We start from the raw sequence: 115343 nt of genomic DNA, 5'->3' as shown, positions 1-115343 counted from the left end.
TACTTTCCAGATCTCATCCAAATTTAATAAAAAGGCTTTTTGAAATAGAAGTTCCAGAAATTCATGACGGTATTGTTGAAATTTATTCAATAGCAAGAGAAGCAGGCTCAAGAACAAAAATTGCAGTTTTTTCTAAAAATGAAGAAGTTGATGCTTTAGGTGCTTGTGTTGGATATAAAGGTCAAAGGGTAAAGGCTATTGTTGATGACTTACATGATGAAAAAATAGACATAGTAATATGGGAAAAAGAAATTGATCATTTTATTGCAAATTCATTAAGCCCTTCAAGTGTAGAGAAAGTATTTGTTGACGATAAAGAAAAATCAGCTTTAGTAGTTGTGCCGGATTATCAACTTTCTCTTGCTATAGGAAAAGAAGGACAAAATGCAAGACTTGCTGCAAAACTTACAAATTGGAAAATTGATATTAAAAGTGAATCACAGTTTGAAGAATATCTTGAAGAAAATAATATGACAGAAGATGACTTATATGAAAAACTGGGATATGAAAGCGAAGAAGATTATGAAATGAGAAAGGGCAATGAAGTTGAAGAAAATGAAGAATCAAATGATGAATTGTCAGACTTTCAAGGAGAATAGTCTTATATGAAAAAAGAAAGAAAGATTCCTATGCGTAAGTGCATAGGATGCGGACAGCAAAAACCTAAAAAAGATTTAATAAGAGTAGTGAAGACTAAAGAAAATGAGGTTTTTGTAGATAGAACGGGAAAAGCAAATGGTAGAGGTGCTTATATTTGTGATAATTTGGAATGTCTTAATGGGGCTATAAAAACAAGAGCACTTAATAGAGCTTTTGAGATGGAAATAAAAAATGAGCAATATGAAGACTTGAAGAATTCCATAAGTAAGTAAAAGCACCAGGGAGGTGTTGTATGGCAAACATTAGAGTACATGCTCTTGCTAAAGAAATTGGGGTTAGCAGTAAAGAACTTTTAGAAAAACTTAACAATTTAAATATAGAAGTCAAAAATCATTTTTCAACCTTAACTGATGCAGAAGAAAAAAAATTAGAGATTCTTATAATAAAAAAATCAAAAAAACTCACCTACAAATAATAAGGTTAAGGAAAATAAAACTAACAAAAAGCAAAATTTTAATAAAAAGACAGAGGGTAATACTATAGAAGCTAAAGATCAGAAGAGTTCAAGAGAACCTAAAAAAAGATTTGATCCCAACAAGAATAGATTTAATAATAGGGACACTAAAGATAGAAAAGACAATATAGATAGCGGCAGAAACAATAAAAATACAAGTCAAAAAAACTTTAAAAAAGATAGAAATAATAAAGCAGATTATTCTGAAAATAAATTTAATAATAAAAGAAATGACAATAATAAAGACCAAAATAGAGAAAAAAATCATAACTTCAAAACTAAAGAGAGGTCTTTTAAAGATTCAAATAGAGAAAATGGAGACTACAAGCAAGATAGAAAGGTTAAAAGTCGTTCGTTTAATAAAATGAGCGAGGTTTTAACTGAAAAAGATGCAAAAAAACAAGAATACTCAAAGAAAAAAAGCTCCAAAAATAAAAATTATAAAAATAATAAAGTTGATAGATTTGAGCTTCAAGAAGAGTATAAGCAAAGAGATTTATCAAAGAAAGCTCCTAAGAAAAAAGTAAAAAAACAATTAAAAAAAGAAGTTGAAGTTGAGGAAAATGTTGTAATCCAAGTTCAAGCACCTCTTATGGTAAAAGATTTTGCCAAGGCACTGGATGTAAGTGTTTCAACTATTATTACAAAACTTATAGGCTTGGGAATTATGGCAAGTCAAAATGAGTCAATAGATTCTGATGTTTGCGAACTTTTAGCTGATGATTTAGGAATCGAAATTGAGATTTCAGCTCCTGGAGTTGAAGAATCAATTGAAGAAAGTTTTGAACTTGATTTTGAAGATCCTGAAAAATCTTTGAAGGCAAGACCTCCTGTTGTAACTGTAATGGGTCACGTTGACCATGGTAAGACTTCAATACTTGATGCTATAAAAGAGTCACATGTAACTTCAACTGAAGCAGGTGGGATTACACAACACATAGGTGCTCATACAGTTACATCTAAGGGAAAGAAAATAACATTTTTAGATACACCGGGCCACGAAGCATTTACCGCTATGCGTTTAAGAGGAGCACAAATTACAGATGTGGCTATCCTCGTAGTAGCAGCTGATGATGGAGTTATGCCTCAAACAATTGAAGCTATTTCCCATGCCAGATCAGCCCACGTTCCTATAATTGTAGCTATTAATAAAATTGACAAGGAAAGTGCAAATATAGACAGGGTAAAACAAGAGTTAAGTGAGCAAAACCTTATTGCTGAAGATTGGGGCGGAGATACAATTATGGTTCCTGTTTCAGCTCGAACAAAAGAAGGAATTGACGATTTACTTGAAATGATTTTACTTGTAGCTGAAATGGGAGAATTAAAAGCAAATCCTAACAGAATGGCAATAGGAACAATAATCGAGGCAAAACTTGATAAGGGTAAGGGACCTATGGCAACTGTTCTTGTACAAAAAGGTACTTTAAAGGCAAATGACTTTGTTGTTTCAGGTATTGCTAGCGGCAGAATAAGAGCAATGAATGATGACAAGGGTAAAAGGATAAAAAAAGCAGGCCCAAGCATGCCAGCTGTGATTTTAGGTTTATCTGATGTGCCTAATGCAGGAGATCTTATTTATGCAGTGAAAGACGATAAGACTGCCAAGACAATTGCAGATAAAAATAAAGAAATTTTAAGGGAAAATAAATTAAATAACGCTAATAAAGTTTCTCTTGAAAACTTGTTTGATAAAATTAAAGAAGGAGAGATGAAGGAACTTGATTTAATTGTCAAGGGAGATGTAAAGGGCTCAGTTGAAGCTTTGTGTCAATCTCTTCTTAAAATTTCAAATGACGAAGTAAAAATTTCAATAGTTCACTCAGGAGTTGGAGGAATTAATGAATCCGATATAACTCTTGCATCAGCATCAAATGCTATTGTAATAGGCTTTAACGTAAGACCTAATATTAATGCAATTGAACTTGCAAAAGCTGAAGAAGTTGATGTAAGAACTTATAGAGTTATTTACGATATTATAAATGATATTGAAGCAGCTGCAAAAGGAATGCTTGAACCTGAATTTGTTGAAGAAGTACAAGGAAGGTGTCAAGTAAGACAAACCTTTAAACTTCCAAATAACAATATTGTTGCAGGAGTTTATGTTTTATCCGGAAAGATTACAAGAAATTCTACAATAAGAGTTTTAAGAGATGATAAAGTAATATTTGAAGGCGGAATTTCTTCCTTAAAAAGATTTAAAGATGACGTTAAAGAACTTCAAACCGGTTTTGAAGGCGGAATGGTTCTTGACGGATTTAACGATATTAAAGAAGAAGATTCTTTTGAAGCTTTCATTATGAAGGAAGTAGAAAGAAAATGAACAATAGAAGATTAAGTCAGATTTCTGAAGAAATGAGAAGAGTCATTTCAGATATAGTGCAAAATAAAATAAAAGATCCAAGGATACCTGAAATTATAAGTATTTCCCATACTGAAGTTACAAGAGATTTGTCTTATGCAAAAGTTTATGTTCAAATAATGGGTGATGAAAAAATTAAAGAAGATGCAATTGAAGGTTTAAATTCGGCAAAGGGATTTATAAAAAAAGAAATTTCCAAAAGTCTTAAACTTCGTGCAATGCCTGATTTAATTTTTATAAACGATGAATCCCTTGATATAAACATGAAAATGGAAGAACTTATAAAAGAGGTAAACCATGGACAAGTTCAATAAGTTTATTAGTGAGGCGAGGACTGTAGTCCTCGCTTCTCATTTAAATCCTGATGGTGACAATCTGGGTTCTCTATTAGGTATGTATTCTTTTTTTAAAGATAAAAAAGAAGTTTACGCAATAGAAGATGATATTTTACCAGAAAATTTAAAATTTTTACCAAATATAAAATTTTTGAAAAAATCAGATGAAATTAAAATTAAACCAGATCTATTTATAACTCTTGACTGTGGAGATGAAGACAGAATAGGAGAAAGTGCTAAAAAAATATTTAAAAGTGCTAAAAAAACTGTAAATATTGATCATCATAGGACAAATACAAATTTTGCAGATTTAAATATAGTGGACCCTAAAGCACCTGCAACAGGGGAAATTTTATATGAATTATTATCTCAAATGGGAAGTTTGGATATTGATACGGCAACTTGCCTATTTACAGCCATATCTTCGGATACAGGAAGTTTTAAGTATGATTCCGTAAGAGAAAGGACCTTTGAAGTAGCTGGAAAGCTTTTAAGTTTAGGAATAGATTTAAACCAAATAACTATAAATTTATTTCAATCAAGAAGTGTTGAAAAGACATCACTTTTAGTTTTAAGTGTAAAAAATATTTTGTATTTACAAAACGGAAAAGCTGCCATTGTTAAGGTAACTGATGAAGATATGTTAAATACTGGAGCAAAAAAATCAGATGCTGATGGAATTGTCGAATTTGTAAGAGATATAGAAGGGGTCGAATTGGCTGTGCTTTTAAAAGAAAAGGGAAAAGACACAAGGATTTCAACTCGTTCAAAAAAATATATAGATTGCACAAAAATAGTAGGACACTTTGAAGGCGGTGGACATATAAGAGCTGCAGGAGGAACAATTAGATTTCCAATCATAGAGGCTGAAAAAGAAGTTATAAAAGTAATAGATGAGGAATTTAAATGCTTGGAATTTTAGTTATAAACAAAAGCAAGGGAATGACGTCCCATGACGTTGTATATCATTTACGAAACAAACTTAAAATAAAAAAAATAGGACATACAGGCACCCTTGATCCAATGGCTGAGGGTGTTCTTCCTATGTGTATTAATAAAGCAACTAAAGTTGCAAGCTATATCTCAAATGATTCTAAAGAATATATTGCAGGCTTAGAATTTGGATATGAAACTGATACCCAGGATTCAACGGGGAAAATTTTAAATAAAACTCAAAATATTCCAAGGATAGAGGAAATAAAAAAAGTTTTAAAAGAATTTCAAGGGAAAATATTGCAGACTCCTCCAATGTTTTCGGCAATTAAAATCAATGGTCAAAAACTATATAATTTGGCAAGAAAAGGTCAAGTTATTGAAAGGCCTAAAAGACAAGTTGAAATTTATAACTTGGAACTTATTGATGAAAAAAATTTAAAACTTAAAGTTTCATGTTCAAGTGGCACTTATATTAGGACCTTAGTTCATGACATAGGAATAAGTCTTAATTCTTTTTGTGTAATGACAAGCTTAGTCAGGACCAGGGTAGGAAGATTTACCATCAATGAAGCTATAACTTTAGAAGAGCTAAAAAATTTAAGTCTTGAAGAAATAAATTCAAAGCTTTATTCTATGGAAGAAGCTTTATATTATTTGCCTAAATATAATATAAAAGATTCTTTTTATGATAAACTCTTAAATGGCATTAAATATTATGATGAAAATGCAGATTCTTCTATGAAAAGGATATACTGTAAAAACCAATTTATAGGAATTGGAAATTTTATTGACGGAAGGTTAAAAATTAGAATATTAATATGAAAATTTTAAAAATAGACATGAATTTTAAAGCTGAAGAAAATTCTATAATTGCTCTTGGAAATTTTGACGGAGTTCACACAGGACATCAAAAATTAATAAAACAAGCAATTAAAAGGGCAAAAGAAAAAAATATTAAGGCAAGTATTTTAATTTTTAAAGAAAATACTGAAAAAACCATTAATGGTGAAAATTCAAATAAAAAATTACTAACATCAAACCCTTATAAATATGAAATTTTACAAAGTTTGGGAATTGATCTAATATACGAAATTGAATTTGATGAAGCTTTTATGAAACTTGATCCTCTAGTTTTTCTTAATGACTTTTTGTATAAAAATCTTAAAGTTATGGGTATTGTAGTTGGTTATGATTACAGGTTTGGATATAAAGCAAAGGGAGATTTAGAAAGTTTAAAAAGTTTTGCTCATGAAAAAAATATAAGTCTTGATATCATTGAAGCTTATAAGAAAAATGGGAAAATAGTATCTTCCACCCTTATAAGAAGTCTTGTTGAAAATGGTTCTGTAGAAGAAGCAGGAGACCTTTTAGGTAGGCCATTTGCAATAATAGGCAAAGTAAGTCATGGAAAAAACTTAGGAAAGAAAATGGGATTTCCAACTGCAAATATAATTCCCAAAAAGCAATATATACTTCCCAAGTATGGAGTTTATGATACAGATGTAATTATAGACAATAAAAGATATAAGGCAGCAACAAGTGTTGGAAATAACCCCACATTTAAAAATGAAGGGGTAAAAATAGAAGCAAATATTTTAGATTTTAACCAAGATATTTACGGAAAAGTTATACGGGTTGATTTTATTAAAAGATTGAGAGATATGCTTATATTTGATAATGTTGAAGAACTTTTTGAACAAATAAAAAAAGACGTAGATATAATTAGAAATAGAAAAACAATAGACAAATAGAAGCTTAATATGATAAACTAAATATGTACCTTGTCAAGGTTTGACGTTCCTCGGCGCTTACTTTGATAAAGGCAGATTAAATTAATGGAGGAATAAAATGTTAAACAAAGAAGAAAAATTAGAAATTATTGAAAGTTATAAAACTCATGAAGGAGATACAGGTTCTCCTGAAGTACAAATAGCTATTCTTACTAAGAGAATTAATGAATTAAATGAACATTTAAAAGAACATAAGAAAGACCATCATTCAAGAAGGGGACTTCTAAAAATGGTAGGTAAGAGAAGAAATCTTCTTAGATATCTAAAAGATAAAGACATTGAAAGATATCGTACTTTAGTTGAAAAATTAGATATTAGAGGTTAACGAGCGGGGTTAAAGCCCGCTCTTTTTTATAAAAAAGGAGGATGTATGGAACAAATTTTCAAAGCGGAAATTGCCGGAAGAACAATGAAGGTAACAATAGGAAAATTTGCAGAACAAGCAAATGGAGCCTGTCTTGTGGAATATGGCGATACTGCTATTCTTGTAACTGCAACTTCTTCAAAATTACCAAGGGAAGGAATTGATTTTTTTCCTTTAAGTGTTGATTATGAAGAAAAAATGTATGCAGTGGGAAAAATGCCGGGAGGTTTTATTAAAAGAGAAGGAAAACCAAGCGAAAAGGCTATATTGACTGCAAGACTTATTGACAGACCTATTAGGCCCTTATTTCCGGAAGGCTTTAGAAATGATGTACAAATAGTTGCAACTGCACTTTCTGTAGATCAAGATTGCCAGCCTGATATTGTTGCTATGGTTGGTTCAAGTATTGCCCTTTCCATATCGGATATTCCATTTGACGGTCCAACTGGATCTGTTTTTGTTGGAATGATAGACGGAAAATATATTATAAATCCAAATGAAGAAGAAAGAAATAAATCAAAAATTTCTCTTTCTTTATCAGGAACAGAAACTGCAATCATGATGGTTGAAGCAGGATCTGATATTGTAAGTGAAGAAGAAATGCTTGGAGCAATTTTGGCTGGACATGAAGAAATTAAGAAAATATGTAAGTTCGTTTCTGAAATCACTGAAGAAGTTGGAAAAGAAAAGATGGATTACGAAGTCTTTATTCCAAATGAAGAGTTGAAGGAAAAAGTTACTGCATATGGCAGAAATTTAATTATTGATGCAATAAATGAAAAAGATAAATTATTAAGAATAGAAAAAACTGAAGCAGCTAAGGAAGATATAAGACAACACTTTGAAGCTGAAATGGAAGAATTTTCAAAAGATATTGAATCAATAATGGAAGGAATAGAAGTAGCAGAAGTAAGACGTCAAATAATTGAAGAAGAAAAGCGTCCTGATGGAAGGGCTCTTGATGAAATAAGAGAACTTTCAGCGGAAGTTGGACTTTTAAAAAGAACCCATGGTTCAGGACTTTTTAAAAGAGGACAAACTCAAGTGTTATCTTTAACAACTTTGGCGGGTTTATCTGAAGTTCAAGTTATTGATGGTTTAGGGGACGATACACCTAAGAGATATATTCACCATTATAATTTTCCTCCATATTCAGTAGGGGACACAAAACCTATGAGAGGACCTGGAAGACGTGAAATTGGTCATGGAGCCTTGGCTGAAAGAGCTCTTATACCGGTTTTACCTTCAGAAGAAGAATTTCCTTATGCTATAAGAGTTGTATCTGAAGTTTTAAGCTCTAATGGTTCATCTTCACAAGCAAGTGTTTGTGGTTCAACTCTTTCTCTAATGGATGCAGGTGTTCCTATTAAAGCTCCTGTTGCAGGAATTGCTATGGGACTAATTGAAGAAAATGGAATTACAAAAATCTTAACTGATATTCAAGGTTTAGAAGATCACTTTGGAGACATGGACTTTAAAGTTGCTGGAACAAGTGAAGGTATAACTGCACTACAAATGGATATAAAGGTTGAAGGTATAAGAAAAGAAATTCTTGAAGATGCTCTTGGAAGAGCTAAAAAAGCAAGACTAACAATTCTTGAAACTATAAAATCTGCTATTGATAAGCCAAGAGATCACTTATCTCCATATGCACCTATTATTTATACAATGACTATTGATCCTGACAAAATAGGTGAAGTTATTGGTGCAGGCGGAAAGGTTATAAATAAAATTATTGAACAAACCGGAGTTAAAATTGATATTGATGATGATGGTAAAATCAGCGTAATTTCAAATGATCATGAAAAAGCTCAGGAAGCAATTGATATAATCGAAGGAATAGTTAAAGAAGTTGAAATAGGGGATATTTATAACGGTAAAATTAAAAAAATTATGAAGTTTGGTGCCTTTGTGGAACTTAAAAAAGGAACTGAAGGCTTACTTCACATTTCAGAAATGCAACATGAAAGAACTGAAAAAGTTGAAGATTTATTCAAGGTAAATGACAAAGTAATTGTTAAAGTTATAGATATTGATGATGATGGAAAAATCTCTCTTTCCAGAAAGGCTTTGTTACCAAAACCTGATAAAAAGAAAGATGATAAATCAAAAGAAAAAGAATCGGAACAAGAATAATTAAAATAGGCATGAACCAAGTTCATGCTTTTTTTATGGAGGAAAAATGAAAGTTAAAATTATAAACAAAAGTAAAAATGAGCTTCCAAAATATGAAACTAAGGGCTCAAGCGGCATGGATCTTCGTGCAAATTTAGATGAGAGTCTTATTATTAAACCTTTAGATAGGGTATTGGTTCCAACGGGGATTTTTCTTGAAATACCTGAAGGGTATGAAGGTCAAGTTAGAGCTCGTTCAGGGCTTGCTTTAAAAAAAGGTCTTTCACTGCCTAACGGAATAGGAACAATTGATTCAGATTATAGGGGAGAATTAAAAGTTATTTTAATTAATCTTGGGAAAGAAGACATAGTAATTGAAAATGGAGATAGAATAGCTCAACTTGTATTTATAAAATATGAAAGAGCTCAAATAGAACTCGTTGATGAACTATCCTCTACAGACCGTTCTCAAGGGGGGTTCGGGCATACAGGAGTATAATACAAACATTTGTTTATCTTACAAAGTATGTTATAATTTAACAAGAGGTGGAAGATGAATAAAACACGCAAAAGAAAGACTAAAAAGACTAATAATTTACCAAGTTCAGAGTTAATAGGAATTATTTTAATTCTGCTTGGTTTAATTTCATTTATAAGTATTTTTTCAGATAAAATGGGCATTATAGGGGATTTGCTTTACAAGGCTTTTTCTTATTTTAGCGGAGGAGCAAACTTTATTTTGTCCTTGCTTATTATTTTTGTCGGATTCACTTTAGTAATAGAAAATTTAAAAGAAAATGCAAAAAAATATATTTTTTCATCACTTATTCTTTTAATATGCGTGCTTATTTTATTTGATGTAAATAAAGGTCAAAATTTAACTTTAATTGAGAGAATAAATCTTTCTTCTGAATATGCTACTGTTGGAAAAGGCGGTGGAATAATCGGAGCGACTTTTGGCTTTTTTATGTATAAACTATTTGGTACACTTGGATCTTATGTTTTGACAAGTTTAATTATACTTGGAACTTTATTTTGGACTTTTTCTTTTAATTTGTCTCATATTAAGAAAACTTTTAATTTTATTTCAAATAAATTTCAAAATTTTGTTACAAAATTAAAAATTCAAAGAGAGCATAATTTAGTAAAAAAAGAAGCTAAAAAAGTAAAAAATGAAAAGTCTTATGAAAAAAATAAAGTTGATTTAAAAGATAAGGAAAGTAATGTTATCCTTGAAGATTTTACGGAAGTTAAAATAAATGACTTTAATGACAGTAATAACAATCCAGAAAAAATTTCCAATTTAGAAAACAATAAAATTGATAAAATAGAAAAAATTAGCGAAGATCCTGTAAATAAAGATATTTTTAAAGATAATAAGGCTAAGGAAAATCAATTAGATGAAGATTCTATTGATGATGAGGCGGATTTTGAATTAATAGAAGAAGAAAAAGAATATGTATTTCCTCCTTTAGAACTTTTGAACTTTTCCTCAGATAAAAATAGAGAAAACAACGATGAAATTTTGAAAAATAAAAAAATTATTGAAGAAACAATGGCAAATTTTGGGATTGAATCAAAAATTACAGCTATTAACAAGGGACCGACTATAACTTGTTATGAATTGGAACCTTCTCCAGGAGTAAGGCTTAGCAAAATTGTTTCTTTAAGTGATAATTTAGCTCTTAGTTTAGCAAGCTCCGATATAAGAATAGAGGCACCTATACCGGGTAAATCCGTTGTGGGAATAGAAGTTCCAAACAAAAAGAAAGCTTCAGTTACTTTAAGAGAGATGATTGATTCTAATGAATTTAAAAATTTAGAAAGTCAATTACCTTTAACCTTAGGTAAAGATGTTTCTGGCAAAAATATTATCTCATCGATAGATAAAATGCCACATTTGCTTATTGCAGGAGCCACCGGAAGCGGTAAATCTGTTTGTATAAATGGAATTATAACAAGTATAATCTATAAATCTTCACCTAAAGATGTAAGACTTGTATTAATTGACCCAAAAGTTGTAGAACTTTCAATATACAATGGAATACCACATCTTTTAATACCTGTAGTAACAAATCCTAAAAAAGCTGCTTATGCTTTAAATTGGGCGGTTGACGAAATGGAAAAAAGATACAAAGCTTTTGCTGAAAATGCAGTTCGTGATATTCAAGGCTATAATAAAAAAATGCTTGCAAATGATGGAGAAGCTTTACCAAAAATTGTTGTAATTGTAGATGAATTAGCTGACCTTATGATGGTAGCTTCAAGCGAAGTTGAAGATTATATTGCAAGGCTTGCACAAATGGCAAGGGCAGCAGGCATATATTTAATAATAGCAACCCAAAGACCATCTGTTGACGTAATTACAGGAACAATAAAGGCAAATATCCCATCAAGAATAGCTTTTTCAGTTTCCTCATCAGTTGATTCAAGAACCATACTTGATATGGGCGGTGCTGAAAAACTTTTAGGAAAAGGTGATATGTTATTCTATCCAGGATTTTATTCCAAACCAAAGAGAATTCAAGGTGCTTTTATATCAGATGAAGAAGTTGAACGTGTAATAGATTTCGTTAGGGTTAATTCAGAGGAATTAGAAGAAGACAGAAATAAAGTTATAGAAGAGATACAAAAGAAAAAAGAGATAGAAAAAGATAGAGATCCATTATTTTTAAGCGCCGTAAATTATGTTTTAACAGATGAACAGGCATCAATATCATTTTTACAAAGAAAACTTAAAGTAGGATATTCAAGAGCGGCAAGAATAGTAGATCAAATGGAAGAAAGCGGAATAATAGGCCCTCATGAAGGTTCAAAACCAAGGACAATAATTATGACTAATGAGGAAATAGAAGAATTTTTAAAAAAATATGAAAAATAGTTGGGAGATTTGATGAAAAAAATAAATTTTGTAACTTTAGGTTGTTCAAAAAATGAAGTTGATACTTCAATAATGAATTCAATTTTGGATACAAAAAAATATAAAGCAACTAATAACCCTATTGATGCGGATGTTATAGTTGTAAATACTTGTGGTTTTATTGATTCTGCAAAGGAAGAATCAATAGATACTATTTTAGAAGCATGCCAAATGAAAAAAAATTCAGATAAGAAAGTACTTTTAGCAGGTTGTCTTGCTCAGAGATATAAAGATGAACTTTTAGAAAACATTCCGGAAATTGACGGCATCATAGGAACAGGAAACATTAATCTTATAAATGAAGCTTTAGACGATTTATATAAAGACCAAAGACCTGTTTTCACAGGAAATCTAAATGTTGAGTATACCGAAGGGGCATATAAGGATCCAAAAGAAGTAAAAGTTACAGAATATGTTAAAATCTCTGAAGGTTGCAATAATTTTTGTACCTATTGCATTATTCCTAAGTTGAGGGGAAAAAATAGGTCAAGAAAAATTGAAAACATATATAAAGAAGTGGAATATCTTGTTAAAAACGGGACAAGAGAAATTATTTTAATAGCCCAAAATACAACGGATTATGGAATAGATTTATACAATGCTTATAAATTAACAAATCTAATAAAAGAAATATCAAAGATTAAAGAATTAAAATGGATTAGAGTTTTATATTTATATCCGGATAATTTTAAAGAGGATTTAATTGAAGAATTTAAAAACAATAAAAAACTTGTAAAATATGCAGATATTCCTCTTCAACACATTAGTAACAGAATTTTAAAATTAATGAATAGAAGAACCAATCAGGAAGATATAGAAAGCCTAATTAAAAAACTAAGAAATAGAATTCCAGGTATGGTAATAAGGACAACTTTCATTGTGGGTTTTCCATCTGAAACTGATGAAGATTTTGAAATTTTAAAAAGCTTTATTGAAGAATCAAAATTTGACAAAGTTGGGGTTTTTACCTATTCAAGAGAAGAGGGAACTCCTGCTTATTCTATGAAAAATCAAGTTGACGAGGAGATAAAAAGAAAAAGACTTGAAGAAATCATGGAAATTCAAGCTGATATTTCAGCAAATTCTCTATCTGAAAAAGTAGGAGAAGTTTTTGAGGTTTTAGTTGAGGAAAAAATTGATGAGACAACTTATAGTGGAAGAACTTATATGGATGCGCCTGAGATAGATGGTGTAACTTATATAAGTTCTGATAAGGAGCTCAATATTAATTCTTTTGTTGATGTTAAAATTACTGATTCAATAGAATACGATTTAATAGGGGAATGTTATGAATCTACCAAATAAATTAACTTTTTTAAGAATTTTACTTGTGCCTGTTTTTGTTATTTTAATGTATCTGGGACAAGAATTTAGAGTGATTGCAACAATTGTATTTTGTATAGCTTCATTTACAGATTTTTTAGATGGATACTTGGCAAGAAAAAACAATTTGGTAACTAACTTTGGAAAGTTTGCCGATCCTCTTGCTGATAAAATTTTAGTATGTTCTGCTATAATTATCTTTTGCGAAATGGGAGATATTCCTGCATGGGCAGTAATAATTATTATTGCAAGAGAATTTGCAATAACTGGATTTAGAATCATTGCAGCATCTATGAACATAACAATCGCAGCAGGAAGTCTTGGAAAAATAAAAACTGCAACTCAACTTGTTGCTGTAATATTAATGTTAATAGGACTACCTATTTTATATAAAACAGGTTTAATTTTATTTTATATTTCACTGTTTTTCACAATTATTTCTGCAGTTGACTATATGGTAAAAAATAAAGAGGTATTGGATCTTGAAAACATGTAATTTTGTAAATGGTGAGATAATAGCAGTTGGAGATGAAATATTAAGGGGTGATACTCTTGATACAAATTCAAACTATCTTTTAAAAAAACTTTTTAGTTTAGGAGTTAGAGTTTCATACCTAAGTGCAGTTGGAGATAATAGAGAGGATATTTCAAATGCTTTGAAGAAGGCTATGGAAAGATCTGAGTATATTTTTTTATCAGGAGGCTTAGGGCCCACTGAAGACGATATAACTAAAGAGACTCTTGCTGAAGTTTTAGGTTTAAAAATTAAAGCTGACGAAAAACTCATAGAACATTTAAAAAAATATTATGAAAGTTTAGGAAGAAAACTTTATTATTCAGCCTTAAAACAAACTTATGTTATTGAAGGATCAAAAATATTAAATAATTCTGTAGGACTTGCTCCTGGAGAACTTATTGAAACAGATAATAATAAAATTTTTATACTTCCAGGTCCTCCAAAAGAATTTAAAGCAATAGTTGAAGAAAATTTTAGCAATTATATAAATACAAAATTTTTCATAGAAAAAAGAAGTTTAAATTGCATCTTACTTGGAGAGGCTTCTACAGAAAAGCATATAAGAAAATTAAACTTAACAGATGAAAATTGTCAGATTAATACCTATGCAAAATCAAGTCATACGGAAGTAGATATTATTTGCTATGGAAAAAATCAAAATGAATTAAAAGAAAAAGCTGATAACATATATTTAAAATTAAGAAAAGAATTTAAGGGATATTATTTTTCCGATGATGAAAATCCCTCTCAAGCTTTAGTTAGAATGTTAAAAGAAAATGATTATACAATTTCTTTTGCTGAGTCTATGACAGGGGGACTATTGGTTAGTCAAATAACATCTGTATCGGGGGCATCGAAAGTACTTAAAGAATCTTTTATTACTTATTCAGATGATGCTAAAATAAAAATATTAGGTGTAAGTGCTGAAAGCATAAAAAATTATAAGGTTGTAAGTCCACAAGTTGCTAAAGAAATGGCTTATGGATTAAAAAATATAAGCCACTCAGACATATGTGTATCAGTTACAGGAGAGGCCGGGCCCAATCCAAGTGTTGGGAAGGTTGGAGAAGTTTATATAGGGATAATATATAAAGATAAATTTTACGATTATTGTTTAAATCTTTTAGGAAATAGAAAAGAAATACAAAGAAATAGCGTAGATCAAATTTTAGCTTATTTAATAAAAATATTAGGAGGGTCAGATGCAAATTAATATTGAAGATAAGGACAAACAAAAAGCTCTTGAAAATGCAGTTACAAGAATTGAAAAACAATTTGGTAAAGGAGCAATAATGCTTCTTGGAGATAATGCAAAATTGGATATAGAAGCTATACCAACAGGAGCACTCTCTTTAGACATGGCTTTAGGAATAGGTGGAGTTCCAAAAGGAAGAATAATTGAAATTTATGGGCCTGAAAGTTCAGGAAAAACAACTCTTGCTCTTCACATAATTGCTGAAGCACAAAAGCAAGGTGGAATTGCAGCTTTCATAGATGCAGAACATGCTCTTGATCCTCAATATGCAAGAGCCCTTGGCGTTGATGATCAAAACTTAATAATATCTCAACCAGATTCAGGAGAACAAGCTTTGGAAATAGCTGAAACATTAATTAGGAGTAATGCTGTATCAGTTATTGTAATTGACTCTGTAGCAGCCCTAACTCCAAAAGCTGAAATTGATGGAGAAATGGGAGATGCTACTGTAGGAAGACATGCAAGACTTATGTCTCAAGCTCTAAGAAAGTTTACAGGAGCAATAAATAAGTCAAATACAGCCGTAATTTTTATAAACCAACTTCGTGAAAAAATAGGAATAACTTTTGGCAATCCGGAAACCACTACAGGTGGACGTGCATTGAGGTTTTATGCAAGTGTAAGATTAGATATAAGAAGACTTGAAACTCTAAAATTAGGAGATGAAATGATAGGCAACAGAGTTAGAGTAAAAGTGGCTAAAAATAAAGTTGCACCTCCATTTAAGCAAGCAGAATTTGACATAATGTATGGAAAGGGAATTTCAAAAGAAGGAATAATACTTGATATGGCAACTGATATGGGATTAATCAATAAAGCAGGATCATGGTTTAGTATTGATGACATAAAACTTGGACAAGGAAGAGAAAATGCTAAGGATTATATTTTAAAAAATCCTGAACTTGCAAAAAAACTTGAAGAAAAAATACGAGCTACCTTAAAAACGGATAAAGAAGAAGATAAAGAAAAAGAAGAGTACAATGATAGAGAATTTTAGGTGATTTTGTGAAATTTTTGTATTTTACAGATACTCATTACAGAGGAACTAATCCAGTCAACAGATTGGATGACTTTCCTCTGACTCTTGAAAATAAAACAAGAGAAATTTTTCAAATAGCAAAAGAAGAAAATGTGGATTACATCTTACATGGGGGAGATTTATTTGACAGACCGGACACATCTATATCTGTTGCCTCAACTTTTGCTAAAATATTTATGGAAAGTCCATGCCCTATATATATTATAAGTGGAAATCATGATATATATGGTCATAATCCTGAAACTGTAAATAGAACTATGCTTGGTTTTTTATGTGATTTAGGAATAATGAATCTCCTGGATAATAAAAGGATTTTGTTAAGAGGAGATGTCAATGTTCAAATTAGCGGTTCTCCTTACAAATACGGAATTGATGAAAAAGATAACATAAAAAGCTATATGGTGGATGAAGTAGATAATGAAGCCGATTATTCAATTCACTTGGTTCATGGATTTTTAATGGAAAAACCATTTATTGAAGGAATAAATTTCACTTTGATTTCAGATATATTTGATACTAAAGCAGATATAACTTTGTGCGGACACTATCATTTAGGGTTTAAAACAGTAGTTCATGATGGAAAATATTTTATTAATCCTGGATCTATTATTAGAATAAGCAATTCAGTTCTTGAAATGAAAAGGAAACCTAAAATATTAATAATTGAATTAAAAGATAAAATTTCAATTAAGGAAATATACTTAAAATCGGCACAATCAGGAGAACTTGTTTTAGATAGAAGTCAAATAGAAAACTCAAAATCTAAGAGATCTAAGGCAATTGAATTTGAGGACATTATTAACACAGGAACATCTTTAAGTTTTGAAAAAAGAGATGTTTTTAAAATTATTAATGATATTGCAAACAAAGAAAATATACCGAAAGATGTTAAAGATGAAACTTTAAGAAGAGTTACAGAGGCTCAGATGGGAGTTAAAAATTGATCTATATAACAAAAGTTATTTTAAAAAATTTTCAATCTCATGAATATAGTGAACTTGAATTTACCCAAGGGCTTAATGTAATACTTGGACAGTCAGATAGTGGCAAAACTGCCATAATCAGAGGAATAAAATGGGCCCTGTATAATGAGCCTAAGGGAGATTTTTTTGTAAGAGAAGGGGAAAAAGAAACATCAGTTGAAATATTTTTTAGCAATAATGTAATTTTAAAGAGAATTCGATTATCGACAAAAAATATTTATGAACTTACAGATTCTTTTGGAAGATTGCAAAGATTCGAAAGTTTTGGAAACACAGTTCCTCCTCAAATTTACGAAGAAATTCAAATAAGATCGTATACAAATTTTACATATTCAAAATCTATGCTTAATATAGCTGAGCAATTGGATGGTCCATTTTTGATTCAAGATTCTCCTTATGAAAGAGCAAAAGCAATAGGAAAGCTAAACGATGTTGATATATTGGATACTGCTTACTCTGATTTAAAAAGTGATCTTTTAAGCTTAAATTCTGAACTTAAAAACAAAATAAACTTAAGAGATGAAGCACAAGCGGAATTAGATTCTCTTAATTTTTTAGAAGATTATGAAAAGAGACTGGAAAATTTAAAAAAAATAAAAGAAATATTTTTGAAAAATAATGATTTTTTATTTAAGCTTAGAGATTATAAATGCCAGGCAGAAAACATAGAGGGTGAATTAAAAAAAGAAAGAGACATAATAAATAAATTTAAAAAATTAGAAGATGCAAATACTATATTTACAGAAGCCCTAAATAAAAAGGCGAAATTAAAAGAACTTATTAATTTAAAGAATGATTTTATATATAATTCTAAAGAAATAGAAAAAAACAAAGAAATATTAAAAAAATTAGAAAACTTAGAATTTATAAAAGATACAAATGACAAATCTAAGAAAATAAATCAATTGTTTTTAAATTTATTAAGTTTGAAAAATCGAATTTTAAACTTAGAAAGAACAATTGATCTAACAAAAGAAAAAATAAAGAGCCTTGAAAATCTTGAAAAAATTAAAATTATTTTAAATGATTTAGAAAATAAAAATAAAGGCTTTAATGATTTTCTGGAAATAAAAAAAAGGTTGAATGTCCTTAATGAAAAATTTAAAATAGCAGATAAATTTTTAAAGGGTTACGAAAACTTAGATGAATCTTTTAACTTATTTAAAAAATTAGAAAAGAGTCTGTACAATTATAATAAGCTTATTCAAATTAATGAAAATTTATCAAAAATTGGAATAGATATTGGAATTGAAAAGCTAAAAATAGATTTTATAAGTCAGGATTACCAAAAAAATTTAGAAGAGTACAGAAAAATTTATAACAAATTAGATTTCTGTCCCTTTTGTTTTTCAAAAATTGATGAGAATACAAAAAAACATATAGAAAATCATTTGCGGGGTGAAATATGAGTTACGAAAACAAAGAATACAATAACTATGAAAAAGAAATAGAAACATTAAAAAACAAAATAAATAAAGCAAGCCAAATAAAATCAACAGCAGTTGGAAGATTGGAAGCATTAGAAGGAAATAAAGAAGAACTTATAAAAAAATTGAAAGAGCTTAATGTAGATCCTGAAAATCTTGACAATGAAATTTTAAAGCTTCAAAAAGAAATTGAAAATTTAATAAGTGAGGCAAATTCTCTTTTGCCCGAGGATTTATAATGGAAGATATAGTTGAGAAAATTGACAGCTTCGACAAAAATGTTTCAAAATTAAGATTTCAATATGACTTGACAAAAAAAAGATACGATTCAATAGAAAATGAAATAAAAAGCAAATTGGAATACAAAGAAGTTTTAAACAAAGTTGGAGTTTTGCTTAAAAAATCTTCAGAATTTGCAAGAAACGAAGCAAAAACACAATTAGAAAATATGGTTACCAATTTTTTAGTTTATGTTTTTGAAGAAAATATAAGGTTTGAAATAGAATTATCTGAAAGCAGAGATAATGTAAGCGCAGAATTTTATGTTGTAAATGAATACGAAGGTTATACAGTCAGAACGAAACCTGAAAATTCAAGGGGTGGAGGAGTAGTTGATATAATTTCAATTGCTCTTAGAATAGCATTTATGTTTTTAACTAAACCACCTATAGAAGGACCTATTATTTTTGATGAACCAGGAAAGCATGTTAGCAATGATTATAATTTTAATCTTGGAGAGTTTTTAAAAAAATCTTCAGAAGCTATGGAAAGACAAATAATTATGGTAACTCATAATCAATATTTAGCTAACATTGGAGACAATTCTTTTACAGTAAATATAAAAAATGGAAAATCATTAGTAGAAAAAACCATCTTATAGAATACCGAATTTTTCGTGTAGGAAACACTTAAAGTTTGGTATTTTTTTATTAAAATAAAAAATTTGATGATTTTGAAAATGTTTTATTAAAAATTCAAAAAAATTTTTATTTTTAAATTATTTAAAACAAAATTAAATAAAACTGTTTTTATTTATAATATTGGGTATATAAAATTTAGAGTAGTTTAAATGGGCGAGAAGACTATTAAAATACAAAAATAAATTTAAATAATTATTAAATTTATTGACAGTAGTTTAAATGGGCGAGAAGACTATTAAAATACAAAAATAAATTTAAATAATTATTAAATTTATTGACAGTAGTAAAATTAAAAGATACAATTACAGTATAGTATTTAGATTTATTTGAGTACTTATTAATAGATAATGGAAAACCTTTCCTATTCTATAAAATTTTTGGGGGGTGAGTGTTCTGAGTATCTTTAAGAGAAAAAAATCTAACAAGCCAAACAAATCCGATGTAAGAGATTTTAAGGGTGATGTTAAAGAAAAAGATTTAAAAGATGAAGAAAAAGAAGTAATCAAGAAAGAAACTGACCAAAAAGAAATTGACAACAATAGTAGTGCAACAGTTGCCAATGATGTGCAAGAAGAAAGCAAAAAAGTTGCCGAAGAAAAAAATATTTCTGTAAGCAATAAAAATGAAGGGGGCAAGTCTATGTTATTTAAAACAACAGATGAACATGAATCTTTGCGTAAAGCTGTTAGAGAATTTGCTGAAGCTGAGGTTCAACCCATTGCATTTTCACTTGATCAAAACAATGAATATCCTGATGAAATAGTTAAAAAAATTGGTGAAAATGGTTGGATGGGTATTCCTTATTCTAAGGAATACGGTGGAGCAGGCAAAGATGTTATATCTTATGCAATAGCTGTAGAAGAACTTTCAAGAGTTGATGGTGGTGTTGGAGTTATTTTATCAGCACACACATCTTTAGGAAGCTATCCTATAGAAGCTTTTGGTACCGAAGAACAAAAGAAAAAATACTTAGTTCCTCTTGCTAAAGGTGAACATGTAGGAGCCTTCGGCTTAACAGAACCTGAGGCAGGATCAGATGCAGGTGGAACAGAAACAACTGCAGAACTAAACGGTGATTATTATATCTTAAATGGTAATAAAATATTTATAACCAATGCACCTAAAGCAGACACTTATGTAGTATTTGCTGTTACAACTCCAGGTATAGGAACTCATGGAATTTCAGCTTTTATAGTTGAAAAAGGATTTGAAGGATTCACTTTTGGGGATCACTATGACAAATTAGGCATAAGATCATCTTCAACTGCAGAGCTTATTTTTAACAATGTTAAAGTTCCTAAAGAAAATTTACTTGGACAAGAAGGACAAGGATTTAGAATTGCTATGCAAACTCTTGACGGAGGCCGTATAGGTATAGCAGCTCAAGCTTTGGGAATTGCTCAAGGAGCATATGAAGCAGCAGTAAAATACGCTAAAGAAAGAATTCAATTTGGAAAACCAATTGCCCAACAACAAGCCATTTCATTTAAACTTGCAGACATGGCAACAAAAATTCGTGCAGCAAGATTTTTAGTATATTCAGCAGCTGAAATGAAAACAAACCATGAAAACTATGGTATGGAATCTGCAATGGCTAAAATGTATGCATCTGACTGTGCACTTGAAGTTGTAAATGATGCACTTCAAATCCATGGCGGAAATGGATTCCTAAAAGGAATGGATGTTGAAAGATTCTATAGAGATGCTAAAATAACTACAATTTATGAAGGAACAAATGAAATTCAAAGAGTTGTTATTGCAGCAAATATAGTAGGAAAAATAAAGAGAAAGAAAAATAAAGTTGCAGCAGTATTAGGGGAAAAGAAGGGACCAATAACAGGAGAAAGAAAGAAACAAATGTTTGATTCTGATGATCCTAAGAAAAATGTAAAGGATCTTGTAGCTGCTCTTAAAAAAGATGGCTATGATTTCACAGTAGGAATTCCTGTAGATACTCCTATAAGTGAATCTGAAAGGGTCGTTTCTGTAGGTAAAGGTATTGGCGATAAAGAAAATATGGAAGTTGCTAAAAAACTTGCACAAGCTGCAGGAGCTTCCTTAGGTTCTTCAAGACCTGTTGCTGAAACACTTAAATATCTACCTCTTGAAAGATATGTAGGTATGTCAGGACAAAAATTCAGAGGAAATCTATACTTTGCCCTTGGAATTTCAGGAGCAACTCAACATCTAAAAGGTATCAAAGATGCTTCAACAATTGTTGCAATCAACAAGAATCCTGGTGCTACAATATTTAAGAACGCTGACTATGGAATAGTTGGTGATATTAATGAATATATGCCTCTTCTTATTGAAGAATTCGGAACTGAAGAAAAGAAACCGGCACCTCCAATGAAGAAAGTTAGAAGATCTAAACCGAGAAAACTTGCACCTAACTATAAAGTAATGGTATGTCCGGGTTGTGGATATGAATATGATCCTGATCTTGGAGATTCGGAAGGTGAAATTGATCCAGGTACAGATTTTGAAAGATTGCCTGATACTTGGGAATGCCCTGAATGTCAAACAGAAAAGAAAGATTTCATTGAAATGGAATTTCCGAGTGATAGAAAGTAATTAGGAGGTAAAAGATGTTATATAATATTAGAAAAGTAACTGATGATCTTTACTATGTTGGTGGAAATGATCACAGAACACATCTATTTGAAAATATTCATCCAATTCCGGAAGGAGTTTCATATAACTCATATCTGTTAAAGGATGAAAAAAATGTTTTGATTGATACAGTTGACTGGTCAATTGTAAAAGATTTCTTGGAAAGAATAAAAGTAGTATTAAATGGCGAACCCCTTGATTATCTTTTAATTCATCACTTGGAACTTGACCACGCAGGAGCAATTGAAGAAGTAATTTTAAGATATCCAGATGTTAAAGTTATATGTTCAGAACAAGGCTTTGAATTTATGAGCCAAACAGGATATGAAATAAAAGAAGAAAATAAAATAATTGTTAAAGAAGGAGACACTTTTAGTTTCGGTAAACACACTTTTGCCTTTGTTGAAGCTCCAATGGTTCACTGGCCTGAAGTTATAATGTCTTTAGACGTAACCAACGGATGTCTGTTCTCAGCTGATGCTTTTGGTACATTTGGAGCACTTGACGGAAAATTATTTAATGACGAAGTAAACTTCGACAGAGATTATTTAGACCACATGAGAAGATATCTAACAAATATTGTAGGAAAATATGGAGCTTTTGTTCAAGATGTATTGAAAAAAGCAGCCCCACTTCTTCCGCAAGTTAAATTTATCTGCCCTCTTCATGGACCAGTTTGGAGAAATGATTTCGGATATATTATCGGAAAGTATGATACTTGGAGTAAATATGAACCTGAAGAATATGGTGTATTAATTGTTTACGGTTCAATGTATGGAAACACTGAAAGAGCAGCACAAGAACTTGCATCAGACCTTTGTGAAAAAGGTATGACAAATGTTGTTGTAAGAGATGTGTCAAGTACTCATGTTTCATATTTAATTTCAGATGCTTTTAAATACTCACACATTGTTCTTGCTTCAGTAACTTATAACTTAGGTATTTATCCTCCAATGAAAGACTTCTTAAATGATATGGAAGCTCTTAACCTACAAAACAGAACAATAGGTATCCTTGAAAATGGTACTTGGGCTTGTACAGTAGGCGATAAAATGGAAGATTTCTTAGATGAAAATATGAAGCTTATGGACGTTCTAAATGAAAGAGTAACTATTAATACTTCACTTAACTCAGCAAATAGAAGTGATATGGACGGATTAACAGATGCTTTAATTGAATCTATAAAAAACTTAAAAGAATTAAAAGCAAAAAAAGCTGATAAATAAAAATGTTCCCCTAAGCTTATAAGCTTAGGGGATTTTTGTATAAAAAAGCGAAAAGATATTTAAAAAAGATTTATATTTTACATAATATATGGATAAAAATTCATATTACTTGATAAGTAAAAACTTTTTTTCTTAAAATAGTGTATTTTCTCGTACTTCGTGGTATTATTAATGATAGAAATGTTTTCATTATGGAGGTAACTATGAACAAGAAGATTAAAAACTACATAATATACGGAATTTTTATTTTGTTATTATTTTTATCAACTCTTGCAAAATCTTTCTCTTCTGAAGTCTTTTGGCCAAGTGCAAAAAATATGCCTGTACCATTTGACGGAATTTTGTTTAACGATCCTCAAGATATTCAAAATTTGACTGTAACAAGAGCTATTGCAAATGAAAATAATAGAAATTATGTTAAATATGATATTTCATTTGATTATATAGGCGATTTTGGTAATTTTAGAATTTTAGGCAATCCTATAGGTCAAACTTTCTTTCCGGAAGGTATAAGCCCTGTATTCAGTGATGTAGAATTAAAAGGCGACTACGATAAAATTAATAGTTCCCTTTTCACAGAAAATTTAAAGTTAAAGGATTTATACAAAAAAGTTAAAAATTATAATTTTATGGCAACTTCTAAGATAAGAGTACCTTTAAAGAAAGAAGTTACCCAATATAACTTTACTGTAAAAAGTGAGCCTAAACATTTAAACTATGGTAAAAAAGGAACAATTTCAGAAAATTCAGTATTTATAACAAATACCAGAGTAGATAGTTTTAAAGATACTACAAAACCAAAAGATGGGATAAAAAATGAAAACAAAAATTTCAATCAATCAGGCTATTACGTAAACTCTCTTGAAATAATTAATGAAAAAGCAGTTTCATCAATATCTACAGCAAATACAATAAACAGCATTGTCTTTGTTCTTTCTATAATTTGTATGCTTCTTTTACTTTGGCTTAACAGTAAAAAATCTCAAATACCTTACATGATTTTAATGATGCTGTCAGTTATAACGGTGCATAGATTTTTAGATAGAGGAGCAAGCGTCTTTGGAATGCTGATTATTTGGACTATACTTGCTTATATAGGAGCTGTTATTTCAAATATTTATGGTAGAGATGAAATTACGGTTATGAAAAAAGATTTAAAACGTTCCTTAGCGTGGACAATAATCTTCTTTGTTATAGTTTTAATTATATTTATAATTCCAAGAGCAATTTAATAAAAAATTAACAACTCGTGAAAAGCGAGTTGTTTTTTTTGTGAAAATATTTTCGTAATATTAGATTATTTTTTAAATCTTTTTTAAATACTAAAACCTATTAAATTGCGATCTATAGAGCTTTTAGTCTAAATTGAAAAATGCTATATTCTATAATATAATTAATTTACAAGTAAGAAACAGTTTATTCTTACAAAGGAGGTAACAATGAAAAGAAGATCACTTATTGCTTTATTGTTAGTTTTTGCAATGGCTCTTGTAGGTTGTGGAAATTCTGCACCTAAAGATGGTAATGACAAAAAAGCAAATGGTAACAAACAAGGAGCTGAAGCAACAAAATCAGACTTAAAAATAGGATTTGTAACTGATGAAGGTGGAGTTAACGACCAATCATTTAACCAAGGAGTTAAAGAAGGTCTTGACAAAGCTAAAGAAGATTTTGGAGTAGATATAGCATACTCTGAATCAAAAGATTCAAATGACTATAAGCCGAATTTTGAAACTATGTTAGACGATGGAAAAGATTTAATCGTTGGTGCAGGCTATAAAATGGGAGATACAATAATTGAAGAAGCTAAAGCAAATCCTGATGTTAAATTTGCAATAGTTGATGTTGATCCAACAGTTGATGCCGATGGAAATAAAATCGAAGCACCATCTAACCTTGTAGGTATAATGTTTAGAGCTCAAGAACCATCTTTCTTAGTTGGTTACATTGCAGGACACACTACAAAAACTGACAAAGTTGGTTTTGTTGGTGGAGTTGAAAGTAACATAATCTGGGGATTTGACTATGGTTTTAGAGCAGGTGTTGATTATGCAGCAAAAGAACTTGGCAAAAAAATTGACGTTATGGTTCAATATGCAGCAAGTTTTGCAGACTCACAAAAAGGAAAAGCAATTGCAACTACTATGTTCCAAAATGGTGCTGATATAGTATTCCATGCAGCTGGCGGAACAGGAGACGGAGTTATTGAAGCAGCAAAAGAAATGGGAGAAGGAAAATGGGCAATAGGTGTTGACAGAGATCAAATTGATGCAGCTCCTGACAATGTATTAACTTCTGCTATGAAAAATGCAAATGTTGCAGTTTATAATATAGTTAAAGACCTAGCTGAAGGAAAAGAATTCCCAGGCGGAACAACTATTAATCTTGGTTTATCTGATAATGGAGCTGTTGGTATTGCTCCAAGTTCAGACAAGCACGTACCTGCAGAATTAATCGAAAAAACAAAAGCTATTGAAGAAAAAATAATTTCAGGTGAAATTACTGTTCCTTATAATGAAGAAACTTATAAAGAATATTCTGCAAAGTAAATTTATAAAAACACCCTTGCTTATGCAGGGGTATTTTTTTATATAAATATAAGCTTTCATAGGTTATAATATAAAAGAGAGGAGGCGAATCCTTTGAATGAGTCTAATGGCTTAGCTGTTGAAATGAGGAATATAACAAAAAAATTTGGAAATTTCACAGCAAATTATAATATTAATTTAGAAATAAAAAAAGGTGAAATTCATGCACTTCTTGGAGAAAACGGTGCAGGAAAATCTACTTTAATGAATATTTTATATGGAATGTATACAGCAACAGCTGGAGAAATTTTTGTAAATGGAAAAAAAGAAGAAATAAAAAATCCTAATGATGCAATAAAACTTGGACTTGGAATGGTTCACCAACATTTCATGTTAGTTGAGCCCTTTACCGTTGTTGAAAATATTATCCTTGGAATTGAACCAACAAAGGGAATTAAATTAGATTACAAAGCTGCGAAAAAACAGGTTGTAGACATATCAAATAAATATGGACTATCTATAAATCCTGATGAAAAAATTGAAAATATTAGTGTAGGAATGCAACAAAGGGTTGAAATATTAAAAGCTCTCTATAGAGGAGCAGATATTTTAATTTTTGATGAACCTACTGCTGTTTTAACTCCTCAAGAAATAGAGGAATTTGTAGATATTATTAAGGGACTTTCAAAGCAGGGAAAAACGATTATACTTATAACTCACAAATTAAAAGAAATTAAAGCCATGGCTGACAGATGCACGATTATAAGGCGTGGCAAAAAAATAGAAACTGTAAATGTGAGTGAAGTGTCTGAAGAAGAACTGGCTGATATGATGGTTGGTAGACAAGTTTTATTAACTGTGGATAAAAAAGAAATGGAGCCAGGAGATTTAATACTTAATGTGGACAATCTTGTTGTGAAAAGTTCAAGAAATATTGAAAAATTAAAAGGACTGAGTTTAAATTTGTTTCAAGGAGAAATACTTGGGATTGCTGGAATAGACGGAAATGGTCAAAGTGAACTTTTAGAAGCCTTAACAGGCCTTAGAAAGATTGAATCAGGAAAAGTTTTAATTGACGGCAAAGATATAACAAACCACACGCCTAAACAAATACAAGAGGCCGGAATGTACAATATTCCTGAAGATAGACAAAGACGTGGATTGGTTCTGGAGTTCAGCGTTGCTGACAATTTAATTTTAGAAGATTTTGCCGAAAAAGAATTTTCAAAAAATGGGATTTTTAACAGAAAAAATATATATGACCACGCTAATGATCTTGCGGAAAAATTTGATATAAGACCAAGAGATCCAAACTATTTAGCGGGCTCTTTATCAGGTGGTAATCAACAAAAAGTTATTATAGCAAGAGAAATTTCAAATGATCCTGAGGTTTTAATAGCAGCTCAGCCTACAAGAGGCCTTGATGTAGGTGCTATTGAATATGTTCACAAATATTTAGTTGCTCAAAGAGATGAAGGCAAAGCTGTTCTTTTAATTTCTTTTGAGCTGGATGAAATTATGAGCTTATCAGATAGAATTGCCGTAATATATGGTGGAAAAATAGTTAATACCTTTAAAGCCGGAACCGTTGATGAAAAACAAATAGGTCTTTTAATGGCAGGGGGAGGGCAAGATGAAAGCAAAAACTAAGATATTTTATACTGTTGTTTCCATATTATTAGGCTTTCTTTTTGGAGCAATTATTTTACTTATAAACGGAACAAATCCACTGGAAGCATATAAGGTTGTAATTCTTGGAGCAGTTGGCAAGCCACAATATATATCTTGGACAATAATAAAAGCTGTCCCAATAATATTAACAGGGATATCAGTAGCCTTTGCTTTTAGAACAGGCTTATTTAACATCGGTGCTGAAGGTCAATATATTATAGGTTCCATAGGGGCAGTTTTAGCAGGATATTTAGTTAAACTACCACCAATTATACATCCAATATTTTGCCTAATTGTTGGTTTTGTCTTTGGAGCCGTTTGGGGTGGCTTAGTTGGAATACTTAAAGCAAGATTTAACGTAAATGAAGTTATTTCTTCAATAATGTTAAACTGGATAGCTTTTTATTTTTCAAATTATATTTTAAGTTTTCCTTTTTTGAGAAAACCTCAAAGTGATTTATCATATTCAATTTTAGATTCAGCAAAAATAACAGTTTTAGGAAAGTGGAAGGCAAGTGAAGCTGGTATAAAATTTTTAAGCAAAAATCCTGGACTTAAGCAGTTTTTAAGACCACCATTAAATTGGGGAATTTTAATTGCTATAATTGTTGCAATTATTATTTGGTACATTTTAAACAGAACAACTTTAGGTTACCAGTTAAAAGCAGTGGGATTCAGCCCTGATGCCGCTGAATACGGTGGAATAAATGTAAAAAGAAATATGGCAACTTCTATGATTATTTCAGGAGCAATCTCTGGTCTGGCAGGTGCAGTCACCGTTTTAGGAGTTTCATTTAATATTTCATTAATGGCCGCTCAACAAGGATACGGATTTGATGGAATGGCAGTTTCTTTAATTGCAAGCAATAATCCTTTAGCATGCATTCCAGCAGGTTTACTCTTTGCAGGTCTTCAATATGGAGGAGGAAAATTAACGAGTGCTTTAGATACTCCTTCTGAGGTAATAAGTATTTTAATAGGTGTAATAGTTTTATTTATATCTATGCCAAAGCTACTTGAAATGATAGGAAAATTTTTCAAAAAAAACAAAAATGAAAAATTAGATGGAGAGGAGATAAAAAAATGATAGATATAGCCAATATTATAAGTATTACTCTTCTTTATTCAGCTCCTTTAATATATGCTGCCCTTGGAGGAGTTTTAAGTGAAAATTCAGGTGTAGTAAACATAGGTCTTGAAGGTATGATGACCATAGGAGCCTTAATAGGGGCTACAGTTGGATATTATTTAGGAAATCCTTGGATTGCATTTTTATGCGGAGGCATTGCCGGTTTATTACTATCATTACTTCATGCCATAGCAACCATACATTTTGCAGCAGACCATGTTGTTTCAGGTATAGCAATTAACTTAATAGGCCCTGGAATGTCATTGTTTTTATCAAGAAGATTTTTTGATGGAGCTGCTTTAACAAAGCCAATTCCCTTTGAAAATAAATTGCCTAAAGTATTTGGAAGTTTGTTTAAAAGTTTACCTAAAAATGAATTTACAAAATCAATGTCAATCATTTTTAACCAATATATTATTGTTTACATTGCTTTTGCTTTAGTATTTTTAACTTGGTTCATACTATATAAAACAAAACTAGGACTTAGAATAAGAGCAGTAGGAGAACATCCAAGAGCAGCAGAATCATTAGGAGTAAACGCCTATAAAATAAAATATATTTGCGTATTAGCTTCAGGATTTTTAGCTGGCTTAGGAGGAGCGTCTATGTCTCTTGCCATAGTGTCAAATTACAGAGATACACTTATTGCGGGTCAAGGATTTATAGCTCTTGCAGCCATGATATTTGGAGGATGGAAACCTCAAGGAGCAATGCTTGCTTGTTTATTATTTGGAGCAGCTCAAGGTTTTACTGTATTCTTAGGTTCTAAAGGATTTAAAGTAGATTCCAATTTACTTGCAATGTTGCCTTATGTTATAACTCTTATAGTTTTAGTAGCTTTTGTTAAAAGCGTAAAGGCCCCAAGTGCAGATGGAAAACCATATGAAAGAAATAATTAAAAAAGAGGAGATAGGGCTCCTCTTTTTTTTGCCTTAATAGGCATTCTTGACTTATCTTTATTAAACGTATACAATATTTAGTAGAAGTTTTAGAAACTTGAAAACTTAATATGGAGGTGCTAAGCTATTGCCGGAAATAATAAAAATTCTTTTAAGCGCTATTATTTCTTTGGGATTAGGCTACTTTGTAAGAAAGTATATTGCTGAAAATAAAGTAGGAAAAGCTGAGGAAATTGCAAATAAAATCGTAATTGATGCCGAGCATACTGCCGAATCAAAGAAAAAAGAACTTTTAGTTGAAGCAAAAGAAGAAATTCACAAAATGAGAGCAGAAGTGGAATCCGAAAATAAGCTTAGACGAGCAGAACTTTCACAATTAGAAACAAGAGTATTGGCAAGAGAAGAATCTATTGAAAAGAAATCTAATTCACTTGAAAAGAAGGAAGAAAAACTTAATCGTAAACTTGAAGAAGCTAAAGCTAAAAATGAAGAAGCGGAAAGTTTAATTGAAAAAAGAAATTTGGAACTTCAAAGAGTTTCAGGACTAAGTGTTGAAGAGGGTAAGAGAATCTTACTTTCAGAACTTGAAAAAGATGTAGTTCATGAATCCGCACAAATTATTAGAGAAAATGAACTTAGAATTAAAGATGAATCTCAAAAATATGCACGAGATATTATAGTACAAGCTATACAAAGATGTGCAGCAGATACTGTTGCAGAGAACACTGTTTCAGTTGTTTCTTTGCCAAATGATGAAATGAAAGGTAGAATAATCGGTAGAGAAGGAAGAAATATAAGAGCTATAGAATCATTAACAGGAGTTGATTTAATTATTGATGATACACCTGAAGCTGTAGTTTTGTCTTGCTTTGATCCTATTAGAAGAGAAGTTGCAAGAATTGCAATTGAAAAGCTCGTCTCAGATGGAAGAATTCACCCAACTAGAATTGAAGAGACAGTAGAACGTGCTAAGAAAGAAATTGAAGTAACAATTAAGGAATCCGGAGAACAAGCAGCATACGATGCAGGAGTACATGGATTACACCCTGAACTTATAAAGTATTTAGGAAGACTAAAGTATAGAACAAGTTATGGGCAAAATGTATTAAAGCATTCAGTTGAAGTTGCACAGATAGCCGGAATAATTGCTTCTGAACTTGGAGCAGACGTTAAAATTGCTAAACGTGGCGGTTTACTTCACGATCTTGGTAAAAGTATAGACCATGAAGTTGAGGGACCACATGTTGACTTGGGGGTTGACCTTGCAAGAAGGTATAAAGAACCTGAATCTGTAGTCCATACTATTGAAGCTCATCATAATGATGTTGAACCAAGTACATTGGAAGCTGTTATAGTTCAAGCAGCAGATGCAATATCAGCAGCAAGACCAGGTGCAAGAAGAGAAACAGTTGAATCTTATATAAAACGTCTTGAAAAGCTTGAAGAAATAGCAAATGAATATGAAGGTATTGAAAAATCATATGCTGTTCAAGCTGGAAGAGAAATTAGGATAATTGTTAAACCAGAGATGATTTCTGAATCCGAAATTATTGTTACTGCAAGAAATATAGCAAAACAAGTTGAAGCTGAACTTGATTTTCCTGGACAAATAAAAGTTAATGTCATAAGAGAAACAAGAGCAGTTGAATATGCAAAATAATATCTAAACCTGCCAATGGCAGGTTTTTTTAATAGGAGAAAATATGATTTCCACATTATTAGATGATTTTATAGGATATCTTGGATCTACAAGATCTTTATCGAAAAAAACTATGGAAGGATATTATTATGATATCCGAACTTTTTTAAGATTTATGAAAATAAGAAGAGGTTTAGCTAATGAAGAAAATTTTGACTCTATCGATATAGATGATATAGATGTAGAATTTTTAGAAAATATAAAAAAGACAGATTTATATGCTTTTAACGCTTATCTTGAAAGAAGACGTGACAACTCAAACAGAACTAAATACAGAAAATTGTCTGCAATAAGAACTTTTTTTAATTATCTTTCAGTTAAAATAAATGTAATAGATCACAATCCCATAGAAGATATAGATATGCCTAAATTGGAAAAGACTTTGCCGGTAGCTTTGACATTGGATGAAGCAATAAAATTTTTAAATACAATTAAACATAGTGAACAATCGGAATTTTTTAAAAATAGAGATTACGCCATAGCCACTTTATTTTTAAATTGCGGGATGAGATTATCTGAGCTTGCTTCTATAAATTTAGAGGATATAAGGGATGATAAAAGTTTAAAAATTATGGGAAAGGGGAAAAAAGAAAGAACTGTTTACTTAAATGATGCCTGCATAAAAGCCTTAGATGATTATTTAAAGTTAAGACCTGATGTAGAAGATAAGGCACTTTTTTTAAGCAGATTGAACAAGAGAATCGGAAATAGGGGAATACAAAATATGATTGAAAAACATATTTTGGAGGCAGGACTTGACCCTAATAAATATACAGTCCACAAACTAAGACATACAGCTGCAACTCTTATGTATAGGTATGGTAATGCAGATTTGAGGTCCTTACAGGAAGTTCTCGGGCATGTTTCTGTAACAACAACTCAAATTTATACCCATGTAAGTGATGAACAAATAAGAACAACCGTTGAAAATAACCCTTTAGGAAAAATTGACAATGAAATTAAATGAATTTTTAAAATCAAACAACAAAAAACAATTAATTGGAAACACTTCAGTTTTTGCAGATTCAATAATTGAAGAGTTTACAATAAAAAATGGAGGAAGTTTTTTAATAAGTCCAATTGATATAAAAAAACTTGTAAAAGAACTCTCCATAGAAGAAATAATTAAATCAGGTGAAAAATATTCAAATGAAATTGAATCAGTGCTTTTTATTTATGATCTGCTAAAAAATACAGAACTTGAATTTTTTAAAGAAAATCAAATTTCTCTAAGCCTTGCACAAGAATTTTATAATTTAATCCAAGAATTAAAACTTACAAATTATAAAGAAGAAGCCTTTAACAACAATAGGCTTAGAGATTTTTTAAAAATTTTTAAACTTTATAACGAAAAGCATAAGGGAATAGATTATGGAGATTCAATTAAAATAGCTTTAAATTTTAAAGATGATCAAATAGAAAGAGCTATTATAGAAAATACCGATTTAAGATATTACGAGGAAAAACTTCTTAATTTATTAAATGTAAAGACAATTGAGCTTGATAAATATGAATTTAATAAGAAAAAAACTGAAATTTATAAGTGCTTTTCTCAGAGAGATGAAGTTTTAAACCTTTTAGAAATAATAATAAAAGAAAAAATAAATCCGAAAGATATAGAAATTGTATACACTGATGCATCCTACATAGAAATATTAAAATCATTTTTATTTACAAATCTTCCTATAAAATTCAATAAAGAAAAAGAAGTAGAACTTATTGAAATTCTCGAAAATATATTTTCTTTTGTAGATAGTAATTTTTCTCCTAAATTTTATAAAAAAATAAAAAATATTTGTAGAATTTATGAAGATGTAAATATAGATTTTATAGGGGATAAAAATAACTATTTAAATTTAAGTGATTTTGCAAAAGATCTTGTAGATATACTTCCGGCTAAAAAAAGAAGAAAAAATAAATTTTAGGGATTTTTTAAATAACCTATTAACTTTTTCAAAAAAATATTTAAATCTTAGAGAAGAGGTTGTAGACCTAATAAAAAATATTTCAAGCTTTTCTAAAGAAAAATACCTGTACTTTTATGAAGCTTTAGAATTTTTAAAATTTCAAATTGAAAATTTAAATATTTCTAAAGCCACTGAATCATTTATAAGAGTTTCAAATATTTATGATGAAAGGATTTTTACAAGAAAATATGCCTTTATTCTGGGAATGGCTAGTGAATTTTTTCCAACAACAATAGGAGAATCACCAGTTATTAGAGATTCAGAATTAGAAAAAATTTCAAAAAAAATTACAACAAAGGAAAAATTAAATTCAGCAAAATACAATTTGGCAAAATATAAAATTAATAATTTTTTCAGCTTAGGAGAAAAAATTTATTTCTCTTATCCTCAAGTGGATGAAAAAAATGAGAAATATACAGAAGCTGTTTTTTTACAAAATTTAAATTTACCAGAAATAGAAAAAAATTATTATAGTTTTGATTCTTTAGAAGAAAAATTTCAGGAATTAAGAGAAAATAATTTTCAAGAAATATTAAAAAATTTTGTATTTTCAGCTACATCTTTAAATGTATTAAATTTAAGCCCAAAATGTTTTTATAATAAATTTATTTTAAATTTAGATGATGACGAAGAGGAAATCTTTGATGAAGATTTAATTTTCCCATTTTACGCAACAGGTTCCATAGTTCATGAAAGCTTAAAAAATATTGTAGATCAAATTAATGAGAAAGGATCACTCTTTGCTCTTGAACAAGTGGAAAATATTTTAAATAAAAATATAGAGCCGTATTTAAAAAAATATCCTCAAAGATTGGAAAAACCCTTTGAAAATTATAAAAATAATTTAAGGGATATGATTAAAAATTATTTAATAGATTTTATAGAAAAAAATCCAAATGAAAAATTTTATAAAACAGAATATAGCTTTGGATTCGGACAAAAAGAGTCTTTATGTAAAGATCCAGTTACTATAGAAATCGGAAAATATAAAATTAAGGTTAAAGGATCAATTGATAGGTTGGATTTATTAGAAGATCAAATGGTTTTAATTGATTATAAAACAGGCAACAGCAAATTAATAAAAGATATGGACAATAAAAACAGACTTATACAGGACTTTATATATAAAAAAGTCTTAGAAAAGTTTTTTTCAAAAGATATTACATGTCAGTATCATTTTATAAAAAATAGGGAAATATATGAGCCTTGTGGAGATTTTGAAGAAACGGAAAAAAACTTAGAATTGCTTTTTGATTTTGTAAATGAATATGGTTTCGTTAAACCAGAAAAAATGGCTGGTTTATCAGGAAAGTATGAGAATCTGAAAAAGGACAAATCAGAAATAGAAAAGGCAATAAGCTTTAGTGAAAATTATTTGGTGCTTTAATGGAAATGAATAAATTATTAGAAATCGAAAATCTTAAAAGAGAAAATTTAATAAAAGAATTTAATAAAAACTTTTTAGTTGAATCAGGAGCTGGCGCGGGAAAAACTTACTTATTAGTTGAAAGAATGACAAATTTAATTGAAAAGGGCATTTTTAAACCTCAAGAAATTGTGGCCATAACCTTTACCAATAAGGCTGCTCAAGAACTTAGATCGAGAATTCAAAGTAAACTTTTAGAGAAAGTAAATCCTAATGAAAATATTAAATATGCGATAGAAAATTTTAATAAAATAAATATTTCTACAATACATTCCTTTGCCAATAAATTAATTCAAGAAATGCCATTTTATGCAAACTTGGGTCTTAATTTTAATGTAAAAGAAGATGAAGATTATGATTCATATCTACTTAGTATTTATAAAAAATTTATAGAAAGAGATCTTAAAACCTATATAAAAGAAAGCCAACTGAAAATATTTGAAAAGGCAGAAAATAAAAAAATAATATTGGGTCAAATTTCAAAATTTATATTAAATCAAAACACTGAATTTCCAAATTATTTTGACGATAATACTAAAATTTATTTTATAGAAGAACTTTTAAAAGATTCTTATGAAATTATAGATAAAATAAATAAATTTATAAAAGATTTAAAAGTTGATACAAGTGTTTACAGGAGTGATTTTCTTAAAAATTTGCAAGAATTAAATCTTTATAAAAACAATAATTCTTACGGAAATTTTTTAAAAAGTATTTTTGACTTTTGGGTTTTTATGCAAAATGAAAAAATAATAGAAAGTCCTTTTACAAAAGTAAAATACAAGGCAAATGATGATATAAAAAATAAAGTTAAGGATTCTACAATAATTCAAGGCGCAATAAGATGTGAATTGAATGAGAAGATAAGACTTTATTTAAATAACCTATATGGAGGCTTTGTCGGCGCCTCTGAGGGCTTTAGTAAATTTATTGATGAGTTTGTATCAGGAGACTATAAAACTTTGTCTAACGACGATTTAGTGCGTTTGGCATTGAAGATAGTTGAGGACTACCAGTCAAGGATGTATTTGCAAAGCAAATATAAGTATTTTTTTGTAGATGAGTTTCAAGATACAGATCCTATACAGACAAAATTTATTCTTGCCTTTTGTTCAAAAGATGAGGGGAATTTAAAGAATAAAAATTTTTCTGATTTTACTTTAAAAGATCAGGCCTTATTTTTAGTAGGAGACCCTAAACAATCAATTTATAGATTTAGGGGGGCAGATTTAAACAACTATGAAAAAGTAAAAAATATTTTCGAGAATCAAACTAACAGCGAATTTATTATCTTAGATAAATCTTTTAGATTTGACGATGAGTTGGCGTCTGAAATATTTGATATTTATAAAAATGATTTTGAAACTCCAACTGGACCCTATAATTTAAAATTAAATAACATTTTAACTAATGGAAAAAATTCAGCTTTAATGGGAATTTATTATCCTACCCTTGATTTTGATTTGGAATTTTTATTAAGTTTAATAACAGACCAAGATTTGAAATTATTTTTAAATAAAATCTATGATGAAGAGAAAAATGATTGTTTTTCAAATTTATTTATAAATTTTTTAATAAGGAGAGAAAGCTTTATAAAAGATAATTTAAAAGAGCTTGAAGATTTTAAAATTCAAAAAAATATAGAGGATATAAATTTAGAAAAATTATTTAAAAATAAAGCTTTTAAAGGTAATAAGGATTCTTTATTTGTAAGTGTCGGATTTTTTATAAATTATTTAGTCGAAACCCAAAATATAAAAGAAAAAGATATTTTAGTTTTAACCAGAACAAATTCTGGGGCTGAGGAAATGAGCGGTATTTTATATGCTTTGGGTTATGACATTGACACAAGCACAAACAGTAAATATTTTAATTTTCCGTCTATAAAAAATGCTTATAATTTTTATAAATTTTTAATAGATCAAAATAATAAAAATTTTCTTAGAATGCTTAGAGGGCTTTTTAAAATAGATGATATAAAAGCTTTTGAAATAAAAAAATATCTTCTTGAAAATAATTTTTTAGACTTGTTGGAAAAGAAAAAATTTTTAGAAGAAAAAGAAATAGAATTTATTTTTTCTTACTTAAATTATAATAAAGTGTCCTTAAGTGCAGCTTTAAGAGCTATGGAATTAGATTTTGAAAGTTTTACAGATGGCACTGTTAGGGAAAAGGAATATGAAACCTTTATAAGTTTTATGGAGAAACTTTTAAATAAAGACCTTTCATTTAAAGATTATAAAAATTACAGTGGAAATATTTTAAAAACTGACAATATTGAGAAGCTTAGAGTTATGAATCTTCACAAGGCTAAGGGTCTTCAAGGAAAATTTGTTATAATTATAGGAGAAAGTGCTTTAAAAGAAGAAAAAAGTGGATATTTTGATAGAGAAAAAAATCAAGGTTATGTTGATTTTTCTTCAAACAATAAGTTAATAAAAAGATATCAAGTCCCCAGCTATGACAATCCAGAAATAGAGCTTCTTGATAGGTCGGAAAGTAAAAAAGAAAATATAAGATTAAATTATGTTGCTGCAACAAGAGCTGAATCAGCTTTATTTGTATTTGATTTGTATGAAGTTTATAAGGAAATTTTTAAATTTGGTAAACCTTATTTATATAAAATTTCTAAGGGGAAAAATAAAGGAATCAACAAAAAATCTGAATTTGTAAAAGATATTTGTTCTTACAAATTTAACTTTACAGAAGAACCCCAAAAAGATAAAAAAATTAAAAATACATTTTATAAAAACGATGAGCTTATTTTACGTCCTCATGGTTCTTGGTACGGCACAATTTTTCACAGACTTATGGAACTTTCTGTGAATGATTATTTGAGAAAAGAAATACCTGATTTTAAAATTAATTTAAGACTTGCCATAGGCGAATTTTTATTTGATAAAGATTTAAATAATGAAAAAGATTTTATAAAATTAAATCTTGAAGCTGATAATTTTAGCGAAAATATAGAAAAAATTTATTCCTATGTGGAAGAAACAATTAAAAAAAGTTACGAAAATATTTTTCCTCAATTAGTTTCTATTTTTAAAGATGCAGATAAAATTTATACGGAAGTACCCTTTACTATTTTTGAAGAAAAATATATAAGAGGCAGAATAGATCTTTTAGTCATTAAGGACAATATATACACAGTTTATGATTATAAAACCGACTTATTAGGAGAAGAAGCCAATTATAAATATGAGGATCAATTAAATTTTTATAAGTCTGCCGTTGAAAAAATTTTTAAGGTAGAAAGAAGAAATATAAAGACAAAAATAATTAATTGTAATTAAGGAGATAAAATGAGGCTTGATAAATATTTAAAAAATTCAAGGATTATAAAAAGAAGAACCGTTGCCAAGGAAGCTTGCGATGGAGGAAGAATCTCAATAAATAATAAAATTGCCAAGGCTTCGGACGATGTTAAAATTGATGATATTTTAGAAGTAAGATTTGGAAATTCAACTTTTAAATGTAAAGTTACTAAAATTTTAGAAAGTGCAAAAAAAGATGATGCGGCTTTAATGTATGAAGTTATTAACTAAATGTAAAATAAGCTTGTTTTTTACAAGTGTAAATGTAATAATTTACTTGTAGGAAGGGATTTATATGAAAAGAAAATTTCCGCCGCTTTTAATGTTAATATTGGTTCTTGTAATTTTATACGGAACTTATTCTGTATCTAATTCTTTAATTACTAGGAATAGAATTAAACAGCAAATGTCAGAAAATGATAAAAAAATTAAAACTTTAAAAGATGACATATCAAAGATTAAAGAAGAAATAGAAAATTCAGATTCGCTTGAATTTATTGAAAAAGTGGCCAGAGAAGAGTATGGAATGGTAAAGCCCAGAGAAGTTATCTATGTAGATAAAGAAAAAGAAAACAATATGGAGGATCCAATTGGGGTTAGAGATAGGTAGTATAGTTGAAGGTACAGTTTCATCTGTTATGAAATTCGGAGCATTTGTTGATATTGGACAAGGACAAAGTGGATTGGTGCATATTTCTGAAGTTTCTGATGAATATGTAAAGGATATAGATAAATTTTTAAAAAAAGGCGACAAAGTCAAGGCTGTTGTTATAGATAACCAAGAAGGAAAAATAGCTTTATCTATAAAAAAACTTAAACCTAAAGTAGTAAAGCCTCAAGAACCAGAGCCAGAAAAAAAATATAAGGATTTATCTTTTGAAGAAAAACTTTCAAAATTTATGAAAGAATCAAACACCAAGTATGAACAAATGCGTTCAAGAGAAAACTCTAAATATGGTAGATCCAAATCAAGAAAATAATAGTGATAGACAAAATCTATCACTTTTTGCATTATGTTTGAAAAATTTAATGAAACTATAAAAACAAACAATTTAATAGAAAAAAATGACACTATTTTAATGGGAGTTTCCGGTGGAGCAGATTCAGTTTACTTATTTTTTGGACTTTTAAGTTTAAAAGAAAAATATAATTTAAATTTAAAATGCGCCCATATAAATCACGGAATCAGAGAAAGTGCAAAAAGAGATGAATTATATGTAAAATCTCTTTGTGATAAATATGATGTTGAATTTAATTTACTGAGCACTAATATGAATGAATATGCTTTAAAAGAAAAGTTATCTAAAGAAGAAGCTGGAAGAAAATTAAGGTATGATTTTTTTAATAAAATAGCAACTTCAAAGGCAAAAATAGCCCTTGCCCATAATTTTGATGATAATATGGAAACTATTTTATTTAGAATTATAAGGGGAACGGGTATAAGCGGCTTAAGGGGAATACCTTATAAAAGAGATAATATTATAAGGCCTCTTTTAGATACTAAAAGACAAACTATAGAGGAAGAGCTTAAAAAACTTGGCATTCCATGGATGCTTGATGAAACAAATTTAATAAATGACTATTCAAGAAATATGTTAAGAAATGAATTAATACCCTTTGTTGAAAAAAATTTTAACACTTCTTTTAAAGAATCTTTAAACAGACTTAGACTTAACTCCACAGAAATATATGATTTTATTTCTAAAGAAACTAAAGCATATACAAATAAAAATTATTTAGAAGTTGAAAAAGTAATAGATTTAGACCAGGGTCTTCTAAATGAAGTTATAAGAACTTTTATTTTAAGAAATAAAAATAATTTAAACTCAATTGACAGGAACCACATTGAAGCCTTTATAAACTTAATGAAATCTGAAAATGGAAAGTCTATAAATCTTCCAGGAATAAATTTATATAAGCATGATGATAAAATTTTTGCTCAAGGTAAAACAATTGATAGAAATGAAAGCTCATTAAATTTAGGAGAAAATTTTACGGATTTCGGTAAATTTGAATTATCAAAAGATAAGTTAAATGGAGAACATGTAATAGTTATTGATTATGAAAGTATAAATGGAAATTTAAAGGTCACTAAAAGGGAAAGTGGAGATAGATTTAATCCAATAGGTTTAAAGGGAAGTAAAAAATTAAAAGATTTCTTTAATGACATAAAAATATCACCCTTTTTAAGGAATGAAATTCCAATTATAAGAGATGAGAAAGATATTGTTTGGGTTGTTCCGTATAGAATGAGCGAAAACAATAAAATAAAAGAAGATACTAAAAATAAGCTTTGGATAAAGTGGGAGGAAAAATGAAAGAATTTTTAGATGAAATTTTGTATTCTGAAGAAGATATAGACAAAAAAGTAAGAGAACTTGGTGCTCAAATAACAAAAGATTATAAAGACAAGGATCTTTTAGTTGTTGGAATTTTAAAGGGTGCAGTTTCCTTTATGTCAGATTTAATAAAGAGAATAGATCTTCCTTTAACTGTTGATTATATGGATGTTACAAGTTATGAAGGGGTGAACACTTCAGGACAGGTAAAAATTTTAAAAGATTTGGATAATTCCATTGAGGGTAAAGATGTTCTTATTGTTGAAGACATTATAGATACAGGAACAACTCTTAACTACATTAAAAATCTTTTTGAAAACAGACTGGCTAATTCAGTTACCATTGCAACTTTATTGAACAAGCCTAAAAGAAGAAAAATTGATGTTTATGTTAAATATATAGGCTATGATATTGAGGATTTGTTTGTGATAGGTTATGGCTTGGATTATAATGAAATCGGAAGAAATTTACCATATATAGGCACATTAAAAAAGGAAATTTATAGTTAGAGGTGATTATTTGAAAAAACGTTTTGGAGGAGCATCATTTTATTTAGCTTTAATAGTAGTCTTAATATTTGCTATAAGATTTTTCAATCCGCCATCAGGAACCATTGAAAATAAAAGTTTTACAAATTTTGTAGAAGATATTAATAAAAACAGTACAAATAAAAACATTAAAGAAATAACAATAGATCAAGATGAAAGAACAGCCCTGGTAACAAAAGAAGATGGGCAGACTTATAAAGTTTATATACCGGGTTACGACAATAGCGGTGAGTTATACTTAAATGATTTATCAGACACAATTAAAAACAAGGGAATAGCTGTCAGCTTTTCAGCACCTAAAGTTACTCCCATATTTGTTGAACTTTTACCGTCAATTATTACCATAGGACTATTTATTTTTATATGGTTTACATTTATTCAACAAGCTCAAGGTGGCTCTAAAATGGGAAGCTTTGGCAAGAGCAAGGCAAGAGTTTTTAAACCTGAAGATGGTAATCCTGTAAGTTTTAAGGATGTAGCAGGCCTTGTTGAAGAAAAAGAAGAACTCTTAGAAATAGTAGATTTCTTAAAAAACCCAAAAAAGTTTGTTGATATGGGAGCAAGAATACCAAAGGGAGTATTACTTGTAGGCCCTCCTGGAACGGGAAAGACTTATTTATCTCGTGCAGTTGCCGGAGAAGCAAGAGTACCTTTCTTTTTAATGAGCGGTTCTGATTTTGTAGAGATGTTTGTAGGTGTAGGAGCAAGTCGTGTAAGAGATTTGTTTGAAACTGCAAAGAAAAATTCACCTTGTATAATATTTATTGATGAAATTGATGCGGTTGGTAGAAAAAGAGGAGCAGGTCTTGGCGGAGGCCATGATGAGAGAGAACAGACCCTAAACCAACTTCTTGTTGAAATGGATGGATTCGGTAAAAATGAAGGCGTAATAGTCATGGCTGCTACTAATAGGGCAGATATTCTCGACCAAGCACTTTTAAGACCGGGAAGATTTGACAGGACTGTTTATGTTGGAAAACCTGACATAAAAGGAAGAGAAGATGTTTTAAAGGTTCATTCAAAAAATAAAAAACTTGCTACAGATGTAAATTTAAAAACTATAGCAAAGACAACTCCAGGCTTTACTCCTGCTGATCTTGAAAATCTTATGAATGAAGCTGCACTTCTTGCAGCAAGAAGAAATGAAGATAAAATTTGCATGGAAGATATTGAAGAAGCAACAATTAAGGTTCAAGCAGGGCCAGCTAAAAAATCAAGAGTAATTTCCGATAAAGAAAGAAAACTAACTGCAGTTCATGAATCAGGTCACGCAGTTGTAGCAAGACTTTTGCCAAACCATGATCCTGTCCACATGATTACTATTATTCCAAGAGGAATGGCAGGAGGCTTTACCGCCTATATTCCTGAAGATGATGTAAACTTCATGACAAAATCTGAAATGGAAGATAATTTAGTCTCTCTATTGGGTGGTCGTGTTGCAGAATCTCTTGTCCTTGATGACATATCTACAGGAGCTTCCAACGACATTGAAAGAGCAACTCAACTGGCAAGGGATATGGTAACAAGATACGGAATGAGTGAAAGAATAGGTACAATAACTTATGGCAGCGATGAAGATGAAATATTTGTAGGAAGAGATTTAGCAAGGAGTAAAAATTATTCTGAAAAAACTGCTTCTGAAATAGATGAAGAAATCGGAAGGCTTATAAATAATGCTTACGGAAAGGCAAAAAAACTTTTAAGTGAAAATATTGAAATTTTAATTAAAGTTTCAGATGTTTTATTAGAAAAAGAAACAATTGACAAAAATGAATTTGAAAGAATTTTTACAGGCAAACAAGAAGATTCTTTAGAAGACGGTAAAAATAATGAAGATTTAATAAAAAGCACCGATCTTTCAGAAGAAGCAAAAAAAATAATAGAAAAAAATAATGATTAATTATTTAAAAAAGCTCAACTATTTTTGTTGAGCTTTATTTTTTTGGCTTTTAATTTTTCTTTTTTTAGAATGAATAAATAATTTAATAAGTCTTGCTACAACAGTAGAAGCAACAATTCCTATAGCAAGAGAAACAACAAGATAAGTTGTTTGAGTTGCATATTTATTTAAGTTGTCATAATCTTTCAGTGTAAAATAGTACATAGAATAATACATGCCTGCACCGGGCACAAGAGGCAAAAGAGCAGGTAAAATTGTTACTGTTGCAGGAATTTTCAATTTTATAGAAAAAATTTCTCCACTCATGCCTATAAAAAATGAAGAAAAGAAACCTGCAGCAAGGTAACTGTCAGTAATTGAATAAACATATCTATAAATTACCCATGATATTCCAGCGATAATACCTGTTTGAAAAATAGTATTTCTTGGAGCATTAAAATAATATGCAAATGCAAATACTGAACAAGTTGAAACAAAAAATTCAAAAAAATAATTCATAAATCACCTAACAAATTTAATAATAAGTCCTACTCCAGTGGCAATGGCAAAAGCTTGAAAAAATGCTTTTGTTATACCTATAATACCTGACATAAAATCGTTGCTCATTATATCACGGGCAGCATTGGTAATTGGAAATCCTGGTACTAAAATCATTATCGCACCTATTATGGAATAGTCTATATTGTTATTAAGACCCATTTTGTTTAAAAGTACACAAATTAAAGCACTTAGAAAAGCACCTATAAAATTTTCAATAAAAAAGGTTAGTTTATATTTAGCTACATGACTTAAAATATAACCTACACATAAACCGGATATAAATGCAGCGATAAAATCTTTAAAAGCTCCACCAAAAAGAAGAGCAAAAAATCCACATGCAAAAGCTGCGGAGCATCCATAAATCCAACTTTCCGGAGGCTTTAATTCATCAATTTCATTTAAAAGCTTAATGCCGTCTGCAATTTCAAGATTTTTATTTACAAATTTTCTTGAAAAATCATTAACTCTGCTTATTTTATCCAAGTTATAACTTGAAGGAGATACTTTTTTAAAAATATTATAACTTTCTCCTCTATATTCAATAGATAGGAAAATCCCTGTAGGAAAGCAGTAACTGTCACAGCGAACTATTTCGTCACAAGACCTGCATAATCTTTCAACAGTATCTTCAGCCCTGTAAATTTCAGCTCCGTTTTTAACTAAAATTTGACCTGCCAAAACTGCCATATTCATAAGCTGTCTAACATCTCTTTCATTTCTTAAGATTTCCATATTTTTACCACCAAATTAATTATACATTAGTCATTTTATCACATCAATGAATGAATTGAATCAAAATTTAAGGAATGATATAATATTTCAAAGAATAGGAGGTAATTATGGAAAAACCTATTGTTTCAATTATTGGAAAACCTAATGTTGGCAAATCAACACTTTTTAATAAAATTGTAGGAAGAAAAATTTCTATTACAGAGGATACACCAGGAGTAACAAGGGATAGAATATATAGCGATGCATCTTGGCAGGGAAGAAAATTTCTTCTTGTTGATACCGGAGGATTGGATCTGAAAGATGAAGATATTTTTATGTCAGGAATTAAGGAACAAGCGGATATAGCTCTTGATATGTCAGATGTAATAATATTTTTATTAGACGGTGTTGAAGGAGTCTCATCAAATGATTTGGAGATAGCGTCCTATCTCAGAAGATCTAAAAAAAATATTATATTGGCTGTCAATAAATTTGATTCAAAAGTAGCTAAAAATAACTATTATGACTTTTTTGAACTTGGTCTTGGAAGTCCAATTACAATTTCTGCAGAGCAAGGAAGTGGAGTTGGAGATCTGTTAGATGAAGTTGTAAAAGATTTTAAATTAGATTTAAGTGAAGAAGATGATGACTCAATAAGGGTAACTCTTATAGGTAAACCCAATGTGGGGAAATCTTCTCTTGTAAATCATATATTAGGAGAAGAAAGAGTCCTTGTAACTAATATACCTGGAACTACAAGGGATTCTATAGACTCTCATTTCAAATATAAAGACAATGAATTAATACTTGTGGATACGGCAGGATTAAGAAAGAAGAAAAAAATTTCAGAATCTGTTGAAAGATATTCAGTTATAAGAACTTTAACGGCAATTGAACGTTCCAGCGTTTGTGTTTTATTAATTGACGCCACTGAAGGTGTATCTGAACAAGATGCAAAAATTGTGGGATATGCCCATGACAATAATAAAGCTATAATAATTGCAGTAAACAAGTGGGATGCAATTGAAAAAGATAACAAAAGTGTAAAGACCTTTGAAAAAGCCATAAGAGAAAGACTTCCTTTTATTAATTATGCACCAATATTATTTATTTCCGCCTTAACAGGTCAAAGAGTAAATAATCTATTGGACATGATACTTTTAGTTAACAATAATTATAATCACAGAATTAAAACTGGAGTTTTAAATGATATTTTAAATAGAGCTGTTTTAATGAATCAACCACCATCTGATAAAGGTAAAAGGGGAAAATTATATTATGGAGCTCAAGTTGGAGTAAGACCTCCTAAATTTTTGCTTAGTATAAATGATAGAGAGTTATTTCATTTTTCTTATCTTAGGTATATTGAAAACCAAATTAGAGAAGCTTATTCCTTTGATGGCGTTCCAATAATTATTGAGCTTAAAAATAGAGGAGAAAATGGATGATATTTCTTGTTTTAGTCCTTTCTTATCTTATAGGTTCAATATCTGGTTCTTTTATACTGGGAAAATTATTTTTACACAAAGATGTAAGAAATTATGGTAGTGGAAATGCCGGTACAACAAATGCAATGAGGGTTTTCGGTAAAAAAATTGGAAGCTTAACTTTTATAATTGATATGCTAAAAGGCATATTGGTTGTATTATTGTTGAAAAAATTTTTTCCTGAATATTTATTTTTAGGAGTTTTATTTTGTATATTAGGCCATGACTTTCCCTTTTATATGAAATTTAAGGGAGGAAAAGGGGTTGCAACAAGCCTTGGTTCCTTTATATTTATAAATATAAAACTTACTTTTATACCTGGCATGATTATGCTAATTACCTTGCTTTCTACAAAGATTATGAGTTTAAGTTCAATTTTATTTTTATCTGCTCTATTAGTTTCTTATATAGGATTTGGTTCTTATTCTATTTATGAAAAGATAATAATTGCAATAGTTTGCCTACTTGGTATAGTAAGGCATAAAAGTAATATAAAAAGGCTTATAGAGGGAAAGGAATTAAAACTTGGAGGAAAAAATGAAAAATAAGATTTCTGTTATTGGAGGCGGAAGCTGGGGAACTGCAATTACATATCTTTTATCTAACAAGGGTTTCGATACTAGTATGTATTTAAGAGATGAAGCAGTTTTAAATAATTTAATAAAAACGAAAGAAAATAAAAAATATTTACCAGGAGTAATATTAAATAAAGCTAAATTTACAAATAAAATTGAAATTGTTAAAGATTGTGATTACATTGTACTTGCAACTCCAAGTTCAGCCATTGTTTCCGTTTTAGATGATTTAAAAAAATATATTAATGACAATGCAGTTATAGTAAACTTAGCAAAGGGCTTTGAACCTAAATCTCAAAGAAGAATATCGGAAGTTTCAAAAGAAATTTTACCTAAAAATGATTTTGTAGTTTTATCCGGCCCTTCTCATGCAGAAGAAGTAGGAAAAGACATACCAACAGCTGTGGTATGTGCTTCAATTTCCCATGAAGCTGCTAAAAAAGTTCAAGATATATTTTCTAATGATAAATTCAGAGTTTATACAAATAATGACTTAATAGGAGTTGAAATTGGAGGAGCTTTAAAAAATATTATTGCTTTAGGAGCAGGTATGAGTGACGGATTAGGTTATGGAGATAATACTAAGGCGGCCCTTATGACAAGAGGAATATATGAAATGAGTAAACTGGGCATTGTTTTAGGAGCAAACCCGCACACTTTTACAGGCTTATCGGGAATAGGTGATTTAATTGTAACTTGTACATCAATGCATTCAAGAAATAGGCGTGCAGGTATTTTAATAGGCAAGGGAAAATCTAAAGACGAAGCTTCAAAAGAAATTGGACAAGTTGTAGAAGGTATAAAAACAACTAAGTCCGCTTATGAATTAAGTCTTATTCACAAGGTAGATATGCCTATTGTCAGAAAGTTATATAAAGTTTTATATGAAGGAATGAATCCTGAAGAAGCTGTTAAAACTTTAATGGCGAGGGAGAAAAAAGCAGAAATTGAACAAATTTTTTTTGAATAGAAATTTTTTTGTATGTTATAATTGACATAGTTTAGGAGAAAAATTGAAAAAAGAAAAAAAGAAATCTATCTTCAAAAATTATTTTATTTATTTCCGTATTTTTGGTTTTATTTTTCGTTTATAGATCTCTAAGAGGAAGGGCATATACAAAACATACAACTGTTTTTCCTATAATGACAGTGTATAAACAAGATATAGAGGCAAAAGCCTATATAATTTTTGATGAAGAAGTATTTAAAGCTAGTGGAAACGGAATAGCTGTTTATAATGCCAGTGAGGGTCAAAAAATTCCGGCAGGCTACGAAGTTGTAAGCATAAATTTAATGGATGATGTATCACAATTAAAAGATGAGCTTATTAAACTAAATGCTGCAATTCAAGATAGAAAATCAGACTCGCCACAAGATACTTCAAAAAATTTAAGCAATGAAGATATAAATGCTATTGGAAGAATTCAAGATAATATTAAAAATAGACATTACTCAGGAGCTATTTTAGAAATTAATAATTTAGATTTAAACAACAAGCATCATGTAAACATTTCTGAACTTTCAAAGTATAGAAATATACCCTTGGAAGATTTGGAAAACCAAAAACAAACTTTACTTGAACAAATATCTAAAAGTAATATTCAATATACATCAAAAGAATCTGCCCTTGTTTCTTATCAAATAGACGGTTTGGAAGAAAAATACAAATATAATGATGACACTTCAAAATTTACCTATGATTACTTGATGAAAAATGTAAGAACTAAAAGTTTTGAAACAAAAAATCAAGTGAAAAAAGATGAAATTTTATTTAAGCTTATAAATAATTTCAGATATAAGATCTGTCTTGCTGTAAGTTCAAATAAGGGTCTTGAATCTATAAAAATCGGAGACACCATTAATGTAGATTTAGATGGAACAATAATTTCTGGATTTGTAGAAGATATAAATACAGAAAAAACCAAAGGAAGTGTTTATATAATAGATTCTACAGAATATTTGGAAAAAATTTACGATAAAAGAATTCACGATGCAAAGATTGATGTAAATAAGGAAAAATCTTATAAAATACCATCCAAGTCAATAGTTACAAGAGGAAAATTAAAGGGTGTTTATGTTGAAGAAATACATGGCCTTGTAAGGTTTCTTCCTGTGGAAATTTTATCTGTATTGGGAGAAGATACATTTGTTTCAAGAGGAAATAGAGAATCAAAAATTGAAGTAGATGATAAATTAGAAAAAACTATAAATATAAATGATGCCATTGTTGTGTATCCTGGCAGTGTAGATGATTTTCAAATATTAAATTAAGGGGATAAAAATGGATATTAAAAAAAATCTTGAAGAAGTTTTAAATAATATTGAACTTGCAGAAAAAAGATCTGTTACAGGAGAAAAAGTTAAACTTATTGCAGTTACAAAAACTCATGGAATTGATATAATAGAAAAAGCAATAGAACTTGGAGTAAAAGATATTGGTGAAAACAAAGTTCAGGAGCTTACTAAGAAGATAGAAGTTTTAAAAGATAAGGTAAATTATCATATGATTGGAAATCTTCAAAGTAATAAGGTAAAATTTATCTATAATAAAGTTAAATTAATTCATTCATTAGATAGATTAAGTCTTGCAAAGGAAATAGAAAAACGTGCAAGCCAGGATGACATTAAAGTTAATTGTCTTATCCAAATTAATATAGGAGACGAATCCACAAAAGGGGGCATTGAGCTTAGAGATACAGAAAAATTTGTTGAAAGTCTTTTGGAATTTAATCATATTAAAATTATGGGTTTAATGGCAATAGCACCTGATACTGATGATGAAAAATTATTAAGGACATGTTTTAAAAATATGTTTAACATTAAAGAAAAAATTAAAAGTAAAGGCTATGAAGGTCTTGAAATGAAATATTTGTCCATGGGCATGAGCAATGATTATGAAATTGCCATTGAAGAAGGAGCAAATATGGTTAGGGTTGGTTCAAAAATATTTGGAGCTAGAAATTATAATATTTAGGAGGAAATATGGCTGATTTTTTTGATAAGTTTAAAAAAGCTATAGGCTTTAGTGATGATTATGAATATGAAGATGAGTATGAAAACGAAGATGTTCAACCTGTAACAAGTGAGGACTCACAACAAGTTCAAAAACCCCAAAGACAAAGATCGAGAGCATCTCTTGGCGGAGCAGATCTTATTATTACCGTTCAAGAACCTCTTTCCTATGATGAATCTGCAAAAGTTGCAGACGATCTTATTAACAATAAAGCTGTTGTTCTTAACTTTGAACAACTTGACAATGATGTTAAGGGAAGAATTTTTGATTTTGTAAGCGGTGCTGTTTATGCACTTAATGGAAAAATGCAAAAAGTTAATAAGGACATATTCATCATAGCTCCGGAAAAAGTGGAAGTTGATGGAGTTAAAGAAGAACTTAAAAATCAAGGAATGTTTCCTTGGTAGAAGAAATATCTCTTGATTTTATCAAAGACTTAGAAATTAAAAATAAGTTAAAAAGAGTCGTTGATAAAATACAAATATGTTTAAAAAGTCATGAACCTGTAAGTACTGATTTTTTAGATCCATATGAGAGACAAATAGCAATTTCATTTATAAAAAAATATCCTCTATCTTATAAAATTGATGGAGGTTGTTTTGATGCAGAAAGATCGATTTTAATAATTTTTCCTGACTATTTAGAATATGAAGGAAATTTGACATACAAAATTCGTATTGATTACAAGGGTAATTTAAAACATAAAGATATCTTAGGTGCTATTTTATCCCAAGGCTTTTCAAGAAATAAACTTGGAGATATTTATGTTTACAATGATTATTCATATGTAATAGCTGCAAAAGAGATTGCAAATTATTTAGTTTATAATTTACAAAAAGTTGCCAATATTAGTGTAAGAGTTTCTCTAATTGATGACGTTTTAAAAATTGATAAGCAATTTACAGATTTTAATATTATATTATCTTCTAAAAGGTTGGATAATTTTATAAGTCAAGTTTTTAAAATAAGGAGAAATCTTGCTAAAGAATTAGTTGAAAAAAATATGGTAAAAGTTAATTTTCAACTTGTTGACAAAAGTTCATTTTTTTTAAATGAAGGAGACTTAATATCTGTTAGGCGATATGGCAGGGCATATCTTAATCAAATATTAAAAGAAACTAAAAAAGGCAATTTGCTTGTCAACATAAAAATTCCACAATAGGAGGAAAAATGCCGATATTTTTTTTGACACTACTTTTAATATTTATAGATCAAATTTCTAAATTTTTTGTGGTAAGTTTTTTAAAAGATACTCCACCTTTAGTTATAATAGAAAATTTTTTGAACTTTTTTTATCTTGAAAATAGAGGAGCTGCCTTTGGAATTTTCCAAGGGAACATGATTTTATTTTCAATAATAACAATTTTGGTTTTAGGATTTTTAATAATATTTTTAATAAAAAATTATAGAAAAAGTTCCATAGTTTTAAAAACTTCAATTGCTTTGATAATTGGTGGAGCTGTTGGAAATTTTATAGATAGAATAAGACTTAATTATGTAGTGGATTTTATAAGTTTTAAAATCTTTGGAAGGGATTTTGCAGTTTTTAATTTTGCAGACTGTTTCATAGTAATAGGTACATTTTTACTTATGCTAATGCTTATATTTCATGAAAATCCACCGTTAAAAAAGGTTGATGAAAATAAATGAAAAAAGAATTAAATATCCGGTCTTTTGATGTTGGCAATAGACTGGATATTTTTTTATCAGATAAAATTGAATATACAAGGTCACAAATAAAAAATTATATAAAAAATGGAAATATACTTGTGAATGGTAAAAAAGAAAAAGCTGGCTACTTATTAAAAGAAAATGATTTTATTTATGTAAACATTGAGGATGAAAATAATACATTAAAAGGTGAAGACATTCCTTTAAATATTAAGTATGAAGATGAAGATCTCTTGGTAATAAGTAAAGATCAAAATATGGTAGTTCATCCAGGTGCTGGAAATTCAAATAATACTTTAGTGAATGCTCTTATTTATAGGTATCCTCAAATAGTGAATGTTGGAGATGAAGAAAGACCGGGCATAGTTCATAGACTTGATAAGGACACATCAGGATTAATGATGGTCGCTAAGACTCAGAGAGCTTATGAGAGCCTCGTAAATCAATTTAAGGACTCATTGGTCGAGAAAAAATATTTAGCCATTGTAGAGGGCAAAATAGAGTCTGAAATCTATATTGATGAACCTATTGGCAGAGATCAAAGAAACAGGATAAAATTTACAGTAACAAACATTAATTCAAAAGAAGCAAGAACTTTATTAAAGCCTATAAAAATTTTTGACAATTACACCCTTGTTGATATTAAATTGGAAACTGGAAGGACTCATCAAATAAGAGTTCATATGAGATATATAGGGCATCCAATTCTTGGAGATTTAATTTATGGAAACAAAAATAAATTTAAAATTGACAAGCAAATGTTGCATTCCTATTCTTTAACCTTTAAGCATCCTTTTACAAATCAAAAGATAAAGATAATTGATGATTTTCCTGAAAGATTTGAAAATTTTTTGAATAGGTTTAAATCTTTCTAAATATTGATTTTTAGAAACTATTACTATAATATTTATTATAAATAGGAGGTCTTATGAAGATACTTTTTGATGGTCTTGGTGGAGATAATTCTCCTCAAGAAATTGTTAAAGGAGCAATCCTTGCAAAAAATGAACTTGGAATTGAAATTGCCATTATAGGTAATAAAGAAGAAATTAATAAAATTTTACTTGAAGAAAATGCTGAGGCTGAAGTAATACACGCCGATGAAAAAATTGAAAATGATGAACAACCAGCTTTTGCCATAAAAAATAAAAAAATTCATCTATAGTTTTAGGTCTTAAAGCTTTGGCTATGGATAAATATGATGCTTTTGTAAGTGCAGGTTCTACAGGAGCTCTTTTAGCAGGAGGACTTTTTATAGTAAAAAGAATTCCAAATATAAAAAGAGCTGTAATACCTACGCCTATACCTACAATAAAGGGAAGTGTATGTGTTATTGATTCAGGTGCAAATATGGATACTGATCCGGAACTTCTTTTGCAATTTGCTAAAATGGGAAATGAATATGTTAAAACAGCTTTCTCTATAGAAAACCCCAGGATTGGTTTACTTAATGTTGGAACAGAAGCTGGAAAGGGGAATGAACTTACAAAAGAAACTTTTAAACTTTTAGCAAATACTAAACTTAATTTTGTAGGAAATGTTGAAGCAAGAGATATAGCCTTTGATGTTTGTGATGTATTAATTTGTGATGGATTTGTAGGAAATGTTTTATTAAAAACTACTGAAGGTATTGCAGGTTTTTATAATTATTTGCTTAAAGAAAAGGTTATAAAAAATATGTCTAAAGAAGGACAAGTTGAATTTGCAAAAAATTATGAACAAATAAAGAAACGCCTCGATTATAAAGAAATAGGTGGAGCTACACTTTTGGGTTTAAATAAAATTGTAGTAAAAGCTCATGGAAGTAGCAATGCAATGGCTATAAAAAAATGCTGCAAAAAATGCTCTTGATTCATTTAATGGAAAAATAATAGAAAATATGAAAAATTGTTTTTAGGAGGATAAGATGAAAGATAGGATTTTAGAACTAATAGCTGAACAATTTGGACTTAATACTGATGAATTAACTGATGATATTGATTTAAGAAATGATTTAAATGCTGACTCGATAGATCTTGTTGAACTTGTAATGAGCCTTGAAGACGAGTTTGGTATTGAAGTAAATGATGAAGATTTAAAAAATATCAATACTATAGGCGATATAATTGAATACGCCAGCGAACTGGAAGAAAAATAATTGGATATAAATTGGAATTTAGATTATAAATTTAAAAATGAAAACTTATTAAAGACAGCTCTAACTCACAGCTCATACACCAATGAGCATTTAAGCGAAAAAATTAAAAATAATGAAAGACTTGAATTTTTAGGAGATGCTGTTCTTGACATGGTAATAGGGGAATATTTTTTTAAGGCTTACAATGTTGCTGAAGGCGATTTATCTCAAATGAGGGCTAAAGTTGTAAATGAAAGTTCTCTTGCTGAAATAGCTAAAGATATAAATTTAGGAGAGCATATTTTACTGGGAAAAGGTGAAATTAAAAGCAATGGTTATGAAAAAGATTCTATATTAGCAGATGCTTTTGAAGCTTTAATAGGCGCTATATATTTAGATTCAAATTTTGAACAAGTAAAAGATGTCATACTTAATATTTTTTCAGATATCTTAAAATTAGCTCACGAAAAAGAATTTTCTATGGATTACAAATCAAGGCTACAAGAAATATGCCAACTTTTAAAGCTTGATATTCACTATAACCTTGATAAAACAGAGGGACCTATTAATAATAGAACTTTTACCTCATCTGTAGTAATAGATGGAAAGTATTTTGGAACAGGTAAAGGAAACTCTATAAAGAAGTCTGAGCAAATGGCTGCAAAAGATGCCTTATCGAAGGGTGAAATTTATGTCTAATAAAAATATAATCCCTATTTTTGTTCCTCACTTAGGTTGTCCTCATGATTGTGTTTTTTGCAATCAAAATAAAATAGCTGGATTAAAGGATATTTCTGTAGAAAATGAAAGAAAAACTATACAGGAATATCTTTCTTATTTTAAAAACAAAAATGATATTCAAATAGCTTTTTATGGAGGAAGTTTTACTGCTATAGATTATAGTTTGCAAAATACCCTTTTAAAAGTAGCTTATGAATATATAGAAAATGGCTCAGTTAAATCTATAAGGCTTTCAACAAGACCAGATTCTATTAACGAAAAAATTTTAAATAATTTAAAAAAATACGGTGTAAAGACTATTGAGCTTGGAGTTCAAAGTTTAAATGAAGAGGTCTTAATATCTTCAGGAAGAGGACATAATGTCCAATGTGTATATGATTCTTCAAAACTTATTAAAGATTTTGGATTCGAATTAGGCTTGCAACAAATGATAGGCTTACCAAGAGATACGGAAGAAAGAGCTATTGAAACTGCAAAAAAATTTGTAGAAATTGGGCCTAATATTGTTAGAATTTATCCAACTCTTGTGGTAGAAGATACTTATCTTGAAAAATTATATAAAAGTGGAAAATATAAACCGCTTACATTGGAAGAGGCCGTCGATTTGTCAGCTAAACTTTTAAAAATTTATAATAGAAACAATATTAATGTAATTAGAATAGGTCTTCAGCCTACTGAAGAAATTAATTATAATGGGTCTATTGTTGCAGGTCCTTTTCATCCAGCTTTTAGACAGTTAGTTGAAAATAAAATAATAATTGATAAAATTTTAAAAACCCTAGAAAATAAAAAAATAAGAAATTTAGAAATTTTTTCAAACAATAAAAATATTTCAACTATAGCGGGACAAAACAAATCAGGTTCTAAAAAACTATATAAAGATCTAAAACTTAAAAGCTTAAAATTTGTAGATAACAAATCAAATGATATAATTTTTTTTGATAGAGACAGTTTGGAAAAAATAAATTTATTGGATTGGTAAGATGTATTTAAAATCATTATATATACAAGGGTTCAAGTCCTTTGCAGATAAAACAAAAATAGAATTTAATAAAAAAATTACCGGAGTTGTAGGTCCTAATGGAAGTGGTAAGAGTAATATCTCAGATGCAATAATGTGGGTTCTTGGAGAAACAAGCGTAAAGACTTTACGTGGAAGAAAAATGGAAGATGTTATTTTTTCTGGCACTAACAAGAGAAAACCCTTGGGATTTGCTGAGGTAACAATAGTATTTAATAATGAGGATAGGGCTCTTAACATTGATTTTAATGAGGTTTCAGTAACAAGGAAGATGTACAGATCCCTTGAAAGTGAATATTTAATTAACTCTAGTAAAGTACGTCTTAAAGACATAAAGGAATTATTTATGGATACCGGAATAGGTAAAGATGGATATTCTTTAATTGGTCAAGGGAAAATTGAATCTATACTTAGCACAAAACCTCAAGATAGACGTGCAATTTTTGAAGAGGCTTCAGGAATAAGTAAATATAAATCAAAAAAACTTGAGGCTGAAAATAAGTTAAAAAGAACAGAAGATAATATCATAAGATTGAGTGATATAATTTCAGAAATTGCTAGCCAAGAAGAAAATTTAAAAATCGAATCTGAAAAAGCAAAGTTATATAATTATTATTTTGAAAAGTTAAAGATACTCGATCTTAACATATCAAAAAGAGATTTAAAAAGACTTTTAAATTATCTTGAGGGCAAAAAAAATGACATTAAAAATTATGAAAAGCAAACTAAATCTTTTAGAGAAAGTTTGGGAAAAAGCCTAGTTAAAGAAAATGAATTTAAAAACCAAATTCAAACAATAAATGAAATTATTGAAGAAAAAAATTCTACAAATCTTGAAAATACAAGACAAGTTGAATCTTTAACAGGAAATATAAAACTTCTTAAAGAAAGAAATAGGGCATTAAACAATTCAATTTTAAGTGCAAATAACAACATAGATGAAATAAAAAGTGAAAACTCCAAATATGAACAATCTATAAATCTTTCAAAAGAAATTATTGATAAAGAAATTATAAAATTTAAAGAGTTAAACAATAGAATCCAAGACATAGATAAAAACATAAATGATTTAGAAAAAAAATATTCTATTAGTAATGAATCTGAAAAATCTTTAGAAGAAAATAGAATAAATTTACTTACAGAAATAACATCAATAACAAGAGATATTGATAATTTAGGAATGTTAATTGATGAAAAAAACTTAAGGATTGACGGCTTAAATGGAAATATTGATAAACTTGAAACTAATATAAAAGAAATTCTTAATTCTTTAGATGATTATAAGGAAAAGTTATCTTCAAACAAGTCTTTATTTAAAAAGTTAGAAGAAGAAAAAAATAAAAATGAAGGTAATTTTAACAATATAAATTTAAACTTAGATGCAATTTCTAAAAAATCTAATGAGCTAAAAAATGAGTATGAATCAGATATTTTAAAGAAAAAAACTCTTATTAATATCATTGAAAATTTTGACGGGTATTCTAAATCAGTAAAACAATTTATGAATTTTACAAAAAAGAGGAATTTATTTTCAAATTCTTTAATTGGACCTGTAGGAGAAAATTTAAGCTTAAAAAAGGAATATGAGATTGCCATAAGCGTGGCCTTAGGTGGAAACATTCAAAATATCATAGTAAAAGATGAAAAATCTGTAAAAAATATGATAGATCTTTTAAATGAAGAATCTTTAGGTAGGGTAACTTTTATGCCTATAGACAGAATAAAATCTTATAGTAATAATTTTGATTTAAGTCCTTTTAAAAACAGTGGAATATTGGGCTTTGCAGATCAGTTGATAACAACAAAAAAAGATTTACAAGAAATCTTTAAATTTCTATTAGGTAAAATAGTAATAGCAAAAGATTACAAATCTGCCTTAAATTTTTCAAATGAGGTAAATAAATCTTATAGGGTTGTTACCCTAAATGGAGAAAGTTTAAATATTGGAGGATCTATTACAGGCGGAAGTTCAAAAAATAATTCTTCTCTTTTATTTAGAACAAATGAGCTTAAACGAATAAATTTAAAAATTGAAAATTTAATAAATGAGATTAAAGAAGGAGAAATTAATATTAAAGATCTTTCAGATTCAGCAAGTAAATTGAGCCTTAAAATTTCAAAAGCTGAAGAGGATTTGCAAGAGATTTCAAACAATAACCAAAAATATGAAAATACAATTTTAAATTTAAAAAATATTTATGAAAATACAAAATACAATTGTGAGAGATATGAGCAAGAATTTAATGAACTTATAGACTCTATAAAAAATGATAAAGATAAAATCGAAAGTTTAAAAAAAGTAAGAGAAGTTAAAAATAAAGAACTAAATGAAATAAATGAGGATTTAAAAGATTATAGAAGCTCTCAGGATTCTCACAATAGTGAAATTAATAAAATAAAGGATTTAAAAGCAAATCTTTCAATTGAAGTGAATGAGATAAATTTAAATATTAAAATTAATAAAGAAAAAATAATTAATTTTGAAGATTTAATAAAGTCTGGAGAATTAAAGTTAAATAGTTTAAATGAAAATATATTTACTTATAATGAAAGTATTTGTGAAAACGAAAATAAAATAAAGGATTTAAACTTAGAACTTGCATCAAGTAGCAAGAAAACTAATTGTGATGTAAAGGAATTACAAAAGGCAAAAGAGGATTTAAAAGCTTTAGAAATTCAACTTAATGATCTTAAAAATTCAAATGATATTGTTAAAGAAAATATTTTTGAAAATGAAAAAAAATTAATTGGAATTAACAATGATATTGAAAGGGCAAAAAATGAATATGAAGATATATGTCTAAGAGTTAAGGAAAATTATGAAGTAGACATTAAAGACTTTGGAGAAGTTCAAATAGATTCTGTTCAAAAGGCAAGAGAAGACATTAAGGATTTAAAGATAAAAATAAAAGATCTTGGAAACGTAAATCTTTCTGCCATAGAAGAATATGAAGATGTATCAAAAAGACTTGAATTTAATATTAAACAAAGAGATGACTTATTAGATTCTAAAAAAGAGCTTAAAAAAATAATAAGTCAGTTGGAAGAATCTATGAGTAAAATTTTTAAAAATTCTTTTACACTTATAACAAAAAATTTTGATGATATTTTCAAAATATTGTTTAAAGGTGGACATGCTGAGCTCATAATTGAAGATGAAGAGGATTCTTTAAATTCAGGAATAGAAATAAAAGCTCAACCTCCAGGAAAGAGATTTCAAAGTTTATCTCTTTTATCAGGTGGAGAAAGAGCATTAACGGCAGTCGCCTTATTATTTGCTCTTTTAAAAGTAAGACCTGCACCATTTTGTATTTTAGATGAAATTGATGCAGCCTTAGATGATTCAAACATTAAAAGATATTGCGAATATTTAATGACATTAGATGACATACAATTTATTTTAATTACGCACAGAAAAATATCAATGCAAATTTGTGATATCCTATATGGTGTAACAATGGAAGAGTTGGGAGTTAGTAAAATTATAAGTACAGCATTAAAGGGGTAATTTATGTTTAAATGGATAAAGGATAAGTTTTCTAAAGATAATGAAAAAGAAAATTCTGAAGACTTAATCGAAGAAAACCTTGAAGAAATATCAGATGAAAATATAGATTTAGAAAATGATCATATGGAAAAAATTTCTGATGAAGAAAAAGAAAAAACGGTAATTCAAGATTTTGACACTCAGTTGGAAAAAGAAACTACTTCAGATGAAGAAATAGAAGAAAATTCTTATGGTTCTAAAAAAGATGAAATTATAGAAGAAGAAAAGCCGTCACTTTTTAAAAGATTAAAAAGTGGTTTATTAAAAACTCGTAAAGAAATGGGAGTTAAAATAAACACAATTCTTGGAGCCTATGTAAAAATTGATGATGATCTTTTAGAAGATTTGGAAGATATTTTAATATCAGCTGATATTGGAATGAATACAACTATGAAAATAATTGACAACTTGAGAGACACAATAATAAATGAAAAAATTAATGATCCAAGCTTAATAAAAGATTTATTAAAAGCTGAAACAAAAAAAATAATGATTACTGAAAAATCTTCTAACTTAAATATTTCTGAAAAATCAGTTATTTTAGTAGTTGGAGTTAATGGAGTAGGAAAAACTACAAGCATAGGTAAACTTTGTGCAAAATTTAGAAATGAAGGTAAAAGTGTTTTAATTGCTGCTGGAGATACTTTTAGGGCAGCTGCTATTGAACAATTGAAAGAGTGGGGCAACAGAGCAAATGTAGATGTTATTGCACAAAGCGAAGGGAGTGATCCTGCAGCTGTAATATTCGATGCGATAAAAGCTGCCAAGTCAAGAAATATAGATGTATTAATTTGTGATACTGCCGGCAGACTACACAACAAGTCTAATTTAATGAAAGAGCTTGAAAAAATTTCTAAAATAATAGACAGAGAGTATCCTGAAGCAACAAGAGAAACTCTTTTGGTTTTAGATGCTACAACGGGACAAAATGCAATGAATCAAGCAAAAACCTTTAAGGAAGCAACAGATATAAGTGGAATAATTTTAACTAAATTAGACGGAACTGCAAAGGGCGGAGTTGTAATAGCTCTTCAATCCGAACTTGATATACCAATAAAATTAATTGGTGTGGGAGAAGGGATAGATGATTTACAAAAATTTGATGTAGATTCATTTGTAGAGGCGATATTTGAATAAAATGATAACAAGACCTGTATACTTAGAAGTAAATTTAGATAATTTAAAACATAATTTAAATATAATAAAAAATCATGTTGATAAAAATTCAAAAATAATTGCAGTTGTAAAAGCAAATGCTTATGGATTTGGAATTCAAAAAATTTCTCAAACTTTAATAGAAGAGGGAATAGATTATTTTGCAGTAGCAACAATGAGTGAAGCCTTGGAAATAAGAAGAAATAATAAAGAAGTTCGAATAATGATTTTAGGCTACAACCATAAAGATTTATATAAAAGAGCTATTGAGAATAAAATTGAGCTAACTATTTTTAATATTCTTGATGCAAAAAATTTAAATGAAGTTGCTAAAAATTTGGGAAAATCAGCAGATATAAATTTGGCTTTTGAAACCGGCATGAACAGAATAGGCTTTATAAAAGAAGATTTAGAGTTATGTATAGAAGAAATTCAACAACTTAAAAATTTAAATATAGTTGGAGCTTTTTCACATTTTGCAGCGTCAGATTCTGACGATAACTATACAAGGTTACAATATAAAAAATTTATTGAAATGGTAAATTTATGTAAAGAACATAAATTGGAAATTCCTCTTAAACATATAAATAATTCTCACGGTATAATAAATTATAGAGAGTTTGATCTTGATGCAGTAAGACCTGGAATTATATTATATGGATCTTGCGAATTTTTACCTCATCCTAATGGTTTTGATTTAAAATATTTAGGAAGCATTAAATCAAAAATTGCAAACCTAAAAACAATTAATCCAGGAGAAAAAGTAAGTTATGGATTAACCTTTGAAGCTAAAAGAAAAACTAAAGTTGCAACAATACCAGTTGGATATGCGGATGGATTTATTAGAAATCTTTCTGGAAAGATTGAAGTTTTAATAAATGGCAAAAGGTGCAAACAAATAGGTAGAATTTGTATGGATCAAATGATGATTGATGTAACAGATGCTTCTTGTAAAGTTGATGATCAAGTTGTTTTGTTGGGAAAACAGGATAATGAAGAGATTACTATTGAAGAAATAGCTGAAAAAGCAGGAGAAATTGCAACTTCATATTCATGCCATTTTAGTAATAGACTCCCAAGAGTTTACATTAAAAATGGAAAAATTGATGAAGTTTATGACGAATTATATCTTTTATAAAAAGTAAAAATTTTAAAATCTATAGTTTTTTATGATTTTATAAAAACTATAGATTTTTTTATAAAAATTTTTAAAAAAAGTTGACAAACTATGCAAATAACCATATAATAACTAAGGTCAAGTAAAAAAGTTGACTCGATAAAAGGTGATTAAATGTTGGAAGATGTTTTTAAAATGAATATGCTTCTTGATTATTATGGAGATTTACTTTCTGAAAAGCAAAGAAAATCAATGAAGCTATATTATAATTTTGATTATTCCTTGAATGAAATTGCAGAAGACTTAAATATATCAAAACAAGCAGTTTCTGAAAATTTAAAAAGAGGAGAACAAAATTTAGAAGAATTTGAAGATAAATTACAACTTATTAAGTCAAGAAAATTTACTGAACAAAAAAATAAAAGGTTAAAAATTTTATTTGAGGAACTTAAAAAAAATTCTAAAGATATAGATTTAGTAACTTTAAATAAAATTTATGATGAACTTTTTAATGGGGAGGTAACTGATGGTATTTGAATCACTCTCTGATAAATTACAAGAAACTCTCTCAAAATTAAGAGGCAAAGGAAAACTTAGTGAAAAAGACATAGACCTTGCAATGAGAGAAGTTAAACTTGCTTTGTTAGAAGCAGACGTAAATTTTAAAGTAGTAAAAGACTTCATCAAAAATGTAAAGACAAGATCTTTAGGTGCGCAAGTTCTTGAAAGTTTAACTCCCGGTCAACAAGTAATTAAAATTGTAAATGAAGAGCTTACATCTTTAATGGGAAAAGGAGAATCAAAATTAGATTTTTCTAAGCATCCAAGTGTAATACTTATGGCAGGTCTCCAAGGTGCTGGTAAAACGACAACATCAGGGAAACTTGCCTACCAGATGAAAAAGCAAGGTAAAAGACCTCTTTTGGTTGCCTGTGACGTCTATAGGCCTGCTGCAATTAAACAATTGCAAGTTGTGGGTCAAAAAATAGAAGTTCCCGTTTTTACTATGGGAGATAAAATAAGTCCCGTTGATATTTCAAAAGCAGCTTTAGAACATGCAAAAAGAAATAATAATGATGTTTTAATTATAGATACGGCAGGAAGACTTCATATAGATGAATCTCTTATGCAGGAACTTCAAGATATAGCAAAAGCTACAGAACCTAATGAGATACTCTTAGTTCTTGATGCTATGACAGGACAAGATGCTGTAAATGTAACAAGTTCATTTGCAAATCAAATAGACTTAACGGGGGTTATTTTAACAAAGCTTGATGGGGATGCAAGAGGCGGTGCAGCTTTATCTCTTAGAGCAGTAACTGATATTCCTATAAAGTTTATTTCTATGGGAGAAAAAATGGATCAGTTAGAAATTTTTTATCCTGATAGAATGGCATCTAGAATTTTAGGAATGGGAGACGTTTTATCTTTAATCGAAAAAGCTCAAAGTGCAGTTGACCAAAAAAAAGCTCAAGAACTTGAACAAAAAATAAGAAATCAAAGTTTTACTTTTGATGATTTTTTAGACCAAATGAATCAAATGAAAAATTTAGGTCCAATTGAAGATTTACTTGCTATGGTACCTGGCATGAACAATAAAATGCTAAAGGGAATAAATGTGGATCAAAAAGATTTTTCAAGAGTTGAAGCTATTATAACTTCAATGACAAAGGAAGAAAGACAGAAACCGGATATCATAGATGTATCCAGAAAAAAAAGAATTGCTTTAGGATCAGGAGTTCAAGTAACAGAAGTAAACAAACTTTTGAAGCAGTTTAAAGAACTTAAAAAAATGATGAAGCAATTTTCAAGCATGGGCAACAAAATGAAAAAGGGAAAATTCAAAATGCCTTTTAAATTTTAATGTTGTATAAATTTGATTTTATTTCACGGGAGGTGAATTAATTGGCAGTTAAAATTAGACTAAGAAGAATGGGTTCAAAGAAAAATCCATTTTACAGAATAGTAGTAGCAGATTCAAGAGCGCCAAGAGACGGAAGATTCATTGAGGAGATAGGCTACTATAATCCACTTACAGAACCAAAAACTGTAGTAGTAAACAAAGAGTCAGTTAACAAATGGATTGGAAATGGTGCTAAACCCACTGATACTGTGGAAAGACTTTTTAAGGAAAATTCTGTTTATTCAATAGAAAAAAAGTAGAAGAAAAAGTAGAAGTTAACCAAGAGGAAGCTTAATCCGAATGGAGGACCTATGGTTGAATTAGTTGAATATATTGCAAAATCCTTAGTAAGTAATCCTGACCAGGTTAAGGTAAAAGCTGAAAATAAAGACAATGAAATTAATATTTATCTTACAGTTGCAGAAGAAGACATGGGAAAGATTATTGGTAAACAAGGTAGAATTGCAAAGGCTATTAGAGCTATATTAAATGCTATATCTCTTAGAGAAAATATAAAGGTTAATCTACAAATTGAAGAATAATTTGATTATTGTAGGAAAAATTTTAAATACTCATGGAATCAAAGGTGTATTGAAAATAATGCCAATTACATCTGATATAAAAAGATTTTCCAAAACTGATTATCTAATAATAAAAGATGAAATGTATTCCATAGAAAGTGTCTTTTACAAAGATAAATTTGTTTTTATTAAATTTAAAGAATTTGATAATATAAATGATGTTTTAAAATTTAAGAATCAATTTGTTTATATTAAAGAAGAAGATAGGGTTAAGTTAAAAAAAGATACCTATTTTATTTCTGATTTAATCGGCTTAAATGTTTTTGATACTGAAAAAAATAAATTAGGAAAAATTATAAACATAATTGAAAATCCTGCAAATGACTTATATGAAATTGAGGATGAAAAAGGAAACACTCATTTAGTACCCTCAGTAAAAGAATTTGTTAAAGAGATTGATTTAAAAAGTGGAATTATTATTAAACCTATAAAGGGGATGTTTGAATGAAATTTTCAATACTCACCTTATTTCCTGAATTTGTAAACACTATGAAGGAATACAGCATATTAGGCAGGGCAATAGAAAATAATTTAATTTCACTGGAAGCTGTTAATATTAGAGAATTTGCAATTAACAAACATGGTCAAGTTGATGATTACTCTTACGGAGGAGGTCCGGGCATGGTTATGATGGCTGAACCTATTTATAAGAGTATTGAAAGTGTCAGAAAAGATAATTCTTATGTTGTCTATATGTCGCCACAAGGAAATGTTTTAAATCAAGAAAAAGTTAAAGAACTTTCAAAAAAAGAACATTTAGTTATTCTTTGTGGTCATTATGAAGGAATAGACAATAGAATTATAGAAAATTATATCGATGAAGAAATTTCTATTGGCGATTTCGTATTAACAGGTGGGGAATTACCTGCTATGATTTTAGTAGATTCAGTATCAAGACTTATTGATGGTGTTTTATCTTCGAGCGAGTCTTATGAAGATGAATCGCATTATAAAGGTCTTTTGGAATATCCTCAATACACAAGACCAAAAGAATTTATGGGATATAAAGTTCCTGATGTACTTTTAAGCGGAGATCATAAAAAAATTGAAAATTATAGACTTAGAGAATCTGTTTTGAATACTTTAAAAAAAAGACCAGATATGTTAAACAGGACTCTATCAGAAGAAGAAAAAAATATATTAAATGGAGAAGGGAGGTAACTTAAGTGGATATCATTAGAGCAATAGAACAAGAGCAATTAAGATCAGATTTACCGAATTTTAATGTGGGTGATACACTTCAAGTTCACTACAGAATTATAGAAGGTTCAAGAGAAAGAATCCAAGTTTTTGAAGGAACTGTTATAAAAATTCAAGGACAAGGCGTTAGAAGAACTTTTACAGTTAGAAGAATTTCTTACGGTAGTGGTGTAGAAAGGACTTTTGTACTTAACTCACCAAGAATTTCTAAACTTGTTGTTTCAAGAAAAGGTAAAGTAAGACGTGCTAAACTATTCTATCTTAGAGATAGACAAGGCAAAGCAGCTAAAGTTAAAGAAAAAGTTAATTTTTAATGAAATAGGGCTCTTAAGTCCTATTTTTTCTTTTTGTATTTACTTTTATGTTGTATAATTTAGTAAATAACAAAATGAGGTAAAAAATGAAAAAAATATTAATAAGTTTATTATTTATAATAATAATTCTTGCTGGGGGCTTTTTTTATTTATTTAGTAAAAAGGGATCAAGGCAAACAAGCACAAAATATAATGATTTTTCATTTATTTGTGAAGCAGATGATGTTGATAAATCAGACTTTGATAGAATAGATGGACAATTTTATCTATCTCTTGATTTTATTAAAGATAAAATTGATAAAGATGTTTTTTATGATGAAAACGAAAAAGTAATAACATTTACAAATTCTAAAGGAACAAAAAGAATACAAATAGATTCTGACAAAGCAATCTTTAATAATAAAGAAATATTATTAAGAGATCCTGCAATTATAAAAAATTCAAAAGTATATGTTCCAATAGAAGCTTTTATTTATGATTACCCTTTGGACTTAAGATATATTGAAGAACTTAAACTTTTAATTATGGATTATAAAAATGTAAAGCATCCTTTAGGAAAACTTAAAGGATCCGGAACTAATATGAGAGAAGATGCTTCTATGCAATCACCTATAGTTAAAAATTTAAAGGGTGATGAAGAAATAATTGTTTTTGGAGAAGATAAAGACTGGTATAAAGTAAGAATTAAAGATGGATATGCCGGATATATAAATAAAAGTTTGCTTGAAGTTGATTTTAATGGAGATAAATTTTCAAGTGAAGTTGATGTAAAAAAAGAGGCCAAAAGGCCTCTTAATTTAACTTGGGATTACACATACGGACCTCAATCTCAAATAAGCATAAATAATATTACTTATATCCCTGGGGTAAATACTATATGCCCTACATGGTTTTCATTAAAAAATGAAAATGGAGATTTAATAGATAGGGGAAACATAGATTATGTAAATAACTATAAAAATCTAGGAATTGATGTTTGGGGTTATTTAGATAATTCTTTTGATGCTGAAATCACAAACAAAGCCTTAAGCTCAACTACCACAAGAGAAAAAATTATATCAGGAACAATGGAGCTTTTAAATAAATATGGACTTAAGGGTTTAAATATAGATTTTGAACACCTAACTACAAAGGAAAGAGATTTACTTAATCAATTTTTAAAAGAGCTTTATGCTATTTGCAGGGTTAATAAAATAACTTTAAGTGTAGATGTTACACCACAAATTTCAAAAGATGTTAATAAAGAAGTTTATGATAGAAAAGTAATTGCCAATAATTGTGATTATGTCATGCTAATGGCTTATGATCAACACTGGAGTAGCTCTGACAAGGCAGGAAGTGTTGCTGAATATAAATGGGTAGAGGGAAATATAAACAACTTATTAAGGCAAATTCCAGGTGATAAATTTATACTTTGTGTTCCTTTCTACACAAGGGTGTGGTCTATTGATAAAAACAATAAAGTGTCATCCCAAAGTATAGGAATGAAAGAAGTTCAAAATATAATTTCAAGTAAGAATTTAAAAAGTACATTTGATGATGTAGCAAAACAAAATTATGTTGAATATACAGACGGTGATTTAACAAAAAAAATTTGGATTGAAGATGAGTATTCACTTACTCACAAAGCATCTTTAATTAATAAATATAATTTAGCAGGTCTTGCTTCATGGAGAAAAGGCTTTGAAGCTCCTTATATATGGTCTGTAATTAAAGATTCTCTTAAATATTAATATTTGACAAATTTTTTTACTTTAAATATAATAAAAACAGTTTTGAAAGAGGGTGTTTATAATTTTAGCTGAAACACATAAAATCATTGCTGAAAAAATTTATGAAAATGTTCAAAAGAGATATAATCTTAATTTAGATTTAGATAAATTAAAATGGGGAAGCATAGCACCAGATTACCTTCCTTATTATAAACTTCATAGACACTATTATGATGAGAGCATAGAATTTATTGTAAATGAAATTATTTCTTTAATATACATCTCAAGGTATGTTGATCTTTATGAAATGAAACCTGTTTTTAGAAAGTATTTTAGCAAAAAATTAGGAATTATTTCTCATTATATTTGTGATTTTACTTGTTTGCCTCATGCAAATAGAATTACATTTACAAAAAATATGCGTCAACACATAAAATATGAGAATGATTTAAATGAATTTGCAAAAATATTTAAATTTAATAAATCTGAAATCAATATTTATAATATTAAAATTGAAGATGAAGTCACTTTAAGAGAACAAATAGTTTCTTATATTGAAAATGCTATTAGTCTATATAAATCTAAGGAATCTTCTTATTCAAAAGATTTAAATTTTGGACTTTCTTTAAGTAACTTTATTGTAGACTTCATATTAGAAAGTGTATTCTCCTATTGCGGAGAAATTGAAGTTCAACTTGTATAGAATCTTTCACCTTTTTGGTGAAAGTTTTTTATTTTAAATACGGAGGACATATGAGAAGCAATTCAAATGCAACAAAATTAGATTTAAAAGAAACTCAATTAGCAATTAAAACATTAAAAGATTATTTTCAACAAGAACTTGCAAATACTTTAAATCTTGCAAGAGTTTCCGCACCTTTAATGGTAAGGCCGGAAACTGGACTTAATGATAATTTAAGTGGCGTTGAAAAACCTGTAAATTTTAAAGTAAATCAAGGCAAAATAAATGTGGAAATTGTTCAATCTTTAGCAAAATGGAAAAGAAATGCCTTAAAAGAATATGGATTTCATGTATATGAAGGTCTTTATACAGACATGAATGCCATAAGACCTGATGAAACTTTAGATAAAATTCATTCAATTTATGTTGACCAATGGGATTGGGAAAAAATTATTAAAGTTGAAGATAGAAATAAAAATTATTTAAGATTGGTTGTAAAAGAAATATTTGAAGTTTTTAAGATAACTGAAAATTATATTAACCATGTTTATCCATACATTTTGAAGAAAAAGTTACCTGAAGACATATTTTTTATTACTTCACAAGAATTGGAAGATATGTATCCTAATCTTAGCCCTAAAGAAAGAGAAAATGCTATAACTAAAGAAAAAAAAGCTGTTTTTATTGAAGAAATAGGAAATTTTTTGAAATCTGGAAATAAGCATGACGATAGAAGTCCTGATTATGATGATTGGTCTTTAAATGGGGATATTTTATTTTGGAACGAAGTTTTAGGAAGCGCTCTTGAACTTTCCAGTATGGGAATAAGAGTTTCAAAAGAGTCTTTACTTGACCAACTAAAAAAAGATAATAAAATGGAAAGAATTGAAATGCCTTACCACCAAGATATTCTAAATGGAAGACTACCTTATACAATAGGCGGAGGCATAGGTCAATCAAGGCTTTGTATGTTTTTCTTAGAAAAAGAGCATATTGGTGAAGTTCAAGCAGGAATATGGGACGGAGATACAAAAAATTTTGCAAAAGAAAATGGAATTGTATTACTATAAATTTTAAGGAAGATCTTAATATTAAATTTACTTTTCCTAAACAATTACCCCCTTGTTTGTTGTATAATAATAAATACGATAAACAATGGGGGATTTCATTTTGGCAAATAATGCTGCAAGAATAAGGCAAAAAAACAGGTCATACTGCTTCAATAACATAAAAAATTTTTTAATAGATAAATTTTTGTTAGATAATGATGTTGATTCAATAAATATTTTGCTAAACATGTATAATATAGAGAATTCAATAAGTCTTATTGCACCTTCTTACATATCAATAAAAAATTTGAAAAAAGATTTAATTCATTTTTTTAGATATAAGGTTGATAGTGAACTTATGGTAAATAATATTTCAAGTCTTATCCATGACGATATAAATAGATTTGAACTTTCGATTTATCTTGAAGGATACAGGGGTGGCTTTTGCAATAAAGAGTTTACAAATAAACTTGAATGTTTGGCTTTTAAATACCTTGATATCCAAAAAATTTATAATTTAAAAAAACTTTTCAATTATGAATTTTCAAATGAAGAAATTTTGAACTTAAAAAAATATGTTGATAAAGAATTAAATAGGGATTCTGACTTAAAAAAACAAATTAAAAATTTAATTTATAAATTTGATGCCAACCTATTAAAAAAGAAAATTTATGTTCTTAATTCTTATTTAGATAGACAGATAATGATAAATATTAATTCAAACGAAAGTAAATTTATTGATTCTGAAAAACCACTTAATCATGAAGAACTTATGGGCTTAAATAGAAAAATAGTAAAATTTTTATTTAAAGATGCACTTAAGGTTTATAAGATAGGATTTTGGGACGGAGTTAATGATAGAGTTTTAAAAAGATACAAATAACTAAGTTTTAAAACTTAGTTATTTTTTTAAGGTGATTATGAGAATATTAGGAATAGATCCGGGACTTGCTCTCGTAGGTTATGGTATAGTTGATTTTGTTGGAAATACATATAAAGTTCTTGATTACGGAGTTATAGAAACAATTGCAGGAGTTCCATTTCCATCAAGATTAACAGAGATTTATAAAGATTTAAATGGCTTGCTTGAAAAATATAAGCCTGATGATATAGCTTTTGAAGAGTTGTTTTTTAATAAAAATGTAAAGACTGCAATAAAGGTTGCTCAAGCAAGAGGTGTAGAGGTTTTATGTGCAAAATTATTTAGAAAAGAAGTTTACGAATACACTCCTCTTCAAATTAAACAGGCTATAGTAGGATATGGAAGAGCTGAAAAAAAGCAGGTTCAGGAAATGGTAAAAATAATTTTAAATTTAAAGGAAATACCTAAGCCGGACGATGCAGCAGATGCTTTAGCAGTTTGTATTACTCATGGAAGTTCTCTTAAATTTAAAGAAAATTTTATTATGAGGTAAATATGATAGAATTAATAATAGGAAAAATTGAAGAAATAAACGAAAATTCAATATTAGTTGTCAATCAGGGAATCGGATACTGTATATTTCTTAATGGCAGAGAATCTAAAAATTTAGCTATTCATGAGGACATAAAAATTTATACAAGTATGATTGTAAGAGAGGATGATATTTCTCTTTATGGATTTTTATCAAAAGATGAGAGGAAGATTTTTAAACTTTTAATAACAGTATCTGGCATAGGACCTAAAGTTGCTATGGGAATAATGAGTGAGCTTACTCAAAATGATTTAAGAAATGCAATCTTAACTTCTGATATAAATAAGTTACAAAGTGCACCTGGAGTAGGTAAAAAAACAGCTCAAAGAATAATTCTCGAATTAAAAGATAAAATATCTAAAATTAATTTTGAAAATCCTTTAGAATCTTTTATAAGTAATGAGAATGATTTTGATATCACAAGCTCAGATAATGAAGTTGTTGAAGCTCTTGTTAGTCTTGGTTATAATAATAATGAGGTTAGAAATGCCTTAAGGCGTATAGATGCTAATTTGCCTATAGAGATTCAAATTAAAGAAGCTCTTAAGATTATAGGAAGGTAATTATGGAAGATAGACTTGTGGAACCTAGCTTTTCTCCAACAGAAGACCAAACAGAAATAGGTATTAGACCGAAATGGCTTAATGAATATATTGGTCAAGAAAAAGCTAAAGAAAAATTAAAAATTTTTATTGAAGCTGCAAAAAATAGGAAAGAGTCTTTGGATCATTGTCTTTTAAACGGGCCTCCTGGACTTGGTAAAACAACTTTAGCAAATATAATAGCAAATGAAATGGGTGTCAACATTAAGGTTACAAGTGGCCCTGCAATTGAACGCCAGGGAGATTTAGCAAGTATTCTTACAAACCTTAATGAAGATGATGTTTTATTTATAGATGAAATCCATAGAATTAATAAATCTGTTGAGGAAATATTATATCCGGCTATGGAAGATTATGTCCTTGATATAATAATAGGTAAAGGACCCAGTGCAAGATCTATAAGGCTTGATCTTTCAAAATTTACTTTAATAGGAGCAACAACAAGGGCTGGACAACTTTCAAATCCCCTTCGTGACAGATTTGGCGTAATATTAAATTTAGACCTATATGATATTGAAAGTTTAACAAAAATTATTATGAGATCTGCCGACATTTTAAATATAGGGATTGAACCAGAAGGTGCAAAAAAAATTGCAATTAGAAGCAGAGGAACACCAAGAATTGCAAACAGACTTTTAAAAAGAGTAAGAGATTATGCTGAAGTTAAAGAAGATGGAGTTATAACTGAGAAAGTTGCGGAAAGAGGTTTAAATCTATTGGAAATAGATAGATACGGTCTTGATGCATTAGACAGAAAAATAATTCAAGTTATGATAGAAAATTATGGAGGAAGACCTGTAGGCATTGATGCGATAGCTGCATCGGTTGGGGAAGAAAAAATCACTATTGAAGATGCTTATGAACCATATCTTCTTCAAATCGGCTTTATTAACAGGACTCCAAGAGGAAGAGTTCCGACAGAACTTGCCTACAAACACTTTAACATTCCTTATAATAATGATAATGAACAGGAGAAGTTTTTATGAAAAAATTAATTTTTATTTTATCTATTTTATTTTTATTTCAGTTTACATATGCTGAAGAAAATACTTTTTTAAATGTTAAAATAGGTAAAAGCTATAAGCAAAATTCTAAAGTGGAATTAAAAACTGATGGATTATTTTCTCTTGATTATGATGAAAATACAAAGACCCCATTAAACACTAAAGCTTTAATTGTTGTTTATGATGGAACTTCTATAAATGTTTTTAAAGGAAATACAATTATAGTTAAGGATTTTCCTCAAAAAGGAGAAATTTTAATAAGCTCAGATAAGCCAATTAAAATTGGAAAAAGATCTTATAGGGGAAAAATATCTTTTCGTATAAATAATAAGAATTTAGATATCATAAATAATGTAGAAATTGAAGATTATTTAAAGGGAGTAGTGCCAAAAGAATTATCTGCAGAATATCCTTTAGAGGCTTTAAAAGCTCAAGCAATTACATCAAGAAGCTTTGCGATTGCAAATATAAATAAAAATAAGTCTAAAGGCTATAATCTTGATGATACCACATCATGCCAAGTTTATTTCGGCTTTGGAGCGGAAAAGGAAAGAAGCAATAAAGCTGTTGATGAAACTAAGGGAATGTACGCCATGTATGATGGAAAGGTTGCCAATACAATTTTTGGAGCATCTTCAGGTGGACGAACTGCTGAAGTTTCAGAAGTTTGGGGTGGAAAGCAAATTCCATATTTAATAAGTTTTGATGATTCTCAATTTTCATCACATCCATGGACAGTTACGATAAATAAAAATGATTTGAATAAAAAACTTGGAAAAGAAGTTTATTCATTAAGTATAAAAGATTTTGATTCTTCAGGTAGAGTTAAATCTTTATTAATAAATAATTCAGATGAAATGAAAGGCACAAAATTTAGAAACCTACTTGGAAATGTTAAATTTAAATCTACTTTATTTACCATTGAAGATGCCGGGGATTCTTTTGTATTTAAGGGTCAAGGCTACGGACATGGAGTAGGTTTAAGTCAATATGGAGCTGTTCAAATGGCAAAACAAGGCTATAAGGCAGAAGAAATTATGAAATATTATTTTAAAGGTGTAGAGATTATAAAATGAGTTTAAAAACAAGTGATTTTTATTATGATTTGCCAAAAGAATTAATTGCGCAACATCCTCTCGAAGACAGATCGTCTTCGAGACTTTTGATTGCAAATAGATATGACAAAAATTTAAAAGAAGATATTTTTAAAAATATTATTAATTATTTAAATAAAGGAGATGTTTTAGTAATTAATAATACAAAAGTAATTCCGGCAAGGATTCATGGTCATAGAAAGGATAAAGAAGAAAACATAGAAATTCTTCTTTTAACAAGAAAAGGGGACATATGGGAATGTCTTGTCAAGCCTGGTAAAAAGGTTAAAATTGGAACGGAAATAATTTTTAGTGATAAACTTAAAGCAGAAGTTATAGATATAAGTGAAGATGGAAATAGATTTATTAAATTTATCTATGAAGGAATATTTGAAGAAATATTAGATCAACTTGGAGAAATGCCTCTTCCACCGTATATTAAAGAAAAACTTGATGATCAAACAAGATACAATACTGTTTATTCAAAGATAGAAGGTTCGGCAGCAGCTCCTACAGCAGGATTACATTTTACTAAGGAACTTTTGGAACAGATAAAAAATAAGGGCGTTAAAATTGCACCAATAACACTTCATGTTGGCCTTGGAACTTTTAGACCTGTAAAAGTTGAAGATGTTGAAAAACACCATATGCACTCTGAATATTATATGGTATCAGAGGAATCTGCAAGTATAATAAATGATGCTAAAAAAAATGGAAATAAAATTATTGCGGTTGGAACAACTTCAATGAGAACTCTTGAGAGTGTTGCTGATAAAAATGGAATGCTAAAGGAAACAAGGGGTTGGACTGATATATTTATTTATCCTGGTTACGAATTCAAGTGTGTTGATTCTTTAATAACTAATTTTCATTTGCCTGAATCAACTTTGTTAATGCTTGTAAGTGCTTTTTCATCAAAAGATATAATTTTTAATGCTTATGAATATGCAATAAAAAATAAATTTAGGTTTTTTAGCTTTGGAGACGCTATGTTTTTAAGGGGGAAAGATGTTTAAATATGAATTATTAGCTCATTCATCTGAATGTAAAGCAAGAGTCGGAAGGATAACTACAGATCATGGAACTATAGAAACTCCCATATTTATGCCCGTAGGCACAAGAGCCACAGTAAAAACAATGACTCCTGAAGAAGTAAAAGAATTAGGTGCCCAAATAATTTTATCCAATACCTATCATTTATTTTTAAGACCTGGGAAAGATATTATTAACAAAGCTGGCGGTCTCCACAAATTCATGAATTGGGATAAGCCTATTCTAACTGACAGCGGAGGATTTCAAGTATTTTCTTTAAGTAAAAGACGTAAAATAACAGAGGAAGGCGTTGAATTCAGGTCTCACATAGATGGCTCAAAACAGTTTATATCTCCTGAAATTTCTATAGATATGCAAAATACTCTTGGTTCAGATATTATAATGGCTTTTGATGAATGTGCACCTTATCCTGCAAACAGATCATATATTGAGCATTCAATGATGAGAACTAGTCGTTGGGCTAAAAGATGTAAAGAATTTCATAAAAATACTGATAAACAAGCTTTATTTGGAATTGTACAAGGTGGAATGTATAAGGATTTAAGAGAAATATCAGCGAAAAGTTTAGTAGATTTAGATTTTCCAGGATATGCAGTTGGAGGGTTAAGCGTTGGTGAACCTGAAGACTTAATGATAGATGTTTTAAATTTTACAACTGATTATTTGCCAGAAAATAAGCCAAGATATTTAATGGGAGTAGGAAGCCCAGACTATTTATTTGAAGCAGTACAATATGGAATAGATATGGCTGATTGTGTTCTTCCAACAAGAATTGCAAGAAATGGAACTGCAATGACATCAAAGGGAAAAATTGTAATTAAAAACGCTAAATATAAAGAAGATTTTACACCCCTTGATCATGATTGTGATTGTTATACTTGTAAAAATTATTCAAGAGCTTATATAAGACATTTATTTAATGTAAATGAGATTCTTGCATATAGACTTGTAACTATTCACAATCTACATTTTCTTTTAAATTTAATGAAGGGAATAAGAAAGTCTATTATTGATGATAGATTTATGGAATTTAAAAATAACTTTTATAAAAATTATGGATATGAAAAATAAGTGTCAAATAAATGACACTTATTTTTTTTCTAATTTTTTAATTCTATAGTGAACATGATAGTATTTAATATTAAATCCTTCTGAATTTAGGAGCTTTGCAATTTGCCTTGCACCCATACCTAAACTTCGATAATGTAAAATCCTTTCTTGTAAAAAATCTTCATGATTTTTTAATTTTACAATTTTTTTATACTTTTCTTTATAAATCTCAATTAATTTTTTTTCCATTAAATCTAAAATAAATTTTTCTGAATTATCAATATTATCAATAAAAATTTTTGCAAGAGGAAGACATTCATCTTGGGGACCTGGTAAATTTAAAATTGTAGAATTTTGTGTTTTATTTAAACTTATTTTTGAAAACAAATGTCCGTTATCTCCATAAATTTCTCTAAAATTATCTTTAAATTTATTTCCAATAGCAGATTGGACGAAATCCTTACTGAACAAATTATTATACCTATGTCCGCCTCCTGTACCACCTATAAAAATAATAAAATCATAATTTTCATTTAAAACAGAATTTAAAGTATTAGAAATAACCATTTCATCATCAACTAGGGGCTGGAGTTTTTTTATTGTAGAGTCCGGAAATCTTTCTATTATAAGCTTTGAAATTTCAGGAGTATTATTGTCAGAAATGGTACCGTCTAAAATTTCATTTCCTGTAGGAATAAGCAAAAAATTATAAGTTTTATAAAAAGTCTTACCCTTATATTTATTTAAAATTTCTTCCACTCTATTGTAGATTTCTTCAGCTTTTAATTTAAGCTCGTCTTCATCCATATCCAACATTCTAATGATTAGTCCTTTGTCACTAACTCCTATTATTTCAAGATGTGCATTTAATTTTAAACTTAATTCACGTTTAAAATTATCAACCTTTAAATTTTTTATAAGTAAATTTGGAAAAGAAATAATATCATCCTTGATTAAATAATTCATAAATCCCCCTTTCTTGTTATAAATTATACCAAATGTTATAATTTATTATAAGGAGTTGATTGATATAAAAGCTGAAGAATTTTTAAAAAAAGTACAAGATGGTGAAATATCTCTTGAAGAAGGTCTTAAATATTTGCAAAACTTACCTTATCAAGAGCTTAATTACGCCAAGCTTGATTTTCATAGAGAAGTTCGAAATGGTTTTGGTGAAGTTATTTTTTGCCAGGGAAAAGAAGATAAGCATCTATTAGGTATTTTTGAAAATTTTGCTAATAGAGATTCAAATGTCTTAGGGACAAGGGCAAATAAACACCAATACGAACTTATAAAAGAGATTCTACCTGAAATTCAATTTTATGAAGATGCAAAAATATTGAAAATAGAAAAAAATCCAATAAAAAAGATTGGCAATGTTTTAATAGTTACGGGAGGAACTGCTGACATACCTTTTGCTGAAGAAGCAGCTTTTACAGCAGAATATTTTGGATCAAAAGTTAATAGATTATATGATGTTGGAATCTCAGGTCTTCATAGACTTTTAAAAAATCTTGATACATTAAGAAGCGCAAATGTAATAGTAGCAGTTGCCGGAATGGAAGGGGCTCTTCCTGGAGTTGTTGCGGGTCTGGTTGAAGTTCCTGTTATAGCTTTACCAACATCTGTTGGATATGGATCTAATTTTAAAGGCCTCTCAGCCCTTCTCACAATGCTTAATTCTTGTGCTGAAGGTATTAATGTAGTCAATATAGATAACGGATTCGGAGCAGGCTATAACGCAGCTCAAATAAATAGATTAATAGGTGATGAACGTTGACACTTAAAGAAAAAGAAAAGCATTTAGAAGAGATTTTAAAAAAATATAAAAAAATTGTAGTTGCTTTTTCAGGTGGTGTTGATTCAAGTTTTTTACTTGCTAAAGGAATAGAAACCCTGGGAAGTCAAAATGTATTAGCTGTAAATTTAATTTCTTCCATGCAACCTAAACGTGAAGAAGATTATGCAAAACATTTTGCTGAAAAATATAAGGCTAATATTATTTATTTAAAAGCTGATGAATATTCTATTAAGGAATTTGTAGAAAATTCAAAAGATAGATGTTATTTTTGTAAACATGCCATATTTACAAAAATAATAGAAGAGGCTCAAAAAAAAGACTTTAATATTATATGCGACGGAACAAATTATGATGATTTAGATGATTATAGACCGGGACTTCGTGCCTTAAAAGAATTAGATGTAAAAAGTCCTTTAAAAGAAGCTGAACTTACTAAAAATGACATTAGGGAGCTTTCTAAAGAAATGAACATAGAAACTTGGAAAAAACCATCAGCTGCTTGTTTGGCTTCAAGAGTTCCATATGGAACGAAAATAAGTCTTGAAATAATGAAAAAAGTTGAATTGTCAGAGGAATTTTTAAGGCAACTTGGATTTATCAATCATAGAGTTCGATATCACGGAAATATTGCAAGAATTGAGATAAATTTAGAGCAAATAAATTTGCTTTTAGAAAATAGAGAAAAAATTATTAAAAAGTTTAAAGAGATAGGATTTTTATATGTAACAATGGATTTAAGCGGTTATACAATGGGCTCACAAAATTTGGCCATAGGAGGATAATATGGATTTATATCTTGAATGTTTTTCAGGAATTAGCGGAAATATGTTTATAGGAGCTATGATAGACATAGGAGTTCCTTTTGATTATTTAAAAAAAGAATTAAATAAATTAAACTTAGGAGAATATGACCTAATATGCGAAAGAAGAATAAAAAATGGCATTGATGCAAACTATTTTAATGTAATTTTACCTGAAGAAAAATCTGACCATCATCACGAACATGACCACGACCACGAAAATGAGCATCATAATGAACATATTCATGATCATAATCACGACCAAGACCACAATCACGAACATAACCACCATGATCACGATCATCATGGTTTTCATAGAAATCTTTCTCAAATTACAGAAATTATAGATAATTCAAGCCTTAGCAGTTTTGTAAAAGAAAAAGCAAAAGAAATATTTTTACACATTGCAAAAGCAGAAGCTAAAATTCATGGTAAAGGCATAAATGAAGTCCACTTCCATGAAGTTGGGGCAATTGATTCCATAATTGATGCTTGTGGAGCAGCTTTGTGTATAGAATATTTAAAAATAGAAAAAATTTATGCTGGAACAGTTTATACAGGAAATGGATTTGTAAATATAGCCCACGGTAAATTTCCTGTGCCGGTTCCTGCTACTCTTGAGATACTTTCCAACACAAACCTCACTACAGCTAAGAGCAGCGTCATAGGAGAGCTTGTAACTCCAACAGGTGCTGCAATATTAAAAACTTTTTCTGAGCCATTTAAGGGCAATTTGAAGACTTTTAAAACAGGATATGGTTCAGGAAGCAAAGATTTTGAAATTCCTAATGTATTAAGAGCCTCATTAATAGAAATTTCAGAAAATGAAAAGAATATTTCGTGTAAAAAAATAATTGAAACAAATATTGATGATTCTACAGGAGAGGAACTTGGTTTTGCAAGTGAGAAATTATTTGAAATAGGTGCTTTGGATGTTTGGTATTCACCAATATATATGAAAAAAAATAGACCAGCATATAAACTTTCTTGTTTAGTTGATCCAGAATTAGTTGAAAAAGCTGCTTATATAATTTTAAAATACACAAGTTCTATAGGTGTAAGAATTTTAGAAGCTCAAAGAATTGAAATGAAAAGAGATTTTTCAAAAATTGCAGTTAAAGATGGAGAAATTACAGTAAAACATTTATCCTATAAAGATATAAGTAAAAAAAGTTTTGAATATGAAGATTTAAAGAAAATTTCAATAAAAACAGGAAAATCTATACGAAAAATTAAAGAAGAAATATAAAAAAAGACCTCACATGGGGTCTTTTTTTAATGGACATTTTAAAATCTTCTATATAAACCAACTATTAAGCCAAGTATTTGTAATTCTCTTGTGTAAATAGGACTCATTGTATCATTTTCCGGCTGAAGCCTATATCTATCTTCCTCTTTGTAAAAAGTTTTTATAGTAGCCTCATCTCCAAGTAAAGCTAAAACCATATCTCCGTTATTGGCATAACTCCTCTTTTCTATAATTACATAATCTCCATCAAGAATTCCTGCATTTATCATACTTTCTCCACGAACTTTTAAAATAAATAAATCTCTGTCCTTAGCAAAATCAATAGGCAGGGGATAGGTATCTTCTATATTTTCAAAAGCTAAAATAGGGGCTCCTGCAGTAACAGTTCCTACAATGGGAATATCAACGGTTTTTTTCTTTTGTAAAAATAGGTCTGATGATGAATCTAATATTTCTATAGCTCTTGGTTTTGTAGGATCTCTTCTTATGTAGCCTAAAAGTTCCAATTTTTCAAGACTTGAATGAACAGTAGACGTACTTTTAATAGAACACCCTTGGCAAATTTCTCTAACAGTTGGGGGATAGCCTTTGCTTTCTAAAATTTTTTTAATAAACAAGAGTATGTTTACTTGTCGTTGGTTTAAATCTTCGTACATAAATGTCCTCCTTAATAATTTACTTTATTATAACAAAAAAAACATATATTTCAAACATGTGTTTATTTTTTCTTGACAAAGAACATATTTTCGTTTATCATTAATTCAGAACAATTGTTCAGAACATGTATTCAAAACATATATTCTAAACAAACATTCTTATTTATAAAATTTTGAGGTGTTAAAATGAAAACGAATAAAAAAATAAAATTGAAAAAAAGAATTTATATTAAGAAATTTAGAGTAATATTTTTCTTATTTTTAGCATTTTTCTTTACAAGTGGACTTAAATTATATAAGACACCAATTCAAGATCAAACAATAAAATATGAAATATATACAGTAAAAGAAAATGATACTTTATGGAAGATTGCATCAATTTATATTGGAGATGATTGTGACAAAAGAAATTATATAGATAAGGTTGAAGAAATAAATAATTTAGGAAATAATATTCATCCTGGACAAGAATTAAAAATGCCAGTTATAATAAAATAAAATCAAAAAAACAGCTACAGATCAATTGTTAGTTAATTGTTGGCTGTATTGTTAGCTGTTATTAAAAACAATAAATCCTATATCGTACTTCACAAAATTATTATTTTGTGAAGTATTTTATTTTTTTAAATCCCTCTATTCTTCTAAGGCTTTGTGATATAATTATTTTAAATTATTTTGGAGGATTTATTATTCATTATGGAAAAAAATAGAAAAGTATATGGATTTTCTACAGCCGTTGCCATGGTTGTAGGTATTGTTGTAGGATCTGGCATATTTTTTAAAGCGGACAATATTTTATTGGCAACTGGCGGAAATATAAAAACTGGAATTTTAGTACTATGCATTGGAGCTTTGGGAATTATTTTTGGTTCATTAACTTTAAGTGAACTTGCAATACGTACAAATTCAAGTGGAGGTTTTGTAAGCTATTTTGAGAAATATATAAGTAAAAAATTTGGATCAGGCTTCGGATTTTTTCAAACTTTCATATACTTACCTTCAGTTACTGCAGTTCTTGCTTATGCAACTGTCATGTTTGCGTGCATTACTTTTGAGGTTAATTTAAGTTATGAGGTTAAAATATTTTTAGGATTTATTTTATTAATACTAATAACTCTCCTTAATACTTACAATAGAAAATTAGGCGGTAATATACAATTTATTTCAACTATTATAAAATTGATTCCTATTTTTGCTATTGCTATTTACGGTTTATTTTATAAGGGTGATTATCCCCAAGTACCAAGCCAATATACTCTTATAAGTCCTAAGAATATAGGCTATAAATGGATTGCAAGTTTAGCTCCTATCGCCTTTTCTTTTGACGGATGGCCTATAGTTACAGCTATAGTTCCAGAGCTTAAAAATCCAAAAAGGACAATGCCCTTAGTATTAATATTATCTCCCATACTTATTTTATTATCTTATCTATTATATTTTTTAGGAATTATAAATATTTTAGGACCAACTTACATTATGAGTCTACAAGATGATTCAGTCTATACGGCTTTTAATATTATGCTTGGACCAATAGGAGCAAAATTTTTAATACTTTTAGTAACAATAGCTATATTTGGTGTAATAAATGGTGTAATTTTAGGTGGAATAAGAATGCCTCAAGCTTTAGCGGAAAAAGGAATTGCTTTTGATGAAAGTGTGTCAAAGATTGACGAAAAGCTTCAAGTTTCTAAAAAAAGTGCTTTAATATACTTTTTAATTTCTACTTTTTGGCTTATAGCTTACTATATAACTTCAAAATTTCAACTCTTAGGTGGAAGTGATGTTTCCGAAATTGCCATTGTATTTTCTTATGTAACCTATATTGTTTTATATTTAAAAGTTATGAAACTTTATAAAGACGGCGAAATAAAAAGTTCTTTTAAAGGCATAATTGCACCTATTTTTGCTATAATAGGTTCTTTAATTATTTTAATAGGAGGAATTGTAGCAAGTCCTTTCTATGTTATTTTATACATTTTTATATCCATCTTTATATTCTATTTAGGCTATAGGAAAATTAAAGATGAATGAAGTTTTAAATAAGTGTTTAATATTAATGCTCACAATTTTTACCGGATATTCTATAAAAAGATTTAAAATTTATAGTCCTGAAACAAATGCCGGTATAAACGATCTTTGTTTTTCACTTTTGTTCCCTCTTACTATTTTGATGAGCTTTTATCAAAAGGACATGAATATAGTAAGTATATCTTTTATATTATTTACAATTTTTTTATTTGCAATTAATTTATTTTATAGTATTTTTCTTGCAAATATTTTAGTAAAAGAAAATATAGGAATGTGGATTGTAAGTGCTAATGCTATTTTTAGAGGTAATTTTATAATAATGGGCATACCTATTATTTCTTCCTTAGTTGGAGAAAAAGGTTTGGTCTTAACAGGAATAGCGATAGGCCTTTCTCAAATATTTTATAATTTTGCATCGGTTCTATTTTATTCAAAATTAGATAACACAAAAATAAGTTTAAAAAAATAATAAGCAATATTTTTAAAAATAATATGATGCTTGGAGGAATTTTAGGAGTTTTTCTTATGATATTTAAGATAAACTTAGGCATATTTGCAGACTTATTTAGAAATGTAGGCAGTATATCCTCTTCCCTTGCCCTTATGTGTATGGGATATAATTTAGGCTTTATAGATATTAAAAAATATTTAAAATCTGCTTTGATAATCTCTTTTTTTAAGTTAGTTCTATTCCCTACTATTGTTCTTGTACTTCTTAAATTTTTTAAATTTCCCTTGGAAGAATCAATAGTTTCTTTAGTTCTTTTTGGAGCTCCTGTTGCAGTTAACACTTTTACTTATGCTAAAAGATATAACACTCAGGTGCAATTAGCAGAATATTATATAATTATAAGTACTCTACTTTTTATATTTACAATTCAATTATTTTTAAGATTTGTAATTTAAAAAATAATAAATTTGTCAATATTTGTCAATATAACCGCTTAATTAGCGGTTCATTTATTTTCAATAAAAAAATAACCGCTGATTTTGCGGTTATTTAAAATTCTATTTTTATGTTCTCCAAAAATTCTTTATTAGTTTTAAATTTTCCTAAATTATCTAAAAGATACTCAGTTATTTTTAATTTTTGTTCATCGCTAGTTGCCCGTCTTATATCTATGGAAAAATCATATTCTTTTTTATTAAGCAACAATTCTTCTTTTCTCGTACCCGATTTAAAGATATCAACGGCAGGAAATATTCTTTTTTCAGATAACATTCTATCTAAATGAATTTCCATATTTCCTGTCCCCTTAAACTCTTCATAAATTATATCATCCATCCTTGAGCCTGTATCCACAAGAGCTGTTGCAAGTATTGTAAGGCTACCGCCCTCTTCTATATTTCTTGCCGCACCGAAAAATCTTTTTGGATTATGAAAAGACAAAGGATCAATTCCTCCAGAAAGAGTTTTTCCACTTGGTGGTGTAATGAGGTTATACGCCCTTGTAAGGCGCGTTAATGAATCGACTAATATAACTACATCTCTTTTTAGTTCTACAAGCCTCTTAGCCCGTTCTATGACCATCTCAGCTACTTTTGTGTGGTTCCTACTAAGTTCATCAAAGGTAGAAAATACAACCTCTCCTTTTACTGATCTTTTCATATCAGTTACTTCTTCTGGTCTCTCATCAATTAAAAGAACAATTAAATCAACATCCTTGCAGTTAGTTGATATTGCACTTGCAATTTTTTTCAAGAGAGTTGTTTTTCCAGATTTAGGTTGAGATACAATTAGACCCCTCTGCCCTTTTCCTATAGGTGCTATTAAATCTATAAGCCTTGTTGCCAGTTCTTCAGGTTTTGTTTCCAAACTTATTTTTTCTTTAGGATATATTGGAGTTAAATTATCAAAGGAAGGTCTATTTATTATATCTTTAGCTTTTAAGTCATTTACTTTATTAATGTAGATTAGAGCATTAAAATTTTCTCCATCTTTTGATGGACGTAAAATTCCTTGAATTTTATCTCCTGTCCTAAGTCTAAATTTTCTAATTTGAGATGGAGATACATATATATCATTTTCGCTGGGCAAATAATTTTCAGTTCTTAAAAATCCGTATCCATCAGGAAGTTGATCTAAAATACCTGTGACATAATTTATTTTTTCAAGTTTTTCTATTTCTTCTGTTGCATTGTCAGATAGATCTTTTGTATCAAGTTTATCTATTTCTTCAACTTTATTAGAAATTTTATGTTTGTTTTTATGCAAATATTTTATCAAATCTTCTTTACTTAATGTGTTTGGATTTTCAAGTCCACATTCTATTGCAAGAGTTTTTAAATCATCCATTGATAATTTTTCTAAATCATCATTTTCCCTTAGATTTTCACTCCAAGAATTGTCTGAAATTTCAAGTATTTTTATTATTAATTCATTTTTCTTATATTTATACGGAGATGTAATTTCCAAATTTTTTGCTATGTCTCTAAGATCTGAACTATTTAAATTTTCCAATTTGTCTTTAGAATATGAAATTTTCGGTATTTGTCCATCTTCAATAAATTTTATATAGTCCTCTTTCTCATAAAACTTATTATCTATAAGACCCATAGAAAGAGCAATTTTTCTTAAATCTTCAATTGTTTTATTTGATAATAATTTTGAAGTAGAATTTTCTTTATTCATATTATTTTGCGTATTCTGGTTTTGTGTTTAAATTGTGAATACTCTTAATAAATCTTACTGTACCGCTGGGAAGTCTTGTAACAAGAGTTTCAGTTGTAGCTTTATTATCTTTTAAAAATTTAACACCTTGTAAAATTTCTCCAAAAGAAACACCTGTAGCTGAAAAAATAACATCATTACCCTTTACAAGATCATCTATATGGTAAATCTTTTCAAGGTCATTGTGAAAAGACTTACATCTTTCCATTTGTTCTTCATCAGAAGGAACAAGTTTACCTTGAAAATCTCCTCCTAAACATTTAAGAGCAGCAGCTGCAATAACTCCCTCAGGAGCTCCTCCAATACCCATAATCATATCTACTCCAGAATCTTCAAAACAAGTTTCTATAGCAGTTAAAATATCTCCATCACTTACCATTTTTATTCTTGCGCCTGTTTTTCTGATTTCTTCTACAAGTTTGTCATGTCTTTCTCTTTTTAAAACAGAAACTGTAATTTCTTCTATGTTTTTATTAAGAGCTTTTGCAACTCTTTTTATGTTGTTTTCAGTTGTATCTTCAAGATCTATACATCCTTTGGCTCCTGGACCACATGCTATTTTATCCATATAAATATCAGGAGCATGAAGTAAGCATCCTCTTGGAGCTGCAGCAAGAACTGCAATTGAGTTATTCATTCCATTTGCAATTGATGTAGTTCCATCAAGAGGATCTACTGCAATATCAATTTCATCAGAGCCAGGAACCTTAGTCCCAACTTCTTCTCCTATATAGAGCATAGGAGCTTCATCCATTTCTCCTTCCCCTATTACTACTATACCATTTACATCAACTGTATCAAAAAGCTTTCTCATAGCTTCTACTGCTGCACCATCTGCATCATTTTTCTTACCCTTACCTAACCATTGAGCAGCAGATAGAGCTGCAGCTTCAGTAGCTCTTGCTAAATTTAATGCTAAATTTCTGTTCATTAAAAATCTCCTTTTGTTTTAACATTACTAAAATCATTTAAAAATTTATCCAACCCATTATCAGTTAATGGATGTTTAACCATTTGTTTAAAAACCTTATAGGGAACTGTGGCAATATCACATCCTGCAAGCAGTGAATCAAGTATATTGTTAGGTGTTCTTATACTTGCAGCTATAATTTCTGTTTTTATATCATAAATTTCAAAAATCTTTGATATATTTCCTATAAGGTCTTTACTATTTACACCAATATCATCCAATCTTCCTAAAAAAGGACTTATATAAGTTGCTCCTGCTCTTGCCGCAAGAATTGCTTGAGAAACGCTGAAAACAAGAGTAACATTAGTTTTTATTCCCTTTTTAGATAAAAAGCTAACAGCCTTCAAACCTTCTTCAGTCATTGGAATTTTAATAATTACATTATCTCCTATATCTTTTAATTTCATTGCTTCATTAATCATTCCCTGACTATCTGTTGATATTACTTCTGCAGATACAGGTCCTGAAACGATTTTTGCAATTTCTGAAATTACATCTTCAAAAACTTTACCTTCTTTAGCGATTAAAGTTGGATTTGTTGTAACTCCACTTAAAATTCCCCAAGAATTTATTTCCTTAATCTCATCTATATTTGCTGTGTCAATAAAAAATTTCAAAACGCATCAACTACCTTTTCATTTAATAATACTACTGCATGGCTTGCTATGCCCTCTCCTCTTCCTATATAACCAAGTTTTTCAGTTGTAGTTGCCTTTACAGATACATTGTTAACATTCATCTCAAGGGCACTACTTATTTTACTTCTCATATCATCTATATAGGGTGCAAGTTTAGGATTCTCAGCTACTATAACAGAATCTATATTTTCAATAAAATAACCCTTACTTTCCATTATATCTTTTACTCTATTTAAGAGTATAAAAGAATCTATATCCTTGTATTTAGGATCCGTATCAGGAAATTCATGACCTATATCATAATGTCCCAATGCACCTAAAATTGCATCCATTATAGCATGTATTAAAACATCTGCGTCAGAATGTCCTTCCAGTCCTTTTTCATATGGTATTTTTATACCTCCAAGTATAAGATTTCTACCTTCAACTAATTTGTGTACATCAATTCCAATTCCGATTTTCATGTTTACTTCCTTTCTTGACTTTCTGATTTAGCAATTGCTTCTGCAATAATTAAATCTTCTTGAGTTGTAATCTTTATATTTTTATAATCACTAGGTATTATTTTAACCTTGACTCCTATTTTTTCAACAAGAGCACAATCATCAGTTGCAGTATATCCTTCTTCTTCTGCAATCTTATATGCTTTCAACAATAAATCTGTTTTAAAAACTTGAGGAGTTTGTATAGCAAAAAGCTCATCTCTTTTAGGAGTATAGTCTACATAGCTCCCATTTTTTGAAACTTTAACAGTATCTTTTACAGGTACTCCCAAAACTGAGGCTCCTGTAAAAAATACATTTTCTATTGCTTCTCTAATTTTTTCTTCACTTACAAAGGGCCTAACTCCATCATGAGTCAAAACAATGCTTGTTTCTTTAGGTATATTTTTTAAGCCATTTAAAATGGAGTCACTTCTTTCTTTTCCCCCATATACAATTTTAAAATCTTTTTTTAATTTATTTTTATTTAAAATAAAACTCAAATAAGGGATGTCACTTTCTTTAATTAAGATTAAAATAAAATCAACATATGCACAATTATCAAATTTTTTTAAAGTATGAGCTAATATAGGCAAATCATTTATAGATAAAAATTGCTTATTTAAGCTTTTTTTCATTCTTCTACCCATACCGGCAGCTGCTATTATTGCAGTAACAAAATTTTCATTATACATAAATTTTTAATTACACTCCCAAATCCAATGCATACTTCATAATAGTTCCTGCAATTGGGGCTGCTATTTTTCCACCATGGTCTTCTACATCTTCTAAAACAACAGCTACTGCTATTTTAGGATTTTTTGCAGGAGCAAATCCTATAAACCAGGCATAATTTTCAGTTCCTTCTGTAGATTTTTGTGCAGTACCAGTTTTACCTGCAATTTTATATCCTCTTCTATAAGCGGCAGAACCTGTCCCATTGCTTACAACACTTAACATATATTCTTTTAATTCGTTTGCTGTATCTTCAGAAATTGCTGAAGATAAAACTTTAGGTTCTGCATTTAATAAATTTTCACCATCAGATGTATTAACTTGAGAAACTAAATAGGGCTTCATAATATTTCCGTTATTTGCTATTCCGGCCGCAACCATACACATTTCAAGCGGAGTAGCTTGAACATTTCCCTGCCCTATTCCTGAAGAAGCAAGGTCCGTTTTAGATATATTATTATAATCAAAAATAGATTCATGAAATGGTAAATCAAATTTAAAATTTTGATTAAACATAAATTTATCTGCACTTTTTCCAAGATGTTCAGACCCCAAATCAACAGATTTTTTAACAAAATAAGTATTTATAGAATTTACTAAAGCAGTTTTTAAATTTACATTTCCGTAAGCATTATCTTTTCCACCGGCATTTGTATAAACTCTACCATCAATTTCTTGCGTACCTTCATCTTTGTAATTTTGATCTAATTTATTTTCTATAATTGATGCAGCAGTTATCACCTTAAAAGTTGAACCAGGTGGATATTTTGTCCAAAGAGCCCTATTATATTGAGCTCCCCTATTTTGTTCTATAAGAGCCTTATTATCCTGAGCAATTGATTGAGAATTAAAATCAGGCAAAGATACCATAGCTAATATTTCTCCAGTATTAGGTCTTATAGCAACAAGAGCACCAGCAGCTCCAGTTTCATTTAGTAAATCTCTTGCTTTTTGCTGAATGTCTGAATTTGTAGTCAGCACAACATTATTCCCTATATTTAATTGAATATCAGGGTTGAAAAAAGATTTTAAACTTTTTAAAGCTTTTGAGCTTTCTCTTCCTAATAGATATTTATCATAACTCTTTTCAATCCCTGTCTTTCCCATGATTTTATCAGAGTAGCCAATTATGTGTGAATAAGTTATTGGATAGTTATAGTGTCTTTGATACTTACCCTCTTTTCCATCTGAATAAGCAAGGATATTTCCCTTTGAATCCAAAATTGATCCACGTAATATTTTATTTTCATCAATAGTTTCTCTCCTATTTGCAGGGTTATCAATAATTTTTTGAGCTTTAAATACAGTAAAATAACTCAAATAAACAATTAGAGATAAAAACATGCAAATAAGGCCTACTAAAACAATTATAATTTTATTTTTATCTTTTAACATTTTCCTCACTCATATTTATAAGTTAAATCTTCACTTGCCACTTGTAAAATTCCAAGAGAAATAAAACTTGTAACCATAGATGAACCACCATAGGAAACAAATGGTAAAGTTATACCAGTCATTGGAATAAATTTAATAAAACCGCCTATATTTAAAAAACTTTGAATTCCAAAAAGGCAAGCAACGCAAATTGCTAAGATTCTATAAAACAAATACTCTTGATTAAGGGCGATTTTCATTCCCCTATAAGTCAAAAGCATATTTAGCATTATTATCCCTATACCTATAAAAATTCCCATTTCTTCACAAATTACAGGAAAAATTGCATCACTTACGGGCACAGGAACAAGCTCAGGATATCCTCTTCCTATTCCTGATCCGAAAAACCCTCCTTCTGCTATAGCAAATAGAGATTGAACAATTTGTCTTGCATCATTATAAGGATCGGTCCAAGGATCTAACCAAACAGAAACCCTTAATCTTACATGGGAAAATTTCAAATATCCTATAGTGGCTCCAAGTAAAATTAAAAACAAATTTATAAAAAACATATTTTTATTATCTTCATAAATAAAAAGAGTTACAGTATAAATAGTTAAAAACACAACACTCATACCTAAATCTCTTTCAATAAATAAAACTCCTATAAACAAATAAGTGACAAACATAAGAAGTAAAGGAGGGTTTTTAAATTTTTTAAGATTGTTGGAATATCTGAATTTAGTATAGTAACTTGCAAGTAAAAACATCATCAAAATTTTTGCAAATTCCGATGGTTGAATTGAAAAACTTCCAAATCTTATCCAGTTATATGCTCCCTTTTCTCTACCTCTTTTAAAAATAAGGCTATAAACTAAAGTTGAAATAAGTAATATAAAAATTCCTATAGCATATAGCTTTGTGTAGTCATCTAAATTCTTAAAAGCTCTAAGACAAAAATAGGTAACATAAAAAGCTGTGAGTCCAACTAAAATCCATACAAGTTGTAAAAGACCCAAAGACGGATTTATCCTATAAATAGTAACAAGTCCAAGAGAAAGAAGCATGGAAACAATTAAAAATATATAATTATCTCCAGAAGATATTTTTCCAAGAATAAAATTTGAAATGTATATAATTAAGACGAGGCCAAGAAAAAGTATACAAATATAAGTGTCTACATGTTTATTGTTCTTAAAAAACAATAATAAAAAGGCTAAAAGTTCAAAAATAAGTAAAAGATCTCGAGGCCTTCTAAATTTAGTAATATAATTTAACATTCAGATCTACTGCCCCCTAGTATCTACATAAATAAATTGGATTAAACCTATTCCGATTTTATCTCCATTTTGAAGTTCGATTATATCTTCAATTTTTTCGCCATTTAAAAAAGTTCCATTTGCAGAATTTAAATCTTCTATAAAATAAGAACCCTTATCCTCGAAAATTTGAAGATGAAATTTACTTACAAATTTATCTTTAATGCAAATTGTATTTTTAGATGATCTTCCCATTGTCAATTTTTTATTTAGGACATAATATTCTTGCATTTTGAAATCTAAAGAATCCAATCTGTTTACAACTTTTAAATAAGCGGAATCTATATTAGCTCCCTTTGAGCCCATAGACTTAATGTCCAAGTACATAAGCCTTATAATACTAAAAATAAAAAGATAAATTATAAGTATGAATACATATTTTAGTACTTGTGAAACTATCTCAAACATTTAACACCCCTTAAAATTACTATTCATATATTATCACAAAACTTAAAATTGGTATAGAGTTTTACTACTTTATGGAACTTATGCTAAACTATCTATGAGGTAAAAAATGATTATTAAAAAAATTGATTATGATAAAAAAGAAAAATTATATACAGTTTATTTTGAAAATAAAAATATAGAAGTAAGACAGGGAACTTTAATTAAATTTAATCTCTATGTGGGAAAAGAATTAGACAGAGATATGACAGAAGAATTTAAATATTTTGATCAGTATGATACTGCAAAAAATCTTGCTCTTAGATATTTAAAAAACATGAAATCAGAATATCAGGTTCGCTTCTACTTGAAAACTAAAGATTTTGAAGAAAATATAATAGACCAAGTTATAGATTATTTATACTCCATAAAATATTTGGACGACTTGGATTACGCAAGAGCTTACAGCTTGGATAGACAAAATATTTATAAATATGGAAAAAATAAAATTATTTTTAAATTAAGGGAAAAACAAATCCCAGAAAAATTTATAGATATTGCCCTTATGGAATTATCTGAAGATGTTGAAATAGAAAATTTAAGAAAATCCATAGCTGTAAAGAAAAAGACTTTGAAAAGTACTGACAAAAATTACTACTACAAGCTAGTAAATTCTATGTTTAATAAAGGATTTGATATAGATTTAATAAAAAAAGTTTTAAGGGAAGATTTTGATGAATAATTATTTTGTCTACATGGTAAGATGCAGTGATGATTCAATCTATACAGGCATTACAAATGATTTAGAAAAAAGAATGAAAATGCATAATCTAAAAAAAGGTGCAAAATACACAAGATCAAGAACTCCTGTAAAATTAATTTATTTTGAAAAATGTCTTGATAGGTCTCAAGCTTTAAAAAGAGAAATCGCCATTAAAAATTTAAAAAGAGATGAAAAAATAAAATTAGCACGTAAATTCACGTGCTAATTACTTAATATACCTAAAATAAGAGCCAATAATAAAGACACTATTCCGGCAGAAATAAATATAATAAAAATTAAAATATTATTTAAGCTATTTGATTCAAAAAGCCTTCCCATAACTGAAAAAATAGAAAAAAGTCCAATAAATGTAAAAACAAGACCTGGAAGATATTTTACAAATTTTAGTTTTCTTGCAATAAAATTTATTACAAGAGTTATTATAATAGCTGCAACTATTATTAAAAGTGCTATGGTCATATATTCTGAATTATTTTTTAATATATCAATTAGCTCAGTGACTAATTTGCTCATGGTTTCCTCCCAAAGATTTAATATATTTTTCCCAAATATTTGTGTAGTTTCCAATACTCCACTCAGTCATTACAACTCTTCCATTTTTAATTTCCAGGGAATATATAGGCTTGATATTTATCTTGCCCTTTTCAATATTATAAGCTTTTATGAAATTATTTTCCAAGGTAATTAAAATTTTATTGTTAGGAGATGTGAAGGCATCTTTAACATTTGGTAAACTGTTTTTAATACTTATCATTGGAATAGATAAAACTTCATGTTTTATAATATTTTTCGGTAAAATAGTATTTACATCAAAATCAACATACTTTTCGGATTCGTCAAAATTTATTCTTCCGAACAATTTCCAATATCCATTATCTCTTTTTAATGCAATATTTGCAATATCAATTGTAGCTTTAATATCTTCTCTTTCAATTGTTTTTAAATGATCTTTAAAAATCTTAAGCCCGTTTTTTGCAATATCATCTAAATCTATTTTAGTAAGATTTCCAACATTTTCAAATTTAAAAGTTGAAAATTTTTTATTTTTATCTTTATCAAGACTTTCATATGAAAAATAATCTCCGGTAATAAAAGATAATTCTTTTGAACTTGATTTATTATTATCTTTATAAATTGCTTCATTGGTTTCATTTGAAATAAATTTTAATATATCATTTCCATCTTCATTTTCTATTTTAAGTTTTAAAAATTCATTATTTTTCGGAAAAATTAAATAATTAAGACTATCTACCGACTGTAATTTATTTCCTTGAATATTAAAATAAAGGGTTTTATATTGATTTTCATCAACTTTTAATCCAAGTAAAAATCCATTTTGAGATTCTTTACTTTCTTTAGCTGTCTCAGACCCTCCAAGTAATGCAACTATTTTTTGAAAATCTTCTTCTGAAATATCATCTTTGACTAAAGAAAGTTTTAAAAATGTATTTCCCATACCATTAAAAATAAGATAAACATTTTCAGAATTTTCATACAAGATTTCACAAAAAAGCTCATTTTTTTCATAGACATCAATTATATTTACCATATCTTCTTTGATACCAAGTTTTTCTGCATCGAGATTATATTTACTATTTAAAAATTTGTTAGATTTAACTAAACTTGTTTTATAAGTTGGGTCTTTTATATAATAATCCCCTATTACAGCACCAGATACAGTAAAGGCACTTTCTTTTCCTATATAATTTTTAATTCCGAAGCTATCTTCCAATTTATCATTTCCAAAAATAATTTTAGAAATTGTCCACTTTCCCTTAATTGGAGATTCGGTTAAAGTGGGTGGAACTATTTTATTCGAAGTTTCTTCCATGAAAGAACAAGATGTAAGAATAAAAAATGAAAGTATAATTAAAATAAATTTTTTCATATTGTCTGTCCTTCTTTAATTATTGGAATCGTTACCTTTACTACCGTACCAAGATTTAATTCGGAAAAGATCTCCAGTTTTCCACCATGTAGTTTTGCAATTTCATCTGATATGGAGAGACCTAATCCGCTATGGGATTTAGAATGTTTTCCTTTATAAAACTTTTCTTTTACATGTAGCAACTCTTCTTTTGACATTCCTAAACCATTATCTGAAACTGAAATTAAAAAATTATCTTCTTCAAGTTTTGTTTCCAACTTTACCCAGCCATTTTCTGAGGTAAATTTTATGGCATTGTCAATTAAATTTATTATTATTTGTCTGATTCTATTTTCATCACCTATTGTAAGAACAGGTTCGCTATATAAATCACTTATAAATTCAATTTTATTAAGTTCTGCTCTTATTCCCATTTGTTTTTGAACTTCTATACAAGTTTGACTTATATTAAAAGGTTCTTTTTCAAGCTTTATTCTTCCTGAAATATATCTTGAAAAATCTAAAAGCTCTTCAACCATCTTTGAAAGCCTATCAGATTCTTTCTCGATAATATTAAGTCCATCATAAATTAGTTCCTTATTTAATGGGTCTGAATCTTTTAAAACTACAGCCCATCCTTTTATGGATGTTAATGGAGTTCTAAGCTCATGAGAAATTGAAGAAATAAAATCATTTTTAATTTTATCCTTGTTTACAATTTCTTCTCCTAATTTATTTATGGAGTTTGAAAGTTCTTCCAATTCATCATTAGTATGAATATTTGCCCTTGATTTATACTGACCGTCCGTCAGTTTATTTGCTACTGCAGTTACTTCATTAATCGAATTAGTTATTGATTTGCTAAAAATCAAACTGAAAAGACCGGCTATAATAACAATAAGAGCACTTACGGCTATTATGATAAAAAGGCATCTTACTATAGCCTTATTGGCAATTTCCAAAGATGCTAAATGACGAATATACCCGTTTATTTTATCTCCTTTATAAATTGCACTTGTAACTGCTATTACCATTTCATTTGTTGAATTGGACTTTCCAATCCAAGTTCCTATGCTTTCATTTTTCGCATTTCGTATATCGGGAGTTGAAATTTTTTCGTTAGATATTACCCCTATTGTGTCATATAAAAGTCTTCCATTTTCATCAATTATCTGAACTTCAGAATCATTTTCATAAATAGTTAATTCGCCTTCTTCAGTAACTATTTCTAAAAGGCTTTTATCAGAATAATTTTTATAGAAAAAATCCATGCTTATTTTGATTCTATTAATTAAAGTATTTTCAATAGATTTATAATAAAACTCTCTTATGCCAAATATAAGCAAGGCATCAGTTATAATTATAATTGTAATTAGTATAAGTAAAAATGATTGAGTTATTCTTTTTCCTAAACTTTTTTTCATTCCTCATTTTTCCATCTGTATCCAAGTCCCCAAACGGTTTCTATATATTTTGGTTTTGCTGGATTTTCTTCTATTTTTGACCTTAATCTTCTTATATTTACATCTACTATTTTAGAGTCTCCAACAAAATCATCTCCCCAAACCATATTTAAAATTTCATTTCTTTTCATTGCACGTCCTGGATACTCCATAAAATTTTTAACAATTTGAAATTCTGTTGGGGTTAACTCTATTTCTTTATCTTCTTTATAAAATTTTCTTGAATATACATCCATTTTAAAAGGATGATCATAAATGATTTTTGAATTTGCAGTTTCATCAGGGTTTACACGACGTTCCAAGGATTTTATTCTTAAAGTAAGTTCTGTAGGATTAAATGGCTTTGTCATATAATCATCAGTTCCATATTGTAAGCCCATAATTTTATCATAATCCTCTGCCTTTGCAGTAAGCATAATAATTCCTAAATCCGGAAATTCTTTTCTTAAAGTATTGCAAACCTCAAAGCCGTCAATTCCAGGTAACATTACATCAAGAACAACAATTTGAGGATTTTCTCTTCTTGCTATTTCAATTCCAATTTCTCCGGATTCAGCTTCATAAACATTATAGCCTTCTCTTTCAAGATTTATTTTTACAAATTTCCTTATTGATTCTTCATCTTCTACAAGTAAAATTTTTGTTTTCATAATATCACCCTCTTCATTAATTATAGAGAAATAAAATTAAAAACTCAAACATTTGTATTGATTTAACTTATTTGTTGAAATTAAATTTTTATTAAAGTATTATAAATTCATGGATTATAAAAAAATTGATAAAAAATTGACAAAAAATATATGGAATCTCGCTTATCCTTCAATGATTTCATTTTTACTTGAAACTCTCTATGATCTTGTTGATATGATTTGGATAGGAAAAATTTCAAAAACAGCCCTTGCGGGAGTTACAATATTTACTACGGTATTTTGGCTATTCACCTTTTTTAACGAACTTATTGGTGCAAGCAGCGTTTCTTTAATTTCACAATATCACGGTAAAAAAGATTATGATAGAACAAGAATTGTTTCCGAACAAACCATAAGTTTCAAAATGATTATGGGAATTTTATCAGGATTTCTGCTTTTTATTTTTTTAAAACCAATTCTCGGATTGTATTCTAAAAACCCTGATACAATTAAGTGCGCAATGGATTATGGTTATTTAAGGATTTTTTTCATTCCTTTTATGTTTGCATCTTATTCTATAAATACTATTTTCAGATGCCATGGAGATTCAAAAACTCCAATGCAAATAATGACTATAGCAACTATTTTTAATATTATATTGGATCCTATTCTTATGTTTGAAAAAGTCCCCTTCATTGGAATTAAAGGTTTTAATTTAGGTGTATTCGGAGCTGCTCTTGCCACAGTATTATCTACAATTTTAACTGTTATTATTGGAGGATATTTTCTTTATAGCAATAAAAATAATATAAAAGTATCTTTAAAAGGACTTTTAAAAATGAATAGAGATATTGATAAAAAACTTTTAACTATAGGATTTCCCAGTGCAGTAGAAAACTTCACAAGAAGCTTATTTTTGGCTGTATTAATGAAATTTATAGCCCACTACGGAGATGCCGAAATAACAGTTATAGGAATTATATCAAAACTTATGATGTTTGCCTTTATGCCCCTTGAAGGATTTATGATGGGAGGCAGTGTTGTTGTAGGACATTTAATCGGAGAAAAAAATATTGATTATGCTAAAAGAGCCGCTGATATTTCTGCAAGGTTAAATGCTTATATTATGTCTGTTTTTACTTTTTTATTTATAATTTTTTCAAAGCAAGCATTTATGCTTTTCAGTCATGATCAAAATATTTTAAATATAGGAGTTTCTATCGCCCCTTATGTAAGTATAAGTCTTCCTCTTGAGGCATACTCTTTGGGCAAGAGTGTTGCTTTTATGGGATCTGGTTATACTAAACCTCTTTTAATAGCAACCCTTGTACCTCAGTGGTTAATTCAACTTCCATTTGCGGCTTTCGTAACCTATGGATTAAATTTACCATTTAAATTTATAACTTTTTCCTATCCCTTATATGATTTAACTTTTTTAATAATTATTTTATATTTTTATAAAAAAGATACTTGGAAAACAAATAAAGTTACCTATTAAAATAACCATTCTAAATTTAGAATGGCTATTTTTTATTTGTATTGAATTTTCTATTTGCTTATATAATTTGGAGATTCTCTTGTGATAGTAATATTGTGTGGATGATTTTCTTGTAATGTTGCAGGAGTGATTTTCATAAACTTTGTATTAGTCTTTAGTGCATTTATATCCTTAGCACCTACATATCCCATTCCTGAGCGCAGTCCGCCCATAAGTTGATATATTACCTCTCCAACCTTGCCTTTAAATGGCACACGACCTTCTACACCTTCAGGCACTAGTTTTTTAGTATTGTTTTGGAAATATCTGTCCTTACTGCCTGCATTCATAGCACCTATGGAACCCATTCCTCTGTAAGTTTTAAATCTTCTTCCTTCAACGAAGATTTCTTCTCCTGGTGATTCGTCTGTTCCGGCAAAAAGTGACCCTATCATCACTACATCTCCACCAGCAGCTATTGCTTTTGTAATATCTCCTGAATATTTTATACCTCCATCTGCAATAATTGGTATATTAAATTCACGAGCAGCTTTAGCAGCTTCGAGAATAGCTGTAATTTGTGGAACTCCAACACCTGATACGACTCTTGTAGTACAAATTGATCCAGGTCCTATACCGATTTTTACACAATCAGCTCCAGCTTTTATTAAATCAACTGTTCCCTGATAAGTTGCAACATTTCCAACAATTAATTGTATTTCAGGATAGGCTTTTTTTATTTTTTTTACAGTTTCTAAAACACCTTGTGATTGACCATGAGCTGTGTCAATAACAATTACATCTATTTTAGATTGAACAAGTGCCTTTACCCTATCTAAAACGTCTTTTGTAACTCCTACGGCAGCACCCGCAAGAAGTCTTCCTGTTTTATCTCTTGCTGAATTTGGATATTGTTCAATTTTTTCTATATCTTTTATTGTTATTAAGCCTGTTAATTTATTTTCCTTATCAACTAGTGGAAGTTTTTCAATTTTATATTTTTTTAAGATTTTAAGTGCCTCGTCCATAGTAATATGTTCGTTGCCTGTTATTAAATGATCTTTAGTCATAACTTCCTCTATAGGCTTTTCCATATTATCTTCAAATCTGATATCTCTATTTGTTATTATTCCAATAAGTTTTCCATTTTCTTCAACAATTGGAACTCCACTTATTTTATAGTGACTCATTATATCAGAAGCATCTTGTATGGTATGATTTCTTGAAAGGTAAAATGGGTCTGTTATAACACCATGTTCACTTCTTTTTACCTTGTCCACCTCAATAGCTTGTTCTTCAATAGACATGTTTTTGTGAATAATACCTATTCCGCCTTCACGTGCCATTGCTATTGCCATTTGTGATTCAGTTACAGTATCCATACCTGCACTTATAAGTGGTATGTTTAACTGAATTTCATTTGTAAGTTTTGTTTTTAAGTCTACTTCATTTGGAAGAACCTTTGAAAAACTTGGCATTAATAAAATGTCATCAAAAGTTAAACCCTCTCCAATATATTCCATCACTACCTCCTAATTTAAAACATTATTTATTACTGAAAATTTTACTACAAATTTAGCTTCATGTTCAACCAAACTTACACCTTCAGGCAAATTTAATTTTACATCAGCTATACCATCTTCAATATCACTTAAACTTATAGGTTTAGTGGATATCTCAGATATTTTATTTAAAACCGCAGTATTTCCCTTTATGGAAACTGCATTTGGCTCTATAGTTACACCATTTTCCGATACCTTATTAGAAAATCCATAAGTTTTAAGTTTAACCGGTACAGTTTTTGTCATTAAAACAGGAACTTCTACATCAATAGTATTCGGATTTATTTTTATATTGTTTAATTCTTCTCCGTTCTTATCATAGGCAACTACTTTAACAGGAAGAACAGTTGATTCGTCTCTATTTGCTATATTTACAAGAGCTGTAAGTTTTTCTATATTTTCAACAAAAGTTTTTGCGCCGCTTACTTCAACATCAAATGATTTTTTTATTTTTCCTAAAATAAAATCTTCTTTAAGATTGCCTTCTGTTACTATTTCAACAGTCATTTTCTTTTTGATATTTTCATCAATTTTAAAAACAACACTTTTAGGATCAAATCTATCAACTGATATTCCAGGATCCAAAGTATTTATAACAATTGGAACTGTGTGCTCCCCTGCGTTATATCCGGATAAATCTACTCTTGCAATTATAGCTTCTCTCCTTAAATTTCTCATAGCCGAATTTTTACCTTTTACAATTACATTGGTAGTTACTTCAGTTGGAGAAATTAAAGCTAAATTATTTTCTCTTAGAGATGCTATATTCTCAATCCTTACATTAATATTTCTTTCCATATCAGTTCTTTCAGGGTCAACTTCATTAATAACATAAGACCAAAGAAGCAATGCAAAAATTACTGAAAATAATTTTAACATAAAATTTTTGCTTATAGAATTTTTTATAAAATTATCTTTCATCTTCTTCTACCTTACTTTCATTACCTTTAATAAAGTTAAATACTTTAGAGTTTTCTATATCAGAAGTGTATAAATCTGTTAAAACTTTTTTAAGAGTTTCAATGTCCAAGTAACGAGAGATTTGACCATTTTGAGCTATAGATATCGAGCCTGTTTCTTCACTTACTATTAGGGAAAGTGCATCACTTCTTTCTGTAACTCCTATGCCTGCCCTATGCCTTGTTCCAAGTTCCTTAGATAAAGTGTTATTATCCGTTAAAGGTAAAAAACAAGCAGCGGCTTTAATTCTGTCGTTTTTTATTATTACCGCTCCGTCATGAAGAGGAGTATTTGGGATAAAAATATTAATTATAATTCCGCTTGATACAAGAGAATCGAGACGTGTTCCAGTATCTGCAATATCTTCAAGACCTGTCTTTTTTTCAAAAACTATTAAAGCGCCTATTTTTTGTCTGCTTAAAGAAGCTACAGCATCACAAATTTCATTTACTGTATTTGAAACATTTGTAAATGAGTTTTGTATGGTATTTTTTATAGACGATGTTCTTCCTAAAAATTCAAGACCCTTTCTAAGTTCAGGCTGAAAAACTATTAATACTGCTATAAGGCCAAAATTCATTATATTGGAAAAAATCCACTTTACTGTATAAAGTTGAAGGGCATCGCTTAATTTTGTAACTATAAGTAAAACAACTATTCCTTTACTTAATTGCTCAGCTCTTGTTCCCTTTATTATGTTCATTACATAATAAAACAGTATTGCTACTATTATAATATCTATTATGTCCCTAAATCTTATTAAGTTAAAAAAATTTAAAAGTGGATTCATTTTTCACTCTCCTCTATAAATAAAATATACAAAAAACTTGAAATGGATATTAAAATATCTCCAAAACTTATTACTCTTGAATAAATATAAGTTTTTGGAATTGGAATTATATCAGACAATATAAAAAGTTTTGAATTTTCAAAAAAACCATGACTTAAAGAATATCCATTTTTTATTAAATCAAATTTTTCATCAGATAAGGCTATTTTGGCAGCAGCCATATCAACTGGCATTTTCCCGTTAAAGGAAAAAACAATAGTATTTAAAATTATTCCTAAGGCCAGTATTTTAATAAAATTATTTTTCTGTAAAAAACAAAATATAATAAGAAATATATTTGCTGTTAAATTTAAGATAAAATAATTTTTTATAAAAAATTTATTATTTAAAAAATTTATTCCTATAAAAATGCTAAGACTTAAAAATAGAAGCAAGTAATATTTAAATTTAACTTTATAAAGAAAGTCAAAGTTTTTGGTTTTTATAAATTTTAAAATTATTGCAAGAAATATTAGTTCAATCGACATTTTCTCTCCATAAAAAAAATAAAAAGAGATATTACTATCTCTTTTTAATATAACACATTGGTAGATTTTGAACAATTATTTATAGAATTTTAATAATTGTTTAATTAAAAGTACATTAGTTAAAGGACCCACTCCCCCTGGAACAGGGCTTATTGCTTTTGCCTTATCCACAACATTATCAAAGTCTATATCTCCGCATAATTTTCCACTTTTATTTCTACTAAAACCTATATCTATTATTACGCTATTTTCCGTAAAATATTCCATGTTCAACATTTCAGCTCTACCCATTGCTGTAAAAACAAAATCTGCATTTTTACATTTTTCCTTTAAATTTTTTGTTTTTGAATGGGCGATAGTAACAGTTGCACCTTTTGATAAAAGTAACATGGTTAGAGGTTTACCCACTACTGTTGATTTATTAATTATAAGACAATCTTTACCTTCTAAATCAAATCCATAATAATCAAGCAAAAAAGATGCCGCCAAAGGAGATAAAGGCATAAATCCATTAGTTTCTCCAATATAAAGTTTTGCTTTATTTAAAGGGTTCATACAGTCAATATCTTTTTGAGGGCTAATTGTGTTATTTATTAAATCTTCATCTAAGGATTTTGGCAAGGGTCTGAATATTAAGATCCCACCGATTCTATGATCATTGTTAAGTTCTAAAATTTTATTTTTTATAATTTCAGTTGTTTCATCTCTTTTAAATTTATAAATATCAAGTTTAATATCTAACTTTTCACAATTTTTTCTTAGCATATTTTCATAAGATATATCAGCAACCTCATCTCCTAATCTTATTATTGCTAAAGTAGGTATAATATTTTTATTTTTAAGATTTTCAACATCTGCCTTTATTTCAGATCTTATTAAATCTGCAAGTTCTTTTCCTTTTAATATCATATCTTCTCCTAAAAAAAACTTCCCTTCAAAGGGAAGCTTTTAGATTATTTTGTTACATCGTTTAAATCGATGTTTATTAAATCTCCAATTGTTGTATTGAAATCATCTTGTTTAATTTCAGGTGCTTTATTTTCCTCGCTTTTTTCAAAATGTCTTTCTTTAACTCTTTCTTTTGGTTTTTCTTCTTTAACTTCTACCGGTTTTTCTTTTTTTTCTGGTTCAGGTAGAAGGGCTTTTATAGAAAGTGATATTTTTTTATTTTCTTCATCTATATCTGTAACTTTAACCGTTACTTCATCACCTATATTCAATACATCTGATGGTTTTTCTATATGTTCTCTTGCAATTTGAGAAACATGAAGAAGTCCATCAACGCCGGATTCAAGTCTTACAAAAGCTCCAAAATCAAGAAGGTTTACAACGTGTCCATTAACTGTATCTCCAACTTCTACAGTTGAAACAAAAACATCCCACGGTCTCTTAGTAGTTTGTTTTAATCCAAGAGCGATTCTATTTTTATCTTCATCAAGGTTTAAAACTTGAACTTCTACAACTTGTCCGGGAGAAACAATGTCTGCTGGATGTTTTACTCTATTCCAGGAAAGTTCTGAAATATGAATTAAACCATCAACTCCTCCAACATCTACAAAAGCTCCAAAATTAGTTAATCTTTGAACAGTTCCTTTTATTACATCGCCTTCATGAAGATTTTCATATACAGCTTTTCTTTTAGCTTCAAATTCTTCATTTTCTACATTTTTTCTTGAAAGAACAACTTTTCTTTTAGCTTTGTCGAAATCTATAATTTCGCATTCAAAGTCTTGACCTATGAATTTTGAAAGATCCTTTTGGAATCTAATTGAAGCATGTGATGCAGGAATAAAAGCATTAACTCCATCAAGATCAGCAGTTAATCCTCCTTTTACAACTGATTTTACAGTTGCATTAACATGTTCTTTGTTTTCAAATTTTTCACCAATTTCGTCCCAGATTTTCATGTTTTCTACTCTTCTATATGAGAGAACAACATTTCCGTCGCCATCATCCATTTTTACAACACAAACTTGAATGTGATCGCCGGGTTTAAACAAATCAGATGGTTTTACATCAGGATTAGATGATAGTTCTTCCTTTGAAATAATTCCATCAGATCTGTACCCGATATTTACCATTATTTCATTGTCGGTAACGTATAATACTTCTCCTTCTACAATTTCGCCTCTTCTAACTCTTTTAAAAGAATTTTCGATAGCCTCCATCATTTCATTGTTGTCATAATTTTCCATACTACTAACAGCCTCCTTGATTACTGAATCCGGAGTCGATGCTCCGGCAGTAATACCTATTTTATTAAAATTTTTTAAAATACTTAAATCAATGTCTTTTATTGTCTCTATCAGATAAACATATTTGCAATTAATCTCAGACACTTGAGCAAGTTTTTTTGTATTAGATGAATTTTTACCACCTAATATAATCATAGCGTCAACTTTTTTTAGATAATTCAACAGCTTCATCCTGTCTTGTTTTAGTCGCACTACATATAGTATTATAAACTATAATATCGTCATTTAAAATAGATTTTATCATATTTATTGCATTTTCGAAAAAATTTTGATTACTTGTAGTTTGACTTACTATAAAAGTAGGTTTATTTTTTATATATTTTATATCTTCTAAGGTTTCAATAATTATAGCTTTATCATCTGCGTAAGAATTTATCCCTATTACTTCCGGATGATTTTTCGATCCTATAATTACAATTTGGTAATTATCTTTATGATCTTCCACAAGCTTATAGACATATTTAACTTTTGGACAAACACAATCTATCACTTGGTTTTCACTTTTTATTTTATCTAATAATTTTTTATGGATTCCGTGGCTTCTTATAATAACTTTTTTGTTTGTTATATTTTCATTATAAGGTTTAACCCCAATTTTTTTTAAATTTTCTACAACAATAGGATTGTGAACAAGATCTCCAATGCAATAAGTTTCTTCATCTGAATCTTCAAAAGCCATTTTCACTGCCCTTTTAACTCCAAAACAAAACCCTGCACTTTTAGCTAATATGATTTCCATTTAATCTCCAAAATATACTTTTTTCATTAAATCAACAGAAAGCTCTCTATAGCCTTCATTGGACAGCTTTGGCATCTCTTTAAAGCTTATAGGTTTTCTTACTTTAATTTTCATTTGCTTAAAAAGTTTATAATCTCCTTCAATATAAATTGGCACTACAATTGAGCCTGTTTTTTGAGCAATCATTCCAGTTCCCGATTTAATCATTGACTCATCAAATTTTTTTACTCTAGTTCCCTCAGGAAATATTCCTAAAACTTCGTTATTTTTTAATATTCTTAAAGATTTTTTTACAGCGTCTATATCTGCAGATTTTCTATTTACAGGAAATGCCCCTAAAGAATCTAAAAAAAATGCAAGAAATTTATTTTTCCAAAGCTCTTCTTTCCCCATCCAGTGAATTTTTCTATTTTTAACATAACTTGTTAAGAAAATGGGATCCCATAAAGATTTATGATTTCCAACTATTATAAGAGAACCTTGGTCTGGAATATTTTCTATTCCTATTATTTCTGGATAATACACTATGTTGTGAATAAATCTTGCAACCACTCTTAAGATATTATAAAGCATTATTACTCCTTACTATCTTTATTATTTTGTCAATAACATTTTCTATACTCATATAAGATGTGTCAATATATTTTGCATCTTTTACTAAAGTTAACGGTGAATTTTTTCTTGTTTTATCATTTTTATCTCTTTTTATTATGTCTTCTTCAATATTTTTTAAATCTGCTGAAATTCCTTTTTCCTTTAATTGTTCATATCTTCTTTTGGCTCTTATTTCAGGTGAAGCATCAACATAAAATTTATTATTTGCATTTGGTAAAACTACAGAACCTATGTCACGGCCTTCCATTACAACAGATTTTGATTTTGATAAATTTCTTTGAATGTCTACTAATTTTTCACGAACAGAATTATTTTTAGATATCTCCGATGCAAGTTTTGAAATTTCTTCAGTCCTTATAAAATTTGAAATGTCTTTTTCATTTAAAAAAATTTTTCCTTTTTTATAATCAATATTTATATTGTTAAGATTTTTTATAAGTTGATCAAGAGATAAATTATTTTCTTTTTTATAAAGAGCCACTGCTCTATACATAGCTCCTGTATCAATATATTCAATATCCAACTTTTCAGCTATAAGTTTTGCTATTGTGCTTTTGCCGCTTCCTGCCGGTCCGTCAATTGCTATAGAAATCATTTTTCCTCCAAAAAAATCACTAACAAAGTTAGTGATGTTATTTAACAATTATAATTTAAAAAAATTTTTTAATCAAGATAATCCACCTGCAACAAACCCAGTAGACCAAGCTATTTGTAAATTAAATCCTCCTGTCAAAGCATCAATATCTAAAACTTCTCCGCAAAAGTAAAGTCCATCAACAATGTTGCTTTCCATGCTTTTAGGATTTATTGATTTTAAATCCACTCCGCCTCTTGTTACAATTCCTGTATCTAAATCATAAAGATCATCATATTCAATTTTAAAATTTTTTATTTCTTCTACAAGTTTTTGTCTTATTTCTTTTTTTAATTCACTTGTAATTATATCTTTTAAATTTGCTCTATCTGCAACTATTGGAATTAAAGATTTAGGTAAGAGTTTATCTAAGGAATTTTTTGCCATCTTCCCCGTATTTTCGTTAAAATCTCTTAAAATTCTAAGATCCAATTTTTCATAATCAAGACCTGGTTTTAAATCTATATACATTTTTATTTTATCTTTTCCTGAAATAAATGCTGAAGCTGAAAGAACTAATGGCCCTGTTATTCCAAAATGCGTAAACATCATTTCCCCTATTTCAGTATATATAATTTTTTTATTTCTTTTTACAGTAAGCCTTACATTTTTTAATGAAAGACCCTGCAAACTCTCTTCTACATTTTTTAGTTTTATTCCAACCAAAGATGGATATATTTTATTTATTTTGTGATTAAAGTTTTTTGCAAATTCATATCCATCACCAGTTGAACCAGTAGATTTATAAGTTAAGCCTCCTGTTGCAATAATTACCTTATCAAACTCTTCTTGGTCAACAAGAAAAATATCATTATTTTTACTTATTTTTTTTACTTGATGATTTAATCTTAAATCTATATTTTTACTTTTTATTTCTTTTTCAAATATTTTTATTACGTCAGAGGATTTATCACTTTTTGGAAAAACCCTATTTCCTCTTTCAACTTTAAGATTTAATCCTCTGTCTTCAAAAAATTTCATAGTATCAAAGTTGTCAAAATTAGAAAATGCTGAATACAAAAACTTATTATTTTTACAAACATTATTTAAGAGTTCATCTAAGCTACAATTGTTTGTAATATTGCATCTCCCTTTTCCTGTTATAAATAATTTTTTACCTATTTTTTCATTTTTTTCGAAAATTGTAACTTGATTTTTTTCCGAAGCACGAACTGCCGCAATTAAGCCTGCTGGTCCTGCTCCTATTATTGCAATTTTACTCATATTTCTCTCCAATATAAATTATGGGCGGATTGTTAATTTGATTAAAAAATTGTGTTTTTATAACCCTATAATTTTTCTGATTTAAGCTTTTAAAAAATTCATCTACAACTTGAGCTTCTTCAAAGGATCCTTCATGACCGACATATTGAACAAAAAAAATAATACCATTATTATTTAAAATTGAAATTGATTTTTCTAAAGCTTTTAAAGTGGTTTCTTTGTTTGTTTTTATTTTTTTATCAGACTTTGGTAAATAGCCAGTATTAAACATTATTAAGTCAGCTTTTTTAATATAATTGTCCATTTTTTCATGACCATCTAAAATTAATTTATAGTTTGAAAAATTATTTTCCCGCAAAAGTTTTTCAGTATTTTTAATGGCTATTTCTTGTATGTCAAATCCGTATACAAATCCATTTTTAAATTTTTTTAAAAGTTTTAGAGTATCATGTCCATTTCCTATGGTTGCATCTACACATATTAAATCGTCTCTTAGACTTTCTAAAAGACGATCTTGCATTTGTTTAAAATTATAATAAATCATAAATTTTTTAATTCCTTAACTTCATTTTCGGTTAAATATCTATAATTTCCTATTTCTAAATCAAGTAGTTCTATGGGACCCATCTTTATTCTCTTTAATTTCTTTACAGGATTTCCGATTTTTTCAAACATATTTTTTACTTGATGATTTTTACCTTCATGAATTTCTATTTCTACTATACTGTCATCTTCAAAACTTTTTAAAATTTTAACCTTGGCAGGAGCACACTTATATTCCTTAATTGTTGCACCTTTTCTTAAATATTCCAAGCCTCTTTTTGTAGGAGTTCCATTTACTGTTGCTATATAAGTTTTTGAAATTTTGTTAGATGGATGGGTAAGTTTTTGTGCAAGTGCTCCATCATCAGTTAAAAGTAAAAGTCCTGTTGTATCTATATCAAGTCTACCTATAGGATAAAGTCTTTTTTCCGTATCTATCAAATCAATAACAGTTTTTCTATTTTTTTCATCAGAAACCGTTGAAACATATCCTAAAGGTTTATTTAAAATTACATAAGTATTTTTTATTATTAATTTTATTCTCTTAGAATCAAAATATACTTTATCTTTTTCGGGATCTACTTCTGTGCCCAGTTCTGTAATTATTTTATCATTCACTTTGACTCTTCCCTGACATATATACTCTTCGCATTTTCTACGTGAGTCAACCCCACTATGGGCCATAAATTTCTGTAATCTCATTTTTCCTCCAAAAAAGATATTTCTTCAAAACTCTCATCTATTTTAGGCAAATCTTCAATTTTTTCCAAACCAAATTTTTTTAAAAAGTCATTAGTTGTACCATAAATTATTGGTTTGCCAATCCTATCTAATCTACCTTTTTCTTCAATAAAATTTAAATCATTTAAAAGTTTTATTGTTCCATCACATTTTACTCCACGAATTTCTTCAATTTCAAGCTTTGTTACAGGTTGTTTATATGCAATGATTGAAAGGGTTTCTAAAGCTGCATTAGAAAGATTTTTTTTCTTTTTGTCTTTTATAAAATTATTTATATAAGAATAAAGCTCTGGTTTAGTACTTATTTGTATCGAGTCATTGATCCTTATTATCCTTAGTCCTCTGTTTTCAAACTTAAATTCCATTTCCATTTCATCAATTATTAAGTTTGTTTCCGATTCTTTTATTTCCAATATTTTTGCAAGATCACTTACTTTAACAGGATCTCCCCATGCAAACAATATTGCTTCTATGATGGCTTTATAGTTCATCTGTTCTCCTTAATAAAATAATATCATCAAAATCTTTATTCTGTTTAGCATATAAAATTCCCATTTTCATTGCTTCTAAAATTGACAAAAAAATAAGTTATTATTTCAGCTTTATTAGATTTTTTTATTAAATCTAAAAAACTTATTTTTTTATTTTCCTCTAACATACTTTTTAATATTTTAATTGCCTCTTCTGTTGAAAAACTTTCTTGAATAATTTCTGAAACTTCAAATTTATTAATATGTTTTTCCATAATATTGTTAAAAGTTTTTAATAGATTATTTAAATTTAAATTTTTTAAAAAATCTTTTTCATCTATTGAAGAAAAATCCTCTTGTAATTTATAGAATGCCTTTGATTCATAATCTAAAGATTCTTTTAAATCATTTGATATTTTTTTAAACTTTTCATACTCCAATAGTTTTTGAACAAGTTCTGCTCTTGGATCTGCAATATCATCTTCATTTTCTTCATCTTCATAGACTTGTTTGGGCAAAAGCATTTTTGATTTTATCTCTATAAGGGTTGCAGCCATTAAAATAAAATCTGAAGTTATTTCAAGATTTAATTTTTCTATAGTTTTAAGATAGTCTAAAAATTGTTCTGTAATTTTTGCTATAGGTATATCATATATGTCTATTTCATTTTGTTTTATTAAATCAAGAAGAAGGTCCATGGGACCTTCATAAGTTTTTATATTAATCCTGTATTTATCCAAAAAGAAGCTCCTACATTTATAAAAAAGTTTATTATTTTTAATATTATTGGTCCTATAATATTATTTATAAAACCAGAAAATATTAAAACTATCAAAGCTATATAAAAATATTTTTCATACTTAAAAAAGTAAAATTGGTATTTATAAGGTAAAAAGGATGCTATAATTTTTGATCCATCTAAGGGTGGCAATGGAATTAAATTAAAAACTCCAAGCATGACATTGTACCAAACTATCTCTGTTAGAATTTCAGAAATAAAATTATCTTTTGCAATTAAAGCTTTGGACAAAAAAATTGAGAATACAAAAGCTATTATGAAATTCATTGTTACTCCGGCTATACTTATTAAAAATATCCCTAAATTTTTATTACCTTTTATTCGTGAAAAATCTATAGGCACAGCTTTAGCCCATCCGAATCTGAATACAATCATTGAAAGAAGCCCCAATGGATCTATATGGTTAAGTGGGTTTAAAGATAATCTGCCATCTTCTTTTGCCGTTGTATCTCCCAGTTTATATGACATATAGCCGTGGGCAACTTCATGAGGAATAATTGATAAAAGTAATGCAAGTATTGTTATTAGCAAGTTGTGTATGTCTAAATTTCTCATTTTTTAATCTATTTCCTTATAAATTAATTTATGTGTTTCCTTATTTTTTTCTCCTATTTCATAGGCTTTATATATATTTTCTACCTGTAAGTTTATATCTTTTTCTTTGTCAGTGTAAAAAGTTGCCAGTAATTCTCCTTTTTTAACAAAATCATCTATTTTTTTATTTAAAATTATTCCAGCACCTAAATCAATTTTAGATTCTTTTGTTATTCTTCCTGCTCCTAAATCTCTTGCAATTTCACCAATTAACAGTGCATCTATCTTTTTAACATAGCCTTCGTCTTTTGATACAATTTCAACTTTATATTTTGACAGCTTAAACTTACTTGTATCATCAATATAAGAAATGTCTCCACCTTGAGCTTTGACAAATTCTTTAAATTTTTCAAAAGCTTTGCCATTTCTAATATTGGTTTCTAATATTTCTTTGGCTTCATCTTCATCATCTGCAAAATTAGACATAAGTAGAAGCTTTGAACCTAAAGCAAGACAAAGTTGTCTTAAATCTTGAGGGCCTTGTCCTTTTAATGTGTTTATAGCTTCAATAACTTCTAAAGAATTCCCCACAGCAAATCCAAGAGGCTCATCCATGGAAGTTATTAATGCTTTTGTTTTATGGTTAAATTTTTTTCCTAAACTAACCATAATCTCTGAAAGTTTTGTTGCACTTTCAACATCTTTCATAAAGGCTCCTGACCCTACTTTTACATCTAAAACAAGAGCATCTGCTCCAACCGCTAATTTTTTACTCATTATAGATGATGCTATAAGACTTATATTGTCTACAGTAGCAGTTGAATCTCTTAAAGCATATAACTTTTTATCTGCAGGTGTAATATCTGCTGTTTGGCCTATTATTGAAATACCTATTTTATTAGAATTATTAATAAATTCATCCATTTGTAAATCTATTCTCATTCCTGGAATAGATTCCAGCTTGTCAAGAGTTCCACCTGTATGCCCAAGTCCTCTTCCGCTCATTTTTGCAAAAACAAGACCTGCACTTGCAACAAGAGGGCCTAAAACTAGGCTTGTTGTATCTCCAACTCCTCCAGTAGAGTGCTTGTCGACTTTTATGCCTTTAATTTTACTTAAATCTACGAGATCTCCTGAATTAAGCATAGCATTTGCTAAATTTACAGTTTCATCTAAATTTAAATTCTTTAGGCATATTGCCATTAGCAATGCCGATATTTGATAGTCGGGAATTTCTCCTTTTGTATATCCATCAACAAAATAATTTATTTCTTCTTTTGTTAATTCTTGTCCATGCTTTTTCTTTTCAATAATGTCATAAATATTCATATTGCACCTACATTTTTTCAATAACTTTTTTAACTAAATTTTCAAATTTATCTTGAATTTTAGAAGAAACATCAATTACTTCTTCATGATTTAAAGGTTTATCTAAAATTCCAGCAGCCATATTTGTTATAGCTGAAATTCCTAAAATTTTAACTCCTCTATGGTTAGCTACTATAACTTCAGGAACAGTACTCATGCCTACTGCATCAGCTCCCACTATCCTTGCCATTCTAACTTCAGCCGGAGTTTCATATACAGGTCCTGTAAACCACATATAAACCCCTTCTTTTAATTCAAAATTTAATTCTTTTGCAGCATTCTTAGCAATATCTCTTAAATCTTTATTATAAGTAAAAGATTGGTCCGGAAATCTTGGACCTATTTTATCATCATTTGGTCCTATCAAAGGATTTACTCCGGTAAAATTTATATGATCTTTAATAAGCATTAAATCACCCGGATTAAAAGAAGTATTTACCCCTCCGCAAGCATTTGTTACGATTAAGTATTTAATTCCTAATTGGCATAATATTTTTGTAGGAAAAACTGTCTTATCAATACCTTGACCTTCGTAATAGTGAATTCTTCCTTGCATTGCTACAAGATTTTTCCCTGATAATTTTCCAAAAATCAATTTTCCACTATGACCTTTTACGCTGGAAGTTGGAAAATCGGGAATATCCTTATAGTTTATTTCAATAGGATCATTTATCTGTGAAGCTAAGTTTCCAAGTCCTGAACCTAATATTATTCCTATTTCAGGTTTGTTTTTTATTTTACTTAAAATATATTCATAAGTTCTATTCATTTTTAACATCCTTTTTTTCTTTAAAATTTTTATAAAGAAGTATTCCAGCAATAGTTTTGGAATCCATTATATCTCCTACTTCAATCATTTTTAAAGCTTCATCTATGGAAACCTCTAAAACCTCTATCTGTTCTTCTTCATCTAAATTTTGCTCTTTAAGTTCTAAATTATCAGCATAAAATAAATATATTTTTTCTGAACTATATCCCGGAGATGAATAAAATTCCGTCACATACTCTATATTTTTACTTTCATAACCAGTTTCTTCTATTAGTTCTCTTATAGCTGCTTCTTTAGGAGCTTCTCCCGGTTCAATCATTCCTGCTGGAATTTCTAAAATTTCTTTATCTACAGAAATTCTATATTGTTTAACTAAAATAATTTTTTCTTTGTTTTTAGCTACAATACACACTGCCGGATCATGAATTACTATTTCTCTTTTAGAATATTTTTGATCAGGCAACTCAACTGTATTGACTTTTACACTTAAAATTTTTCCACTATATATTTTTTCTGATTTTATAGTTGTTTCAGTCATTTTCTACTCCTTCTATCATTTCTTTTGCAGCTTTTAAGGTAAGATCTGTAATTTCTTCTGAACCTATCAATCTTGCAATTTCACCAACTCTCTCTGAGTTTTTTAATTTTTTGACATAGGTTCTTGTTTTATTTTTATTTATTTCTTTATAAATCTTATAGTGAGAATTAGCTTTTGATACAATTTGTGGTAAATGAGAAATTACAATGACTTGTCTGTCATTAGAAAGTTCTTTTATTTTTTTTCCTACTATATTGGCTGTCATTCCGCTTATTCCAGAATCTATCTCATCAAAAATTACAGTTGGTATATTATCTTTACTTGCTATGATGGATTTAAAGCCAAGCATTATTCTTGACATTTCACCTCCGGAAGCAATTTTGCTTAAAGGTTTAAAATCTTCACCTATATTTGTAGATATCATGTACTCAATTCTATCTATACCTGTTGAAGATAATTCCTTTTCATAAATATTTATTTTAAACCTTGCGTTATTTATGTTAAGTTTTGAAATTTCTTTTTCAACATTTTCTTCCAACCACTTAGAAACAGTCTTTCTATCCTTAGAAATCTCTTGTGCTAAATTTGAACTTTCCTTATAGAGTTCATCAATTTTTTGGCTTATATTATTTAAATTTTCTTCAAAGTTTTTTAATTCTTTAAGCCTTAATTCGGCCTCAGATTTAAATTTATTTATCTCTTCAATATTATACCCATATTTCTTTTTTAAACTGTTTACAGTGTCTATACGGGCTTCTAAATACATAAATTTTTCTTGGTCTATGTCCATATTTTCAAGATAACTTTCAATTTCTTTATAAACTGAACTTATATTAAATCTTATATTTTCCAGTTCTTTATAAATTTCATCTAAATCTGGTTCAAATTTCTTTACATTACTAAAAAATGAAACTGCCTTATCAATTCCATCTTCAACTGCACTCACTTCATAATCACCTCTTAGTAAATTTAAAGTGGCTTCCAGATTTTCTCTTATTAAAGAACTATTGCTGAACTTTTTAAAATCATTTTCCAAGTCTTCATCATCATAAGGGGTTAAATTTGCATCTTCTATTTCTTTTATCTGATAAGTTAATAAATCTATTTCTCTTTCTCTACTTGATTCAAAATTTTCAAGACTCGCTTTTTTTTCTTCATATTTTTTTATTTCTTCAAATAAATTGAGAAGATTTTCTTGCTTTTTTTTATGCTCAATAGTACAAAAATCATCGATTAAATCCATTTGATTTTTGGGACTCATTAAATATTGATTTTCCTCCTGAGCATATACATCAACTAATTTTGAAGATATGTATGTCATTACGCTTTGAGTTGCAACTCTGCCATTAATACGAGTTATAGAAGGTTTATTTCTATTTATTTGTCTTGATAAAACTATTAGTTCTCCTATTTCAAAACCATTTTCAGATAAAAATTTTGATAAATCTTCATTATAAAAACTAAAAACAGCTTCAACATAGGCATATTCCGCCCCTGTTTTTATAAGATCCTTATTACTTCTTCCGCCTAACACCATACCAAGAGCATCTATTATTATAGATTTACCTGAACCTGTCTCTCCAGTTAAAATATTTAGTCCTGAACCCCATTCAATTGTCAAATTTTTAATAATTGCAAAATTTTCTATTTTAAGTTCAATTAGCATAAATTACTCCAATTCATCAGTGCTTTTAAGTATAGAATCAATGTTTATATCAATTGATGGCTCAGAAGATTTCTTCAATAAGACTAAAAATTCTATATTTCCCTTTGTTCCCTTTATTGGCGAATAAGTTAAGTCTTGTATAGAAAAACCTATTTTTTCTGCAAAACTTAAAGTATTATTTAGTACCTCTGCATGAACTTTAGGATCCCTTATAATTCCATTTTTACCGACTTTTTCTTTTCCAGCTTCAAATTGAGGTTTTATCAAAGCCACAAGGTAAGATCCATCTTTTAAAATTTCATATGCTTTTGGTAAAACAAGTTGCAATGATATAAAGGAAACATCAATTGATATAAAATCTATTTCATCACTTATCAAATTATTATCTAAATATCTTATGTTTGTTCTTTCTAAGACAATGACTCTATCATCAATTCTTAATTTATAATCAAGTTGATTATAACCCACATCAATAGAATAAACCTTTTTTGCACCGTTTATAAGCATACAGTGTGTGAATCCTCCAGTTGAAGAACCTATATCAGCACATATAAAATCAGACAAGTTAAGGTTAAATTTCTTTATTGCCTTTTCTAATTTTAGTCCACCTCTTGAAACATACTGTATTTGGTCTGAATTTATCGTTAAAGTTTCAAAATCTTCAATTTGTTCGCCTGGCTTATCAATTCTTTTAGTTCCACAAAGAACTTTTCCTTCCATAATAAGCCTTTTAGCTTTTTCCCTTGAATCTACAAGGCCTTGATTATATAAAAGCAGGTCTGCTCTTATTTTTGCCATTAATAACTCCTATTCATTAATTGCTTTGCAATTTCCAAAAGTTCATTAGTATTTCTATCTATAGTTTTAAGGCTGTTTAAAGTTTCTTGATAAATCTCTTGCATAAAATCTTTAAGTTCATCTTTATTTAAAATTCTTGAAAGAGTCATATTTTTCGAATTTATATCACTTTCATAATCTAAGATATCATCTTTAACTTGGTATGCAAGGCCTATAGAATTTCCATATCTTTCAAGGGCAATAATTTCACTGTCGTCAGCTCCTGCTATTATAGCTCCGCAAACAAGAGCTGCCCTAATTAAAGCTCCTGTTTTTAAGCGATACATTGACTCAAAAACATCTCTTGACATATCAGATTCCTTAAGTCCTATGTCGATTGTTTGTCCTGCAACCATTCCTTGAATGCCTGAGCAGGTAAAAATATATTTCATGGCTTTAATACCATTTTTTATTTCATCAAGGTCTGTAAGTTTATCAAGTCTTTTAGAAATAGTTTCAGCAGCTAAATTCAAAAGTCCGTCTCCAGCTAAAATTGCCACAGCTTCATTGTAAACTTTATGATTAGTTGGCTTACCTCGTCTCATGTCATCATTATCCATGCCTGGCAAATCATCGTGAATTAATGAATAGGTGTGGATGTATTCAATAGCACAAGCATAGGGAATGATCTTTTCATAGGAATTATCACCGCTGAAAATTTTATAACTTATCAGTGTTAATAAGGGCCTTATTCTTTTTCCCCCTGATGAAAGAGAGTATTTGATTGATTCATAAATAATTTTTTGATAATCATCTGTGTTTGGGATAGAGTTATATAAATTTTCATCAATTATTTTAATTAAATTTTCGTAATCACTCATCAATGCCACCTTGAAAATCTTTAAACTCTCCATTCGCTTTGTTTGCTAAAATTTTAATCTTTCCTTCATAATTTTTAAGAAGATCTGAGCAGTAATTATATAATCCTATTCCCTCTTCATAATTTTTAATAGCTTCTTCAAGTGTTAAATTATCACTTTCAAGACTTTTTACAATTTCCTCAAACCTTTTAATAGCTTCTTCATAACTTAAATTATTCATTATTTTCTCCCGATTTTAATATTTTTTTTACAAGAGATTCTACAATACCATCATCTAAAAGATTAACCATAATATCATTTTCTTTAATATCATTTATAGAATTTATTTTTCTATTATTTACATAAATTCCTTTTTTATTTTCTCTTGCCTTTAACAAATTTAATTTTAAAAAATGTAAATTATTTTTATTACTTCTTAAAGAATTTATAAGATTTAAATTAAATTTGGTTTTTAAATCCTCTAAATATTTTAAATTGTAAATTATATTTTTTTCAATATGCTTTAAATGCGGTAATAAGTTTATAGATTTTAAATAGCTTATCTCATATTTTACTCGTCTATTTATATTTTGGTTAAATCTTAGTTTTATATCTTCTATACTTCGTTTTTCTTTCAAAACCAAATTATAATCTAAAAGAATTTTTATTTTATTAAATTTATAATCAATTTCACTTTTATTTTGTATTAAAGTTTTATAAAGGCTTCTATCTAAATTTGCTTTTAAAGAATTAATTAAAGATTTATTTTCTTCAAATATATTTTTGGGACTATTTTCTACAAGATTTAATTTTAAATTGTTTATATTATTTTTCATAAATGAATGTAAGTCTAAAATTGCATTAGTAGCTTCTATATAAGTCCTTCTTAAATTATAAAATTTTTCGGATATGATATTAGCCATATTCATATCTCTAAACTTAATATAAATCTTGTTTAAATCTAAGTTTTTAGAATTTATTAAATAAGATAATCTAAAATTTAATTTATCCTTATAAAAGTTTAAATTCAATAAAAGGTCTTTTATATCTACACTCACCAGTTCAGCCGCAGCAGAAGGAGTTGGTGCTCTTAAATCACTTACAAAATCACATATTGTAAAATCAATTTCATGACCAACTGCAGATATTATAGGGGTTTTTGCTTTAAAAATAGTCCTTGCAAGATCTTCATTATTAAAAGCCGATAAATCTTCCTGAGCTCCTCCACCTCTTGTAATTATAATAGTATCTAAAGATAGATTGTCTAAAAACTTAATACCCTCAATTAAATCTAAAGAAGCTTTGTCTCCCTGTACAAGAGCCGGATAAATAAAAATATCTACTGTTTTATTTCTTCTTTTCAGTATACTTAAGGTGTCATGAATGGCTGCTCCTGAAGGAGAAGTAATTATGCCTATTTTTTTGGCATAATATTTATGTTTTTTTTATATTTTTCTTAAAAAAGTACCTTCTTCATTAAGTTTTTCTTTAAGCCTCAAAAATTCAGCACTTAATTCCCCTAAGCCCTTTAACTTTTATTAGAGTTTACCTATTAATCTTATGCCGGAATCTCTTTCTAAAATTAGACACT

General features: G+C 28.7%; 117 protein-coding genes and 3 pseudogenes (1 of these 120 running past the window's edge). 81 read left to right on the top strand and 39 right to left on the bottom strand.

Annotation, left to right across the window (positions count from 1 at the left end; genetic code table 11):
- The 38 genes from nusA to ftsH form a co-directional block, all read left to right on the top strand.
- A protein-coding gene (nusA, locus tag HMPREF1253_RS08735) for a transcription termination factor NusA (protein WP_023056348.1) crosses the window boundary here: on the top strand, positions 1-599 show its 3' portion. It extends 583 nt beyond the left edge of the window; only the last 599 of its 1182 coding nucleotides appear in the window; its start codon lies off the left edge, out of view; its stop codon occupies positions 597-599.
- Positions 600-605: 6 nt separating this feature from the next.
- Positions 606-872, top strand: coding sequence for an RNase P modulator RnpM (rnpM, locus tag HMPREF1253_RS08730; RefSeq protein ID WP_023056353.1), 267 nt, complete (start codon positions 606-608; stop codon positions 870-872).
- A gap of 20 nt (positions 873-892) precedes the next feature.
- A complete protein-coding gene (locus HMPREF1253_RS10550; protein WP_023056410.1) occupies positions 893-1075 on the top strand; it encodes a translation initiation factor IF-2 N-terminal domain-containing protein in 183 nt (60 codons plus the stop codon).
- A gap of 403 nt (positions 1076-1478) precedes the next feature.
- Complete coding sequence (gene infB / locus HMPREF1253_RS08720) at positions 1479-3437, top strand: translation initiation factor IF-2 (RefSeq protein WP_023056326.1); 1959 nt, start codon at positions 1479-1481, stop codon at positions 3435-3437.
- Positions 3434-3790, top strand: a complete 357-nt coding sequence (gene rbfA, locus HMPREF1253_RS08715) for a 30S ribosome-binding factor RbfA (protein ID WP_023056341.1) — start codon at positions 3434-3436, stop codon at positions 3788-3790. Before infB ends, rbfA begins: the two co-directional genes overlap by 4 nt.
- Entirely contained in the window at positions 3774-4733 is a 960-nt protein-coding gene (locus tag HMPREF1253_RS08710; RefSeq protein WP_023056360.1) for a bifunctional oligoribonuclease/PAP phosphatase NrnA, read from the top strand. The genes rbfA and HMPREF1253_RS08710 overlap by 17 nt, the downstream gene beginning before the upstream one ends.
- The gene (truB, locus tag HMPREF1253_RS08705) at positions 4718-5569 is read left to right on the top strand and encodes a tRNA pseudouridine(55) synthase TruB (RefSeq protein WP_023056413.1); all 852 of its coding nucleotides are present in this window, start codon (positions 4718-4720) and stop codon (positions 5567-5569) included. Before HMPREF1253_RS08710 ends, truB begins: the two co-directional genes overlap by 16 nt.
- A complete protein-coding gene (locus tag HMPREF1253_RS08700) occupies positions 5566-6498 on the top strand; it encodes a bifunctional riboflavin kinase/FAD synthetase (RefSeq protein ID WP_023056349.1) in 933 nt (310 codons plus the stop codon). The genes truB and HMPREF1253_RS08700 overlap by 4 nt, the downstream gene beginning before the upstream one ends.
- Positions 6499-6595: 97 nt before the next feature.
- The gene (gene rpsO / locus HMPREF1253_RS08695) at positions 6596-6862 is read left to right on the top strand and encodes a 30S ribosomal protein S15 (protein ID WP_023056423.1); all 267 of its coding nucleotides are present in this window, start codon (positions 6596-6598) and stop codon (positions 6860-6862) included.
- A gap of 45 nt (positions 6863-6907) precedes the next feature.
- Positions 6908-9037, top strand: a complete 2130-nt coding sequence (locus HMPREF1253_RS08690) for a polyribonucleotide nucleotidyltransferase (RefSeq protein ID WP_023056371.1) — start codon at positions 6908-6910, stop codon at positions 9035-9037.
- A 46-nt stretch (positions 9038-9083) separates the two neighbouring features.
- Complete coding sequence (dut, locus tag HMPREF1253_RS08685) at positions 9084-9515, top strand: dUTP diphosphatase (RefSeq protein WP_023056401.1); 432 nt, start codon at positions 9084-9086, stop codon at positions 9513-9515.
- 54 nt (positions 9516-9569) lie between these two features.
- Positions 9570-11897 carry a DNA translocase FtsK gene (locus tag HMPREF1253_RS08680; RefSeq protein ID WP_023056363.1) on the top strand — a complete coding sequence of 776 codons (2328 nt, stop codon included), beginning with the start codon at positions 9570-9572 and terminating at the stop codon, positions 11895-11897.
- A gap of 12 nt (positions 11898-11909) precedes the next feature.
- Complete coding sequence (rimO, locus tag HMPREF1253_RS08675) at positions 11910-13241, top strand: 30S ribosomal protein S12 methylthiotransferase RimO (RefSeq protein ID WP_023056411.1); 1332 nt, start codon at positions 11910-11912, stop codon at positions 13239-13241.
- Positions 13225-13755, top strand: a complete 531-nt coding sequence (gene pgsA, locus HMPREF1253_RS08670) for a CDP-diacylglycerol--glycerol-3-phosphate 3-phosphatidyltransferase (protein WP_023056427.1) — start codon at positions 13225-13227, stop codon at positions 13753-13755. The genes rimO and pgsA overlap by 17 nt, the downstream gene beginning before the upstream one ends.
- On the top strand, positions 13742-14989 hold the full coding sequence (locus tag HMPREF1253_RS08665; RefSeq protein WP_023056308.1) for a CinA family nicotinamide mononucleotide deamidase-related protein: 1248 nt from the start codon (positions 13742-13744) through the stop codon (positions 14987-14989). Before pgsA ends, HMPREF1253_RS08665 begins: the two co-directional genes overlap by 14 nt.
- A complete protein-coding gene (recA, locus tag HMPREF1253_RS08660) occupies positions 14979-16028 on the top strand; it encodes a recombinase RecA (RefSeq protein ID WP_023056330.1) in 1050 nt (349 codons plus the stop codon). The genes HMPREF1253_RS08665 and recA overlap by 11 nt, the downstream gene beginning before the upstream one ends.
- A gap of 8 nt (positions 16029-16036) precedes the next feature.
- A complete protein-coding gene (locus HMPREF1253_RS08655) occupies positions 16037-17014 on the top strand; it encodes a metallophosphoesterase (protein ID WP_023056366.1) in 978 nt (325 codons plus the stop codon).
- Entirely contained in the window at positions 17011-18462 is a 1452-nt protein-coding gene (locus tag HMPREF1253_RS08650; RefSeq protein WP_023056315.1) for an AAA family ATPase, read from the top strand. The genes HMPREF1253_RS08655 and HMPREF1253_RS08650 overlap by 4 nt, the downstream gene beginning before the upstream one ends.
- Positions 18459-18719 (top strand): hypothetical protein, encoded by a 261-nt coding sequence (locus HMPREF1253_RS08645; protein WP_023056343.1) that lies wholly within the window; start codon positions 18459-18461, stop codon positions 18717-18719. The genes HMPREF1253_RS08650 and HMPREF1253_RS08645 overlap by 4 nt, the downstream gene beginning before the upstream one ends.
- Positions 18719-19360, top strand: coding sequence for a hypothetical protein (locus tag HMPREF1253_RS08640; protein WP_023056354.1), 642 nt, complete (start codon positions 18719-18721; stop codon positions 19358-19360). The genes HMPREF1253_RS08645 and HMPREF1253_RS08640 overlap by 1 nt, the downstream gene beginning before the upstream one ends.
- Before the next feature lie 679 nt (positions 19361-20039).
- Positions 20040-21974 carry an acyl-CoA dehydrogenase family protein gene (locus HMPREF1253_RS09980; RefSeq protein ID WP_081696626.1) on the top strand — a complete coding sequence of 645 codons (1935 nt, stop codon included), beginning with the start codon at positions 20040-20042 and terminating at the stop codon, positions 21972-21974.
- A 14-nt stretch (positions 21975-21988) separates the two neighbouring features.
- Positions 21989-23239, top strand: coding sequence for an FprA family A-type flavoprotein (locus tag HMPREF1253_RS08630; RefSeq protein WP_023056342.1), 1251 nt, complete (start codon positions 21989-21991; stop codon positions 23237-23239).
- 203 nt (positions 23240-23442) lie between these two features.
- Entirely contained in the window at positions 23443-24471 is a 1029-nt protein-coding gene (locus HMPREF1253_RS08625; protein ID WP_023056390.1) for a hypothetical protein, read from the top strand.
- A 207-nt stretch (positions 24472-24678) separates the two neighbouring features.
- Positions 24679-25788 (top strand): BMP family protein, encoded by a 1110-nt coding sequence (locus tag HMPREF1253_RS08620; protein ID WP_023056374.1) that lies wholly within the window; start codon positions 24679-24681, stop codon positions 25786-25788.
- 123 nt (positions 25789-25911) lie between these two features.
- Positions 25912-27417 (top strand): ABC transporter ATP-binding protein, encoded by a 1506-nt coding sequence (locus HMPREF1253_RS08615; RefSeq protein ID WP_036739982.1) that lies wholly within the window; start codon positions 25912-25914, stop codon positions 27415-27417.
- A complete protein-coding gene (locus HMPREF1253_RS08610) occupies positions 27401-28525 on the top strand; it encodes an ABC transporter permease (protein WP_023056344.1) in 1125 nt (374 codons plus the stop codon). The genes HMPREF1253_RS08615 and HMPREF1253_RS08610 overlap by 17 nt, the downstream gene beginning before the upstream one ends.
- Positions 28522-29466: an ABC transporter permease gene (locus HMPREF1253_RS08605; RefSeq protein ID WP_023056322.1), complete on the top strand. Its 945-nt coding sequence runs from the start codon at positions 28522-28524 to the stop codon at positions 29464-29466. The genes HMPREF1253_RS08610 and HMPREF1253_RS08605 overlap by 4 nt, the downstream gene beginning before the upstream one ends.
- 127 nt (positions 29467-29593) lie before the next feature.
- Positions 29594-31126: a ribonuclease Y gene (rny, locus tag HMPREF1253_RS08600; protein ID WP_023056306.1), complete on the top strand. Its 1533-nt coding sequence runs from the start codon at positions 29594-29596 to the stop codon at positions 31124-31126.
- Positions 31127-31169: 43 nt separating this feature from the next.
- Positions 31170-32132 carry a tyrosine recombinase XerC gene (locus HMPREF1253_RS08595; protein WP_023056422.1) on the top strand — a complete coding sequence of 321 codons (963 nt, stop codon included), beginning with the start codon at positions 31170-31172 and terminating at the stop codon, positions 32130-32132.
- Entirely contained in the window at positions 32119-33090 is a 972-nt protein-coding gene (locus tag HMPREF1253_RS08590; protein WP_023056384.1) for a hypothetical protein, read from the top strand. Before HMPREF1253_RS08595 ends, HMPREF1253_RS08590 begins: the two co-directional genes overlap by 14 nt.
- Before the next feature lie 247 nt (positions 33091-33337).
- Positions 33338-34519, top strand: coding sequence for a PD-(D/E)XK nuclease family protein (locus tag HMPREF1253_RS08585; RefSeq protein WP_023056392.1), 1182 nt, complete (start codon positions 33338-33340; stop codon positions 34517-34519).
- 5 nt (positions 34520-34524) lie between these two features.
- The gene (locus HMPREF1253_RS08580; RefSeq protein ID WP_162146349.1) at positions 34525-37854 is read left to right on the top strand and encodes an exodeoxyribonuclease V subunit beta; all 3330 of its coding nucleotides are present in this window, start codon (positions 34525-34527) and stop codon (positions 37852-37854) included.
- A 9-nt stretch (positions 37855-37863) separates the two neighbouring features.
- Entirely contained in the window at positions 37864-38106 is a 243-nt protein-coding gene (locus HMPREF1253_RS08575; RefSeq protein ID WP_023056429.1) for an RNA-binding S4 domain-containing protein, read from the top strand.
- Positions 38107-38170: 64 nt separating this feature from the next.
- Positions 38171-38485 (top strand): septum formation initiator family protein, encoded by a 315-nt coding sequence (locus HMPREF1253_RS08570; protein ID WP_023056327.1) that lies wholly within the window; start codon positions 38171-38173, stop codon positions 38483-38485.
- Positions 38466-38855, top strand: a complete 390-nt coding sequence (locus HMPREF1253_RS08565; protein ID WP_023056323.1) for a S1 RNA-binding domain-containing protein — start codon at positions 38466-38468, stop codon at positions 38853-38855. The genes HMPREF1253_RS08570 and HMPREF1253_RS08565 overlap by 20 nt, the downstream gene beginning before the upstream one ends.
- Positions 38856-38888: 33 nt before the next feature.
- On the top strand, positions 38889-40193 hold the full coding sequence (gene tilS, locus HMPREF1253_RS08560) for a tRNA lysidine(34) synthetase TilS (protein WP_023056335.1): 1305 nt from the start codon (positions 38889-38891) through the stop codon (positions 40191-40193).
- A complete protein-coding gene (gene hpt / locus HMPREF1253_RS08555) occupies positions 40190-40723 on the top strand; it encodes a hypoxanthine phosphoribosyltransferase (RefSeq protein WP_023056406.1) in 534 nt (177 codons plus the stop codon). Before tilS ends, hpt begins: the two co-directional genes overlap by 4 nt.
- Before the next feature lie 10 nt (positions 40724-40733).
- A complete protein-coding gene (gene ftsH, locus HMPREF1253_RS08550; protein ID WP_023056385.1) occupies positions 40734-42662 on the top strand; it encodes an ATP-dependent zinc metalloprotease FtsH in 1929 nt (642 codons plus the stop codon).
- Between the two features lie 18 nt (positions 42663-42680).
- On the opposite strand, the gene HMPREF1253_RS08545 is transcribed toward ftsH, so the two are convergent.
- Complete coding sequence (locus HMPREF1253_RS08545; RefSeq protein WP_023056393.1) at positions 42681-43160, bottom strand: threonine/serine exporter family protein; 480 nt, start codon at positions 43158-43160, stop codon at positions 42681-42683.
- 3 nt (positions 43161-43163) lie between these two features.
- Positions 43164-43934 (bottom strand): threonine/serine exporter ThrE family protein, encoded by a 771-nt coding sequence (locus HMPREF1253_RS08540; RefSeq protein ID WP_023056320.1) that lies wholly within the window; start codon positions 43932-43934, stop codon positions 43164-43166.
- 107 nt (positions 43935-44041) lie between these two features.
- Between HMPREF1253_RS08540 and der the strand changes: the two genes are divergently transcribed.
- From der to tgt, 33 genes and pseudogenes are all read left to right on the top strand, one after another.
- A complete protein-coding gene (gene der / locus HMPREF1253_RS08535) occupies positions 44042-45361 on the top strand; it encodes a ribosome biogenesis GTPase Der (protein WP_023056334.1) in 1320 nt (439 codons plus the stop codon).
- On the top strand, positions 45358-45948 hold the full coding sequence (gene plsY, locus HMPREF1253_RS08530) for a glycerol-3-phosphate 1-O-acyltransferase PlsY (RefSeq protein ID WP_023056314.1): 591 nt from the start codon (positions 45358-45360) through the stop codon (positions 45946-45948). The genes der and plsY overlap by 4 nt, the downstream gene beginning before the upstream one ends.
- Entirely contained in the window at positions 45938-46945 is a 1008-nt protein-coding gene (locus HMPREF1253_RS08525) for an NAD(P)H-dependent glycerol-3-phosphate dehydrogenase (protein ID WP_023056311.1), read from the top strand. The genes plsY and HMPREF1253_RS08525 overlap by 11 nt, the downstream gene beginning before the upstream one ends.
- A gap of 62 nt (positions 46946-47007) precedes the next feature.
- A pseudogene (locus HMPREF1253_RS08520) lies at positions 47008-48246 on the top strand (HlyD family efflux transporter periplasmic adaptor subunit); the annotation flags it as partial.
- Between the two features lie 10 nt (positions 48247-48256).
- Complete coding sequence (locus HMPREF1253_RS08515) at positions 48257-48949, top strand: YggS family pyridoxal phosphate-dependent enzyme (RefSeq protein WP_023056361.1); 693 nt, start codon at positions 48257-48259, stop codon at positions 48947-48949.
- An 8-nt stretch (positions 48950-48957) separates the two neighbouring features.
- Positions 48958-49395: a cell division protein SepF gene (locus tag HMPREF1253_RS08510; protein ID WP_023056312.1), complete on the top strand. Its 438-nt coding sequence runs from the start codon at positions 48958-48960 to the stop codon at positions 49393-49395.
- On the top strand, positions 49389-50150 hold the full coding sequence (locus tag HMPREF1253_RS08505; protein WP_023056417.1) for an RNA-binding protein: 762 nt from the start codon (positions 49389-49391) through the stop codon (positions 50148-50150). Before HMPREF1253_RS08510 ends, HMPREF1253_RS08505 begins: the two co-directional genes overlap by 7 nt.
- Positions 50151-50158: 8 nt before the next feature.
- Positions 50159-50638, top strand: coding sequence for a signal peptidase II (gene lspA / locus HMPREF1253_RS08500; RefSeq protein ID WP_023056421.1), 480 nt, complete (start codon positions 50159-50161; stop codon positions 50636-50638).
- Positions 50635-51534 carry an RluA family pseudouridine synthase gene (locus HMPREF1253_RS08495; RefSeq protein ID WP_023056309.1) on the top strand — a complete coding sequence of 300 codons (900 nt, stop codon included), beginning with the start codon at positions 50635-50637 and terminating at the stop codon, positions 51532-51534. Before lspA ends, HMPREF1253_RS08495 begins: the two co-directional genes overlap by 4 nt.
- Before the next feature lie 53 nt (positions 51535-51587).
- Positions 51588-52510, top strand: a pseudogene (plsX, locus tag HMPREF1253_RS08490) (phosphate acyltransferase PlsX).
- 55 nt (positions 52511-52565) lie between these two features.
- Entirely contained in the window at positions 52566-52796 is a 231-nt protein-coding gene (locus HMPREF1253_RS08485) for an acyl carrier protein (RefSeq protein WP_023056367.1), read from the top strand.
- On the top strand, positions 52797-53474 hold the full coding sequence (gene rnc, locus HMPREF1253_RS08480; protein ID WP_023056430.1) for a ribonuclease III: 678 nt from the start codon (positions 52797-52799) through the stop codon (positions 53472-53474).
- On the top strand, positions 53467-54498 hold the full coding sequence (locus HMPREF1253_RS08475; RefSeq protein ID WP_023056373.1) for an elongator complex protein 3: 1032 nt from the start codon (positions 53467-53469) through the stop codon (positions 54496-54498). Before rnc ends, HMPREF1253_RS08475 begins: the two co-directional genes overlap by 8 nt.
- Position 54499: 1 nt before the next feature.
- Positions 54500-58045, top strand: coding sequence for a chromosome segregation protein SMC (gene smc, locus HMPREF1253_RS08470; RefSeq protein WP_023056396.1), 3546 nt, complete (start codon positions 54500-54502; stop codon positions 58043-58045).
- A gap of 3 nt (positions 58046-58048) precedes the next feature.
- Positions 58049-59221, top strand: a complete 1173-nt coding sequence (ftsY, locus tag HMPREF1253_RS08465) for a signal recognition particle-docking protein FtsY (protein WP_023056370.1) — start codon at positions 58049-58051, stop codon at positions 59219-59221.
- Between the two features lies 1 nt (position 59222).
- Positions 59223-60377 (top strand): alanine racemase, encoded by a 1155-nt coding sequence (gene alr / locus HMPREF1253_RS08460; RefSeq protein WP_023056331.1) that lies wholly within the window; start codon positions 59223-59225, stop codon positions 60375-60377.
- A gap of 153 nt (positions 60378-60530) precedes the next feature.
- Complete coding sequence (ylxM, locus tag HMPREF1253_RS08455; protein ID WP_023056418.1) at positions 60531-60893, top strand: YlxM family DNA-binding protein; 363 nt, start codon at positions 60531-60533, stop codon at positions 60891-60893.
- Positions 60883-62220 (top strand): signal recognition particle protein, encoded by a 1338-nt coding sequence (gene ffh / locus HMPREF1253_RS08450; RefSeq protein ID WP_023056316.1) that lies wholly within the window; start codon positions 60883-60885, stop codon positions 62218-62220. Before ylxM ends, ffh begins: the two co-directional genes overlap by 11 nt.
- A 41-nt stretch (positions 62221-62261) precedes the next feature.
- Positions 62262-62519 carry a 30S ribosomal protein S16 gene (gene rpsP / locus HMPREF1253_RS08445; RefSeq protein WP_023056328.1) on the top strand — a complete coding sequence of 86 codons (258 nt, stop codon included), beginning with the start codon at positions 62262-62264 and terminating at the stop codon, positions 62517-62519.
- 51 nt (positions 62520-62570) lie between these two features.
- Positions 62571-62801, top strand: a complete 231-nt coding sequence (locus HMPREF1253_RS08440; protein ID WP_023056357.1) for a KH domain-containing protein — start codon at positions 62571-62573, stop codon at positions 62799-62801.
- Complete coding sequence (gene rimM / locus HMPREF1253_RS08435) at positions 62791-63288, top strand: ribosome maturation factor RimM (RefSeq protein WP_023056397.1); 498 nt, start codon at positions 62791-62793, stop codon at positions 63286-63288. The genes HMPREF1253_RS08440 and rimM overlap by 11 nt, the downstream gene beginning before the upstream one ends.
- Positions 63285-64001 (top strand): tRNA (guanosine(37)-N1)-methyltransferase TrmD, encoded by a 717-nt coding sequence (trmD, locus tag HMPREF1253_RS08430; protein ID WP_023056420.1) that lies wholly within the window; start codon positions 63285-63287, stop codon positions 63999-64001. The genes rimM and trmD overlap by 4 nt, the downstream gene beginning before the upstream one ends.
- A gap of 5 nt (positions 64002-64006) precedes the next feature.
- On the top strand, positions 64007-64354 hold the full coding sequence (gene rplS, locus HMPREF1253_RS08425) for a 50S ribosomal protein L19 (protein ID WP_023056339.1): 348 nt from the start codon (positions 64007-64009) through the stop codon (positions 64352-64354).
- Positions 64355-64440: 86 nt separating this feature from the next.
- Positions 64441-66087, top strand: coding sequence for a glycosyl hydrolase family 18 protein (locus HMPREF1253_RS08420; protein ID WP_023056386.1), 1647 nt, complete (start codon positions 64441-64443; stop codon positions 66085-66087).
- A gap of 52 nt (positions 66088-66139) precedes the next feature.
- The gene (locus HMPREF1253_RS08415; protein ID WP_023056383.1) at positions 66140-66769 is read left to right on the top strand and encodes a zinc dependent phospholipase C family protein; all 630 of its coding nucleotides are present in this window, start codon (positions 66140-66142) and stop codon (positions 66767-66769) included.
- 50 nt (positions 66770-66819) lie between these two features.
- On the top strand, positions 66820-67818 hold the full coding sequence (gene asnA, locus HMPREF1253_RS08410; RefSeq protein ID WP_023056372.1) for an aspartate--ammonia ligase: 999 nt from the start codon (positions 66820-66822) through the stop codon (positions 67816-67818).
- Positions 67819-67918: 100 nt separating this feature from the next.
- Positions 67919-68680, top strand: coding sequence for a hypothetical protein (locus tag HMPREF1253_RS08405; protein WP_023056355.1), 762 nt, complete (start codon positions 67919-67921; stop codon positions 68678-68680).
- 37 nt (positions 68681-68717) lie between these two features.
- Positions 68718-69212 (top strand): crossover junction endodeoxyribonuclease RuvC, encoded by a 495-nt coding sequence (gene ruvC / locus HMPREF1253_RS08400; protein ID WP_023056340.1) that lies wholly within the window; start codon positions 68718-68720, stop codon positions 69210-69212.
- Positions 69213-69214: 2 nt separating this feature from the next.
- Positions 69215-69814 (top strand): Holliday junction branch migration protein RuvA, encoded by a 600-nt coding sequence (gene ruvA, locus HMPREF1253_RS08395; protein ID WP_023056307.1) that lies wholly within the window; start codon positions 69215-69217, stop codon positions 69812-69814.
- 2 nt (positions 69815-69816) lie between these two features.
- On the top strand, positions 69817-70839 hold the full coding sequence (ruvB, locus tag HMPREF1253_RS08390) for a Holliday junction branch migration DNA helicase RuvB (protein WP_023056358.1): 1023 nt from the start codon (positions 69817-69819) through the stop codon (positions 70837-70839).
- Positions 70836-71933: a SpoIID/LytB domain-containing protein gene (locus tag HMPREF1253_RS08385; RefSeq protein ID WP_023056332.1), complete on the top strand. Its 1098-nt coding sequence runs from the start codon at positions 70836-70838 to the stop codon at positions 71931-71933. The genes ruvB and HMPREF1253_RS08385 overlap by 4 nt, the downstream gene beginning before the upstream one ends.
- Positions 71930-72967, top strand: coding sequence for a tRNA preQ1(34) S-adenosylmethionine ribosyltransferase-isomerase QueA (queA, locus tag HMPREF1253_RS08380; protein ID WP_023056362.1), 1038 nt, complete (start codon positions 71930-71932; stop codon positions 72965-72967). Before HMPREF1253_RS08385 ends, queA begins: the two co-directional genes overlap by 4 nt.
- Positions 72960-74075, top strand: coding sequence for a tRNA guanosine(34) transglycosylase Tgt (tgt, locus tag HMPREF1253_RS08375; RefSeq protein ID WP_023056352.1), 1116 nt, complete (start codon positions 72960-72962; stop codon positions 74073-74075). The genes queA and tgt overlap by 8 nt, the downstream gene beginning before the upstream one ends.
- An 18-nt stretch (positions 74076-74093) precedes the next feature.
- Here tgt and HMPREF1253_RS09755 read toward each other — a convergent pair whose 3' ends face one another.
- On the bottom strand, positions 74094-75020 hold the full coding sequence (locus HMPREF1253_RS09755; RefSeq protein ID WP_023056395.1) for a molybdopterin-binding protein: 927 nt from the start codon (positions 75018-75020) through the stop codon (positions 74094-74096).
- Between the two features lie 64 nt (positions 75021-75084).
- On the opposite strand from HMPREF1253_RS09755, the gene larB reads away from it, so the two are divergent.
- From larB to larC, 3 genes are read left to right on the top strand one after another with little or no spacing between them, the layout of a single operon-like run.
- Positions 75085-75834, top strand: a complete 750-nt coding sequence (larB, locus tag HMPREF1253_RS08365) for a nickel pincer cofactor biosynthesis protein LarB (RefSeq protein ID WP_036739974.1) — start codon at positions 75085-75087, stop codon at positions 75832-75834.
- A complete protein-coding gene (gene larE, locus HMPREF1253_RS08360; RefSeq protein WP_023056365.1) occupies positions 75831-76637 on the top strand; it encodes an ATP-dependent sacrificial sulfur transferase LarE in 807 nt (268 codons plus the stop codon). Before larB ends, larE begins: the two co-directional genes overlap by 4 nt.
- A gap of 1 nt (position 76638) precedes the next feature.
- Positions 76639-77904: a nickel pincer cofactor biosynthesis protein LarC gene (larC, locus tag HMPREF1253_RS08355; protein WP_023056425.1), complete on the top strand. Its 1266-nt coding sequence runs from the start codon at positions 76639-76641 to the stop codon at positions 77902-77904.
- Positions 77905-77942: 38 nt separating this feature from the next.
- On the opposite strand, the gene lexA is transcribed toward larC, so the two are convergent.
- Positions 77943-78560, bottom strand: a complete 618-nt coding sequence (lexA, locus tag HMPREF1253_RS08350) for a transcriptional repressor LexA (protein WP_023056431.1) — start codon at positions 78558-78560, stop codon at positions 77943-77945.
- A gap of 186 nt (positions 78561-78746) precedes the next feature.
- On the opposite strand from lexA, the gene HMPREF1253_RS08345 reads away from it, so the two are divergent.
- The 4 genes from HMPREF1253_RS08345 to HMPREF1253_RS08330 all read left to right on the top strand — a co-directional run bounded on the left by HMPREF1253_RS08345 (position 78747) and on the right by HMPREF1253_RS08330 (position 81494).
- Positions 78747-79058 (top strand): LysM peptidoglycan-binding domain-containing protein, encoded by a 312-nt coding sequence (locus HMPREF1253_RS08345; protein WP_023056364.1) that lies wholly within the window; start codon positions 78747-78749, stop codon positions 79056-79058.
- A 198-nt stretch (positions 79059-79256) separates the two neighbouring features.
- Positions 79257-80591 (top strand): APC family permease, encoded by a 1335-nt coding sequence (locus HMPREF1253_RS08340; protein ID WP_023056404.1) that lies wholly within the window; start codon positions 79257-79259, stop codon positions 80589-80591.
- Complete coding sequence (locus tag HMPREF1253_RS08335) at positions 80584-81057, top strand: AEC family transporter (protein WP_023056402.1); 474 nt, start codon at positions 80584-80586, stop codon at positions 81055-81057. Before HMPREF1253_RS08340 ends, HMPREF1253_RS08335 begins: the two co-directional genes overlap by 8 nt.
- A complete protein-coding gene (locus HMPREF1253_RS08330; RefSeq protein WP_369758379.1) occupies positions 81054-81494 on the top strand; it encodes an AEC family transporter in 441 nt (146 codons plus the stop codon). The genes HMPREF1253_RS08335 and HMPREF1253_RS08330 overlap by 4 nt, the downstream gene beginning before the upstream one ends.
- Positions 81495-81588: 94 nt before the next feature.
- Here HMPREF1253_RS08330 and rho read toward each other — a convergent pair whose 3' ends face one another.
- Genes rho through HMPREF1253_RS08290 form a run of 8 tightly spaced genes read right to left on the bottom strand, consistent with a single transcriptional unit; the run spans position 81589 to position 89185 of the window.
- On the bottom strand, positions 81589-83220 hold the full coding sequence (rho, locus tag HMPREF1253_RS08325; protein WP_023056329.1) for a transcription termination factor Rho: 1632 nt from the start codon (positions 83218-83220) through the stop codon (positions 81589-81591).
- 1 nt (position 83221) lies between these two features.
- Positions 83222-84190 (bottom strand): class II fructose-bisphosphatase, encoded by a 969-nt coding sequence (glpX, locus tag HMPREF1253_RS08320; protein WP_023056333.1) that lies wholly within the window; start codon positions 84188-84190, stop codon positions 83222-83224.
- Positions 84190-84846: a fructose-6-phosphate aldolase gene (gene fsa, locus HMPREF1253_RS08315; protein WP_023056380.1), complete on the bottom strand. Its 657-nt coding sequence runs from the start codon at positions 84844-84846 to the stop codon at positions 84190-84192. Before fsa ends, glpX begins: the two co-directional genes overlap by 1 nt.
- Positions 84843-85331 carry a 2-C-methyl-D-erythritol 2,4-cyclodiphosphate synthase gene (gene ispF / locus HMPREF1253_RS08310; RefSeq protein ID WP_023056408.1) on the bottom strand — a complete coding sequence of 163 codons (489 nt, stop codon included), beginning with the start codon at positions 85329-85331 and terminating at the stop codon, positions 84843-84845. The genes fsa and ispF overlap by 4 nt, the downstream gene beginning before the upstream one ends.
- A 2-nt stretch (positions 85332-85333) precedes the next feature.
- On the bottom strand, positions 85334-86044 hold the full coding sequence (gene ispD, locus HMPREF1253_RS08305) for a 2-C-methyl-D-erythritol 4-phosphate cytidylyltransferase (protein ID WP_023056412.1): 711 nt from the start codon (positions 86042-86044) through the stop codon (positions 85334-85336).
- Between the two features lie 10 nt (positions 86045-86054).
- Positions 86055-87479 carry a penicillin-binding protein 2 gene (locus HMPREF1253_RS08300; RefSeq protein ID WP_023056419.1) on the bottom strand — a complete coding sequence of 475 codons (1425 nt, stop codon included), beginning with the start codon at positions 87477-87479 and terminating at the stop codon, positions 86055-86057.
- Positions 87480-87484: 5 nt separating this feature from the next.
- Positions 87485-88738 carry an FtsW/RodA/SpoVE family cell cycle protein gene (locus tag HMPREF1253_RS08295; RefSeq protein ID WP_023056325.1) on the bottom strand — a complete coding sequence of 418 codons (1254 nt, stop codon included), beginning with the start codon at positions 88736-88738 and terminating at the stop codon, positions 87485-87487.
- Positions 88739-88744: 6 nt separating this feature from the next.
- On the bottom strand, positions 88745-89185 hold the full coding sequence (locus HMPREF1253_RS08290) for an FHA domain-containing protein (protein ID WP_036739922.1): 441 nt from the start codon (positions 89183-89185) through the stop codon (positions 88745-88747).
- A gap of 106 nt (positions 89186-89291) precedes the next feature.
- On the opposite strand from HMPREF1253_RS08290, the gene HMPREF1253_RS08285 reads away from it, so the two are divergent.
- Complete coding sequence (locus tag HMPREF1253_RS08285) at positions 89292-89903, top strand: regulatory protein RecX (protein ID WP_023056377.1); 612 nt, start codon at positions 89292-89294, stop codon at positions 89901-89903.
- Positions 89896-90150 carry a GIY-YIG nuclease family protein gene (locus HMPREF1253_RS08280; protein WP_023056336.1) on the top strand — a complete coding sequence of 85 codons (255 nt, stop codon included), beginning with the start codon at positions 89896-89898 and terminating at the stop codon, positions 90148-90150. The genes HMPREF1253_RS08285 and HMPREF1253_RS08280 overlap by 8 nt, the downstream gene beginning before the upstream one ends.
- Here the strand turns inward: HMPREF1253_RS08280 and HMPREF1253_RS08275 are convergent.
- From HMPREF1253_RS08275 to HMPREF1253_RS08260, 4 genes are read right to left on the bottom strand one after another with little or no spacing between them, the layout of a single operon-like run.
- Entirely contained in the window at positions 90147-90458 is a 312-nt protein-coding gene (locus tag HMPREF1253_RS08275; protein ID WP_023056391.1) for a hypothetical protein, read from the bottom strand. The two genes, HMPREF1253_RS08280 and HMPREF1253_RS08275, sit on opposite strands and share 4 nt — an antisense overlap.
- Entirely contained in the window at positions 90439-91833 is a 1395-nt protein-coding gene (locus HMPREF1253_RS08270; RefSeq protein ID WP_023056337.1) for a hypothetical protein, read from the bottom strand. Before HMPREF1253_RS08270 ends, HMPREF1253_RS08275 begins: the two co-directional genes overlap by 20 nt.
- Positions 91830-93236, bottom strand: coding sequence for a cell wall metabolism sensor histidine kinase WalK (locus HMPREF1253_RS08265; protein ID WP_023056426.1), 1407 nt, complete (start codon positions 93234-93236; stop codon positions 91830-91832). Before HMPREF1253_RS08265 ends, HMPREF1253_RS08270 begins: the two co-directional genes overlap by 4 nt.
- Positions 93233-93925, bottom strand: a complete 693-nt coding sequence (locus HMPREF1253_RS08260) for a response regulator transcription factor (protein WP_023056376.1) — start codon at positions 93923-93925, stop codon at positions 93233-93235. Before HMPREF1253_RS08260 ends, HMPREF1253_RS08265 begins: the two co-directional genes overlap by 4 nt.
- A 109-nt stretch (positions 93926-94034) precedes the next feature.
- On the opposite strand from HMPREF1253_RS08260, the gene HMPREF1253_RS08255 reads away from it, so the two are divergent.
- Positions 94035-95402 carry an MATE family efflux transporter gene (locus tag HMPREF1253_RS08255; protein ID WP_023056394.1) on the top strand — a complete coding sequence of 456 codons (1368 nt, stop codon included), beginning with the start codon at positions 94035-94037 and terminating at the stop codon, positions 95400-95402.
- A gap of 50 nt (positions 95403-95452) precedes the next feature.
- Here HMPREF1253_RS08255 and guaB read toward each other — a convergent pair whose 3' ends face one another.
- The 23 genes and pseudogenes from guaB to xseA all read right to left on the bottom strand — a co-directional run.
- The gene (gene guaB / locus HMPREF1253_RS08250) at positions 95453-96904 is read right to left on the bottom strand and encodes an IMP dehydrogenase (protein WP_023056379.1); all 1452 of its coding nucleotides are present in this window, start codon (positions 96902-96904) and stop codon (positions 95453-95455) included.
- Between the two features lie 9 nt (positions 96905-96913).
- Entirely contained in the window at positions 96914-97864 is a 951-nt protein-coding gene (locus tag HMPREF1253_RS08245; RefSeq protein WP_023056403.1) for a YbbR-like domain-containing protein, read from the bottom strand.
- A complete protein-coding gene (cdaA, locus tag HMPREF1253_RS08240; protein ID WP_023056375.1) occupies positions 97854-98693 on the bottom strand; it encodes a diadenylate cyclase CdaA in 840 nt (279 codons plus the stop codon). The genes HMPREF1253_RS08245 and cdaA overlap by 11 nt, the downstream gene beginning before the upstream one ends.
- Entirely contained in the window at positions 98690-99220 is a 531-nt protein-coding gene (locus HMPREF1253_RS09750; protein WP_023056414.1) for a DUF5317 family protein, read from the bottom strand. Before HMPREF1253_RS09750 ends, cdaA begins: the two co-directional genes overlap by 4 nt.
- Positions 99221-99295: 75 nt before the next feature.
- Positions 99296-100129: a bifunctional 5,10-methylenetetrahydrofolate dehydrogenase/5,10-methenyltetrahydrofolate cyclohydrolase gene (locus HMPREF1253_RS08230; protein ID WP_023056399.1), complete on the bottom strand. Its 834-nt coding sequence runs from the start codon at positions 100127-100129 to the stop codon at positions 99296-99298.
- 44 nt (positions 100130-100173) lie between these two features.
- Positions 100174-101637, bottom strand: a complete 1464-nt coding sequence (rpsA, locus tag HMPREF1253_RS10545) for a 30S ribosomal protein S1 (protein ID WP_023056432.1) — start codon at positions 101635-101637, stop codon at positions 100174-100176.
- Positions 101615-102214 carry a putative LytB protein gene (locus HMPREF1253_RS10540; RefSeq protein ID WP_023056424.1) on the bottom strand — a complete coding sequence of 200 codons (600 nt, stop codon included), beginning with the start codon at positions 102212-102214 and terminating at the stop codon, positions 101615-101617. Before HMPREF1253_RS10540 ends, rpsA begins: the two co-directional genes overlap by 23 nt.
- Entirely contained in the window at positions 102215-102787 is a 573-nt protein-coding gene (locus tag HMPREF1253_RS08220; RefSeq protein ID WP_023056346.1) for a 1-acyl-sn-glycerol-3-phosphate acyltransferase, read from the bottom strand. It abuts the gene before it with no gap.
- Positions 102777-103424 (bottom strand): (d)CMP kinase, encoded by a 648-nt coding sequence (gene cmk, locus HMPREF1253_RS08215; RefSeq protein WP_023056369.1) that lies wholly within the window; start codon positions 103422-103424, stop codon positions 102777-102779. Before cmk ends, HMPREF1253_RS08220 begins: the two co-directional genes overlap by 11 nt.
- 72 nt (positions 103425-103496) lie before the next feature.
- Positions 103497-104687 (bottom strand): NAD(P)/FAD-dependent oxidoreductase, encoded by a 1191-nt coding sequence (locus HMPREF1253_RS08210; RefSeq protein ID WP_023056321.1) that lies wholly within the window; start codon positions 104685-104687, stop codon positions 103497-103499.
- Positions 104680-105231: a class I SAM-dependent methyltransferase gene (locus HMPREF1253_RS08205; RefSeq protein ID WP_023056400.1), complete on the bottom strand. Its 552-nt coding sequence runs from the start codon at positions 105229-105231 to the stop codon at positions 104680-104682. Before HMPREF1253_RS08205 ends, HMPREF1253_RS08210 begins: the two co-directional genes overlap by 8 nt.
- On the bottom strand, positions 105228-105932 hold the full coding sequence (locus tag HMPREF1253_RS08200; protein ID WP_023056310.1) for a pseudouridine synthase: 705 nt from the start codon (positions 105930-105932) through the stop codon (positions 105228-105230). The genes HMPREF1253_RS08205 and HMPREF1253_RS08200 overlap by 4 nt, the downstream gene beginning before the upstream one ends.
- Positions 105929-106462: an SMC-Scp complex subunit ScpB gene (gene scpB, locus HMPREF1253_RS08195; RefSeq protein ID WP_023056313.1), complete on the bottom strand. Its 534-nt coding sequence runs from the start codon at positions 106460-106462 to the stop codon at positions 105929-105931. Before scpB ends, HMPREF1253_RS08200 begins: the two co-directional genes overlap by 4 nt.
- Positions 106463-106506: 44 nt before the next feature.
- The gene (locus HMPREF1253_RS08190) at positions 106507-107181 is read right to left on the bottom strand and encodes a ScpA family protein (protein WP_023056398.1); all 675 of its coding nucleotides are present in this window, start codon (positions 107179-107181) and stop codon (positions 106507-106509) included.
- The gene (locus HMPREF1253_RS08185; protein ID WP_023056409.1) at positions 107157-107795 is read right to left on the bottom strand and encodes a site-2 protease family protein; all 639 of its coding nucleotides are present in this window, start codon (positions 107793-107795) and stop codon (positions 107157-107159) included. The genes HMPREF1253_RS08190 and HMPREF1253_RS08185 overlap by 25 nt, the downstream gene beginning before the upstream one ends.
- A gap of 3 nt (positions 107796-107798) precedes the next feature.
- The gene (locus HMPREF1253_RS08180; RefSeq protein ID WP_023056350.1) at positions 107799-109103 is read right to left on the bottom strand and encodes a pyrimidine-nucleoside phosphorylase; all 1305 of its coding nucleotides are present in this window, start codon (positions 109101-109103) and stop codon (positions 107799-107801) included.
- 7 nt (positions 109104-109110) lie between these two features.
- Positions 109111-109911, bottom strand: coding sequence for a purine-nucleoside phosphorylase (locus tag HMPREF1253_RS08175; protein WP_036739960.1), 801 nt, complete (start codon positions 109909-109911; stop codon positions 109111-109113).
- Positions 109904-110449, bottom strand: coding sequence for an NUDIX hydrolase (locus tag HMPREF1253_RS08170; RefSeq protein WP_023056382.1), 546 nt, complete (start codon positions 110447-110449; stop codon positions 109904-109906). The genes HMPREF1253_RS08175 and HMPREF1253_RS08170 overlap by 8 nt, the downstream gene beginning before the upstream one ends.
- The gene (gene recN / locus HMPREF1253_RS08165; protein ID WP_023056345.1) at positions 110442-112115 is read right to left on the bottom strand and encodes a DNA repair protein RecN; all 1674 of its coding nucleotides are present in this window, start codon (positions 112113-112115) and stop codon (positions 110442-110444) included. The genes HMPREF1253_RS08170 and recN overlap by 8 nt, the downstream gene beginning before the upstream one ends.
- Before the next feature lie 3 nt (positions 112116-112118).
- The gene (locus tag HMPREF1253_RS08160) at positions 112119-112913 is read right to left on the bottom strand and encodes a TlyA family RNA methyltransferase (protein ID WP_023056407.1); all 795 of its coding nucleotides are present in this window, start codon (positions 112911-112913) and stop codon (positions 112119-112121) included.
- Positions 112913-113773, bottom strand: a complete 861-nt coding sequence (locus HMPREF1253_RS08155) for a polyprenyl synthetase family protein (RefSeq protein ID WP_023056389.1) — start codon at positions 113771-113773, stop codon at positions 112913-112915. The genes HMPREF1253_RS08160 and HMPREF1253_RS08155 overlap by 1 nt, the downstream gene beginning before the upstream one ends.
- Complete coding sequence (gene xseB, locus HMPREF1253_RS08150; protein ID WP_023056318.1) at positions 113766-113993, bottom strand: exodeoxyribonuclease VII small subunit; 228 nt, start codon at positions 113991-113993, stop codon at positions 113766-113768. Before xseB ends, HMPREF1253_RS08155 begins: the two co-directional genes overlap by 8 nt.
- Positions 113986-115176: pseudogene (gene xseA / locus HMPREF1253_RS08145) on the bottom strand (exodeoxyribonuclease VII large subunit); the annotation flags it as partial. The pseudogene xseA and the gene xseB, both read right to left, overlap by 8 nt.
- Between the last annotated feature and the right edge of the window lie 167 nt (positions 115177-115343).

This window comes from Peptoniphilus sp. BV3C26, from assembly GCF_000478985.1.
Classification (GTDB): Bacteria; Bacillota; Clostridia; order Tissierellales; family Peptoniphilaceae; genus Peptoniphilus_B; species Peptoniphilus_B koenoeneniae.
Note: the sequence above shows the minus strand (reverse complement) of the source record. Positions and strands in the feature narration are given on the sequence as shown.

Coding starts and splice junctions, on each gene's coding strand:
- HMPREF1253_RS09755 (WP_023056395.1), bottom strand. CDS start 75,020: ATGAATTATTTAATCAAGGATGATATTATTTCTTTTCCAAATTTACTT.
- HMPREF1253_RS08180 (WP_023056350.1), bottom strand. CDS start 109,103: ATGAATATTTATGACATTATTGAAAAGAAAAAGCATGGACAAGAATTA.
- HMPREF1253_RS08585 (WP_023056392.1), top strand. CDS start 33,338: ATGGCTAGTGAATTTTTTCCAACAACAATAGGAGAATCACCAGTTATT.
- HMPREF1253_RS08545 (WP_023056393.1), bottom strand. CDS start 43,160: ATGAATTATTTTTTTGAATTTTTTGTTTCAACTTGTTCAGTATTTGCA.
- HMPREF1253_RS08690 (WP_023056371.1), top strand. CDS start 6,908: ATGGAACAAATTTTCAAAGCGGAAATTGCCGGAAGAACAATGAAGGTA.
- HMPREF1253_RS08605 (WP_023056322.1), top strand. CDS start 28,522: ATGATAGATATAGCCAATATTATAAGTATTACTCTTCTTTATTCAGCT.
- HMPREF1253_RS08420 (WP_023056386.1), top strand. CDS start 64,441: ATGAAAAAAATATTAATAAGTTTATTATTTATAATAATAATTCTTGCT.
- HMPREF1253_RS08345 (WP_023056364.1), top strand. CDS start 78,747: ATGAAAACGAATAAAAAAATAAAATTGAAAAAAAGAATTTATATTAAG.
- HMPREF1253_RS08175 (WP_036739960.1), bottom strand. CDS start 109,911: ATGAATAGAACTTATGAATATATTTTAAGTAAAATAAAAAACAAACCT.
- ftsY (WP_023056370.1), top strand. CDS start 58,049: ATGTTTAAATGGATAAAGGATAAGTTTTCTAAAGATAATGAAAAAGAA.
- HMPREF1253_RS08265 (WP_023056426.1), bottom strand. CDS start 93,236: ATGAAAAAAAGTTTAGGAAAAAGAATAACTCAATCATTTTTACTTATA.
- HMPREF1253_RS08645 (WP_023056343.1), top strand. CDS start 18,459: ATGAGTTACGAAAACAAAGAATACAATAACTATGAAAAAGAAATAGAA.
- HMPREF1253_RS08340 (WP_023056404.1), top strand. CDS start 79,257: ATGGAAAAAAATAGAAAAGTATATGGATTTTCTACAGCCGTTGCCATG.
- tgt (WP_023056352.1), top strand. CDS start 72,960: ATGTTTAAATATGAATTATTAGCTCATTCATCTGAATGTAAAGCAAGA.
- pgsA (WP_023056427.1), top strand. CDS start 13,225: ATGAATCTACCAAATAAATTAACTTTTTTAAGAATTTTACTTGTGCCT.
- HMPREF1253_RS08540 (WP_023056320.1), bottom strand. CDS start 43,934: ATGGAAATCTTAAGAAATGAAAGAGATGTTAGACAGCTTATGAATATG.
- alr (WP_023056331.1), top strand. CDS start 59,223: ATGATAACAAGACCTGTATACTTAGAAGTAAATTTAGATAATTTAAAA.
- HMPREF1253_RS08270 (WP_023056337.1), bottom strand. CDS start 91,833: ATGAAAAAATTTATTTTAATTATACTTTCATTTTTTATTCTTACATCT.
- rpsO (WP_023056423.1), top strand. CDS start 6,596: ATGTTAAACAAAGAAGAAAAATTAGAAATTATTGAAAGTTATAAAACT.
- HMPREF1253_RS08160 (WP_023056407.1), bottom strand. CDS start 112,913: ATGGCAAAAATAAGAGCAGACCTGCTTTTATATAATCAAGGCCTTGTA.
- ylxM (WP_023056418.1), top strand. CDS start 60,531: ATGTTGGAAGATGTTTTTAAAATGAATATGCTTCTTGATTATTATGGA.
- rnpM (WP_023056353.1), top strand. CDS start 606: ATGAAAAAAGAAAGAAAGATTCCTATGCGTAAGTGCATAGGATGCGGA.
- smc (WP_023056396.1), top strand. CDS start 54,500: ATGTATTTAAAATCATTATATATACAAGGGTTCAAGTCCTTTGCAGAT.
- HMPREF1253_RS08710 (WP_023056360.1), top strand. CDS start 3,774: ATGGACAAGTTCAATAAGTTTATTAGTGAGGCGAGGACTGTAGTCCTC.
- glpX (WP_023056333.1), bottom strand. CDS start 84,190: ATGAACAGAAATTTAGCATTAAATTTAGCAAGAGCTACTGAAGCTGCA.
- HMPREF1253_RS08185 (WP_023056409.1), bottom strand. CDS start 107,795: ATGAGAAATTTAGACATACACAACTTGCTAATAACAATACTTGCATTA.
- HMPREF1253_RS10550 (WP_023056410.1), top strand. CDS start 893: ATGGCAAACATTAGAGTACATGCTCTTGCTAAAGAAATTGGGGTTAGC.
- queA (WP_023056362.1), top strand. CDS start 71,930: ATGAGTTTAAAAACAAGTGATTTTTATTATGATTTGCCAAAAGAATTA.
- ruvC (WP_023056340.1), top strand. CDS start 68,718: ATGAGAATATTAGGAATAGATCCGGGACTTGCTCTCGTAGGTTATGGT.
- HMPREF1253_RS08595 (WP_023056422.1), top strand. CDS start 31,170: ATGATTTCCACATTATTAGATGATTTTATAGGATATCTTGGATCTACA.
- HMPREF1253_RS08630 (WP_023056342.1), top strand. CDS start 21,989: ATGTTATATAATATTAGAAAAGTAACTGATGATCTTTACTATGTTGGT.
- lexA (WP_023056431.1), bottom strand. CDS start 78,560: ATGTACGAAGATTTAAACCAACGACAAGTAAACATACTCTTGTTTATT.
- HMPREF1253_RS08280 (WP_023056336.1), top strand. CDS start 89,896: ATGAATAATTATTTTGTCTACATGGTAAGATGCAGTGATGATTCAATC.
- HMPREF1253_RS08275 (WP_023056391.1), bottom strand. CDS start 90,458: ATGAGCAAATTAGTCACTGAGCTAATTGATATATTAAAAAATAATTCA.
- HMPREF1253_RS08510 (WP_023056312.1), top strand. CDS start 48,958: ATGGCTGATTTTTTTGATAAGTTTAAAAAAGCTATAGGCTTTAGTGAT.
- der (WP_023056334.1), top strand. CDS start 44,042: ATGGAAAAACCTATTGTTTCAATTATTGGAAAACCTAATGTTGGCAAA.
- truB (WP_023056413.1), top strand. CDS start 4,718: ATGCTTGGAATTTTAGTTATAAACAAAAGCAAGGGAATGACGTCCCAT.
- HMPREF1253_RS09980 (WP_081696626.1), top strand. CDS start 20,040: ATGTTATTTAAAACAACAGATGAACATGAATCTTTGCGTAAAGCTGTT.
- HMPREF1253_RS08575 (WP_023056429.1), top strand. CDS start 37,864: ATGAGGCTTGATAAATATTTAAAAAATTCAAGGATTATAAAAAGAAGA.
- ispD (WP_023056412.1), bottom strand. CDS start 86,044: ATGTATAATGAAAATTTTGTTACTGCAATAATAGCAGCTGCCGGTATG.
- ruvA (WP_023056307.1), top strand. CDS start 69,215: ATGATAGAATTAATAATAGGAAAAATTGAAGAAATAAACGAAAATTCA.
- HMPREF1253_RS08475 (WP_023056373.1), top strand. CDS start 53,467: ATGTCTAATAAAAATATAATCCCTATTTTTGTTCCTCACTTAGGTTGT.
- xseB (WP_023056318.1), bottom strand. CDS start 113,993: ATGAATAATTTAAGTTATGAAGAAGCTATTAAAAGGTTTGAGGAAATT.
- HMPREF1253_RS08260 (WP_023056376.1), bottom strand. CDS start 93,925: ATGAAAACAAAAATTTTACTTGTAGAAGATGAAGAATCAATAAGGAAA.
- HMPREF1253_RS08205 (WP_023056400.1), bottom strand. CDS start 105,231: ATGATTTATTATAATTTTAAACAAATGCAAGATCGTCTTTTAGAAAGT.
- HMPREF1253_RS08495 (WP_023056309.1), top strand. CDS start 50,635: ATGAAAAAAGAATTAAATATCCGGTCTTTTGATGTTGGCAATAGACTG.
- HMPREF1253_RS08625 (WP_023056390.1), top strand. CDS start 23,443: ATGAACAAGAAGATTAAAAACTACATAATATACGGAATTTTTATTTTG.
- HMPREF1253_RS08210 (WP_023056321.1), bottom strand. CDS start 104,687: ATGAGTAAAATTGCAATAATAGGAGCAGGACCAGCAGGCTTAATTGCG.
- larC (WP_023056425.1), top strand. CDS start 76,639: ATGGATTTATATCTTGAATGTTTTTCAGGAATTAGCGGAAATATGTTT.
- HMPREF1253_RS08200 (WP_023056310.1), bottom strand. CDS start 105,932: ATGAGATTACAGAAATTTATGGCCCATAGTGGGGTTGACTCACGTAGA.
- HMPREF1253_RS08680 (WP_023056363.1), top strand. CDS start 9,570: ATGAATAAAACACGCAAAAGAAAGACTAAAAAGACTAATAATTTACCA.
- HMPREF1253_RS08230 (WP_023056399.1), bottom strand. CDS start 100,129: ATGATATTAAAAGGAAAAGAACTTGCAGATTTAATAAGATCTGAAATA.
- hpt (WP_023056406.1), top strand. CDS start 40,190: ATGAAAGAATTTTTAGATGAAATTTTGTATTCTGAAGAAGATATAGAC.
- HMPREF1253_RS08590 (WP_023056384.1), top strand. CDS start 32,119: ATGAAATTAAATGAATTTTTAAAATCAAACAACAAAAAACAATTAATT.
- cdaA (WP_023056375.1), bottom strand. CDS start 98,693: ATGAATCCACTTTTAAATTTTTTTAACTTAATAAGATTTAGGGACATA.
- HMPREF1253_RS08570 (WP_023056327.1), top strand. CDS start 38,171: ATGAAAAGAAAATTTCCGCCGCTTTTAATGTTAATATTGGTTCTTGTA.
- HMPREF1253_RS08300 (WP_023056419.1), bottom strand. CDS start 87,479: ATGTTAAAAGATAAAAATAAAATTATAATTGTTTTAGTAGGCCTTATT.
- asnA (WP_023056372.1), top strand. CDS start 66,820: ATGAGAAGCAATTCAAATGCAACAAAATTAGATTTAAAAGAAACTCAA.
- tilS (WP_023056335.1), top strand. CDS start 38,889: ATGTTTGAAAAATTTAATGAAACTATAAAAACAAACAATTTAATAGAA.
- HMPREF1253_RS08515 (WP_023056361.1), top strand. CDS start 48,257: ATGGATATTAAAAAAAATCTTGAAGAAGTTTTAAATAATATTGAACTT.
- cmk (WP_023056369.1), bottom strand. CDS start 103,424: ATGATTTCTATAGCAATTGACGGACCGGCAGGAAGCGGCAAAAGCACA.
- HMPREF1253_RS08440 (WP_023056357.1), top strand. CDS start 62,571: ATGGTTGAATTAGTTGAATATATTGCAAAATCCTTAGTAAGTAATCCT.
- HMPREF1253_RS08335 (WP_023056402.1), top strand. CDS start 80,584: ATGAATGAAGTTTTAAATAAGTGTTTAATATTAATGCTCACAATTTTT.
- HMPREF1253_RS09750 (WP_023056414.1), bottom strand. CDS start 99,220: ATGTCGATTGAACTAATATTTCTTGCAATAATTTTAAAATTTATAAAA.
- HMPREF1253_RS08640 (WP_023056354.1), top strand. CDS start 18,719: ATGGAAGATATAGTTGAGAAAATTGACAGCTTCGACAAAAATGTTTCA.
- HMPREF1253_RS08255 (WP_023056394.1), top strand. CDS start 94,035: ATGGATTATAAAAAAATTGATAAAAAATTGACAAAAAATATATGGAAT.
- rho (WP_023056329.1), bottom strand. CDS start 83,220: ATGAATAAAGAAAATTCTACTTCAAAATTATTATCAAATAAAACAATT.
- HMPREF1253_RS08610 (WP_023056344.1), top strand. CDS start 27,401: ATGAAAGCAAAAACTAAGATATTTTATACTGTTGTTTCCATATTATTA.
- ispF (WP_023056408.1), bottom strand. CDS start 85,331: ATGAAAATCGGAATTGGAATTGATGTACACAAATTAGTTGAAGGTAGA.
- ruvB (WP_023056358.1), top strand. CDS start 69,817: ATGGAAGATAGACTTGTGGAACCTAGCTTTTCTCCAACAGAAGACCAA.
- trmD (WP_023056420.1), top strand. CDS start 63,285: ATGAAATTTTCAATACTCACCTTATTTCCTGAATTTGTAAACACTATG.
- HMPREF1253_RS08220 (WP_023056346.1), bottom strand. CDS start 102,787: ATGCTTTATAATATCTTAAGAGTGGTTGCAAGATTTATTCACAACATA.
- HMPREF1253_RS08525 (WP_023056311.1), top strand. CDS start 45,938: ATGAAAAATAAGATTTCTGTTATTGGAGGCGGAAGCTGGGGAACTGCA.
- ffh (WP_023056316.1), top strand. CDS start 60,883: ATGGTATTTGAATCACTCTCTGATAAATTACAAGAAACTCTCTCAAAA.
- rimO (WP_023056411.1), top strand. CDS start 11,910: ATGAAAAAAATAAATTTTGTAACTTTAGGTTGTTCAAAAAATGAAGTT.
- HMPREF1253_RS08155 (WP_023056389.1), bottom strand. CDS start 113,773: ATGAGTGATTACGAAAATTTAATTAAAATAATTGATGAAAATTTATAT.
- infB (WP_023056326.1), top strand. CDS start 1,479: ATGAGCGAGGTTTTAACTGAAAAAGATGCAAAAAAACAAGAATACTCA.
- HMPREF1253_RS08580 (WP_162146349.1), top strand. CDS start 34,525: ATGAATAAATTATTAGAAATCGAAAATCTTAAAAGAGAAAATTTAATA.
- lspA (WP_023056421.1), top strand. CDS start 50,159: ATGCCGATATTTTTTTTGACACTACTTTTAATATTTATAGATCAAATT.
- HMPREF1253_RS08295 (WP_023056325.1), bottom strand. CDS start 88,738: ATGTTAAATTATATTACTAAATTTAGAAGGCCTCGAGATCTTTTACTT.
- HMPREF1253_RS08285 (WP_023056377.1), top strand. CDS start 89,292: ATGATTATTAAAAAAATTGATTATGATAAAAAAGAAAAATTATATACA.
- HMPREF1253_RS08290 (WP_036739922.1), bottom strand. CDS start 89,185: ATGTTTGAGATAGTTTCACAAGTACTAAAATATGTATTCATACTTATA.
- recA (WP_023056330.1), top strand. CDS start 14,979: ATGCAAATTAATATTGAAGATAAGGACAAACAAAAAGCTCTTGAAAAT.
- HMPREF1253_RS08620 (WP_023056374.1), top strand. CDS start 24,679: ATGAAAAGAAGATCACTTATTGCTTTATTGTTAGTTTTTGCAATGGCT.
- HMPREF1253_RS08700 (WP_023056349.1), top strand. CDS start 5,566: ATGAAAATTTTAAAAATAGACATGAATTTTAAAGCTGAAGAAAATTCT.
- plsY (WP_023056314.1), top strand. CDS start 45,358: ATGATATTTCTTGTTTTAGTCCTTTCTTATCTTATAGGTTCAATATCT.
- HMPREF1253_RS08245 (WP_023056403.1), bottom strand. CDS start 97,864: ATGAAAGATAATTTTATAAAAAATTCTATAAGCAAAAATTTTATGTTA.
- scpB (WP_023056313.1), bottom strand. CDS start 106,462: ATGAACTATAAAGCCATCATAGAAGCAATATTGTTTGCATGGGGAGAT.
- HMPREF1253_RS10540 (WP_023056424.1), bottom strand. CDS start 102,214: ATGGAAATCATATTAGCTAAAAGTGCAGGGTTTTGTTTTGGAGTTAAA.
- HMPREF1253_RS08485 (WP_023056367.1), top strand. CDS start 52,566: ATGAAAGATAGGATTTTAGAACTAATAGCTGAACAATTTGGACTTAAT.
- rbfA (WP_023056341.1), top strand. CDS start 3,434: ATGAACAATAGAAGATTAAGTCAGATTTCTGAAGAAATGAGAAGAGTC.
- HMPREF1253_RS08385 (WP_023056332.1), top strand. CDS start 70,836: ATGAAAAAATTAATTTTTATTTTATCTATTTTATTTTTATTTCAGTTT.
- dut (WP_023056401.1), top strand. CDS start 9,084: ATGAAAGTTAAAATTATAAACAAAAGTAAAAATGAGCTTCCAAAATAT.
- guaB (WP_023056379.1), bottom strand. CDS start 96,904: ATGGAATATATTGGAGAGGGTTTAACTTTTGATGACATTTTATTAATG.
- HMPREF1253_RS08615 (WP_036739982.1), top strand. CDS start 25,912: ATGAGGAATATAACAAAAAAATTTGGAAATTTCACAGCAAATTATAAT.
- recN (WP_023056345.1), bottom strand. CDS start 112,115: ATGCTAATTGAACTTAAAATAGAAAATTTTGCAATTATTAAAAATTTG.
- HMPREF1253_RS08170 (WP_023056382.1), bottom strand. CDS start 110,449: ATGACTGAAACAACTATAAAATCAGAAAAAATATATAGTGGAAAAATT.